At 53.7% G+C, this 114,436-nt stretch carries 105 protein-coding genes and 5 pseudogenes (1 of these 110 cut by a window edge); 50 read left to right on the top strand and 60 right to left on the bottom strand.

Annotated elements, in window-relative coordinates; genetic code table 11:
- Nucleotides 1-81, top strand: partial view of a pyrimidine (deoxy)nucleoside triphosphate diphosphatase gene (locus JOE09_RS00535; RefSeq protein ID WP_205064401.1) — the end only. It extends 315 nt beyond the left edge of the window; the window shows 81 of its 396 coding nt (coding positions 316-396); its start codon lies off the left edge, out of view; the stop codon is at nucleotides 79-81.
- Between the two features lie 100 nt (nucleotides 82-181).
- On the opposite strand, the gene JOE09_RS00530 is transcribed toward JOE09_RS00535, so the two are convergent.
- The 3 genes from JOE09_RS00530 to JOE09_RS00520 form a co-directional block, all read right to left on the bottom strand.
- Nucleotides 182-2,152: a DNA topoisomerase III gene (locus JOE09_RS00530; protein WP_205064400.1), complete on the bottom strand. Its 1,971-nt coding sequence runs from the start codon at nucleotides 2,150-2,152 to the stop codon at nucleotides 182-184.
- Nucleotides 2,153-2,170: 18 nt separating this feature from the next.
- Nucleotides 2,171-3,217, bottom strand: coding sequence for a selenide, water dikinase SelD (gene selD / locus JOE09_RS00525; protein WP_205064399.1), 1,047 nt, complete (start codon nucleotides 3,215-3,217; stop codon nucleotides 2,171-2,173).
- 153 nt (nucleotides 3,218-3,370) lie between these two features.
- Entirely contained in the window at nucleotides 3,371-3,922 is a 552-nt protein-coding gene (locus JOE09_RS00520; protein ID WP_105595239.1) for an NAD(P)H nitroreductase, read from the bottom strand.
- Between the two features lie 191 nt (nucleotides 3,923-4,113).
- Here JOE09_RS00520 and sppA point away from each other — a divergent pair, with 191 nt between their 5' ends.
- From sppA to pncA, 3 genes are all read left to right on the top strand, one after another.
- Nucleotides 4,114-5,976 (top strand): signal peptide peptidase SppA, encoded by a 1,863-nt coding sequence (gene sppA / locus JOE09_RS00515; RefSeq protein ID WP_205064398.1) that lies wholly within the window; start codon nucleotides 4,114-4,116, stop codon nucleotides 5,974-5,976.
- A gap of 90 nt (nucleotides 5,977-6,066) precedes the next feature.
- A complete protein-coding gene (gene ansA / locus JOE09_RS00510; RefSeq protein ID WP_105595241.1) occupies nucleotides 6,067-7,080 on the top strand; it encodes an asparaginase in 1,014 nt (337 codons plus the stop codon).
- Nucleotides 7,081-7,094: 14 nt separating this feature from the next.
- A complete protein-coding gene (pncA, locus tag JOE09_RS00505; protein WP_205064397.1) occupies nucleotides 7,095-7,709 on the top strand; it encodes a bifunctional nicotinamidase/pyrazinamidase in 615 nt (204 codons plus the stop codon).
- A gap of 73 nt (nucleotides 7,710-7,782) precedes the next feature.
- On the opposite strand, the gene JOE09_RS00500 is transcribed toward pncA, so the two are convergent.
- A complete protein-coding gene (locus tag JOE09_RS00500; RefSeq protein WP_205064396.1) occupies nucleotides 7,783-8,061 on the bottom strand; it encodes a YeaC family protein in 279 nt (92 codons plus the stop codon).
- A 10-nt stretch (nucleotides 8,062-8,071) separates the two neighbouring features.
- Nucleotides 8,072-8,482: a peptide-methionine (R)-S-oxide reductase MsrB gene (gene msrB, locus JOE09_RS00495; RefSeq protein ID WP_205064395.1), complete on the bottom strand. Its 411-nt coding sequence runs from the start codon at nucleotides 8,480-8,482 to the stop codon at nucleotides 8,072-8,074.
- A gap of 341 nt (nucleotides 8,483-8,823) precedes the next feature.
- Here msrB and gapA point away from each other — a divergent pair, with 341 nt between their 5' ends.
- Entirely contained in the window at nucleotides 8,824-9,819 is a 996-nt protein-coding gene (gene gapA, locus JOE09_RS00490; protein WP_172606669.1) for a glyceraldehyde-3-phosphate dehydrogenase, read from the top strand.
- 80 nt (nucleotides 9,820-9,899) lie between these two features.
- The gene (locus tag JOE09_RS00485; protein WP_205064394.1) at nucleotides 9,900-10,772 is read left to right on the top strand and encodes a D-hexose-6-phosphate mutarotase; all 873 of its coding nucleotides are present in this window, start codon (nucleotides 9,900-9,902) and stop codon (nucleotides 10,770-10,772) included.
- A gap of 75 nt (nucleotides 10,773-10,847) precedes the next feature.
- On the opposite strand, the gene JOE09_RS00480 is transcribed toward JOE09_RS00485, so the two are convergent.
- Nucleotides 10,848-11,699 (bottom strand): aldo/keto reductase, encoded by an 852-nt coding sequence (locus JOE09_RS00480; protein WP_205064393.1) that lies wholly within the window; start codon nucleotides 11,697-11,699, stop codon nucleotides 10,848-10,850.
- Nucleotides 11,700-11,780: 81 nt separating this feature from the next.
- Entirely contained in the window at nucleotides 11,781-12,530 is a 750-nt protein-coding gene (locus JOE09_RS00475) for a MipA/OmpV family protein (protein ID WP_205064392.1), read from the bottom strand.
- Nucleotides 12,531-12,963: 433 nt separating this feature from the next.
- On the opposite strand from JOE09_RS00475, the gene yeaG reads away from it, so the two are divergent.
- The 4 genes from yeaG to JOE09_RS00455 all read left to right on the top strand — a co-directional run bounded on the left by yeaG (nucleotide 12,964) and on the right by JOE09_RS00455 (nucleotide 19,589).
- Complete coding sequence (yeaG, locus tag JOE09_RS00470; protein WP_205064391.1) at nucleotides 12,964-14,898, top strand: protein kinase YeaG; 1,935 nt, start codon at nucleotides 12,964-12,966, stop codon at nucleotides 14,896-14,898.
- A gap of 129 nt (nucleotides 14,899-15,027) precedes the next feature.
- Entirely contained in the window at nucleotides 15,028-16,308 is a 1,281-nt protein-coding gene (locus tag JOE09_RS00465) for a YeaH/YhbH family protein (RefSeq protein WP_105595250.1), read from the top strand.
- A 252-nt stretch (nucleotides 16,309-16,560) separates the two neighbouring features.
- Entirely contained in the window at nucleotides 16,561-18,288 is a 1,728-nt protein-coding gene (locus tag JOE09_RS00460; RefSeq protein WP_105595251.1) for a potassium/proton antiporter, read from the top strand.
- Between the two features lie 110 nt (nucleotides 18,289-18,398).
- Nucleotides 18,399-19,589 carry a multidrug effflux MFS transporter gene (locus JOE09_RS00455; RefSeq protein WP_205064390.1) on the top strand — a complete coding sequence of 397 codons (1,191 nt, stop codon included), beginning with the start codon at nucleotides 18,399-18,401 and terminating at the stop codon, nucleotides 19,587-19,589.
- 10 nt (nucleotides 19,590-19,599) lie between these two features.
- Here the strand turns inward: JOE09_RS00455 and dadX are convergent, their stop codons facing one another.
- Nucleotides 19,600-20,670: a catabolic alanine racemase DadX gene (gene dadX, locus JOE09_RS00450; protein WP_200543841.1), complete on the bottom strand. Its 1,071-nt coding sequence runs from the start codon at nucleotides 20,668-20,670 to the stop codon at nucleotides 19,600-19,602.
- Between the two features lie 30 nt (nucleotides 20,671-20,700).
- Nucleotides 20,701-22,002 carry a D-amino acid dehydrogenase gene (locus tag JOE09_RS00445; RefSeq protein WP_205064389.1) on the bottom strand — a complete coding sequence of 434 codons (1,302 nt, stop codon included), beginning with the start codon at nucleotides 22,000-22,002 and terminating at the stop codon, nucleotides 20,701-20,703.
- A 524-nt stretch (nucleotides 22,003-22,526) separates the two neighbouring features.
- On the opposite strand from JOE09_RS00445, the gene JOE09_RS00440 reads away from it, so the two are divergent.
- On the top strand, nucleotides 22,527-24,065 hold the full coding sequence (locus JOE09_RS00440) for a SpoVR family protein (protein WP_200543844.1): 1,539 nt from the start codon (nucleotides 22,527-22,529) through the stop codon (nucleotides 24,063-24,065).
- Between the two features lie 83 nt (nucleotides 24,066-24,148).
- Here the strand turns inward: JOE09_RS00440 and fadR are convergent, their stop codons facing one another.
- Nucleotides 24,149-24,868: a fatty acid metabolism transcriptional regulator FadR gene (gene fadR, locus JOE09_RS00435; protein ID WP_205064388.1), complete on the bottom strand. Its 720-nt coding sequence runs from the start codon at nucleotides 24,866-24,868 to the stop codon at nucleotides 24,149-24,151.
- A 312-nt stretch (nucleotides 24,869-25,180) separates the two neighbouring features.
- On the opposite strand from fadR, the gene dsbB reads away from it, so the two are divergent.
- Nucleotides 25,181-25,711: a disulfide bond formation protein DsbB gene (gene dsbB, locus JOE09_RS00430; protein WP_105595256.1), complete on the top strand. Its 531-nt coding sequence runs from the start codon at nucleotides 25,181-25,183 to the stop codon at nucleotides 25,709-25,711.
- Nucleotides 25,712-25,766: 55 nt separating this feature from the next.
- Here the strand turns inward: dsbB and JOE09_RS00425 are convergent, their stop codons facing one another.
- The 4 genes from JOE09_RS00425 to JOE09_RS00410 all read right to left on the bottom strand — a co-directional run bounded on the left by JOE09_RS00425 (nucleotide 25,767) and on the right by JOE09_RS00410 (nucleotide 28,393).
- Nucleotides 25,767-26,216, bottom strand: a complete 450-nt coding sequence (locus JOE09_RS00425) for a YcgN family cysteine cluster protein (protein WP_105595257.1) — start codon at nucleotides 26,214-26,216, stop codon at nucleotides 25,767-25,769.
- Nucleotides 26,217-26,279: 63 nt separating this feature from the next.
- Nucleotides 26,280-26,939 carry a fumarylacetoacetate hydrolase family protein gene (locus tag JOE09_RS00420; RefSeq protein ID WP_205064387.1) on the bottom strand — a complete coding sequence of 220 codons (660 nt, stop codon included), beginning with the start codon at nucleotides 26,937-26,939 and terminating at the stop codon, nucleotides 26,280-26,282.
- Between the two features lie 57 nt (nucleotides 26,940-26,996).
- Entirely contained in the window at nucleotides 26,997-28,034 is a 1,038-nt protein-coding gene (locus JOE09_RS00415; RefSeq protein WP_205064386.1) for a lytic murein transglycosylase, read from the bottom strand.
- Nucleotides 28,035-28,117: 83 nt separating this feature from the next.
- Complete coding sequence (locus tag JOE09_RS00410) at nucleotides 28,118-28,393, bottom strand: YcgL domain-containing protein (protein WP_105595260.1); 276 nt, start codon at nucleotides 28,391-28,393, stop codon at nucleotides 28,118-28,120.
- Nucleotides 28,394-28,550: 157 nt separating this feature from the next.
- On the opposite strand from JOE09_RS00410, the gene minC reads away from it, so the two are divergent.
- From minC to minE, 3 genes are read left to right on the top strand one after another with little or no spacing between them, the layout of a single operon-like run.
- Complete coding sequence (minC, locus tag JOE09_RS00405; protein ID WP_205064385.1) at nucleotides 28,551-29,270, top strand: septum site-determining protein MinC; 720 nt, start codon at nucleotides 28,551-28,553, stop codon at nucleotides 29,268-29,270.
- Nucleotides 29,271-29,311: 41 nt separating this feature from the next.
- The gene (minD, locus tag JOE09_RS00400) at nucleotides 29,312-30,124 is read left to right on the top strand and encodes a septum site-determining protein MinD (protein WP_200543854.1); all 813 of its coding nucleotides are present in this window, start codon (nucleotides 29,312-29,314) and stop codon (nucleotides 30,122-30,124) included.
- A 3-nt stretch (nucleotides 30,125-30,127) separates the two neighbouring features.
- Complete coding sequence (gene minE, locus JOE09_RS00395; RefSeq protein WP_200543856.1) at nucleotides 30,128-30,397, top strand: cell division topological specificity factor MinE; 270 nt, start codon at nucleotides 30,128-30,130, stop codon at nucleotides 30,395-30,397.
- Nucleotides 30,398-30,452: 55 nt separating this feature from the next.
- On the opposite strand, the gene rnd is transcribed toward minE, so the two are convergent.
- From rnd to ymcF, 7 genes and pseudogenes are all read right to left on the bottom strand, one after another.
- Nucleotides 30,453-31,562 (bottom strand): ribonuclease D, encoded by a 1,110-nt coding sequence (gene rnd / locus JOE09_RS00390; RefSeq protein ID WP_205065078.1) that lies wholly within the window; start codon nucleotides 31,560-31,562, stop codon nucleotides 30,453-30,455.
- A gap of 171 nt (nucleotides 31,563-31,733) precedes the next feature.
- Nucleotides 31,734-33,422, bottom strand: a complete 1,689-nt coding sequence (fadD, locus tag JOE09_RS00385; protein ID WP_205065077.1) for a long-chain-fatty-acid--CoA ligase FadD — start codon at nucleotides 33,420-33,422, stop codon at nucleotides 31,734-31,736.
- Nucleotides 33,423-33,638: 216 nt separating this feature from the next.
- A complete protein-coding gene (locus JOE09_RS00380) occupies nucleotides 33,639-34,235 on the bottom strand; it encodes a Slp family lipoprotein (protein ID WP_205064384.1) in 597 nt (198 codons plus the stop codon).
- Between the two features lie 57 nt (nucleotides 34,236-34,292).
- Nucleotides 34,293-34,994 carry a tRNA (adenosine(37)-N6)-threonylcarbamoyltransferase complex dimerization subunit type 1 TsaB gene (tsaB, locus tag JOE09_RS00375; RefSeq protein WP_205064383.1) on the bottom strand — a complete coding sequence of 234 codons (702 nt, stop codon included), beginning with the start codon at nucleotides 34,992-34,994 and terminating at the stop codon, nucleotides 34,293-34,295.
- A 69-nt stretch (nucleotides 34,995-35,063) separates the two neighbouring features.
- The gene (locus tag JOE09_RS00370; protein WP_205064382.1) at nucleotides 35,064-36,962 is read right to left on the bottom strand and encodes a DNA repair helicase YoaA; all 1,899 of its coding nucleotides are present in this window, start codon (nucleotides 36,960-36,962) and stop codon (nucleotides 35,064-35,066) included.
- Between the two features lie 558 nt (nucleotides 36,963-37,520).
- Nucleotides 37,521-39,269, bottom strand: a complete 1,749-nt coding sequence (locus JOE09_RS00365) for a hypothetical protein (RefSeq protein WP_205064381.1) — start codon at nucleotides 39,267-39,269, stop codon at nucleotides 37,521-37,523.
- 973 nt (nucleotides 39,270-40,242) lie between these two features.
- A pseudogene (gene ymcF, locus JOE09_RS26405) lies at nucleotides 40,243-40,374 on the bottom strand (cold shock small protein YmcF); the annotation flags it as partial.
- A 196-nt stretch (nucleotides 40,375-40,570) separates the two neighbouring features.
- On the opposite strand from ymcF, the gene JOE09_RS00360 reads away from it, so the two are divergent.
- Complete coding sequence (locus tag JOE09_RS00360) at nucleotides 40,571-40,915, top strand: RidA family protein (protein WP_105594147.1); 345 nt, start codon at nucleotides 40,571-40,573, stop codon at nucleotides 40,913-40,915.
- Nucleotides 40,916-40,950: 35 nt separating this feature from the next.
- Here the strand turns inward: JOE09_RS00360 and JOE09_RS00355 are convergent, their stop codons facing one another.
- Nucleotides 40,951-41,187, bottom strand: coding sequence for a YoaH family protein (locus JOE09_RS00355; protein WP_105594148.1), 237 nt, complete (start codon nucleotides 41,185-41,187; stop codon nucleotides 40,951-40,953).
- Between the two features lie 116 nt (nucleotides 41,188-41,303).
- Here JOE09_RS00355 and pabB point away from each other — a divergent pair, with 116 nt between their 5' ends.
- The 4 genes from pabB to JOE09_RS00335 all read left to right on the top strand — a co-directional run bounded on the left by pabB (nucleotide 41,304) and on the right by JOE09_RS00335 (nucleotide 46,658).
- Nucleotides 41,304-42,674, top strand: coding sequence for an aminodeoxychorismate synthase component 1 (pabB, locus tag JOE09_RS00350; RefSeq protein ID WP_205064380.1), 1,371 nt, complete (start codon nucleotides 41,304-41,306; stop codon nucleotides 42,672-42,674).
- On the top strand, nucleotides 42,661-43,248 hold the full coding sequence (locus JOE09_RS00345) for a CoA pyrophosphatase (RefSeq protein WP_105594150.1): 588 nt from the start codon (nucleotides 42,661-42,663) through the stop codon (nucleotides 43,246-43,248). The genes pabB and JOE09_RS00345 overlap by 14 nt, the downstream gene beginning before the upstream one ends.
- Nucleotides 43,249-43,418: 170 nt before the next feature.
- The gene (gene sdaA / locus JOE09_RS00340) at nucleotides 43,419-44,783 is read left to right on the top strand and encodes an L-serine ammonia-lyase (RefSeq protein ID WP_200543871.1); all 1,365 of its coding nucleotides are present in this window, start codon (nucleotides 43,419-43,421) and stop codon (nucleotides 44,781-44,783) included.
- 312 nt (nucleotides 44,784-45,095) lie between these two features.
- The gene (locus JOE09_RS00335) at nucleotides 45,096-46,658 is read left to right on the top strand and encodes an EAL domain-containing protein (RefSeq protein WP_205064379.1); all 1,563 of its coding nucleotides are present in this window, start codon (nucleotides 45,096-45,098) and stop codon (nucleotides 46,656-46,658) included.
- Nucleotides 46,659-46,689: 31 nt separating this feature from the next.
- On the opposite strand, the gene JOE09_RS00330 is transcribed toward JOE09_RS00335, so the two are convergent.
- Nucleotides 46,690-48,255 carry a TerC family protein gene (locus tag JOE09_RS00330; RefSeq protein WP_205064378.1) on the bottom strand — a complete coding sequence of 522 codons (1,566 nt, stop codon included), beginning with the start codon at nucleotides 48,253-48,255 and terminating at the stop codon, nucleotides 46,690-46,692.
- A gap of 570 nt (nucleotides 48,256-48,825) precedes the next feature.
- Between JOE09_RS00330 and manX the strand changes: the two genes are divergently transcribed.
- The 4 genes from manX to JOE09_RS00310 all read left to right on the top strand — a co-directional run bounded on the left by manX (nucleotide 48,826) and on the right by JOE09_RS00310 (nucleotide 52,025).
- Nucleotides 48,826-49,785, top strand: a complete 960-nt coding sequence (gene manX, locus JOE09_RS00325) for a PTS mannose transporter subunit IIAB (RefSeq protein WP_205064377.1) — start codon at nucleotides 48,826-48,828, stop codon at nucleotides 49,783-49,785.
- 56 nt (nucleotides 49,786-49,841) lie between these two features.
- Entirely contained in the window at nucleotides 49,842-50,642 is an 801-nt protein-coding gene (locus JOE09_RS00320; RefSeq protein WP_205064376.1) for a PTS mannose/fructose/sorbose transporter subunit IIC, read from the top strand.
- 15 nt (nucleotides 50,643-50,657) lie between these two features.
- A complete protein-coding gene (locus JOE09_RS00315; RefSeq protein ID WP_105594156.1) occupies nucleotides 50,658-51,500 on the top strand; it encodes a PTS mannose transporter subunit IID in 843 nt (280 codons plus the stop codon).
- 66 nt (nucleotides 51,501-51,566) lie between these two features.
- Nucleotides 51,567-52,025 (top strand): DUF986 family protein, encoded by a 459-nt coding sequence (locus JOE09_RS00310; RefSeq protein WP_205064375.1) that lies wholly within the window; start codon nucleotides 51,567-51,569, stop codon nucleotides 52,023-52,025.
- On the opposite strand, the gene rlmA is transcribed toward JOE09_RS00310, so the two are convergent.
- From rlmA to JOE09_RS00285, 5 genes and pseudogenes are all read right to left on the bottom strand, one after another.
- The gene (rlmA, locus tag JOE09_RS00305; protein ID WP_205064374.1) at nucleotides 52,006-52,860 is read right to left on the bottom strand and encodes a 23S rRNA (guanine(745)-N(1))-methyltransferase; all 855 of its coding nucleotides are present in this window, start codon (nucleotides 52,858-52,860) and stop codon (nucleotides 52,006-52,008) included. The two genes, JOE09_RS00310 and rlmA, sit on opposite strands and share 20 nt — an antisense overlap.
- A gap of 167 nt (nucleotides 52,861-53,027) precedes the next feature.
- Nucleotides 53,028-53,237, bottom strand: coding sequence for a transcription antiterminator/RNA stability regulator CspE (gene cspE / locus JOE09_RS00300; protein ID WP_001062678.1), 210 nt, complete (start codon nucleotides 53,235-53,237; stop codon nucleotides 53,028-53,030).
- A pseudogene (locus tag JOE09_RS00295) lies at nucleotides 53,224-53,393 on the bottom strand (DUF2627 domain-containing protein). Before JOE09_RS00295 ends, cspE begins: the two are co-directional and overlap by 14 nt.
- A 518-nt stretch (nucleotides 53,394-53,911) precedes the next feature.
- Nucleotides 53,912-54,916, bottom strand: a complete 1,005-nt coding sequence (locus JOE09_RS00290) for an MBL fold metallo-hydrolase (RefSeq protein ID WP_205064373.1) — start codon at nucleotides 54,914-54,916, stop codon at nucleotides 53,912-53,914.
- Between the two features lie 24 nt (nucleotides 54,917-54,940).
- Nucleotides 54,941-55,216, bottom strand: coding sequence for a YebO family protein (locus tag JOE09_RS00285; RefSeq protein WP_200543885.1), 276 nt, complete (start codon nucleotides 55,214-55,216; stop codon nucleotides 54,941-54,943).
- A 238-nt stretch (nucleotides 55,217-55,454) separates the two neighbouring features.
- Between JOE09_RS00285 and JOE09_RS00280 the strand changes: the two genes are divergently transcribed.
- Complete coding sequence (locus tag JOE09_RS00280; RefSeq protein WP_200543887.1) at nucleotides 55,455-55,691, top strand: YobH family protein; 237 nt, start codon at nucleotides 55,455-55,457, stop codon at nucleotides 55,689-55,691.
- A 49-nt stretch (nucleotides 55,692-55,740) separates the two neighbouring features.
- Here the strand turns inward: JOE09_RS00280 and kdgR are convergent, their stop codons facing one another.
- Entirely contained in the window at nucleotides 55,741-56,532 is a 792-nt protein-coding gene (gene kdgR / locus JOE09_RS00275) for a DNA-binding transcriptional regulator KdgR (protein ID WP_205064372.1), read from the bottom strand.
- 188 nt (nucleotides 56,533-56,720) lie between these two features.
- Here kdgR and JOE09_RS00270 point away from each other — a divergent pair, with 188 nt between their 5' ends.
- On the top strand, nucleotides 56,721-58,100 hold the full coding sequence (locus tag JOE09_RS00270; RefSeq protein WP_205064371.1) for an MFS transporter: 1,380 nt from the start codon (nucleotides 56,721-56,723) through the stop codon (nucleotides 58,098-58,100).
- 190 nt (nucleotides 58,101-58,290) lie between these two features.
- Here the strand turns inward: JOE09_RS00270 and htpX are convergent, their stop codons facing one another.
- From htpX to JOE09_RS00250, 4 genes are all read right to left on the bottom strand, one after another.
- Nucleotides 58,291-59,172, bottom strand: coding sequence for a protease HtpX (gene htpX / locus JOE09_RS00265; protein ID WP_205064370.1), 882 nt, complete (start codon nucleotides 59,170-59,172; stop codon nucleotides 58,291-58,293).
- Nucleotides 59,173-59,385: 213 nt separating this feature from the next.
- Complete coding sequence (gene prc / locus JOE09_RS00260) at nucleotides 59,386-61,431, bottom strand: carboxy terminal-processing peptidase (RefSeq protein WP_205064369.1); 2,046 nt, start codon at nucleotides 61,429-61,431, stop codon at nucleotides 59,386-59,388.
- 19 nt (nucleotides 61,432-61,450) lie between these two features.
- Complete coding sequence (gene proQ, locus JOE09_RS00255) at nucleotides 61,451-62,155, bottom strand: RNA chaperone ProQ (protein ID WP_205064368.1); 705 nt, start codon at nucleotides 62,153-62,155, stop codon at nucleotides 61,451-61,453.
- A gap of 96 nt (nucleotides 62,156-62,251) precedes the next feature.
- A complete protein-coding gene (locus JOE09_RS00250; protein ID WP_205064367.1) occupies nucleotides 62,252-62,752 on the bottom strand; it encodes a GAF domain-containing protein in 501 nt (166 codons plus the stop codon).
- A 209-nt stretch (nucleotides 62,753-62,961) separates the two neighbouring features.
- Between JOE09_RS00250 and yebS the strand changes: the two genes are divergently transcribed.
- The 3 genes from yebS to rsmF all read left to right on the top strand — a co-directional run bounded on the left by yebS (nucleotide 62,962) and on the right by rsmF (nucleotide 68,363).
- Entirely contained in the window at nucleotides 62,962-64,206 is a 1,245-nt protein-coding gene (gene yebS, locus JOE09_RS00245; protein ID WP_205064366.1) for a membrane integrity lipid transport subunit YebS, read from the top strand.
- Complete coding sequence (locus JOE09_RS00240; RefSeq protein WP_205064365.1) at nucleotides 64,175-66,808, top strand: PqiB family protein; 2,634 nt, start codon at nucleotides 64,175-64,177, stop codon at nucleotides 66,806-66,808. The genes yebS and JOE09_RS00240 overlap by 32 nt, the downstream gene beginning before the upstream one ends.
- A 118-nt stretch (nucleotides 66,809-66,926) precedes the next feature.
- Entirely contained in the window at nucleotides 66,927-68,363 is a 1,437-nt protein-coding gene (gene rsmF / locus JOE09_RS00235; RefSeq protein ID WP_205064364.1) for a 16S rRNA (cytosine(1407)-C(5))-methyltransferase RsmF, read from the top strand.
- Between the two features lie 246 nt (nucleotides 68,364-68,609).
- On the opposite strand, the gene JOE09_RS00230 is transcribed toward rsmF, so the two are convergent.
- The gene (locus JOE09_RS00230) at nucleotides 68,610-68,903 is read right to left on the bottom strand and encodes a hypothetical protein (protein ID WP_205064363.1); all 294 of its coding nucleotides are present in this window, start codon (nucleotides 68,901-68,903) and stop codon (nucleotides 68,610-68,612) included.
- Between the two features lie 237 nt (nucleotides 68,904-69,140).
- On the opposite strand from JOE09_RS00230, the gene JOE09_RS00225 reads away from it, so the two are divergent.
- Together JOE09_RS00225 and JOE09_RS00220 are read left to right on the top strand one after the other, a co-directional pair.
- Nucleotides 69,141-69,935: a spermidine synthase gene (locus tag JOE09_RS00225; RefSeq protein ID WP_205064362.1), complete on the top strand. Its 795-nt coding sequence runs from the start codon at nucleotides 69,141-69,143 to the stop codon at nucleotides 69,933-69,935.
- 99 nt (nucleotides 69,936-70,034) lie between these two features.
- Nucleotides 70,035-71,150 carry an AI-2E family transporter gene (locus tag JOE09_RS00220; protein ID WP_205064361.1) on the top strand — a complete coding sequence of 372 codons (1,116 nt, stop codon included), beginning with the start codon at nucleotides 70,035-70,037 and terminating at the stop codon, nucleotides 71,148-71,150.
- 39 nt (nucleotides 71,151-71,189) lie between these two features.
- Here the strand turns inward: JOE09_RS00220 and JOE09_RS00215 are convergent, their stop codons facing one another.
- The 7 genes and pseudogenes from JOE09_RS00215 to JOE09_RS26055 all read right to left on the bottom strand — a co-directional run.
- A complete protein-coding gene (locus tag JOE09_RS00215; RefSeq protein WP_205064360.1) occupies nucleotides 71,190-71,573 on the bottom strand; it encodes a bleomycin resistance protein in 384 nt (127 codons plus the stop codon).
- An 82-nt stretch (nucleotides 71,574-71,655) separates the two neighbouring features.
- Entirely contained in the window at nucleotides 71,656-71,907 is a 252-nt protein-coding gene (locus JOE09_RS00210) for a hypothetical protein (protein ID WP_205064359.1), read from the bottom strand.
- Between the two features lie 207 nt (nucleotides 71,908-72,114).
- Nucleotides 72,115-72,445, bottom strand: a pseudogene (locus JOE09_RS00205) (integrase core domain-containing protein); the annotation flags it as partial.
- A 603-nt stretch (nucleotides 72,446-73,048) separates the two neighbouring features.
- On the bottom strand, nucleotides 73,049-73,615 hold the full coding sequence (locus JOE09_RS00200) for a colicin-like pore-forming protein (protein ID WP_205064358.1): 567 nt from the start codon (nucleotides 73,613-73,615) through the stop codon (nucleotides 73,049-73,051).
- Between the two features lie 970 nt (nucleotides 73,616-74,585).
- Nucleotides 74,586-75,040: pseudogene (locus tag JOE09_RS26485) on the bottom strand (phage tail fiber protein).
- A gap of 6 nt (nucleotides 75,041-75,046) precedes the next feature.
- Nucleotides 75,047-75,565 carry a hypothetical protein gene (locus JOE09_RS00195; protein ID WP_205064357.1) on the bottom strand — a complete coding sequence of 173 codons (519 nt, stop codon included), beginning with the start codon at nucleotides 75,563-75,565 and terminating at the stop codon, nucleotides 75,047-75,049.
- A 29-nt stretch (nucleotides 75,566-75,594) separates the two neighbouring features.
- Nucleotides 75,595-75,741: pseudogene (locus tag JOE09_RS26055) on the bottom strand (tail assembly protein); the annotation flags it as partial.
- On the opposite strand from JOE09_RS26055, the gene JOE09_RS00190 reads away from it, so the two are divergent.
- The gene (locus JOE09_RS00190; RefSeq protein WP_205064356.1) at nucleotides 75,717-75,956 is read left to right on the top strand and encodes a tyrosine-type recombinase/integrase; all 240 of its coding nucleotides are present in this window, start codon (nucleotides 75,717-75,719) and stop codon (nucleotides 75,954-75,956) included. The pseudogene JOE09_RS26055 and the gene JOE09_RS00190 sit on opposite strands and share 25 nt — an antisense overlap.
- Nucleotides 75,957-76,303: 347 nt before the next feature.
- On the opposite strand, the gene JOE09_RS00185 is transcribed toward JOE09_RS00190, so the two are convergent.
- A complete protein-coding gene (locus JOE09_RS00185) occupies nucleotides 76,304-76,639 on the bottom strand; it encodes a YebY family protein (RefSeq protein WP_205064355.1) in 336 nt (111 codons plus the stop codon).
- A 55-nt stretch (nucleotides 76,640-76,694) separates the two neighbouring features.
- Complete coding sequence (gene copD / locus JOE09_RS00180) at nucleotides 76,695-77,573, bottom strand: copper homeostasis membrane protein CopD (protein ID WP_205064354.1); 879 nt, start codon at nucleotides 77,571-77,573, stop codon at nucleotides 76,695-76,697.
- A 189-nt stretch (nucleotides 77,574-77,762) separates the two neighbouring features.
- Between copD and JOE09_RS00175 the strand changes: the two genes are divergently transcribed.
- The 3 genes from JOE09_RS00175 to exoX all read left to right on the top strand — a co-directional run bounded on the left by JOE09_RS00175 (nucleotide 77,763) and on the right by exoX (nucleotide 79,509).
- Nucleotides 77,763-77,993 carry a DNA polymerase III subunit theta gene (locus tag JOE09_RS00175; RefSeq protein ID WP_105594244.1) on the top strand — a complete coding sequence of 77 codons (231 nt, stop codon included), beginning with the start codon at nucleotides 77,763-77,765 and terminating at the stop codon, nucleotides 77,991-77,993.
- Nucleotides 77,994-78,072: 79 nt separating this feature from the next.
- Nucleotides 78,073-78,831 carry a carbon-nitrogen hydrolase family protein gene (locus tag JOE09_RS00170; RefSeq protein ID WP_205064353.1) on the top strand — a complete coding sequence of 253 codons (759 nt, stop codon included), beginning with the start codon at nucleotides 78,073-78,075 and terminating at the stop codon, nucleotides 78,829-78,831.
- Nucleotides 78,832-78,843: 12 nt separating this feature from the next.
- On the top strand, nucleotides 78,844-79,509 hold the full coding sequence (exoX, locus tag JOE09_RS00165) for an exodeoxyribonuclease X (RefSeq protein WP_205064352.1): 666 nt from the start codon (nucleotides 78,844-78,846) through the stop codon (nucleotides 79,507-79,509).
- Here the strand turns inward: exoX and JOE09_RS00160 are convergent.
- On the bottom strand, nucleotides 79,506-81,569 hold the full coding sequence (locus JOE09_RS00160; protein ID WP_205064351.1) for a S9 family peptidase: 2,064 nt from the start codon (nucleotides 81,567-81,569) through the stop codon (nucleotides 79,506-79,508). The genes exoX and JOE09_RS00160 overlap by 4 nt on opposite strands.
- Before the next feature lie 195 nt (nucleotides 81,570-81,764).
- On the opposite strand from JOE09_RS00160, the gene JOE09_RS00155 reads away from it, so the two are divergent.
- Entirely contained in the window at nucleotides 81,765-82,586 is an 822-nt protein-coding gene (locus tag JOE09_RS00155) for a sugar phosphate isomerase/epimerase family protein (protein ID WP_205064350.1), read from the top strand.
- A gap of 21 nt (nucleotides 82,587-82,607) precedes the next feature.
- Here the strand turns inward: JOE09_RS00155 and JOE09_RS00150 are convergent, their stop codons facing one another.
- Complete coding sequence (locus JOE09_RS00150) at nucleotides 82,608-82,904, bottom strand: YebG family protein (protein ID WP_205064349.1); 297 nt, start codon at nucleotides 82,902-82,904, stop codon at nucleotides 82,608-82,610.
- Nucleotides 82,905-83,042: 138 nt separating this feature from the next.
- On the opposite strand from JOE09_RS00150, the gene purT reads away from it, so the two are divergent.
- Nucleotides 83,043-84,221, top strand: coding sequence for a formate-dependent phosphoribosylglycinamide formyltransferase (gene purT, locus JOE09_RS00145; RefSeq protein ID WP_205064348.1), 1,179 nt, complete (start codon nucleotides 83,043-83,045; stop codon nucleotides 84,219-84,221).
- 862 nt (nucleotides 84,222-85,083) lie between these two features.
- Here purT and JOE09_RS00140 read toward each other — a convergent pair.
- Both JOE09_RS00140 and zwf read right to left on the bottom strand, forming a co-directional pair.
- On the bottom strand, nucleotides 85,084-85,722 hold the full coding sequence (locus JOE09_RS00140) for a bifunctional 4-hydroxy-2-oxoglutarate aldolase/2-dehydro-3-deoxy-phosphogluconate aldolase (protein WP_205064347.1): 639 nt from the start codon (nucleotides 85,720-85,722) through the stop codon (nucleotides 85,084-85,086).
- Nucleotides 85,723-85,967: 245 nt separating this feature from the next.
- Nucleotides 85,968-87,443, bottom strand: coding sequence for a glucose-6-phosphate dehydrogenase (zwf, locus tag JOE09_RS00135; RefSeq protein ID WP_205064346.1), 1,476 nt, complete (start codon nucleotides 87,441-87,443; stop codon nucleotides 85,968-85,970).
- A 387-nt stretch (nucleotides 87,444-87,830) separates the two neighbouring features.
- Here zwf and JOE09_RS00130 point away from each other — a divergent pair, with 387 nt between their 5' ends.
- The 3 genes from JOE09_RS00130 (at nucleotide 87,831) to JOE09_RS00120 (ending at nucleotide 91,600) form a co-directional block, all read left to right on the top strand.
- Nucleotides 87,831-88,697: a MurR/RpiR family transcriptional regulator gene (locus JOE09_RS00130; RefSeq protein ID WP_205064345.1), complete on the top strand. Its 867-nt coding sequence runs from the start codon at nucleotides 87,831-87,833 to the stop codon at nucleotides 88,695-88,697.
- Nucleotides 88,698-88,818: 121 nt separating this feature from the next.
- Nucleotides 88,819-90,261 (top strand): pyruvate kinase, encoded by a 1,443-nt coding sequence (pyk, locus tag JOE09_RS00125; protein ID WP_200544012.1) that lies wholly within the window; start codon nucleotides 88,819-88,821, stop codon nucleotides 90,259-90,261.
- Nucleotides 90,262-90,367: 106 nt separating this feature from the next.
- Complete coding sequence (locus JOE09_RS00120) at nucleotides 90,368-91,600, top strand: MFS transporter (RefSeq protein ID WP_200559662.1); 1,233 nt, start codon at nucleotides 90,368-90,370, stop codon at nucleotides 91,598-91,600.
- A gap of 127 nt (nucleotides 91,601-91,727) precedes the next feature.
- Here the strand turns inward: JOE09_RS00120 and lpxM are convergent, their stop codons facing one another.
- The 3 genes from lpxM to znuA form a co-directional block, all read right to left on the bottom strand.
- Nucleotides 91,728-92,699, bottom strand: a complete 972-nt coding sequence (gene lpxM, locus JOE09_RS00115; protein ID WP_205064344.1) for a lauroyl-Kdo(2)-lipid IV(A) myristoyltransferase — start codon at nucleotides 92,697-92,699, stop codon at nucleotides 91,728-91,730.
- A 183-nt stretch (nucleotides 92,700-92,882) separates the two neighbouring features.
- On the bottom strand, nucleotides 92,883-94,208 hold the full coding sequence (mepM, locus tag JOE09_RS00110; RefSeq protein WP_105594256.1) for a murein DD-endopeptidase MepM: 1,326 nt from the start codon (nucleotides 94,206-94,208) through the stop codon (nucleotides 92,883-92,885).
- A 12-nt stretch (nucleotides 94,209-94,220) separates the two neighbouring features.
- A complete protein-coding gene (gene znuA / locus JOE09_RS00105; RefSeq protein WP_205064343.1) occupies nucleotides 94,221-95,168 on the bottom strand; it encodes a zinc ABC transporter substrate-binding protein ZnuA in 948 nt (315 codons plus the stop codon).
- Nucleotides 95,169-95,244: 76 nt separating this feature from the next.
- On the opposite strand from znuA, the gene znuC reads away from it, so the two are divergent.
- A complete protein-coding gene (gene znuC, locus JOE09_RS00100) occupies nucleotides 95,245-96,003 on the top strand; it encodes a zinc ABC transporter ATP-binding protein ZnuC (protein WP_200544020.1) in 759 nt (252 codons plus the stop codon).
- On the top strand, nucleotides 95,996-96,781 hold the full coding sequence (gene znuB / locus JOE09_RS00095) for a zinc ABC transporter permease subunit ZnuB (protein WP_205064342.1): 786 nt from the start codon (nucleotides 95,996-95,998) through the stop codon (nucleotides 96,779-96,781). Before znuC ends, znuB begins: the two co-directional genes overlap by 8 nt.
- 129 nt (nucleotides 96,782-96,910) lie before the next feature.
- Here znuB and ruvB read toward each other — a convergent pair whose 3' ends face one another.
- The 6 genes from ruvB to aspS form a co-directional block, all read right to left on the bottom strand.
- A complete protein-coding gene (gene ruvB / locus JOE09_RS00090) occupies nucleotides 96,911-97,915 on the bottom strand; it encodes a Holliday junction branch migration DNA helicase RuvB (protein WP_205064341.1) in 1,005 nt (334 codons plus the stop codon).
- A gap of 8 nt (nucleotides 97,916-97,923) precedes the next feature.
- The gene (gene ruvA, locus JOE09_RS00085) at nucleotides 97,924-98,538 is read right to left on the bottom strand and encodes a Holliday junction branch migration protein RuvA (RefSeq protein ID WP_200544026.1); all 615 of its coding nucleotides are present in this window, start codon (nucleotides 98,536-98,538) and stop codon (nucleotides 97,924-97,926) included.
- An 83-nt stretch (nucleotides 98,539-98,621) separates the two neighbouring features.
- Nucleotides 98,622-99,146: a crossover junction endodeoxyribonuclease RuvC gene (gene ruvC / locus JOE09_RS00080; RefSeq protein ID WP_205064340.1), complete on the bottom strand. Its 525-nt coding sequence runs from the start codon at nucleotides 99,144-99,146 to the stop codon at nucleotides 98,622-98,624.
- Nucleotides 99,147-99,210: 64 nt separating this feature from the next.
- Entirely contained in the window at nucleotides 99,211-99,954 is a 744-nt protein-coding gene (locus JOE09_RS00075) for a YebC/PmpR family DNA-binding transcriptional regulator (RefSeq protein ID WP_105594263.1), read from the bottom strand.
- Nucleotides 99,955-99,972: 18 nt separating this feature from the next.
- Nucleotides 99,973-100,407 carry a dihydroneopterin triphosphate diphosphatase gene (gene nudB / locus JOE09_RS00070; RefSeq protein ID WP_205064339.1) on the bottom strand — a complete coding sequence of 145 codons (435 nt, stop codon included), beginning with the start codon at nucleotides 100,405-100,407 and terminating at the stop codon, nucleotides 99,973-99,975.
- A complete protein-coding gene (gene aspS / locus JOE09_RS00065) occupies nucleotides 100,407-102,188 on the bottom strand; it encodes an aspartate--tRNA ligase (protein WP_205064338.1) in 1,782 nt (593 codons plus the stop codon). Before aspS ends, nudB begins: the two co-directional genes overlap by 1 nt.
- Before the next feature lie 363 nt (nucleotides 102,189-102,551).
- On the opposite strand from aspS, the gene JOE09_RS00060 reads away from it, so the two are divergent.
- From JOE09_RS00060 to JOE09_RS00035, 6 genes are all read left to right on the top strand, one after another.
- Nucleotides 102,552-103,118: a hydrolase gene (locus JOE09_RS00060; protein ID WP_200544033.1), complete on the top strand. Its 567-nt coding sequence runs from the start codon at nucleotides 102,552-102,554 to the stop codon at nucleotides 103,116-103,118.
- Between the two features lie 94 nt (nucleotides 103,119-103,212).
- Nucleotides 103,213-104,037 carry a DUF72 domain-containing protein gene (locus tag JOE09_RS00055; protein ID WP_205065076.1) on the top strand — a complete coding sequence of 275 codons (825 nt, stop codon included), beginning with the start codon at nucleotides 103,213-103,215 and terminating at the stop codon, nucleotides 104,035-104,037.
- Nucleotides 104,038-104,121: 84 nt separating this feature from the next.
- The gene (locus JOE09_RS00050) at nucleotides 104,122-104,517 is read left to right on the top strand and encodes an MAPEG family protein (RefSeq protein ID WP_200559670.1); all 396 of its coding nucleotides are present in this window, start codon (nucleotides 104,122-104,124) and stop codon (nucleotides 104,515-104,517) included.
- Between the two features lie 92 nt (nucleotides 104,518-104,609).
- A complete protein-coding gene (cmoA, locus tag JOE09_RS00045) occupies nucleotides 104,610-105,350 on the top strand; it encodes a carboxy-S-adenosyl-L-methionine synthase CmoA (protein WP_200544037.1) in 741 nt (246 codons plus the stop codon).
- Nucleotides 105,350-106,315, top strand: coding sequence for a tRNA 5-methoxyuridine(34)/uridine 5-oxyacetic acid(34) synthase CmoB (cmoB, locus tag JOE09_RS00040; RefSeq protein ID WP_200544039.1), 966 nt, complete (start codon nucleotides 105,350-105,352; stop codon nucleotides 106,313-106,315). The genes cmoA and cmoB overlap by 1 nt, the downstream gene beginning before the upstream one ends.
- 200 nt (nucleotides 106,316-106,515) lie before the next feature.
- Nucleotides 106,516-107,613 carry a glycerol dehydrogenase gene (locus tag JOE09_RS00035; protein ID WP_205064337.1) on the top strand — a complete coding sequence of 366 codons (1,098 nt, stop codon included), beginning with the start codon at nucleotides 106,516-106,518 and terminating at the stop codon, nucleotides 107,611-107,613.
- A gap of 18 nt (nucleotides 107,614-107,631) precedes the next feature.
- Here the strand turns inward: JOE09_RS00035 and JOE09_RS00030 are convergent, their stop codons facing one another.
- Both JOE09_RS00030 and cutC read right to left on the bottom strand, forming a co-directional pair.
- Complete coding sequence (locus JOE09_RS00030) at nucleotides 107,632-108,462, bottom strand: hypothetical protein (RefSeq protein WP_205064336.1); 831 nt, start codon at nucleotides 108,460-108,462, stop codon at nucleotides 107,632-107,634.
- Nucleotides 108,463-108,674: 212 nt separating this feature from the next.
- A complete protein-coding gene (gene cutC / locus JOE09_RS00025) occupies nucleotides 108,675-109,430 on the bottom strand; it encodes a copper homeostasis protein CutC (protein ID WP_200544045.1) in 756 nt (251 codons plus the stop codon).
- 818 nt (nucleotides 109,431-110,248) lie between these two features.
- Here cutC and JOE09_RS00020 point away from each other — a divergent pair.
- Entirely contained in the window at nucleotides 110,249-110,347 is a 99-nt protein-coding gene (locus JOE09_RS00020) for a YoaK family small membrane protein (RefSeq protein WP_146114171.1), read from the top strand.
- Nucleotides 110,348-110,877: 530 nt separating this feature from the next.
- Here JOE09_RS00020 and yjbE read toward each other — a convergent pair.
- Complete coding sequence (yjbE, locus tag JOE09_RS00015; protein WP_205064335.1) at nucleotides 110,878-111,117, bottom strand: exopolysaccharide production protein YjbE; 240 nt, start codon at nucleotides 111,115-111,117, stop codon at nucleotides 110,878-110,880.
- A gap of 752 nt (nucleotides 111,118-111,869) precedes the next feature.
- On the opposite strand from yjbE, the gene JOE09_RS00010 reads away from it, so the two are divergent.
- Nucleotides 111,870-112,238: an RND transporter gene (locus JOE09_RS00010; RefSeq protein ID WP_205064334.1), complete on the top strand. Its 369-nt coding sequence runs from the start codon at nucleotides 111,870-111,872 to the stop codon at nucleotides 112,236-112,238.
- A gap of 224 nt (nucleotides 112,239-112,462) precedes the next feature.
- Here JOE09_RS00010 and JOE09_RS00005 read toward each other — a convergent pair.
- A partial coding sequence (locus JOE09_RS00005) for a hypothetical protein (protein WP_205064333.1) occupies nucleotides 112,463-114,436 on the bottom strand: 1,974 nt, incomplete at its 5' end.

Raw genomic sequence — 114,436 nt, 5'->3', positions numbered from 1 at the left:
TGGGTTAAACCGGCAGAGGCGTTCAGCTTTGCGCTGGCCCCTGCCGATGTTCCGCTACTTCAGGCTTTTTTGGATCGCTAAGCTTTACGGCACGATGTTTCTGATTGCCTGATTGCCTGATTGCCTGATTGCCTGATTGCGGAAGTTTATCGCGAATATCCCCCAATGGAATGCCGAAAGGTCAGACTTGGTCCTGGCCAGAGTCCACATTGCCCGACCGCCCTGCCTTTCCGCTTACCGCCTTTGACGAGGCCGCTTTACGACGCGGCTTCTTCGCCTGACCTGACGAAGGTGCGGGCAGCCCGCGGAAGGCATGTGCCGCAGGCTGCTGGCGAGCCTGATGGATCAGCGAGTACAGCGTATCCACCAGCGGCTGCATAAAGTCCTGATAGCGGCACTGCTTCTCGCTGATTTTCGTTAGCGTGGATTCCCAGTGCGCGGTCATATCCGGGCGGGCGGCCATTTCAGGTAATGAGTGAATCAGCGCCCTTCCCGCCGGGCTGGAGTGAATATAGCGCCCTTTCTTGAACAGGAAGGTGCGCTTGAACAGCAGTTCGATAATACCCGCCCTTGTCGCCTCGGTGCCCAGACCGTCGGTGGCGCGCAGCACCTTCTTGAGATCTTTATCCTGCACAAAACGCGCGATTCCGGTCATCGCCGACAGCAGTGTCGCATCGGTAAAGGGGCGCGGCGGCTGGGTCTGTTTCTCCACCACTTCACCGCGTTCGCACAGCAGTTCATCACCTTTCGCGACCACCGGCAGCGGCGTACCGTCGTTTTCTTCGTCGCGCTCTTTGCTGCCCAGCAGCGCGCGCCAGCCGGCCTCCGCCAGGAAACGCGCTTTCGCAATAAATTTTCCTCCGGCGATATCGAGTTCAATCACACATTTGCGGTAAACCGCATCAGGACAGAACTGCATCAGATACTGGGTGGCAATCAGACGATAAATACGCTGCTCGTTTTCATTCAGCGACACCCGACTGCTGCGCGCCGTCGGTACTATCGCGTGGTGGGCATCCACCTTTTTATCATCCCAGCAGCGGTTACGAATATCGCTGTTAAAATCGGCGGGCGGTGTCAGATCCGGTTGATGGCTGTTAATCGCATTGAGGACCGCATGCCTGCCTGAGAAATGCTCATCAGGAAGATAGCGGCTGTCCGAACGCGGATAGGTGATCAGCTTGTGGGTTTCATACAGCCGCTGGCAGGTATCCAGCACCATCTGGGCACTCAGGCCGAACCGCTTACCGGCTTCAATTTGCAGGCTGGAAAGTGAAAACGGCAGCGGCGCGGTGTCATTTTCACGTTTGTCGTTATAGCTGGTAACCAGCGCTGGCTGACCGCCGATGCGCGCAACCACGTGATCGGCCAGTGGGCGATGCAGCAGACGCCCTTCTTCATCCTGATACGGTTCGCAGGATTCGCTGGGCTGCCACAGGGCAACGAAACGCTCATCCTGCGGGGTGACGATGTGCGCTTTCACTTCAAAGAAATCTTTCGCCACAAAGTTTTCAATTTCTTCATCTCGCCGCACTACCAGCCCCAGCACCGGGGTTTGTACCCGACCGACCGACAGCACGCCGTCATAGCCCGCATTACGCCCCAGCAGCGTGTAGGCGCGGGTCATATTAATGCCATAAAGCCAGTCAGCGCGCGAACGCGCCAGCGCCGAGACGCACAGCGGAATAAATTCCCGATTCTGCCGCAGTCGGCCAATGGAACGCTCCACCGCCTGCGGATTAAGATCGTTAATCAGGCAGCGCTGCACGGCGGCAAGTTTCTCTGCCGGTAGGGTCAGATAATCCAGTACTTCATCCACCAGCAGCTGACCTTCACGGTCCGGATCTCCGGCGTGAACCACTTCGCTGGCTTCACCGAGCAGCTTTTTTATCACGTTAAGCTGCTTCGCCACCGACGGGCGCGGCTGCAGCTGCCACTTTTCCGGCACAATGGGTAAATCAGCCAGCGACCAGCGGGCAAAGCGGCTGTTATAGCTGTCGGGCTGCGCCTGCTCTAACAGGTGCCCCACGCACCAGGTGACGACCTGATCGTCACCGCAGGCGATGAAACCATCGCCACGGCGGTGAGGTTTCGGCAGGACATCCGCAATCGCGCGGGCAAGGCTGGGTTTTTCGGCAATAAACAGACGCATCCGGGACTCAATTCCTGCTCAGGGTTTAATTTCAATCATGGCTCGTCCGGTTTGAGCCTTTTTCAGTTCACCAATTGCGGTCAGTGAAACCGCATGTTTTTCTGCGGCAGCGTGCAGTGCCGCTTCCGCCTCGGGTAATACCGCTATCAGCAAGCCACCCGACGTTTGCGGATCGCACAACAGGCTGCGCTGTGTCTCAGTCATCTCACCGATCAGCTGCCCGTAGCTGGCAAAATTGCGCGCCGTCCCCCCCGGCACACAGCCCAGCTCGATGTAGTCATCAACGCCGGGCAGCCGTGGGATCGCGCTGAACTGCACGTCGGCCTGCAGGTCCGCACCCTGACACATCTCGCTGAGATGGCCAAGCAGGCCAAAACCGGTGACGTCGGTCATTGCACAGACACCGGCGATCCCTGCCGCTTCAGCGCCAAGCAGGTTAAGCTGACACATCACCTCCGTCGCCAGTCCCTGATGTTCAGGGCGCAGTAGCGATTTCTTTTCGGCGGTGGTCAGTACGCCAATACCGAGCGGCTTACTGAGCCACAGGCGGCAGCCCGCCTGCGCCTCGCTGTTCTTTTTAACCTGGTGCGTCTCGACCACGCCGGTGACGGCAAGGCCGAAGATCGGCTCCGGGGCATCAATCGAGTGCCCACCGGCCAGGCTAATCCCGGCCTGTTCGCAGACGCTGCGCCCGCCTTCAATCACCCGCCGCGCAACATCCGGTGATAAAACGTTCACCGGCCAGCCCAGAATGGCAATCGCCATAATCGGTTTTCCGCCCATCGCCCAGATATCGCTGATTGCGTTAGTAGCGGCAATACGTCCGAAATCATAGGGGTCATCAACGATCGGCATAAAGAAATCGGTGGTGCTGACCACCGCCGTACCGTTACCCAGATCGTACACGGCCGCATCATCCCGGGTTTCATTGCCAACCAGCAGATTAGGATCGCGTCGGAGCGGATGGTCGCTGTGCAGAATGGTATCTAAAACCTGGGGGGAGATTTTGCAGCCGCAGCCTGCACCATGGCTGTACTGCGTCAGGCGGATCATATTCTGATTCATGAAGAAGGTCCCTTTTAGCTTCACCAGATATTATGGTAGCGGATCGGGCAGACGGGTGTAAGCCTGCCGACCTTAATCGCGGACCATTCGCTTATTATCCCGGCGAATTGCAGGGCCGCTCACAACCCTGACGGTAAAAAGGACCTGATTCAATCAGAAATAGCTGACAAACGGCGCGCTGTCGACCGGTAATACGGTGGTCGCCGCTTTCAGCTGCGGGGTGCCCAGATAGAGGAAGCCGACGATGGCATCCTGAGGACGGCAGCCGAAGGCCTGGCGGACAGATTCATCTTCGGTCCACGCACCGCTTCGCCAGATACCGTTGAAGCCCTGAGCAGCGGCAGCCATCTGCATAGCCATCACCGCACAGCCCGCCGAAACAACCTGTTCCCAGCGCGGTACTTTGGGATGATCCTCGCAACGGGCAACGACGGTGATAATCAGCGGGGCGCGATACGGGGCCTGTTTCGCTTTCTCAATCGCTTTATCATCCAGGCTGGCTTCACGTGACACTTTTTCCAGCAGCGCACTGAGGCGATCGCGCCCCTCATTTTCGACGATAATAAAGCGCCACGGCTGAAGCGTACCGTGATCGGGCGCGCGCATACCGGCACGCAGAATATTGTCCAGTGCATCGCCCGCCGGAGCGGGATCGGCCAGGCGCGAGGCCGAGCGTCGATTAACCAGTAAGTCCAGAGCGTCCATAATTTCCTCCTGATGGGGGCGTAAAGTGGACTGAAACTAGCACAGGATGATGTTTTGTTACAGCATTGTCCTTTTTCCTGCTGACAATTCAGCCCCTGCTATTTAGGATGTTGAACATTACTGTCCGTTAAGGGGCGCGTTAACTTTAACCCTGTACCCTGACGGGCATTTGTTGCGATTACGGAGAGTCTATGCGCATGTTGTGGCGAGCTATCGCTGGTATTTTTAAGTGGACGTGGCGGGGACTGAACTTTGTCCGCGAATTTATCCTCAATCTGTTTCTGATCCTGCTGATCCTGGTTGGTGCCGGGATCTGGTTCCAGATGAACAGCAGCTCTACCCCTGCAGAAGTGAAGAAAGGTGCGCTGATTGTCGATCTCAGCGGCGTAGTGGTGGATAAACCTTCCGTCAGCAACAAATTCAGCAAACTGGGCCGTCAGTTAATCGGTGCCAGCAGCGATCGCCTGAAAGAAAATTCACTCTTTGACGTCGTGGATGCCATCCGTCAGGCAAAAGATGACAGCCGTATTACCGGTATTGTGCTGGATTTGCGCAGTTTTGCCGGCGGCGATCAGCCTTCGCTACAGTATATTGGTAAGGCCCTGCGTGAGTTCCGCGACAGCGGCAAGCCGGTGTTTGCAACGGGTGACAGCTATAGCCAGTCGCAGTATTACCTTGCCAGTTTCGCCAACAAAATCTACCTTTCCCCGCAGGGAACGGTTGACCTGCATGGCTTCGCGACCAACAGCCTGTACTATAAAACCCTGCTGGATAAGCTGAAGGTGAATTCCCATGTTTTCCGCGTCGGCACCTATAAATCGGCGGTCGAGCCTTTCCTGCGTGATGATATGTCACCGGCCGCTCGCGACGCCGACAGCTGCTGGGTAGGCGAACTGTGGCAAAACTACCTCAACACGCTGGCCGCTAACCGCCAGATTACCGCCGATCAGGTCTTCCCTGGCGCTCGCGGCGTGCTGGACGCTCTGCAAAAAGTCGGCGGCGATACCGCGCAGTATGCCAAAGAGAGCAAACTGGTCGATGAACTGGCGTCACCGTCAGCAGTGGATCAGCAGCTGGTGAAAACCTTCGGCTGGGATAAAGAGGCGAAGGACTACGTAGGGATCAGCATTTATGACTATCCGCTGAACAATACCGAAACCACACAAAACAACAGCAAAGGGAATATTGCGGTTATCGTTGCCAACGGGGCGATAATGGACGGTGAAGAAACGCCGGGTAGCGTGGGCGGCGACACCACCGCCAATGAAATTCGCCAGGCACGTCTGGATGACAACATCAAAGCCATTGTGTTCCGCGTGAACAGCCCGGGCGGCAGCGTTACCGCGTCTGAAACCATCCGTGAAGAGCTGGCAGCGGCCAAAGCAGCGGGTAAACCGGTAGTGGTTTCCATGGGCGGCATGGCCGCGTCCGGCGGCTACTGGGTATCCACACCGGCCAACTATATTATCGCCAGCCCGAACACGCTGACCGGCTCTATCGGCATCTTTGGTGTGATCAACACGGTGGAAAATTCGCTGGACAGCATTGGCGTTCACACCGACGGGGTTGCCACCTCACCGCTCGCCGATGTCACGCTGACCAAAGCGCTGCCGCCTGAAGTGCAGGAAATGATGCAGTTGAGCATTGAGTACGGCTACAAAAACTTCATCGGACTGGTGGCGAAATCACGTAACAAGACGCCTGATCAGGTTGACCAAATCGCCCAGGGCCACGTCTGGACCGGCAGCGATGCCAAAGCCAACGGTCTGGTCGATGCGCTGGGTGATTTTGACGATGCCGTGGCTAAAGCCGCCGAACTGGCAAAAGTGAAGCAGCCACAGCTGGACTGGTATCAGGAAGAGCCGGGGCTGCTGAATACATTGTTCAGTCAGATGGACGTTCGCGCCTCGCTGCCAGCGTCGCTGAAAGCGCTGCTACCGGCCCCGCTGCTTGACGTGGTTTCCGCTATGAAAAAACAGCCGGGTCTGATGGGCGATCTTAACGATCCGCAAAATCGCTACGCGTTCTGCCTGAACTGTGGTGATGTGAAGTAGTTCACTAATCAGCCCGACCGTCACCGGTCGGGCTGCTTTTCCCCGGCTTTCCCCTTATACTGCGCGTTTTCGGCAAGTCTGAGTTTACCCATGCAAAAAAAATCGATTTATGTTGCCTATACCGGCGGAACCATCGGCATGCAGCGTTCTGAGCACGGCTACATTCCCGTCTCAGGTCACCTGCAAACCCAACTGGCGAACATGCCCGAGTTCCATCGTGCTGAGATGCCCGACTTCACCATCCACGAGTATCAGCCGCTGATTGACTCGTCGGATATGACACCGGAAGACTGGCAATCGATTGCTGACGACATTCAGAAGAACTACGATCGCTACGATGGCTTCGTCATCCTGCACGGCACCGACACCATGGCATTCACCGCTTCTGCGCTGTCGTTTATGCTGGAGAATCTGGCCAAGCCGGTGATTGTGACCGGGTCACAAATTCCGCTGGCGGAACTGCGTTCTGACGGGCAGCAGAATCTGCTCAACTCGCTGTTCGTTGCCGCTAACTACCCGATTAACGAAGTGGCGCTGTTCTTCAACAACACGCTGTATCGTGGCAACCGCACCACCAAAGCCCACGCTGACGGTTTCAGCGCCTTTGCCTCACCTAACCTTGCCCCCCTGCTGGAAGCCGGTATTCACATTCGCCGCCTGAATACCCCTCCCGCTCCGGCCGGTAACGGTGAACTGATCGTTCACCCGATTACGCCGCAGCCGATCGGTGTGGTGACGATTTATCCCGGCATCTCCGCTGAAGTGGTGCGCAACTTCCTGCGTCAGCCGGTAAAAGCGCTGATCCTCCGTTCTTACGGCGTGGGTAACGCTCCGCAAAACAAAGAGTTCCTTGAAGAGCTGAAAGCCGCGTCCGATCGCGGTATTGTGGTGGTCAACCTCACGCAGTGCATGTCCGGCAAAGTGAATATGGACGGCTATGCCACCGGTAACGCTCTGGCGCACGCCGGTGTCATTAGCGGGGCCGACCTGACCGTAGAAGCGACGTTGACCAAACTGCACTATCTGCTCAGCCAGGATTTGACCAGCGATGAAATGCGTCAGCTGATGCAGCAGAACCTGCGCGGTGAGCTGACCGAGGACTAACCGGAGAGAAATGCATGAGCGCACGCCAGGCACTGGTATTAATCGATTTACAAAATGACTTTTGCCCCGGTGGCGCACTGGCGGTGGCAGAGGGCGATGAGACGATAGCTGTGGCTAACCGACTGGCAGCGGAGTTTCAGCAGCGCGGTGAACCGGTTATTGCCACGTTTGACTGGCATCCTCTCGGCCACGGCAGCTTTGCTTCTACCTGCGGAAACAAACCCGGCAGCTGCGGGGAACTGGATGGTCTGCCGCAGGTCTGGTGGCCGGATCACTGCATTCAGCACAGTGCCGGAGCAGAACTGCACCCGGCTCTGGAGCAGTCCGCTATCACACTGCGCGTTTACAAGGGTGAAAATCCACAGGTGGACAGCTACAGCGCCTTTTTCGATAACGGCAGACGCCAGGCAACTATTTTAGAAGACTGGCTGAAGCAGCAAGGTATTACCTCGCTGACGGTAATGGGGCTGGCAACCGACTACTGCGTTAAATACAGCGTGCTGGATGCGCTCTCCCTGGGCTTTGACGTCACGGTGATAGCTGAGGGTTGCCGCGGCGTGAATTTGCAGTCTGGCGATAGCACAGAGGCACTGGAAGCGATGCAAAATGCCGGTGCACTGATTCTGTAGGCCAAAAAATTTAGGCAGATGTGCTGAACGCACAGCTGCCTATTCTTTGAACGAATTATTCTTGCAGGAATAACTACTGTAATTGGATGCGCGTCACGTCTTCATCGCTGATACCGAACTCTTCTTTCAGCTGTTTTTTACTCTTCATCACGATTTCCCCGCCCTTCGCTACGCTCATATGCTGGGGGGCGTCGTTATGCTTTGCCTGCCACAGCAGAACCAGCTGCAGGCTGTTTTCCTTCTGCTCCGGCGTCAGGGCGACACCGTCAGCCCATTTACCGGTTTCAACCGCTGTTGCCAGGCGCTGATAAATTTCCGGAGTCATACCGGCAATGATTTCATCGAGTTCCATTACAGTTCCGTTAACCTTTGGTGATGTTACCGTCATCGTCGCTAAAACTCAGCGATGCGGAATTAACGCAGTAACGTTCGCCGGTTGGCTGCGGGCCGTCCGGGAACACATGACCCAGGTGAGCATCACAGCTGCCGCAGCGAATCTCGACACGCTGCATTCCATGAGTATTATCATCAAGATAGCGAATGGCCTCGTCGCTGTAAGGCTCGTAAAAACTTGGCCAGCCGCAGCCTGAATCATACTTTGACGCGGACAGAAACAGTGGAGCCTGACACACCAGGCAGTGATACAGACCTTGCTCTTTGTTATGCAACAGTTTACCCGAATACGGTGGCTCAGTACCACGCTGCTGGGTAACGTAACGTTGCATTTCGTTCAGTTCATTTTCGGGTGAAATAGGGGATTTCTCATTAGCCATGGTAGACTCTCTGGCAGTGTTATTATGAAGACTTCGCTTAGCATTCTAACAAATACTTAACAAGATCAGGTGAATTTTTCGCTCGCAGTGCGAGAGGAGAATCGTTCAGAGACATAATTGTGACTCAGATCACCTTTTACAATATGACCCCCTTTATATTCGGGTTAAGTGCCTTAAGATCACGGCTGTGTCGGCGTCAAGAAATGGACTTTTTTTTGAATAATTCCTGGTCATGAGTTTGACCTATAGCAATAATTGACACGATTCCGCTTGACGCCTGGTAAGCTTTTTGTAATTTTACTGCCAACCTTTTATTCACTATCAACTAGCTGGTGGAATATATGACTATCAAAGTAGGTATCAACGGTTTTGGCCGTATCGGTCGCATCGTTTTCCGTGCTGCTCAGGAACGTTCTGATGTAGAAATCGTTGCGATCAACGATCTGCTGGACGCAGAGTACATGGCTTACATGCTGAAGTATGACTCAACTCATGGTCGCTTCAACGGCACTGTAGAAGTCAAAGACGGTCAACTGGTTGTTAACGGTAAAACCATCCGTGTTACCGCTGAGCGCGATCCTGCTAACCTGAAATGGGACGAAGTAGGCGTTGACGTTGTTGCAGAAGCGACCGGTATCTTCCTGACCGACGAAACTGCACGTAAACACATCCAGGCTGGCGCCAAGAAAGTTGTACTGACTGGCCCATCTAAAGACGACACCCCAATGTTCGTTATGGGTGTAAACCACAAGTCTTACGCTGGCCAGGACATCGTTTCTAACGCTTCCTGTACCACTAACTGCCTGGCACCGCTGGCTAAAGTAATCAACGACAAGTTCGGTATCGTTGAAGCACTGATGACCACCGTGCACGCAACTACCGCAACTCAGAAAACCGTTGATGGCCCGTCTCACAAAGACTGGCGCGGCGGCCGCGGCGCAGCTCAGAACATCATCCCTTCATCTACCGGTGCTGCAAAAGCCGTAGGTAAAGTGATCCCTGAGCTGAACGGCAAACTGACCGGTATGGCGTTCCGCGTTCCTACCCCTAACGTTTCCGTCGTTGACCTGACTGCACGTCTGGCTAAGCCTGCTTCTTACAAAGAAATTTGTGATGCAATCAAAGCCGCGTCTGAAGGCGAACTGAAAGGCGTTCTGGGCTACACCGAAGACGAAGTGGTTTCTACCGATTTCAACGGTGAAAAACTGACTTCAGTATTCGATGCTAAAGCCGGTATCGCGCTGAGCGACACCTTTGTTAAACTGGTTTCCTGGTACGACAACGAAACTGGTTACTCTAACAAGGTACTGGACCTGGTTGCTCACATCGCCAAATAAGGCCTGTTGACACAGAACCAGAAAAGTAAGGGCGACTCAGGTCGCCCTTTTTTTATCCCTCAATTTCAGAAGGACCGCTCATGAACGAAAAACTCTTCTCGCTGCCGGTGCTTAACCAGATTTCCCCGTATATTACTCAGCGCCAGATTGGCGAACTGCCGGTGGTGGTCATCACCCACCCTAAGATCCGCGCAGCCGTTACGCTGCAGGGGGCGCACCTGGTAGCATGGCAGCCTGCGGGTGAAAAGCCGGTTGTCTGGCTGAGTGAGAAAACGGCCTGGACCCCGGGTAAAGCTATCCGAGGCGGCGTGCCAATCTGCTGGCCATGGTTTGGCCCGGCAGGTGAGCCGGCACATGGTTTTGCCCGCAATCTGCCGTGGAAGCTCTCGGCGCATGATGAAAATGAGCAGAGCGTGATGCTGACTTTCGTTCTGGAAAGCAACGAGCAGACCAAAAAACTCTGGCCGCATGACTTTACCCTGTTCGCTCGTTTCCGCTTCAGCGATACCTGCGAAATTGAACTTGAGGCCCACGGTGATTTCGAGGCAACGGCAGCCCTGCACAGCTACTTTAACGTTGCCGATAATGCCTCGGTAACAGTCAGCGGCCTGGGGCCGGACTATATCGATCAGGTACTGAAAGGCGCTACCGGCCAGTTGCCTGACGGCAAACAAACCTACGAACAGCGCGTTGACCGTATTCATACCCAGCCTGCTGAATGCAGCGTGCTGGAAGACCGTGCCGGCAATCGGGTAATTGAAGTGCATCATCACTATCAAAGTGACGTTGTCACATGGAATTCGGGAGCTGAATTGTCATGCAGCATGGGAGATATGGCAAACGAAGGTTATAAAACGATGGTGTGTGTGGAAACCGCGCGCATTTCCCGTCCGCTGATCAGTTCTGGCGAACAGCCTGCCCGGCTGGCAGTAACCTTACGTATTCAGAAGTAATCTGATGCCTGTGCGACCGGTCAACAACCCGGTCGCCTGCTGTGGCCATTAAGGCTATGACTACCCTGCCATTGGCTACACAACATCCAGCGGCATTTTAGTCGACGGCGGAGGGAAGGCCTGGTTAATCAGCATCAGATCTTCGCTGCTCAGCGTCACCGCCAGCGCAGCCGCGTTTTCCTCTACGTGAGCAATCGAACTGGCTTTCGGGATGGCTATCACCCCTTCCTTGCGGATTACCCAGGCCAGCAGCAGCTGCGCCACGCTGATGCGCTTGTGTTGTGCAATCTGACCGAGTACCGGATGTTCCATCAGCTCACGGCGCAGTCGCCCTGCCTGAGCTAACGGGCAGTAGGCCATCACCGGCATTGCCATCTGCTGGCACTGCGGCAGTAAATCATACTCAATGCCGCGTGAAGCGAGATGATAGAGCACCTGATTAGTTGCGCAGTCTTCTCCCCCTTCCTCCTGCAACAGTTCGCTGAGGTCATCGGTATCGAAGTTGGATACGCCCCAGCGCCGTATTTTTCCCTGTTGCTGCAGGTTTTGCATCGCGCGCAGCGTCTCTTCCAGCGGAATATTACCCCGCCAGTGAAGCAGATAGAGATCGAGATAATCGGTTTTCAGGCGGCGCAGGCTTCGTTCACAGGCTTCAACGGCATCCACTTCGCTGGCATTCCAGGGATAGACTTTTGAGACCAGCCAGGCGCGCTCCCGCCTCCCCACCAGCGCTTCGCCAACAATCTGCTCCGCACCGCCATCCGCGTACATTTCCGCCGTATCGATAAGCGTCAGGCCTGCATCAATTCCGCACTGTAATGCGGCGATCTCCTGGTTGCGTAATGCAGGATCTTCGCCCATATACCAGGTCCCCTGCCCGATAGCTGGCAGGAGGGTTCCATCAGAAAAGGTCACTCTCCGACTCATTACTCTCTCCCTGCATCATTATCGCGCCCCGAAATAGCACAAAAGGGCGCACAGCGCCCTTCTTTGGTGCAGATCGCGACATCAGAAGGTGTAGCTAATACCGCTCCACAGCAGAACCTGAGAACTTTTATCGACCATCGGGCTGTCTTTAATTTCATCGCCCAGACGGACATAGCGACCGGAAACGGTGGCGTTCCAGCTGTCGCTGATTTTCCAGCCACCGGTCAGCTCCAGGTAAGGGCTCCAGCTGTCATCCGGATCGTAGCGATTAAGCCCACTGCGATCGGACTCAGCAGAAGAAATACCATAGTAGTATTTGTTCTGGTTTGAGCTATTCCATAGCGCACCAATACCCGGCGTCAGGCTGAACTGGCCAAATTCGAAGCGGTAAAGATAGGTCAGATCCCAGATAATACCGTTGCTGTTGTCGAGCACATCGCCCGCCAGCGTAGTACGTACGATCCCCCAGTCGGCCGTATGGCGATAGGATAACCCGCCCATCAGCGTCATATGGCGCTTGTTCAGCGATTTCATATCACCGTCGTCGGCATCGTCAGGGTCGTAGTTCTGCGGTGAACCCAATACCGTCAGCGACAGCTGGTCCTGGCTGTCCTTCCACAGGTAGTAACCTGCCTGCAGGGTGTTCAGATAGAAACTGTCACCGTCGTAGTTAACGATAGGCACAGGATAGTATCGGTCCTGGCCACTTTTATACGGGCTCTGGCTGTAAATTACGGAGGCGCCCAGCGTTAGCGGGTTAGCCTGTGCGACAGGGGCCGCAAAATACAGAGGTAAAAACGCAGCAAGCGCGGTAAGTTTGAAATGGTTCACAAATAAATCGTTCCGTAAATATAACAATCAGGCTGGTAAGTTTAACCGTGATATCAATACGCGATCGTAAATTTACATAACTTGTAGCACTTATAATCAATTTTTAAGCACGAAATATCCATTTGTTTCGCACGGGGTTATTTTCGACCCGCAGTACCCGGCGAGCCGGGAAAGCGAGCTGCTTAGCGCTTTTCTAACTTTGTTATTGAAATTTCATCGAAAATGCTCGCGGCTTCAGGAAATTTTTTAATATGCGATCTACGCTTAATCGTAAGACCTAAATTTTAACGAGCAGAGTAACCAAAGAAGTGTGTTTCCCGATAAAAAAAGTCAGGTTGGCATAAGGGTTGCTGTACTCATTAATAAGTTCCTTCAGGGGCTATCGCGTTAGGCTCCTGGTACCTGTGCTAAAAACGAAAGGACGGGCATCGCTATGAATATATTCGATCACTATCGTCAGCGTTATGAAGCTGCCAAGGACGAAGAGTTCACACTGCAGGAATTTCTTACCATTTGTCGGCAGGATCGCAGTGCATACGCCAACGCGGCGGAACGATTGCTGATGGCAATCGGTGAACCCGTAATGGTCGACACCGCTCAGGAGCCTCGCCTTTCCCGGCTGTTCTCTAACCGTGTGATTGCACGCTACCCGGCGTTTGAAGAGTTTTACGGTATGGAGGAAGCGATTGAACAAATCGTCTCCTACCTGAAACACGCCGCGCAGGGCCTGGAAGAGAAAAAACAGATCCTGTATCTGTTGGGACCGGTTGGTGGCGGTAAATCCTCTCTTGCAGAACGCCTGAAATCGCTGATGCAGCGCGTGCCTATCTACGTGCTGAGCGCGGATGGTGAACGCAGCCCGGTTAACGATCATCCACTGTGCCTGTTTAACCCGCAGGAGGACGCCAACATTCTGGATAAAGAGTACGGCGTTCCTCGTCGCTACCTGGGTACAATCATGTCGCCGTGGGCGGCGAAGCGCCTGCACGACTTCGGCGGGGATATCACCCGTTTCAAGGTCGTTAAGGTCTGGCCGTCAATTCTGGAACAGATTGCGATTGCCAAAACCGAACCGGGTGATGAAAACAACCAGGACATCTCCGCGCTGGTGGGTAAAGTGGATATCCGTAAGCTGGAGAATCACGCCCAGAACGATCCTGATGCCTATGGTTATTCCGGCGCGCTGTGCCGGGCGAACCAGGGGATCATGGAATTCGTTGAGATGTTCAAAGCGCCGATTAAAGTGCTGCACCCGCTGCTGACCGCCACGCAGGAGGGCAACTATAACGGCACCGAAGGCATCTCTGCACTGCCGTTTAACGGTATTATTCTGGCGCACTCTAACGAATCTGAGTGGGTCACCTTCCGCAACAACAAGAATAACGAAGCGTTCCTCGACCGCGTGTACATCGTCAAGGTTCCATACTGCCTGCGGGTTTCCGAAGAGATTAAGATCTACGAGAAACTGCTGGTGAATAGCGAACTGACACATGCACCGTGCGCACCAGGCACGCTGGAAACACTGGCCCGTTTCTCGATTCTTTCGCGTCTGAAAGAGCCTGAAAACTCCAGCAGCTACTCGAAAATGCGGGTCTACGACGGTGAAAGCCTGAAAGATACCGATCCGAAAGCCAAGTCGTACCAGGAGTACCGTGACTACGCCGGTGTGGATGAGGGAATGAACGGGTTATCTACCCGCTTTGCCTTTAAAATCCTCTCCCGCGTGTTTAACTTCGACCATGTTGAAGTGGCGGCGAACCCGGTTCACCTGTTCTATGTTCTGGAACAGCAGATAGATCGCGAACAGTTCCCGCAGGAACAGGCTGAGAAGTACCTTGAGCACCTGAAAGGCTATCTGATCCCGAAATACGCCGAATTTATCGGCAAAGAGATCCAGACCGCCTACCTGGAATCTTACTCTGAGTACGGTCAGAATATTTTTGACCGCTACGTGACCTACGCTGATTTCTGGATACAGGATCAGGAATACCGTGACCCGGATACCGGACAGCTGTTCGATCGTGAATCACTGAACGCCGAGCTGGAAAAAATCGAGAAGCCTGCCGGGATCAGCAACCCGAAAGACTTCCGTAATGAAATCGTCAACTTTGTGCTGCGCGCCCGGGCACACAATAATGGCCGTAATCCGAACTGGACCAGCTATGAGAAGCTGCGCACCGTGATCGAGAAGAAAATGTTCTCTAACACGGAAGAGCTGCTGCCGGTTATTTCGTTTAACGCCAAAACATCCACCGATGAGCAGAAAAAACACGACGATTTCGTCGACCGCATGATGGAGAAAGGCTATACCCGTAAACAGGTTCGCCTGCTGTGCGAATGGTATCTGCGCGTAAGGAAGTCATCCTGACGTTTGCGTAAGTGCTTAACCCAGTGGGCCCGACAGAGGTTGCTCTGTCCGGGCCCACAACGGCAGCAAAATCGCAACGAGTGCATCAGCACGGGCTCAGGCCCGTCTGCAACGTAGTATGGGGGAGCTATGGCCTATTTTATCGATCGGCGTCTTAACGGCAAAAATAAGAGCGCGGTAAACCGCCAGCGCTTTTTGCGCCGCTATAAGTCGCAAATCAAACAGTCGATCTCCGAGGCCATCAACAAGCGTTCGGTTACCGACGTAGAAAGCGGCGAATCCGTCTCAATTCCCGTTGAAGATATCAACGAACCGGCTTTCCATCAGGGGCGGGGCGGCCTGCGTCATCGTGTACATCCAGGCAACGATCACTTTGTGCAGAACGACCGCGTTGAACGCCCTCAGGGTGGCGGCGGTGGCAGCGGCAGTGGCCAGGGTAATGCCAGCCAGGACGGTGAGGGGCAGGATGAGTTCGTATTCAATATCTCAAAAGATGAGTACCTTGATCTGCTATTCGAAGACCTGGCCCTGCCGAATCTGAAAAGGAATCAGCATCGTCAGCTCAATGAGTATAAAACCCATCGCGCCGGTTATACCGCTAACGGCGTTCCGGCCAATATCAGCGTCGTCCGCTCGCTGCAAAATTCTCTGGCGCGCCGCACGGCGATGACCGCCAGCAAACGCCGCACGCTGGCCGAACTGGAAGAAACGCTGAAAACAGTGGAGAACAGTGAACCGGCTCAACTGCTGGAAGAGGAACAGCTGCGCAAGGAGATCGCCGAACTTCGCGCACGTATCAAGCGCGTGCCGTTTATCGATACCTTTGATTTACGCTATAAAAATTTTGAAAAGCGACCTGAGCCTTCCAGCCAGGCGGTGATGTTCTGCCTGATGGACGTTTCGGGCTCAATGGATCAGGCCACTAAGGATATGGCAAAACGCTTTTATATTCTGCTGTATCTGTTCCTCAGCCGAACCTATAAAAACGTGGATGTGGTTTACATTCGACACCACACGCAGGCGAAAGAAGTCGATGAGCAGGAGTTCTTCTATTCGCAGGAAACCGGCGGTACGATTGTTTCCAGTGCATTAAAACTGATGGATGAGGTGGTCAAAGAGCGTTACGACCCGGCGCAGTGGAATATCTATGCCGCGCAGGCATCCGACGGCGACAACTGGGCTGATGATTCCCCACTTTGTCATGAGCTGCTGGCAAAAAATATCCTGCCGGTGGTGCGTTACTACAGCTATATCGAGATCACCCGGCGTGCTCATCAAACCCTGTGGCGCGAGTACGAGAATCTGCAAACCCGCTTCGACAACTTTGCTATTCAGCACATACGTGAACCCGAGGATATCTATCCGGTGTTCCGTGCCCTGTTCCAGAAGCAGGTTGAGGAAAATTACTAAACCCGCATGCGCCGGTAGCGCCCTGCTACCGGCGTAAAACCCCGGGTGCGACTGTTCTTTTTGCCCGATTACGGCCTTAATGCGTGCCAGTCAGCAGAAAAATTCCCTTTAGCGCACTCCGCGGTATTCACCGGAGCCGTTTTTACGCTATTTTATCCCCTGATTTCAATCGAGTGAGATCGATTCTAAATTTCTTGCTCTGTCATGCACACTCTGTAAAAAAGTATTTTAATCTGTTGGGAGAAACGCCTTTTGGAAGCCAGCGCGATTTACAATTTATTCATCATTGGTTCAGTGCTGGTTGCCGCAAGCATTCTGCTGAGTTCCTTTTCCTCCCGTCTGGGTATTCCTATTCTGGTTATCTTCCTCGCGCTCGGTATGCTGGCGGGCGTTGATGGCATCGGTGGCATTGTCTTTAACAATTATCCGGCGGCCTATCTGGTCAGTAACCTTGCGCTGGCAGTGATCCTGCTGGATGGCGGTATGCGTACCCAGGCCAGTTCATTTAAGGTGGCGCTTGGACCGGCGCTGTCGCTGGCTACCGTCGGCGTGCTGATAACCGCCGGTCTGACCGGCATGGCCGCCGCCTGGCTGTTTGATTTAAATATGATGAACGGCTTCCTGATTGGGGCGATTATTGGCTCAACGGATGCGGCAGCGGTCTTTTCACTGCTCGGCGGTAAAGGGCTGAATGAGCGCGTCAGCGCTACGCTGGAAATTGAATCTGGCAGCAATGACCCGATGGCGGTGTTTCTGACCATAACCCTGATTGATATGATCCTGAAGGGCCAGTCCGGGCTGGATATGATGTTCTTTGTGCATCTGATCCAGGAATTTGGTCTTGGTATTGCGCTGGGAATTGGCGGCGGCTGGGGACTGCTGCAGCTCATCAACCGTATTTCTCTGCCGGCCGGGATGTACCCGCTACTGGCGCTAAGTGGCGGTATCCTGGTGTTTTCCCTGACCACCGCGCTGGAAGGCAGCGGCATTTTGGCCGTGTATCTCTGCGGTTTTGTCCTCGGCAACCGGCCGATCCGCAGCCGCCACGGTATTCTGCAAACTTTTGACGGCATGGCCTGGCTTAGCCAGATCGGTATGTTCCTGGTACTGGGTCTGCTGGTCAATCCGCTCGATCTCTGGCATATCGCCGTACCGGCAATGTTGCTGTCACTGTGGCTGATACTGTTGGCGCGCCCGCTTTCGGTTTTAGTCGGACTGCTGCCGTTTCGCGGCTTTAATATCCGCGAACGCTTCTTTATCAGTTGGGTTGGGCTGCGTGGCGCGGTACCGATTATTCTTGCCGTCTTCCCGATGATGGCGGGTCTGCCCCACGCCTCGCTGTTCTTTAATATCGCCTTCTTTGTTGTGCTGGTATCGCTGATCGTTCAGGGAACCTCTCTGGGCTTTGCTGCCCGTAAAGCCAGGGTAATCGTACCGCCTACGGCTTCACCTGTTTCTCGTATCGGGCTGGATATCCATCCTGAAAACCCGTGGGAGCACCTGGTTTATCAACTCAGCGCGGATAAATGGTGCGTCGGCGCCGCCCTGCGCGATCTGCATATGCCGCGGGAAACACGCATCGCCGCACTGTTTCGCAACAACCAACTGCTGCACCCGACGGGCAACACGCGCCTGCGCGAAGGGGATATTCTGTGTGTGATTGGGCGCGAGCGGGATCTGCCCGCCTTGGGCAAACTATTCAGCCAGTCACCGCCGGTCGATCTCGATCAGCGATTCTTCGGCGACTTTATTCTTCAGGCCGATGCGCGGTTGCAGGATGTTTCTGAAATCTACGGCATCGATCTGGATGAAGAACATGACAGACAGCAAACGCTCGGGCAGCTGGTTTCCGACATCATTGGTGGTGCTCCGGTCGTAGGCGATCAGGTTGAGTGGAAAAATCTGATCTGGACCGTGGCGGAAAAAGAAGACAACACAATTATTAAAGTTGGGGTTCGCGTACAGCAGGATAAAGAGTAATTCTGCGGTGTAAGGAGATAAATCCCTGTCTCCTTACACTTTATGCTTTTCTTTTCCGTGGGTAATCTCTACCCTGTACGGCTTGCTTTAATTTGGATCTTACTTCTGTCATGCAAAAATTCACCCTGCTGTTGCTCAGCCTGGTTCTGCTTGCCCCGCTGGGCATCGATCTGTACCTGCCTACTCTGCCGGACATTGCCGTTGGATTAAATACCCCCGTGGCCAATATCCAGACCACAATCCCCCTGTTTCTGCTGGTGATGGGCCTTGGGCAGATTGTCGCCGGGCCGCTGGTCGATAATCTGGGGCGCAAACCGATCGCCATCATCGGCCTGCTGCTCTACGTTGCCGGTAGCGTGATGGCAGCCACCGCTGACGTCTGGCTGCAGTTCCTTGCCGCACGTATTATCCAGGGCTGCGCCGTGTGCTGTACGGCAGTGGTGGCCTTTAGCGGCGTACGCGATCGTCTGAACGGCGATGATGCCGCCCGCGCCTACGGCTTCCTTAACGGCGCGTTGAATATCGTACCGGCTCTGGCCCCGCTGCTGGGTGGTCTGCTGGCTGAAGCTTTTAACTGGCGCGCGCCGTTCTGGTTCCTGACCCTCTACGCACTGTTTATTGGTCTGCTGGTGGTGTTCTTCCTGCCGGAAACGCGCCCGGCGGATACACAAAAAGTGAAAGGGCTGCCGCTGCGCCAGTACTGGCAGATCCTACGCCAGCCGCGCTTCCTGGCCTTTGCTTTCGCTAACGCCGGTGCGCTGGGTATGGTGCTGACCTACGTTTCACTGGCACCTAACGTATTGATGACCGAAGGCCGCCTGTCTGCTCTGCAGTTCTCAATTGCGTTCGGTGCGAACGGCTTCTGGATTATGCTGGTCAGCGTGCTGGTCAATAAGGTGATTCGCAAACTGGGCCGTCCGATCTGTCTGGCGATTGGCGCACTGGCAATGACCACGGGAGCCGTGATGCTGACAGCCGGCATGTGGCTGCTGCCCGAGGCATGGCAGACGCACTGGGCGCTGTATATGCTGCCTGTAGCTGTGTCGGTTGCCGGCCTGGCCTTTACCGTCGGTCCGGCCACCAGCTATGCGCTGGAACCTTACCAGCAGCAGGCCGGTGTGGCTTCTGCGCTGGCGGGCTTTATTCAGATGGCTGGGGGATCGTCAGCGGGATTATTGATGATGGCTCTGCCGCTGGCAGAAAAGTCAGCGCTGGCGCTGATGATGGTGGCAGGTGCGCTGCTGGCATTTATCGCCTGGCGCTTCAGTAAAAAAGTGCGCGGCACGCTGACCGCGCTCTGATTTCAGACTATCACACCACAACAACCGGCACTCTCGGTGCGAGCGCACACATCAGCTCATACCCGACGGTGCCGGATGCCGCTGCAACATCATCTATCTTGACGTGATTCCCCCACAGCTCTACCGCGCTACCGATGCCGGCCTGCGGGCAAGGCGTTAAATCAACGGTAATCATATCCATGGAAACGCGGCCAACGATGCGGGTCATGACGCCATCAACCATCACCGGCGTACCGGTTGGTGATATGCGCGGATAGCCGTCAGCGTAGCCGCAGGCAACCACACCAATGCGCTGTTCCTCACTGGCACGATAAAGGCCACCGTAACCGACCCGTGCCCCTGGCCCCAGCTGCTGTACGCCAATAATCTCACTGGTTAAGGTCATCACCGGCTTCAATCCGTTACCGGCGATGTCCTGCCACTGCCCGCTGGGTGACGCACCATAGAGAATAATACCAGGGCGAACCCAGTCGTGGTGAGTTTGTGGGTGCCACAGTGTCGCAGCTGAGTTAGCTAGGCTGCGCGGGCAATCGAGCCCTTCAGCCGCCTGCTCAATGCGTTGCAGAGGCTCGGCAATGCCTTCCGCTGTTTCCGCTTCGGCGAAGTGCGCCATCAGGGTTATTTCACCCACGTTAGGCAGTGAACGCAGTTTCTGCCATGCGTTATGCACCTGCTCCGGCTGGAAGCCAAGCCGGTTCATACCGCTGTTCATCTTGAGGTAAATATCCAGCGGTGCGGAGAGTTTGGCCTTTGCCAGCGCCTGAATCTGCCAGTTGCTGTGCACGCTGGTGGTCAGGCGATAGCGATCGAGTATGTCCAGATCCTCCGGGTGGAAAAATCCTTCCAGCAGCAGGATAGGTTTCTTCCATCCGCGTTCGCGCAGCAGGATCGCCTCTTCAAGATCCAACAGCCCAAAACCGTCTGTTTCCTGCAGGCTCTGCCAGACGCGCTCAATACCGTGCCCGTAGGCATTGGCTTTAACCACTGACCACAGGCGCGAGCCGCCTGCGGCTTTGCGGGCAACGGCCAGGTTTTGCCGCAACGCGGCGGTATCGATCGTTGCGACAATCGGACGCGACATACTCTCTCCTTGAACTTTCAATACGGTAAGTTAACGGATACTGGCACCGTGCAATGAGCGGGCCGGCGTTGGCGTATAGCCCGGCAAATAGCGCATTACCGACAGATCTTCCGCCATAATTGCCGGCGTTTTACCCGTAAGAATATCCGCCAGAAGCTGACCGGAGCCGCAGGCCATCGTCCAGCCCAGAGTACCATGACCGGTATTAAGATACAGGTTTTTCAATGGGGTACGGCCCACGATCGGTGTGCCGTCCGGGGTCATCGGGCGCAGCCCGCTCCAGAATGTTGCCTCGGCAACATTACCCCCGTGCGGGAACAGATCGCGCACCACCATTTCCAAAGTACCGCGGCGTGCCGGTAATAATTTTGTATTATAGCCAACTATTTCCGCCATTCCGCCGACGCGGATACGATTATCAAACCGTGTGATCGCCACCTTATAAGTCTCATCCAGCACGGTGGAAACCGGCGCGGCGCTCTCGTCGGTAATCGGTACTGTCAGCGAGTAGCCTTTCAGCGGATAGACCGGGATTTTGACGATGTCGTGCAGCAACGCGGTGGAGAACGATCCGAAAGCCACCACGTAGGCATCTGCGGTAATGATTTCCTCGCCGCACTTCACGCCGCGGATCTGGTTTCCTTCCTGCAGCAGTGCATCCACCTGCATGTTGAAACGGAAGTTCACCCCCGCTTCCGCCGCCATTTTGGCCAGACGCTGAGTAAAGAGCTGGCAGTCGCCGGTTTCATCATTCGGCAGGCGCAGACCGCCGGTGAGTTTATGCTGCGTGGTAGCCAGCGCAGGTTCGACCCGAGCTAAATCGGCGGCTTCCAGCAGTTCATAGGGCACGCCCGCGTCTTTCAGCACGGCAATATCCTTCGCCGCGCTCTCATACTGTTGCGCGGTACGGAACAGCTGTAACGTGCCGCCCTGGCGGCCTTCATACGCGATACCGGTGTCCCGACGCAGCGCTTTCAGGCAGTCACGGCTGTATTCGGACAGGCGAACCATACGGCTTTTATTCTGCTGATAATGGCTCATGTCGCAGTTGCGCAGCATTTTCCACATCCACTCGAGCTGGAAGCGGCTGCCGTCAAGGCGAATCGCCAACGGCGCGTGGCGCTGAAACATCCATTTAACCGCTTTCAGCGGCACGCCCGGCGCTGCCCACGGTGCGGCATAGCCCGGAGATATCTGCCCGGCGTTGCCGGCACTGGTTTCCAGCGCCGCATCCGGCTGGCGATCGATAACCGTAACCTCGTGGCCCGCCTGCGCCAGGTACCACGCACTGGCCACGCCGACCACCCCACTACCGAGAATGACAACACGCATACCGAACCCCATCTGGCTTTCAAAAGAACATTACACTACGTGAGAGCTTTTATTACCGAGTAAACCACCAGAAAAAGCACTCACTCTCCGCTGACAAATTTCACATATTTTTCACCCAGCCAGCGAATAAAAACAAGATATCACTACGAATACAGTTAAAAATTCTTCATTTTTCATAATGACAGCATCTTGAAAACATTTTTTGGAATAAAACGCCTGTTGACAGCACAAACCTTTCACATCATATCTTTTGTTTATAAACAGGATTTAATTCTGAAAAATAGTTACTTTTGGGCATTTCCCATCACGGAAAAATCTTTTTTTAAATCGCGCTCTATTTTCTGTCGAAGATTTCATTTGTTTTCACGAGAGGGATAAGAGACAGTGAACTATCATTGAGATATTGGCTTTTATTCCAGGCTTATCAACGCGGCACGAATGCGGGGGTGAGTTGACATGAAAACGGACATTTTGTCGCTACGTGCTGTATCGCCAGAAACCGGTTTTATAAAAAGGGGTGCGCTATGACAACGATCTTTGACGTTCCAATTACGGACAGCAAACGACTCAATGATGGACCAGACTGGACGTTCGACCTGCTTGATGTGTATCTGAAAGAGATCGATCGCGTTGCCAAATCCTACCGACTGGATACCTACCCTCATCAGATAGAGGTCATTACCTCAGAGCAGATGATGGATGCTTACTCCAGCGTGGGGATGCCAATCAACTATGCGCACTGGTCGTTCGGCAAAAAATTTATCGAAACCGAACAGCGCTACAAGCACGGTCAGCAGGGGCTGGCCTATGAAATTGTTATCAACTCTAACCCCTGCATCGCCTACCTGATGGAAGAAAACACCATGACCATGCAGGCGCTGGTGATGGCGCATGCCTGCTATGGTCACAACTCCTTCTTTAAAAATAACTATCTGTTCCGCAGCTGGACCGATGCCAGCTCCATTGTTGACTATCTGATTTTCGCCCGTAACTACATCAGCGAATGTGAAGAACGCTACGGGCTTGAACAGGTTGAGCGGCTGCTGGATTCCTGCCATGCGCTGATGAACTACGGCGTTGATCGCTACAAACGACCGCAAAAGATTTCGCTACAGGAAGAGAAAGCACGACAGAAGAGCCGCGAGGAATATCTGCAAAGCCAGGTCAATATGCTGTGGCGTACCCTGCCGCGCCGTGAGCGCGAGGAAACACAGTATTCAGCCGCCCGCTATCCGTCTGAGCCGCAGGAAAATCTGCTGTACTTTATGGAGAAAAACGCACCACTGCTGGAACCCTGGCAGCGTGAGTGCCTGCGCATCGTCAGAAAAGTCAGCCAGTACTTTTACCCGCAAAAGCAAACTCAGGTAATGAACGAAGGCTGGGCAACGTTCTGGCACTACACCATCCTGAATCATCTGTATGACGAAGGAAAAGTCTCTGAGCGCTTTATGCTGGAGTTTCTGCACAGCCATACCAATGTGGTGTATCAACCGCCGTATAACAGCCAGTGGTACAACGGTATTAACCCTTATGCTCTTGGCTTTGCTATGTTCCAGGATATTCAGCGCATCTGCCAGCATCCGACCGAGGAGGACCGCTACTGGTTCCCCGATATTGCCGGTAAAGACTGGCTGGAAACCCTGCATTTTGCCATGCGCGAGTTTAAGGACGAGAGTTTTATCAGCCAGTTCCTGTCACCGAAGGTGATGCGAGATTTCCGCCTGTTCACCGTAATGGATGACGATCGCAACAACTATCTGGAGATTGCCGCAATTCATGATGAGGCGGGTTATCGGGCCATTCGGCAGCAGCTTTCCGCGCAGTACAATCTGAGCAATCTGGAGCCTAACATTCAGGTTTACGATGTAGACCTGCGCGGTGACCGTTCGCTGACGCTGCGCTACGTGCCGCAACATCGCGCTCCTCTGGATAAAAGTCGCCGCGAGGTTCTCAAGCACGTTCATCGGCTTTGGGGCTTTGACGTCACGCTTGAACAGCAGAATGAAGATGGTAGCACTGAAATTCTTGACCGCTGCCCACCGCGCCCGAGTACCCCGCTCTGACGACTTTTTTCTGACGTCTGTTTAACTAAAAACGCCCCCGAAGAATAGATTTCATTCGGGGGCGTTTTATATTGAGCTGACCGTTAGCGGCGCGGCGGCGGCAAGTCCGTCGGCATACTAGTCTGCATAGCATGCCAGATTTCACCACTGCGGCGACCGTAGTCGCGTACGATGTCGGCGATCTGTTCGTGCTCGTGAGAATGACAGATATGCAGCAGGTGCTGATAAAAATCCTGCGCTACGCGGCGGGCTTCAGGGTTGGAGAAGTAGTGACGGCCAACCCGGGTATACAACCCTCTGAGTCCATTAAGTATTAAACCGTAGATCGGGTTACCGGAAGCAAACGCAAGGCCACGGAAGATACTGTAATCCAGCTCGGTGTAGGCTTCCGCGTGGTCGTCAATATCGCGGGCGGTTTCCAGCACTTCTTTCGCCTTTTCAGGATAACTGCGAATCGCCCGTCGAATAAAGATGGAGGAAATATCGGTACGCACGGAGAGCAGATTATCAATCAGCTGAGGCACGCTGTCATGATCAAGCCGGGCTAGCGTTTCAAGAATGCTCAGACCGGAGGTTTCCCAGAAGTTATTCACTCGCGTCGGTTTACCGTGCTGAATAGTCAGCCAGCCATCGCGTGCCAGACGCTGCAACACTTCACGAAGCGTGGTGCGCGTAACGCCAATTAACTCAGAGAGTTCACGTTCAGCAGGCAGTATCGAGCCAGGGGGAAAACGGTTATTCCAGATACTTTCTATTATATATTCTTCCGCGAAACCGGCAGGGCTCTGTGCCTTGATGACCATAAGCTTTTTGTTTCCATTGCGTTCATAACTGCAAAAATTCATCTCATCATACCAGAGGCCCCAGGCTACACATAGCTCATGGCAAGAGGAAAATGTCGATCGCCAGCAAAAAAATAAGCTTTATCCTGGTCTTTATCCGGCGTTTTTTCACTTTTGTCCGTTCGGATTGAACACGTGTCTTCGCCAGCGTCTTTTTTCGTACCAGTTTTAATTTAAGTCATTTTACTGCCTAAATTTTTCTTGCCACGAGGCTGGAATACGGCGGCATTTGGTTTACACTGCCGAATCAACGCTTACTACACGGATAGACTTATGTTGAGATACCTGAATCGCTGTTCATATGGCCGGGGTGCCTGGCTGTTAATGGCGTTTACTGCTTTTGCCCTCGAATTGACGGCGCTCTATTTTCAGCATGTGATGTTGCTTAAACCCTGCGTAATGTGCATTTACGAACGTTGCGCGCTGTTCGGTATTATGGGCGCCGGTCTCGTTGGCGCTATCGCACCAAAAACGCCGCTGCGCTGGGTGGCGATTCTGATCTGGCTGTACAGTGCGTGGGAAGGTGTTCGTCTGGCCTGGGAACACACCATGCTGCAGTTGCATCCGTCACCCTTCGTGACCTGCGACTTTGCGGCACGTTTCCCGTCCTGGCTGCCGCTGGATAAATGGCTGCCTTCGGTATTCGTTGCCAGCGGCGACTGTGCAGAACGTTCATGGACGCTGCTGAACATGAGTATGCCGCAGTGGCTGGTAGGCATTTTTGCTGCCTATTTATTAGTGGCCGTGCTGGTGCTGATAGCCCAGGCGTTTAAACCGAAAAAACGCGATTTGTTCTCGCGCTAAATGATAAGGCCAGCAAATATGCTGGCCTTATTCTCTTTACGCGACTGACTGATACTCAGTTGCCGTACCCACGTGGACGATTGATGATGTGCTCTTCCCAGTCCACCACTTCACTTTCATGTACCGCAATATGGCGCACTGAGATCCTTGCTGCGTGCATTGCCGCACGCGATCCCTTCCGTAAAGGGTGCCAGACCGGCAGCGTTTTGCCTTCTGCCAGCACGCGATAGGCACAGCTTGGCGGCAGCCACGAAAAAGTCGGCAGATTGTCACGCGTCAGCTTGATGCAGTCCTCTTCCAGCTCAAAACGGTGCTCATAGTTTCGGCACTGGCAGGTTTTGATGTTCAGCTGGTTACAGGCGACATTGGTAAAGTAAATTTCATCCGTGTCGGCATCCTGCAGCTTGTTCAGGCAGCACTGACCACAGCCATCGCACAGGGATTCCCATTCCTCATCGCTCATCTGCTCCAGCGTTTTTTGCTGCCAGAAAGGGTTATCAGTCATGTCGGTGTCCGGTAAAAGTAAAAACCCGCACCTTATAAAGGGTTTGGGCTGAGTATGCAAGTTTTACAGTACTCGGGTAGCAATACCGTGGCCGCCGAGCGACAGTTCCAGCTTATCGCCAGAGACCATCGGTCCAACGCCTTCTGGCGTACCGGTCAGGATCACATCGCCAGCGCGCAGGGTGAAAAACTTGCTCATATAGGCAATCAGCGGCAGGATTTGGTGGATCATATCGGCGGTACTGCCTTGCTGGCGAACTTCGCCGTTGACGGTAAGCTTAAGCTCAACGTTTTGCGGATCGGCAGTAAATTCACTGCGCGGGATGAAACCGGAGATTGGGCAGGAGTTATCAAACCCTTTCGCTTTCTCCCACGGCTGACCGGCCTTTTTACAGCCCGCCTGGACGTCGCGCAGGGTTAAATCCAGCGCTACGCCGTAGCCTGCAATCGCCTGAGCCACATGCTCTTCGCTGGCATGTTTTAACGTGGCACCAATCAGCACCGCCAGTTCGACTTCATGATGTACGGCACCGAGACCCTGCGGGATGGATAACGGCTGACGGATATCGCACAGCGCGGTTTCCGGTTTGATAAACAGTACAGGTTCGGTCGGGGTCGCGCTGCCCATCTCTTTTATATGTTTGGCGTAGTTACTGCCAACGCAAACCACTTTATTGACCGGAAAATCTAACAATGCGCCTTGCCAGTTGTGATGCTGATACATGTTTTTCCCCTGCTTTGTTGAACGGCAGCCTCGACTATAAACCGAGACCACCCCGTTTTACTGTGCGATAGCATCGGCCATCATGCCAATACTAATGGCAAAATAATAAGATCGATTCCAGTGCATTAGCGTACGGAAATTGTCATAAACCATAAATGAACGACCGTCACCATCTTCAGGCGTGATGATCCACGCACGTCCGGGTGCATTTCCCTGCGATGCCGCTTTGACGGTTACGCCAATCTGCTGCCACTGTAGCGGCGTTTTCGCCTGCGCGTTTTTCAGGCCGCTTAATTCGGTATCAAATCCCTGTGGCAGGGTGACTTCCGTTCCCCATCCCTGCCCGGCTTTCCAGCCTTCTTTCTGCAGATAGTTGGCGATGGAGGCAAACACGTCGTCAACGTTACTCCAGATATCTATTTTACCGTCGCCGTCGCCGTCCTTACCGTAGTTCAGGAACGAGCTGGGCATAAACTGGCTTTGCCCCATCGCACCCGCCCACGATCCCTTCAGTTCATCTGCTGTCATGCCCTGCTGCTGAATGATTTTCAACGCGGCCATCAGCTCTTTTGTGAAAAACGCTTCACGACGCCCCTCAAAAGCTAATGTCGCGAGTGCGGAAATCACGTCCTCTTTGCCCTGAATGGTGCCAAACTGGCTCTCCATTGCCCACAGCGCAACAATATACGAAGGCGAAACACCCGACGCTGCCGCAACGCTATCCAGCTGAGCACGATACGCAGTGAGCCTGTCACGCCCCTTTTCAATTTTGCCCAGGGTCAGTACGCGGCTGAGATAATCGTTAAGCGTCACTTTATGTTCGAGCTGGCTGCGATCGGATTGTATCGCACGGTCAACAAAATGAATGCCGGTGAAGGCGGTATCGATCGTCGCCTGGTTGAAACCCTGCAGGCGAGCGGTGGCTTTAAGCTGTTCAACATAGCCGGGGAACTGTGCGGGATCGCGCCCCTGCTGCGACAGCGTAGCACTGCCCGAAGAAGATAATGCGACAGGTGGGATTGCAGCATAACTTAAACTCATGCTGCTCGAAATAGACAACAAAGTTAACAGCGTGGTAAGGAGTGGCAATTTCATGCATGCATCCTTTAATCACTTCACCCGCGCCGGATTTAAATGCTCAACCCGGCGCCGGTGATATATTTACAGACGATTCCTAGTTAAACTTTTTTATGGTTTTCCAGATGCATCTTAAGCAGACTTTCCGGCGGCGGCGGCATTTGTAAATAAAATCCTTCATCACGTAATGCGGCTTTAACTTTTTCGATATCAGCGCCCACCAGCTTCTTACTGCCGTCCAGCGGCAGCAGCATCGCCAGCTGCGGTTTGCCAAAGCCATTCATCAGAGCTTCAGGGACCCGGGAAAAATCGTCTTTTTTTTCGACATAAAGATAAGTCTGGTCGCGTTTAGTACTTCGATAGATCACACAAAACATATTTTTTACTCGAATTAACCTGGAAGGTAGCTTGCCTGGATATTACAGTAACTATAACATGCTTGCAGAACTTCGGAATATTGTCCTGATTTGATTAACCAGCACAATGTGCGGCTATTTTAGACGGGATGATAAATAACAGGACTGAACGGGACAGATGCCACAATCGCCAATTGAGTTAAAGGGCAGCAGTTTTACACTTTCTGTCCTACATTTGCACCATACCGATCCTGCCACCGTCCGTAAGGCGCTGGCGGAAAAGGTCAGCCAGGCTCCGGCCTTTCTGAGAAATGCGCCCGTCGTTGTCAATGTCTCAGCGTTAACCCGCGATGTTAACTGGCGGCAGATGCAGCAGGCCATTGTGGGTTCAGGCCTGCATATCGTCGGCGTCAGCGGCTGTAAAGACGAACAGTTAAAGCGCACGATTTCACGTTCAGGGCTGCCATTATTAACCGAAGGTAAAGAAAAAAAACCTGCGGGTGATGTGCAACCCGAAGTTCCGGTTGTAGCACCCACAGTCGCTGTAGCAGCGGCTGAACCCTCGGTCGAGAGAACCCGGGTGATTTCCACGCCTGTACGTTCCGGGCAACAAATCTATGCCAAAAACTGCGATCTCATCGTCACGAATAATGTCAGTGCGGGTGCCGAACTGATTGCGGATGGCAATATTCATATTTATGGCATGATGCGCGGCCGCGCCCTCGCCGGAGCCGGTGGCGACAAAGGCAGCCAGATTTTTTGCACTAATTTATCAGCGGAGCTGGTTTCCATAGGCGGTGTGTACTGGATTATGGACCAGATACCGAACGAGTTTTTCGGAAAAGCCTCTCGTCTTTGTCTCAAAGACGGTGAGCTGACCATCCAGACACTGAACTGAGCCATGCTCGCAAGCCCTTTCTTTTCTAAGGAAATTACTATATGGCACGCATAATTGTTGTTACATCGGGTAAAGGAGGCGTTGGTAAAACCACGTCCAGCGCGGCCATCGCTACCGGTTTAGCGCAAAAAGGAAAAAAGACGGTTGTTATCGACTTTGATATCGGCCTGCGTAACCTCGATTTGATAATGGGCTGTGAGCGCCGCGTTGTTTATGACTTCGTCAACGTGATCCAGGGTGATGCCACGCTGAATCAGGCGTTAATCAAAGATAAGCGCACTGAAAATTTGTTTATTTTGCCCGCATCACAAACGCGTGATAAAGACGCACTGACCCGCGAAGGCGTGGAGAAAGTGCTGAACGATCTCGCCGCTATGGAGTTCGACTTTGTCATTTGTGATTCACCGGCAGGTATTGAAACCGGCGCGCTGATGGCGCTCTATTTCGCTGATGAAGCGGTGATCACCACTAACCCGGAAGTATCTTCCGTGCGTGACTCCGATCGTATCCTCGGTATTCTGTCGTCGAAGTCTCGCCGGGCGGAAAATTCGCAGGATGCCATCAAAGAGCATTTACTGCTGACCCGTTACAACCCGGGCCGCGTGAGTCGTGGCGATATGCTGAGCATGGAAGACGTGCTGGAAATTCTGCGCATTCCTCTGGTCGGTGTCATCCCTGAGGATCAGTCCGTACTGCGCGCCTCAAACCAGGGTGAACCTGTCATCCTCGATACCGAATCCGATGCAGGCAAAGCCTATGCTGATACCGTTGACCGCCTTCTTGGAGAAGAACGCCCCTTCCGCTTCATTGAAGAAGAGAAGAAGGGATTCCTGAAACGCCTGTTTGGGGGATAAACCATGGCCTTACTCGACTTCTTTTTATCCCGAAAAAAGAGCACTGCAAACATAGCCAAGGAACGGCTGCAGATTATCGTTGCAGAACGCAGAAGGGGGGACAGTGAGCCCCAATATCTGCCTCAGTTAAAGAAGGATCTTCTGGAAGTCATTTGCAGATACGTAAAAATCGATCCAGAGATGCTGAGCGTCAAGCTGGATCAAAAAGAGGGTGATATTTCCATTCTGGAGCTGAACGTCACGCTGCCTGAGTCGGAAGAACCCGATAAATGACCCTTCCCTGTTCATAATCTTCCCCTGCGATAATGCAGGGGAAAATTGTTTGCGATCAGTCAGCGCTGAGGATTTCGTTAATTCCCGCCTCCAGAAGCGTGCCCCGCCAGCCATCGATCAGCTCCGGTTTACGATCCCGCGGTTTTAATTTCCAGTACCAGCTCAGTAGCTGATTAATCTGACGGCGTGATGCCAGCAGCTCCTGGCTGACACCATGCTGTTCCGCCGCACTGGCCACCAGCGCTTTAATCGCTTTGAACACCGACTTATAGCGCGGATGGTCAATCAGATTAGCAACCGGCTCCGGCAGTTCGCTCTCGTCCAGCGCTTCGGCTTTCGCCACCATTGCCAGCAGCGCCCGTCCATGGAAGCGGATCTCCTGCCCCGGCACGCCGAGATGTTCCAGCTCGCCCAGCGAGCCCGGCAGGTAGCGCGCAATTTTCCATAAATTCTCTTCACGCACCACGAAATTCACCGCCATATCCTTTTCGCGCGCCGTCTCCAGACGCCAGGCGGCCATCAGACGTAACGCGGCCAGCTGGCGCGGTCGCAGCTGCCAGGCGTTGGTAATTTCACGATAAGCTTCCTGCGGGTCGAGCTGTGCGGTACGACGCTGGCACAGCAGGCGGCATTCATCCAGTGCAGCAGCCATCTGCCCGGCGGCTTCCGTTTCAGCCATCAGCTTCTGCGCGATAGGCAGCAGATAGAAAACGTCCGCAGCAGCGTACTGACACTGTTTTTCCGTCAGCGGGCGCGCCATCCAGTCGGTACGAGATTCGCTCTTGTCCAGGGCGATACCGGTAAAGGATTCCACGATAGTGGCAAATCCGCAGGAAAGGGGGCGACCGGAAAACGCAGCAAGGATCTGAGTATCAATCATCGGGTCGGGAAGTACGCCAAACTCATGCAGGAACACTTCCAGGTCTTCGCTCCCGGCGTGCAGGAACTTAACGATTTCACGATCCTGCAACAGGTCACGGAAGGGTTTCCAGTCTCCGATGGTCAGCGGATCGATTAGCGAAATCGTCTCACCGTCGAAAAGTTGGATCAGGCCCAGCCGGGGATAATAGGTGCGCGTGCGAACAAATTCGGTATCCAGCGCCAGTGCCGAAACCTGACGGGCGCGCTGGCAAATCTCGGCCAGCGCTTCGTTGCTGGTAATCATGGTGTAATTCAAAATAACAGTCTCTTGTCGCAGGCAGCATCGCGGCCTGCCTGTGCAGGTGTTAGAAATAATAATGCCGGGTGCATCCCGGCATTTTTGTCCCCGTCGCCCCGACCAAAACGATGATGCAGCCGGATAGCAACGGAGTATCGATATCGCGCAGTCGTTCCCTCAGACTGCCGTTTTTTGCGCCGCCTTAATCGCTTCATCGCGCAGTTCCCGGCGCAGAATTTTTCCGACGTTGGTCTTCGGCAGCTCTTCACGGAACTCCACAATTTTCGGAACTTTATATCCCGTCAGATACTTTTTACAGTGCGCAATCAGCTCTTCTTTGGTCAGGGAAGCATCCTTCTTCACCACGCATATTTTCACCGACTCGCCGGCTACGTCATTGGGAACGCCGATTGCGGCGGCTTCCCGCACTTTAGGATGCAGCATCAGCACATCTTCGATTTCATTGGGATAAACATTAAACCCGGAAACCAGAATCATGTCTTTTTTGCGGTCAACGATGCGAAGAAAGCCTTCATGATCAACGGTAACAATATCGCCGCTGCGAAGCCATCCATTTTTTAAAACTTCATCCGTCGCGTCAGGGCGCTGCCAGTAGCCCAGCATCACCTGCGGTCCTTTAATGCACAGCTCGCCTGGTTCACCTGGCGCGACCTCATTGCCCTCATCGTCAACCAGCTTCACATCGGTCGACGGCACCGGCAGGCCGATACTGCCGTTGTGGCACTGGATATCGTACGGGTTGACCGAAACCAGCGGCGAGCACTCCGTCAGGCCGTAACCCTCCAGCAGATAGTGCCCGGTCAGTTTTTCCCAGCGCTCAGCAACGGACTTCTGTACCGCCATCCCGCCCCCTGCCGAAAGACTGAGGCTGGAGAAATCCAGCTTGTTGAAGCCTTCATCGTTCAGCAGCGCATTGAACAGCGTGTTAACGCCGGTAATGGCGGTGAAGGGGTATTTTGCGAGCTCCTTAACCAGGCCCGGAATATCACGCGGGTTGGTGATCAGCAGATTGGCACCGCCGAGATCGATAAACAGCAGGCAGTTAACCGTCAGCGCGAAGATATGGTACAGCGGCAGTGCCGTAACCACCGTCTCCTGCCCTTCTTTCAACAAAGAACCGTAGGTGGCACGGGTCTGCTCAAGGTTGGCCTGCATATTACGGTGGGTGAGCATCGCTCCCTTCGCCACGCCGGTGGTGCCACCGGTGTACTGCAGAAACGCCAGGTCGTCATTAATGACGTCCGGCTTGGTGTAATCCAGAGTCGCCCCGCGCTGCAACGCCTGTCGGAATGAGATCGCACCCGGCAGATGATACTTGGGCACCATCTTTTTGATGTACTTCACCACGAAGTTGACCAGCGTGCCCTTTGCCGTTGACAGCTGATCGCCAAGCCGGGTGAGGATCACATGCTTAACCTGCGTTTTCGCGACAACTTTTTCCAGCGTGTGGGCAAAGTTGGAGACAATCACAATAGCGCTGGCACCGCTGTCATTCAGCTGATGTTCTAATTCTCGCGGGGTATAAAGCGGGTTAACGTTGACCACCGTCATTCCCGCTCGCAGTATGCCAAACAGGGCGATGGGATATTGCAGCAGGTTGGGCATCATCAGCGCCACACGGTCGCCTTTCTTCAGCCCCAGTTCCTGTTGCAGATAGGCGGCAAACGCCCGGCTGCGAATATCAAGCTGTCGGTAAGACAGGCTCTGCCCCATATTGATGAACGCCGTCTGTTCGGCATAACGCAGTACCGCGTGTTCAAACAGGTCAATGAGAGAGCGGTAACGGTCCGCATTAATTTCTGCCGGAACATCGGCCGGATAACGGTTAAGCCAGACCTTTTGCAAGGAGTCACCTCGAAAATGAGTATTAGTAGTCATCGCAGCTCAGCCTCTGATTTCTGTTAACATTATTTTAACTCAGCGTACCAGTTTGCTCAGCTCTCCGTTTTGAGGTTGCGAAGCCCATCACTAAAAATTTCTCACCGGGAGAAAAGTAAACAAAAAAAAGGCACACCCGCTGAAACACAGCGGATATGCCGTGAAAATTTCGCTACAGCACGACTACTCGGTCAGGATTGTCTGAACCTGCGCCGGTGCCGGGGAGTAATAGCCCCAGGGCGGTGGGCCCCAGTATCCGCCGTGGCGGCGACCATAACCGGGACCATACCAGATCCACGGGTCAATCGGCTGCGGTGCCGATACAACTTGCTGCACCCTATGCCAGCGCTGGTAACCTGTTACTTTCACTACAACAAAGTTGTAGTTAGCATCACCAATTTTGCCTTTTTCAATCCCGGCGATAGGCCCGACAACGGTGACCATTTGATTATTGAAGTTAATCGGATCGACAAAGCCGTTGACGTCAGCGAACACGCGACCGATCGTCGCCGACCCTAAAATCGGACGTGCTGTATCATCCAGACGCATAGCGGCAATCTCAAGACGGGTCATGCCGTTCTTGTTACTGACGCTAATCACTTTACCGCCGAAGCGCGATTCCTGCCCGACATAGAGCTGTGGCGCATTAAGCACTCGCACCAGATCCTGCTGCGGCATTGCCGACGTTCCCTTCACTGAATCAGGCACGGTCACGCAACCTGAAAGCAATAAGGACGTTAATAACAAACCACTCAACTGCCAAAAACGAGATTTACGCATAAGATTCTCCCAGGTACTGTTGATTTGACTGCACCGTGGCGAAATAGTTGCTGCGACTCACTCGCGGCCCGGTAATTTTTTCCATGTCACTTCATTACGTAAATAAGTCGGTTCTGCATGCTCCGGAGCGACAGTTTCCCCCGCTGCCAGCGCCTGCGAGGCAAGAATCAGCATGTCCTCAGCGGCAGGCAATTCCACCTCACTGACAGTTAACACCAGTTGGCTGTTTTCAGCCAGCTCAGGCCATGCTTTCCAGCCGGTCCCCACACAGGACCATTCACCGCTTAACGCGGCCATACGTTCACTTGCCGCCTGAGGACTGAGCACGGCTTCGCTCTCTTCGCCATGCCAGATGCCCTGTTCATCGCGCTGGTACTCAGCCCAGTAAACTTCGCCCATGCGGGCATCAATGGCGGCCAGCACCCGCGTTGCTCCGCTCAGTCGCCAGGCGCCCTGCGCCATCGTTTTCAGCGTGGAAACGCCAATCAGCGGCAGCTCCGCACCAAGCGACAGCCCCTGCGCAATGCCGATGCCGATGCGAACGCCGGTGAAACTGCCCGGCCCACGACCAAAAGCCAGGGCATCAAGATCCTTCAGCGCCACGCCACCCTGCTGCAGGATGTCCTGCACCATAGGGAGAATGCGCTGGGTATGTTCCCGCGGGCAGAGTTCAAAATGGGCCAGTCGTTGCTGGTTATTCAACAGAGCAACCGAGCAGGCTTCCGTGGCCGTATCAATGGCTAAAATTCGCGTGGACATTGCAACCTCAGGGATAAAAATTTCGGCGCGAATAATAGCACAAAGCGCGCCGAATTGATGACTGTCACGTTATGGCTTGAGAAACGCCGCCGCCAGGCTGATGTCTCGCGTGCGCGGTGTAGGCGGTAAGCTGTTCAAAAACACCGCACCGTAGGGCCGCATCACCAGCCGATTATCACAAATCACCAGCACGCCGCGATCGTCAACGTCGCGGATCAGGCGGCCAACGCCCTGCTTTAGCGTGATAACGGCATCCGGAAGCTGTACCTGATCGAACGGATCGCCGCCGCGCAGTTTGCAGTCTTCCATTCTCGCTTTAAGTAATGGATCGTCGGGCGAAGTGAACGGCAGCTTATCGATAATGACCAGCGACAACGTATCGCCCCGCACATCCACCCCTTCCCAGAAGCTGCTGGTTGCCACCAGCAGCGCATTGCCAGCGGCAATAAACTGCTTCAACAGCTGGCCTTTGCTGGTTTCCCCCTGCAGCAGCACCGGCAATGTGAGCGTTGCGCGAAACTCCGCGGCCAGATCGCGCATCACCTGATGAGAGGTACAGAGGAAAAAGCAGCGGCCATTGTTGGCTTCGATCAGCGGACGCAGCATGCGCGCCAGCTGGCGAGCTCCACCGGGTTGATTAGGCGAAGGCAGATTACGCGGAACACACAGCAGAGCCTGACGGGAATAGTCAAACGGGCTGTCGAGGATCAGCGTTTCGGCCTTTTCCACGCCCAGACGCTCAACGAAATGGGTGACCTGTTCGTTCACCGCCAGCGTGGCCGAGGTGAAGATCCAGCTGGCCGGGCGCTCTTCCATCACCTCGCGGAAACGATCCGAGACGGAGAGCGGCGTCAGAGCCAGAATAAAATGGCGAGAGTTGCATTCATACCAATAGCTGAAGCCAGGCTGCGAAACATCTTTCAGCCGTTTCAGCCTTCCACGATAGAGCGCCGCGCGCTCAAATGCCGCATCCAGCAGCGCCGAACGCCCCAGCGACAGCTTCGCCACGTCATAGCACAGCTCCAGCGCGTCATCGAGCAACAGTAGCGCTCGCTGCACATGGGGATCGCTAAGCAGCTCGCGCAGGTTGCCACGAAACCCCGGATCGCCTAAAGCCAGGCGAAAATCCTGCGCGCTTTGCGCCAGCCGATCGGCTGACTTTTGCAGCTGCTGCACATCGCGGATCTCGGTACGGTAGGCAATGGTGATGTCTTTGGCCAGATCCAGCAGCTGGCGGCTGGAGAGCTGCTGACCGAAATACTGGCTGGCGATATCCGGCACCTGATGTGCCTCATCGAAGATCATGACGTCTGCTTCAGGGATCAGTTCGGCAAAACCGCTCTCTTTTACCACCATATCGGCCAGGAACAGATGGTGGTTAACCACCACCACGTCAGCATCCATCGCCTTGCGGCGTGCCCTGACCACGAAGCAGTCTTTGTACTGTGGGCAGTCGCTGCCCAGACAGTTATCGTTAGTGCTGGTGACGAGCGGCCAGATGGTGCTGTCCTCCGCCACCCCGCCGCAGGTACTGATATCGCCATCAATGGTTTCGCTGGACCAGCCACGCAGATGGACCAGATCGCTCATCGCCTGCACGGCGAGTTCCCCCCCGGCCATCGACTGCTGCTCAAGCCTTTCAAGGCACAAATAGTTAGAGCGCCCCTTAAGCAGCGCCAGCGTGCCTTTAAACTTGAGCGCCTTTGCCACCGTGGGCAGATCGCGGCTGTAGAGCTGATCCTGCAGGGCTTTCGAACCGGTGGAAACAATCACTTTTTTCCCGGAGCGGAGCGCGGGAGCGAGATAGGCGTAGGTTTTACCGGTGCCGGTACCAGCTTCCACGACCAGTTCGCCGCGCATGTCGATAGCTTTCGCCACCGCCGCCGCCATTACCCGCTGGGGTTCACGCGGTTTAAAACCGGGGATCGCCTGCGCCAGAGCGCCGTCCACTGCAAAATCGTCTGCCACAAATCCTCACTACCGGAGAGAAACTACTGTAATTATGTCAGTATTACCTTTAGGATGCAAAATTATCAAAATCAATAAGTTATATAACTTTTATGCGCATTGATTGTACAGCAAGGCACTACAAAGCACGCCAGGTCGCTACATATTTATCAATGCGTTAGCCGATTATTTTGAACGAAAGTAACAGCAATTATCTTAACATTAGGCAGCCCAGTGACTAAATAGTTGGACGTTGCCCCGGCATGATCTCCAGAGTGATGTAATTCATCCTCCCGGTTAGCGTCATCTCAAGAGCCTCTTCCTCGAACGCCTCACCTTCCTCAATTATCAGCGCACTGCCCGAACACTTCCCGATATACTCTTCTCCGAATAACTCTAAACCGACTGTGTCATCCTGACCCGCTCTTAATGCCCGATCAACGATCACCAGACGACCCACATTATTTCTGCTCTTTCATGATGCTGTTTTTAAATGAGATGTGGATTTCGTAATAGCGGGGCATGATGTCCTTCCGTCCAACCATAACTGTATACAAATACAGTATTATCATTTTAGCGTTATATAATACTCACCCATGACGCTCCATCAGCCGCTACCGGGCCAACCCCCCCAGCCAGAGAAGGGTTAGTATTGTAGCAATAGCCGCCCCGGTTAACGCCGATATTGTTCACATCAGCGCTTATACCAAACCCTTTCACTAACCAGGTAACTCCTGCTGCAGGCTGGGTCGGTATGCATGAGTTCCCATACAGCAGCTGTCCCTGCACTTTGACTACCCCGGCGGTTGTGTAAAATATTTCCCCGATTTTAGAAAATACCGTTGCTCCTGCTGCTTCGACCGAATAACCGGTGACCAGGCTGATAAGCTTGTCGGGTGAAGTATATGAACCACCAATAAATTTGAATGTGGGCGTTGAGGAATCGAAGTTTCCAGTTGTCGCATAACAGGAAAATCCATTTATTTGATTAAGATTATTGTACGTCACCATTGATATCTTACCTCCGGACTTTCTCAAAACGGACTGTCCCGAAGAAAGCGTAATAGATCCGTCCATGGTAAGATTATTAATCTGCCCACGGGTAACTTTTACACCGTAACCCTCTGGTACATTAGCGTTGAGAATTGCCGCATCGAAGGAAATCTCAAGATTATCAATTCGGCTGACATCAGATCCGGCACCATCACCGCCAACCTCAAGAAAACAGGCCACGTTTCTCGGGCAAATACAGGAAAGATTGTGGACACTGACCGATGAGTTCCCTGCAGTACCCGTCGTCACTGAAATAACCGGCACGTCTGAGCCAGAAAAATCACCCGATATTATACCAATACTCATATTATCAATATTGACACCACTACCGCCACCAACTGTTTTCACCTCAACAGCCCGGTAACTCTCACCGGGCATTGCTCCGATATTATCAATATTACACGTTTTAACATCAGTAGAAGAAAGGTGCTCTGAATCAGTCCAGATACGGAAAACACTCTGCTTAAATTTGCCGTAAATTCCATCGACATTCAAATGATTAATGGGTGTTGTACTATTTCCCGCAACTTTCACGGCACACAGCGAATTTTCACCATAGATACCCTGAACATCAATATAGTTGAATGCGCCCCGCAGGCCAATATCATAATCCAGATAATCCCCACCGGTCAGTGCAAACATATCATCACCCGTTGCACCATAGAGATTGCGTACATAGGCATAATTAATGGGTGGCTGAAGATGCAACCCATCCGAACGGTTATTAAAACGTAATCCCTGTGCATCCAAATACTGGACGTTTGCGACAAGATAGGAGTATTTAATTGCGCCGGCGATCAATAACCCCCCGCCAAGCCTGACACGTTTAGCGGAAGCAATGCAGATGCAATGCATGTCAAGTCCGGAAGCAGTATTACCACTGGTGAAATTATAATCAACAGTCCCTCCGCCCCATAACCCGATATAGTCAGAACGGATGTCAACATTTGCCGTATTTTTCGCATACCCTTCACTGACGCTACGTTTAGAAAGTATGTATGACCAGTACTGGCTGACAAATACAGGTTTCACATTACCTGGCGAGCCTGAAACCGTCACCCCATCTTTTATTTCAATATCGGTGTTATCAGGTATGACTATAGGGCCATTAACATACAGAGTACCGGTATCGGTAAAAACAATCCGCGTTATTTCCATCTTTCCTGAAAGTGTATTTAGCATTCGCTGTAAATTATCAGCATTCGTTCCCGGTGAGTTATGGTTCAACACACCATAGTCGCTAACAAAATATACCCTATCCAGTTTATCTTTCACGGTCTGTTGGGTAGCAACATCCCCTGAATTTTTATAGCCAAGAATTGAACCATCGGTTCGGATAATATCGCTCCTGAGCGACGCTTCACCTTCGCCAAACCCTTTCTCCCGACCTGCATCACCAGCACTCTCAGGAGTTGAGCCCGGCGAAATGGCTTTGGGTCCAGCCCAACTCCTGTCGTATGGGTAATATTCGCCGCTGCTTTCCTATTGCAAAACAGAGTCAGGAGTGTCGAGGGTAGAACCAGCCTCAAAAGATTTCTTCGTAAATTATCCATAATTAAATTTTCCTTGACTGGCATCATAATTGATACCAGTAATTGTCCTTCGACTGACGCCAAATCCGTCAGCGCAGGTATAGTTATACGACGTTACGAATTCGTCAAATTTTCCAGCATTAAATATGCAAATCTGCTGAGCTGATATTTGGCATGGTCAGGCTGGTCAGCGTGTTTACCCGGAATTTTTCATAACAAACCGACAGGAGCGCACTGGCATCCAGGATTACGTGTATTATTCAGACTACGTAAAAGCCGTTGTACCCTTGCTGTTTGATTTCTTCTCATCGACACGCCAGAGAGTAGCGTCCATTTCCTTCCGTGTGGCGATAACGTCGCGCAGGCGGCAGCGGTAGCAGCCAGCGAATTAACGTGAAAATTTGGCAGGTTGTCGTGGCGAACTTCACCTTTTCGCGGAATAGTCGCCTGACGTCATCCTGAACCGCGTTGGCAGAGGTACAGGCAACGTATGCCGGAAGAGTTTGCCGTAAGGGCTATCCAGACAGAGGAGCGAGCGCCAGGAAACACCCCGTTGAGCCACCCGAAGGCTCTTCATTACTCAAGCTCATCAGGTGCTATCACGGTTGCGTATGGTCGGCAGCGATCGTTACCAGCTACCTGTTTGTTTTGGGGAGGAAAAGGACAGGGCTGAATCTGTCACTGAAATTACGCAGTGATTTTTACTGACTGGCCGTCATAATTGACTTACAAAATATGCACTTAGCTCCATACGGGTTCAACTTGGTGATATCAAGATGAGAAAAACGGTACTGAATGCTAAAGCAGGATGGGCAGATAAGTTTGAAATTGTAGATAATAACCTTCATTTTTTTATTTAAGAAAAACCACCTTAACACTAATAATCCAATAAATATGTTTTATTTCTGTTTTTTATTCACGATGGTTTTTTTTAATAATAACGACGTGCCATGAGTCAGAATGCGCAGCGCCCTGCCGCAGGTGACTCGCGCCGCCGTTTATGCCAGGCTATCGCCGGTGATTAAAGTGTAAAAAGGAAAACTCATGACCATTGAACGTATCGATCCGGAACACCGCATGTCGGAAGCCGTCATCCATAATGACGTGGTGTACTACACCAGCGTGCCGGAAAACCTGGATGAAGATGCTGAAGCACAGACGGCGAATGCGCTGGCGGTAATCGATCGCATTCTGACGCGCGTAGGTTCGGACAAGAGCCGCATCCTGGATGCCACTATTTTTCTGGTCAATAAAGAAGATTTTGCCGCGATGAACCGCGCCTGGGATGCGTGGGTGTCGCCGGGTAACGCACCGGTACGCTGTACCGTTCACGCCGGGCTGATGAATCCAAAGTATCTGGTTGAAATCAAAGTCGTGGCGGCAAGATGAGTAGCACCCCTGCCCTGGCGGCAGGGGGCTTTATATCAGTAATCTTCGTCTTCTTCTTCGTCGTCTTCATCATCCTGACTATCGGCATGATGCTCGTCGTCTTCATCATCAAACATCACCGCAACGTGGCCGCCGGTGTGCGTGCTGCGGATTTCTTCCGCCACCATGGCAATGGCCTGGCCGCTGGTCAAACCTTCTGACATCAGCTGGTGAATGCGTTCTACGGCCTGCTGCTGCTGTTCATGTGTCAGCGCGGGTAATCCTGTAAACATAGTGGCTCCTGAGTGCTCGTGCGGCGCGGATTATTTCACGGGTGACAAAGAGATGCCAGCGGCAGAAAAATATGCCAGGCTTGCACCCCTGTAACGGATCACCCTGCTGAAGAATTATGCTGCCTGTTCTACATTCACTGAAGTATACGCCGGATGCCGTCGAGCATCAGTTTGCCGCTCTGGCACATCTGCCCTGGGCAATGCTGCTGCACTCCGGCTTTGCCGATCACAGCGACAACCGCTTCGATATTCTGGTCGCCGATCCGTTCTGTACGCTGACAACTCGCGGTGAGCAGACCGCCATCGATGAAAACGGCACAGTCAGCCATTCCGTTGAGGACCCGCTCACCCTGCTTGCTGCGAAACTGGGGCGTGCTGCGATGCAGGCCACACCGCGTGATGATTTACCGTTCCAGGGCGGTGCACTCGGACTTTTCGGCTATGACCTTGGCCGCCGGTTCGAAACGCTTCCCGAACTCGCCGAGAGTCAGTTAACCACACCGGATATGGCCGTTGGGATCTATGACTGGGCGCTGATCGCCGATCATCATCTGCAAAGGCTGACGCTGGTTGCTTACGGTGATATCAAACAGCGTCTCAGCTGGCTTGAGGCTCAACGCCCCGCAGCGGCAGAACCGTTCCGGCTGACCGGCGGCTGGCAGGCGAATATGTCGCGCGAAGAGTACGGTGAGAAATTCCGTCAGGTGCAGCAGTGGCTGCTTTCCGGGGACTGCTACCAGGTGAATCTGGCGCAACGCTTCCAGGCCCGCTATCAGGGCAGTGAATGGCAGGCATTTGTCCGCCTTTGCCGCGCCAATCGCGCGCCGTTCAGCGCCTTTATTCGCCTGCCAGACAGCGCGATTCTCAGCCTGTCGCCCGAGCGTTTCATTCGTCTGCAGAACGGTGATATTCAGACCCGTCCAATCAAAGGCACGCTGCCGCGACTCGCCGATCAACAGGCCGATCGCGAGCAGGCAGCCAGGCTGGCCAACTCCCCGAAGGATCGCAGTGAAAATCTGATGATCGTTGATTTACTGCGCAATGATATTGGCCGGGTTGCGGTGCCGGGCAGTGTCAAGGTGCCCGAACTGTTTGTAGTGGAGCCATTCCCGGCGGTGCATCATCTTGTGAGTACCATTACCGCGCGGTTGAAAGCGGGGCTGTCAGCCTGCGATCTGCTGCGTGCCAGCTTCCCTGGCGGTTCGATAACCGGGGCACCAAAAGTTCGCGCAATGGAAATTATCGAAGAACTTGAACCACAGCGTCGTAACGCCTGGTGCGGCAGTATTGGCTACCTCAGCGCCTGTGGAAATATGGATACCAGCATCACTATCCGCACGCTGATTGCCGAACAGGGGAATCTCTACTGTGCTGCAGGTGGCGGTGTGGTAGCCGACAGTGACGAAGCCGCGGAGTACCAGGAAACCTTCGATAAGGTCAACCGTATTTTGCCCTGTCTGGAGGAGCCAGTGAATGAGCAGCAGTAACCCTCATCTGCAACGCTTTTTGTCGCGCTTTATTCTACAACCGCCGCCGTCAGAAAATATAGCCCTGCCGCGCCGTCAGGCGGCAGTGCTGGTGCCGATCGTCGCTCATCCCAATCCGACCCTGCTGCTTACGCGACGTGCCGCCACGCTGCGTAAACACGCCGGTCAGGTTGCCTTCCCCGGCGGTATGCGTGATGCAGAGGATGAATCGCTGGTGATCACCGCACTGCGCGAAGCCGAAGAGGAGGTCGCGATCCCGCCGAAGGCCGTAGAGGTGATCGGGGTATTGCCGCCGGTCACCAGCAGCACCGGATTTCAGGTCACGCCGGTGGTGGGCATTATCCAGCCCGGCCTGCGCTGGCAGCCTAACGAGGGGGAAGTTGAATCGGTGTTCGAAATGCCGCTGGAAGAAGCGCTGCGTTTGAGTCGCTATACCCCACTGGACGTGCATCGTCACGGGCTTCATCACCGCGTCTGGCTCTCCTGGTTTGATGACTATTTTATCTGGGGGATGACCGCCGGAATTATTCGCCGCCTGAGTCTTCAGGTGGAAAAAACCACACAAATCGACTAAAATACAGCCTCATATCGGTCTGAAATTCATCTTTGCCTTATTTTTAACTGCTTTTTTGCAGGATGACGATCCAAATCACTGCAAGGCGGCGGCTTTTCATTTATATTTCACCCAATTCATCTTATTTGTGAGCATCGTCCAGTGAGTAATCTTGTTAAGGAGCGTATAGCGTGATTAGCGTTTTCGACATGTTTAAGATCGGCATCGGCCCGTCGAGTTCCCATACGGTTGGTCCAATGAAAGCCGGCAAACAGTTTGTCGACGATCTGCTGGCCAGCCGCCAGCTATCCTCCGTTACTCGCATTGCGGTGGACGTCTACGGATCGCTGTCGCTGACCGGAAAAGGCCACCATACCGATATCGCCATTATCATGGGGCTGTCGGGTGCTTCACCGGAAAGCGTCGATATCGACAGTATTCCGGCGTTTATTCGTGATGTGGAAGATCGTCAGCGTCTGTTGCTGGCTAACGGTGCCCACGAAGTTGATTTCCCGCGCGAAGGCGGCATGGTGTTCCGCAGCGACAACCTGTCGCTGCACGAAAACGGTATGAGTATCCATGCTTATGCTGGCGATCTGAAAATCTACAGCAAAACCTACTACTCGGTGGGTGGCGGCTTTATCGTTGATGAAGAGAGCTTCGGTAAAACCGCGCTGAATGAAGTATCAGTACCCTACCCGTTTAACTCAGCCAAAGAGATGTTAAACCACTGCCAGCAGACCGGACTTTCCCTCTCCGGAATGGTGCTGAAAAACGAACTGGCAATTCACTCCCGCGCGGACATCGAACGCTATTTCTCCGATGTCTGGCAAACCATGCGCGACTGTATCGATCGTGGTCTGAATACCGAGGGCGTGCTGCCGGGTCCGCTGCGCGTTCCGCGCCGTGCCTCCGCGCTGCGCCGTCTGCTTGTTTCTTCCGACAAGCTTTCCAGCGATCCGATGAACGTCATCGACTGGGTGAATATGTTTGCTCTTGCGGTTAACGAAGAGAACGCTGCCGGTGGACGTGTGGTAACCGCACCCACCAACGGTGCCTGTGGCATCGTCCCTGCGGTGCTGGCCTATTACGATCATTTCATTGAGTCGGTCAGCCCGGATATCTTCACCCGCTACTTTATGGCCGCGGGCGCGATCGGCATTCTGTATAAGATGAACGCCTCGATTTCCGGTGCCGAAGTCGGCTGCCAGGGGGAAGTTGGTGTCGCCTGCTCCATGGCGGCAGCCGGTCTTGCCGAACTGCTGGGTGCAAGCCCGGAGCAGGTGTGTGTGGCGGCGGAAATTGGTATGGAACACAACCTGGGTCTGACCTGCGATCCGGTTGCCGGACAGGTTCAGGTGCCGTGCATCGAGCGTAACGCCATCGCCTCAGTCAAAGCTATTAACTCTGCCCGCATGGCGATGCGCCGAACCAGCGAAGCTCGCGTGTCGCTGGATAAAGTTATCGAAACCATGTACGAAACCGGCAAAGACATGAATGCCAAGTATCGCGAGACCTCACGCGGTGGCCTGGCAATCAAAGTTCAGTGCGACTAATCAAATCTGACGTAAGTGTTTGAGAACCTGTCCTGATTCGCTTTTTCGTCAAGTGCCAAAATTAGTACCAAAATTAACTAAGCGCCATCTACCGGATGGCGCTTTTTCTTTCCTATACTTCAAAATAGTTTAGCTGGCGGCTATCCCCAGATTAAGGAAACGGCTAGAGTGTCTCGGCGCGTTCTGTGAGAGTAAGTTCCTGTTTTTGAGACATTCCGCTTTTCTCTTCAGTGCTACTAAACTAAATGTCTGTTTTGCCCATTAACGGTGTTCAATCTCTGTATACGCGACTGGCTTATAGGATGGTTACTAATGCAAATGTCCCAGGAAGTCTTAGGACAGTTTCGCCGCAAGCGATTGCTTATCGCGGCGGTCGTTGCAGCACTGGTGCTCATTCTGACCTTAACCTTCAGGTTTGTGGAAGAAAAGAACCGCATAGAACAGCAATCTCACAGCTTTGCTAATAACGCCATTCAGCGCTTTGACCGCATGTTTTCCCCTCTGGATGTTGCCGCCGATAACGCCCTTGCCTGGGTCGGTACCGACTGTGGGCTTATCCGTTTTAAACTGATTGAGAAACTGGCCGTCCTGCAAACTGTCAGGTCGATCCTGCTGGTTGATAACGATCGTATCTACTGCTCAAGTATCTTCGGTCCGTCAGATCTCGCCTTCAGTAGTAATTATCCCGAACTTTTGGTGAAAAATCAGAGGATGCAGCTGGCGGTAGATGAACATTTGCTTAAGGGTTCACCGATTCTGCTACTGTGGACGCCAAGTAATGAAGACAACCGTGCGGGTGTTTTACAGGTCATTAATATTGAACTGATGACCAGCTATCTGCTGGAACCCACATTACCCTGGGTTGAGCGGGCAATACTGAACGTCGGCAGTCAGAGCCTTGAATACGGCAACCCGCTGATTGAACCCGCCACGCCTGCCGAAGATCAGGTCACTATCGTCGAATCCTCCCTGCGTTATCCTTATTCAATTACTCTTTTCGGGCCCTCGCCTTCGCGGCTGGCGCTGATAACCGTGCCGTCACAGCTGCCGCTCGCGCTGCTGCTCAGCTTGCTGATGGGTTATATCGTCTGGCTGGCCACCGCAAACCGTATGAGTCTGTCCTGGCAGATTAGCTATGGCATTACCGCGCGCGAATTTATGGTTTACTGCCAGCCGCTGATCAATGCCCGTAACGGCCAGTGCGACGGCATTGAAATGCTGCTGCGCTGGCACAATCCGCGCCAGGGATGGATACCGCCGGACGTTTTCATTCCGCTGGCCGAACGCCAGAATCTGATCGCTCCGCTGACCCGATTTGTAATCAGTGAAACGGTGAGACATTTGCCCGACCTGCCGATGCGTTCCTCATTCCATATTGCGATAAACGTCGCCGCCAGCCACTTTCGCGAGCGGGCGATTATTGATGATTTACAACGCCTGTGGTGGCCGGCGAATCCCCAGCCGCAGCTGGTGGTGGAGTTGACCGAGCGCGATTCACTGCCCGTTGTCGACCAGCGAGTGGTTTCTCATCTGCATAAGGTCGGGGTTAAGCTGGCGATCGATGATTTCGGTACCGGGCACAGCTCACTGTCCTATCTGAAAACGCTGAGCCCTGACGTGCTGAAAATCGACAAGGTCTTCACTGCGGCCATCGGCACCGATGCAATAAATGCCACGGTGACCGATATGGTGATTTCACTGGCCCAGCAGCTGAATATCGGACTGGTAGCCGAAGGTGTTGAAACGGCGGAACAGGCAGAGTACCTGCGCGAACGCGGAGTGGATGCATTGCAGGGTTATTACTATGCACGGCCGATGCCATTAGGGGATTTTCCGGCCTGGCTGGCTAATCACAAAGCTTTCTGCCCGGCATAAAAAAGGCCGGGTTTCCCCGGCCTGTTCAACGTTAACCTTCTTCTTCGTCGTGCTCGTTGCGTTCACGCGTCACGCGTACCAGATCAACGCGGTAATCTGTCGCTTCGATAATCTGGAAACGCAGCGGCGGCATCTCGAATACCTCACCCGCTTTTGGCAGCTGGCCCTTCTGGGCAATCAGCAGACCCGCCAGCGAGGCATGGTCATCTTCCGGACGAACCAGTTCCTGAGTATCGAACAGCTGCTGAAGCGAGTGCAGATCGGTACCGCCTTTGACCAGCCAGCCGTCACCATCGGCGATAATATCCGGGGTTTCATCTTCATCCGGGAACTCACCGGCAATCGCTTCCAGCACGTCCAACGGCGTCACCAGCCCCTGTACCACACCAAACTCGCTGGTGACCACGACAAAGCTGCCTTTGGCACGGCGCAGCACACTCAGCAGGTTGAGCGGGTCCAGCGTTTCCGGAATGATAATCGGCGGCGTTGCGGAGGCAAACGTGGCCACATCCACACCGTGGTCCAGCGCCACCAGCAGCTCTTTCGCCCTGACTACGCCAACAATTTCATCCAGTTCGCCGCGACATACCGGGAACAGGCTGTGTGGCGTATCCAACAGCTGCATGCGGATTTCTTCCAGCGGGCGTTCAATATCAACCCACGAAATGTCACCGCGCGGCGTCATAATGCTGCGAATGGAACGGGAGGCCAGAGTCAGAACGCCGTTGATCATATAGCGCTCTTCATCCTTAAATGCTTCCTGCGGCATGATCGCTGCCACTTCACTGCTTTCGCTACCGCTGTTCTCAGTACTATTACGACGGCCACCCATCAGACGCTGTATCGCCTCAGCGGTACGCTCGCGCATCGGCCTTCTGGCCTGATGACGCATAAAGTTATGGCGTGCTATCTGGTTAAACAGCTCAATCAGAATCGAGAAGCCAATCGCCGCATACAGGTAGCCTTTCGGAATATGGAAACCAAAGCCTTCCGCCACCAGGCTGAGACCAATCATCAGCAGGAAGCTCAGACACAGCACCACCACCGTCGGGTGCGCGTTAACGAAGTTAGTTAACGGCTTGGAGGCCAGCAGCATCACGCCCATGGCGATAATCACCGCCGTCATCATCACCGCCAGGTTATTGACCATGCCCACGGCGGTGATCACCGCATCGAGGGAGAAGACGGCATCAAGAATAACGATCTGTACCACAACCGCCCAGAAACTGGCGTATCCCCGGTTTCCACCGTCATTATGCTCGCGGTTTTCCAGCCGTTCATGAAGCTCCATCGTGGCCTTGAACAACAGGAACAGTCCCCCGAACAGCAGAATCAAATCCCGCCCCGAGAAACTAAACTCACCGATACTGAACAGCGGACGCGTCAACGTCACTATCCACGAGATCAGCGACAGCAGGCCCAGGCGCATAATCAGCGCCAGCGACAGTCCGATCAAACGCGCTTTGTCACGCTGCTTAGGCGGCAGCTTGTCGGCCAGGATAGCAATGAACACCAGGTTATCAATGCCCAGTACGATTTCAAGAACAACCAGCGTGAGCAGACCCGCCCAGATCGAGGGGTCTAAAAGAAATTCCATGACAGACTCCGGAAAAAGGATCGAGAAAACGCAGCAGACGTTCGGCTGAGCGTGCGGCATGAATTACGGCGAGTAGAGGCAGAGATGACGTCAGAAGACGTTGAAAGCGATACCGGATAGCCCGGCGGCATGATTAAGCAACTTCGGTGACAGTCCATAGGGAGGGCTGAGGCCCGTTACTCCTGTATTAGAAAAGGATCACTACTCTAGCAGCAGAAACATTGCCGTCAAAATGGTTTCTTACACTTGGCTGGCATCCTTGCAGAACTTTACGCTTTGCTGACCGCGCGTATTTATCAATTACGGTCTAAATTACTGAGCAAGGTCACATAATTTATTTTTTCACGTACTAAAATAAATCGCGTTAACTGGTGTGTTAAGCGTGCCATTGCAAGTTTACCGGCACGAAGTAGAAAAATAAGTGTGACCTCTTTCATGCTGAATCACGCAAATACCTTAAGTATCCGACGTTGGCGAAGATTAAATTTCGGATAGTCAGGGTAGTGATCGGCTGAGCCTCGCGCGGCTTGAACTCCAGAGAGCCGTCGTCAACTGGATAAGGAGTAGCAAGTGACTATTGCTATCATCATCGGCACACACGGCTGGGCAGCGGAACAGCTGCTGAAAACGGCCGAAATGCTCCTGGGTGAGCAGGATAACGTCGGTTGGATCGACTTTGTCCCGGGGGAAAATGCAGAAACGTTAATCGAAAAGTATCAGGCGCGAATACACGACCTCGACGTGAGTCAGGGTGTGCTGTTCCTGGTTGATACCTGGGGCGGTAGCCCGTTTAACGCCGCCAGTCGTCTGGTAGTTGATAAGGAACATCACGAAGTCGTTGCCGGGGTGAATATCCCGATGCTGGTCGAAGTGCTGATGGCCCGCGATGACAATCCGTCCTTCGACGAGCTGGTCGCGCTGGCGGTTGAAACCGGCCGCGAAGGCGTCAAAGCGCTCAAAGCCAAACCACCTCAGGCAGCCCCGGCACCCACTGTTAAAGCTCCAGCTCCCCCGTCTGCCCCACTGAAACCCGGCGAACATATGGTGATTGGTCTGGCGCGTATCGATGACCGCCTGATTCACGGCCAGGTCGCCACCCGCTGGACCAAGGAAACCAACGTCACGCGCATCATCGTGGTCAGTGATGAAGTGGCCGCCGATCACGTACGTAAAACGCTGCTGACCCAGGTTGCTCCTCCCGGTGTGACTGCACACGTGGTGGATGTCGCGAAGATGGTCCGCGTGTGGAACAACCCGAAATATGCCGGTGAAAAAGTGATGTTGCTGTTTACCAACCCGACCGATGTCGAGAGGCTGGTGGAAGACGGTGTTGGCATTACCAGCGTCAACATCGGCGGAATGGCGTTCCGCCAGGGGAAAACCCAGGTGAACAATGCCGTATCGGTGGATGCAAAAGATATTGAGGCGTTTAACAAACTCAACGCGCGCGGAATAGAACTGGAAGTGCGTAAAGTTTCCAGCGATCAGAAACTGAAAATGATGGATCTGATCGCCCGTCTGAATCAGTAGCCCGTGGCCTGAAAGTTCAGGTTGAACTCCGTTCTGTATCTAAGAGGAAAAGTGTAATGGAGATTACCACGCTGCAAATTGTTCTGATATTTATCGTCGCCTGTATTGCGGGCATGGGCTCGATCCTCGATGAATTTCAGTTTCACCGGCCCCTGGTGGCCTGTACATTAATCGGTGCGGTTTTGGGTGATATCAAAACCGGGATCATCATCGGCGGTACGCTGGAGATGATCGCACTGGGCTGGATGAACATCGGTGCTGCGGTTGCACCGGATGCGGCTCTGGCTTCCATCATCTCAACCATCCTGGTCATTGCCGGCGGTCAAAGCGTCGGAGCCGGTATTGCGCTGGCGATTCCGCTGGCTGCGGCAGGCCAGGTGCTGACCATTATCGTTCGTACCATCACCGTCGCCTTCCAGCACGCAGCGGATAAAGCCGCGGAAAAAGGCAATCTCACCGCCATATCCTGGATACACGTTTCGGCACTGGTTCTGCAGGCAATGCGTATCGCCATTCCGGCATTGATTGTGGCGATTTCGGTCGGCACCAGCGTGGTCCACGACCTGCTGAACTCAATTCCTGAGGTGGTAACCAACGGCCTGAACATCGCCGGTGGCATGATCGTCGTTGTGGGTTACGCGATGGTGATTAACATGATGCGCGCGGGCTACCTGATGCCGTTCTTCTACCTTGGCTTCGTAACGGCCGCATTCACCAACTTCAACCTGGTGGCACTGGGCGTTATCGGCGTGGTCATGGCCATCCTGTATATCCAGCTGGCACCAAAATATAACCGCGTTGCCGGTGCGCAGGCTGCGGGCCCGGTAAACAACGACCTTGATAACGAACTCGATTAAGGAAAGGTGAGAAAAATGGTTGAGACAACAACACAGAAGAAACTGACTCCCGGTGATATCCGCGGGGTGTTCTTACGCTCAAACCTGTTCCAGGGTTCGTGGAACTTCGAACGTATGCAGGCGCTGGGCTTCTGCTTCTCGATGGTGCCGGTGATTCGCCGCCTCTATCCCGAGAATAATGATGACCGCAAACAGGCGATTAAACGCCATCTGGAGTTCTTCAACACCCATCCATACGTAGCGGCTCCGGTGCTGGGCGTAACCATGGCGATGGAAGAGCAGCGAGCCAATGGTGCGCCGATTGACGATGCGGCCATCAACGGCATCAAAGTTGGCCTGATGGGACCGCTGGCAGGCGTAGGCGATCCGATTTTCTGGGGCACGGTTCGCCCGGTATTCGCGGCGCTCGGTGCAGGGATCGCCATGAGTGGCAGCCTGCTGGGTCCGGTACTTTTCTTCGTGCTGTTTAACCTGGCTCGTCTGCTGGTGCGCTACTACGGTGTGGCCTACGGCTATCGCAAAGGGGTAGATATCGTCAGCGATATGGGCGGTGGCTTCCTGCAGAAACTCACGGAGGGCGCGTCGATACTCGGCCTGTTTGTCATGGGGGCGCTGGTTAACAAGTGGACGCATGTTAACGTGCCGCTGGTGGTGTCGCGAATCACCGATCAGACCGGCAAAACCACCGTCACCACAGTGCAGTCAATCCTCGACCAGCTGATGCCTGGACTGATCCCGCTGCTGCTGACCTTCGGCTGTATGTGGCTGCTTCGCCGTAAAGTGAACGCGCTATGGATTATTATGGGCTTCTTTGTTATTGGTATCTTTGGCTACTGGGTTGGCCTGCTCGGCGTCTGAGCCTGACCTTCAGCACCATTAACTTCGAGGGCCAGCACAGTCTGGCCCTTTTTTTCGGACGGGATTATGCAACTGACTGATTACCTGATTTTGCTGTTTATTGTTCTGATTTTGCTCTATGCCATTTACGACGAGCTAATCATGCCGCGCCTGAATGGGCCAACGCAGCTGAAAATTTTGCTTCAGCGGCGTACCAAGCTCGACAGCATAATATTCATCGGTCTGCTGGCTATCCTGCTGTATCAGAATTTACGCGTGCAGGGCCCTCAGCTGACAACGCTGTTGCTTTTGGCGCTGGGTGCAATGGCAGTATGGCTGTTTTGGGTCCGCGCGCCGAAGCTGCTGCTAAAGGAGCACGGATTCTTTTTTGCTAACGTTTTTATCACCTGGGACCGTATCAGCGCGATAAATTTGTCTGAGGATGGTGTGCTGGTGATTACGCTGGAAAATCGCCGCCTGCTGGTCTATGTTCGCAAGCTGGACGATCTGGAGACAATCTACAAATTTATGCTGGAGAGTCGCTAACGGCGGTTTCCCCATCATCCTGCCGCTGCCACAGCCGCAGGGTGAAATCCGTCTCGCAGGCAAACTCAGTGGTGGTGGCGAGTATCCCCCACACTTCAGGCCGGGCGCGCCACGCAAACGGCGTCATTTGCAGCAGCGCTGCGGACTCTTCACTGTTTAGCGTCATCGAATACCCCAACGACTGCTCCTCGACAAGCGTAAATCCAGGCATCTCTTCCGGCGTGTTGTCATGCAGTTTCACATCCTGATAAATCAGTGCCTTAAACTGCATTAAGTGGCGCGGGCCTGGCGTCACGGTCAGCACGTATCCCTGCGGCTTAACGACTCTTGCCAGTTCAGCGGCTTTACAGGGCGCATAAATGCGCAGCACCGCATCAAACTGATTGTTACCAAACGGCAAACGGTGGCTGGACGCCACGCAGAACTCGACGTTGCCGTAACGCTTAGCACCGTAGCGGATGGCAATTTTCGCCACATCCAGCCCGTAAACCAGCGCCTGCTCGCGTTCTTCCTGCAGCCGGGTGGCGACTGCCTGAGTGTAATAGCCCTCGCCACAGCCAATATCCAGCACGCTCAGGGTGCTGTTCGGTAATGCTGCATCCAGCATATCGCACACGCGCTGTTGCAGCGGCTGGTAGTGCCCCGCATCAAGGAAGTTACGCCTTGCCTGCATCATCTCAGCGCTGTCACCGGGCTGTTTCGAACGCTTGTGCTGCACCGGCAGCAGATTGATATACCCCTCTTTTGCCAGGTCGAACTGATGCTGGTTCTCGCAGCGCAAAACGCGTTGCTGAGCGAATAAAGGCTGTTGGCAAAGGGGACACAGGTAGGACATAACAACTCTCCGCGATCAAGGACGGCGGCAGTGTACTTGAAAGTGTGCCGCAGCGGCAGTACTTCTTGCCGCAAACAAAAAAGCTCTGCCATTGCTGACAGAGCTTTAGTATTCAGATTTCAGACTGCACTACGCAATAGGGCGTTGGTGACAGCCTCAAATCGAAATCAGATAGCGGTAACGTTCACAGCAGCAGGGCCTTTCTGGCCGTCCTGAATTTCGAACTCAACGTTCTGGCCTTCAGCCAGAGTTTTGAAGCCGTTACCCTGGATTGCAGAGAAGTGTACGAACACATCTTTGCTGCCGTCAGCAGGAGTAATGAAACCAAAACCTTTAGACTCGTTGAACCACTTAACCTGACCTTTAATCTTTGCCATTTTGCAAATTCCTTAGAGTGTTTATTAGCCCGTAGGCCTGACGTACAGAAAAACCAGAGACATTACTGCATGAGGCATTAATTAAGGCTCGGCAAGGAAGCGGTATTCAACGTCAACGTCTTTACTCAGAACTTCTTTACTGAAGATGCCACACATAAACAGAACTGTACCTCGTTTTACTCAAATGCGTTTATCACATATCCGCTAATTAATGGCAAGTTATTTTTAGGCAAGCATTGATATGTCGCACACAATTGAAACAGCAAACGAGGTAAATGTCACTTTTATGCCAGCACACCCGTCAATGCTGCACATATTTTCATCCCCAGTAAACCCAGAGGCAGCATGGGCTTCAGCCACATAAAACGCTGCCAAATAGCGGGCATAATACGATAATAAACTGCAAGTATTACGTAATTATGGCAAAGTATTGTTAAATAAAATCTATGGGCCTCAATGACTTTTTCACCACTGTAGCCCTGACGTCGACTTACAATGTACCACTTGTTTCATCCCATAATTAGGCTGCACCAAAAACAGGAGATTCGCGACAACCCTGCCCCATTTAAAGGCATTTCAACAAGTTTTTAAATTAACCTTATTTTTTCAATTTAATTACGCTATTAGACGCGGCTCTCATTATTAGCTATTACATATAGAAAAATACATTAGGATTAATCTTGACATATATTGTTGAGCAATACTCTGGAGCCTATTCGCCACGCCTGAAAACGCTCTGCCGTCAACCCAACTTGCGCTAATGCCTGCTGCAAAACCTGCGGTGGTTCATCCAGTGACTCATCAGCCAGTTCAAATACGCCCCAGTGTATCGCTACAGTCTGCGGCTGCCCCATCGCCTGATGAAGTGAAACGGCCTGATCGGGGTCCATGTGCTGCCCCCGCATGAACCATTTTGGTGCATAAGCCCCAATGGGCAATGCTGCCAGATTAAAGGGCCCCAGCCTGTTGGGGATCTCGAGCAGACGATCGGAGTATCCACTGTCGCCGCTGAACCAGAAGTTCAGTCGCGGGTGTGTCACCACCCAGCCACACCACAAAGAACGGTTGCGGTCACGCAGCGAGCGCATACTCCAGTGGCGGGCGGGGACGGCATGGACGGTGACTTCTCCCAAACGGGTGCTTTGCCACCAGTCAAGCTCCTCAACGTGAGCCGCCCCAAGGCGTGTAAACCATTTCGCCAGCCCCAGCGGCACCACAAATCGTACATCAGGAAAGCGACGAAGAATTTTTTTGATGGTCGGTCGATCAAGATGATCGTAATGGTTATGGGAAATCAGCACGCTATCCAGCGAGGGCAAATCACCAATCGCCAGCGCAGGGGGCGTTTTACGCTGCGGCCCGGCAAACGGCAGCGGTGAAGCGCGCGACGAGAGTGCCGGATCGATCAGCGTATAGCGCCCATCAAGGCGCAACAGCAAACAGGCATGCCCCAGCCACCACACGGCATCTTCGCTGCCGCTGAGATCGGCTGGCTGCCACCACTGGCGTGTAAACTGTTCATATCCCGCTGCCGGCGGTTTAGGCAAGCCCTGCGCCTTTCTCTCACGTCGCCAGCGTTGCAAGTCCCCCGGCTGTCGCAGTTCGGGTTCCGGATTACAAAAACCGTCGGGGGTATGGTGAGAAAGAGCAGGATCGTACCAGGGATTTTTCCAGGCCATTGCGTTCACCTTATTGCTGCAGAATTAACGCTCCGGGATCATACGGATAAAGTCTTTTTCGGCATCGTCTTCCGGTGCCGGCTCCGGCTGCGCCTTGTCTGCGGCATTCTCGGTGAGTTTGCGCAGCAGTGCGTTCTGGCGTTTCTGCTCTTCAAGTAACGCTTCCAGCAGCTGAATCTGCTGATTGGCTCGCACGCTGGCGCGATTGACAAAAAACCACACCACCAGACCGATGATAACCAGTGCCATGATCAGCGCGGTCGATGTCAGCCCCTGCACGTCATTTACCATTTCGTTCATACCAACCTCAAAACTGAATTTACGCCGCCGATTATCCGGCGACACTGCGGCTGTAGATTCTACCCGCTGCCACGCCAATTGATAGCTACCTCACAAAATTTACGCAGCCGCTGCGCAGAATAAGACGAGATGTTTCAGTATCCTCTTATCGCTTTGTGAGGCATGTCGCGGCATGCTGAATAAGCAGCGCCCTGATGTCCGGGCCAGGCTGCTGATAAACAACAATAAAGGGGATAGCATGAAAGTATTGACGCGACTCATTGCTCTACTGGTGATTATCTGGCTGGCCATGCTGGTTACCGGCTATGGCGTATTAACCGGCAGCAATAAGAACGTGGCGGGAATGGGCCTGCAGTGCCAGTATCTGACGGCGCGCGGCGTCGTGATTGCGCAGTATCTGCACACCGACAGCGGAATCATCGGCGTGACCGATTGCCCTCTGCTCAGAAAAAGTATCGAAGTCGTCGACAACTGAAATCAGACGGGCCGACCTGTCGTCGGCCCGCAACGCAACATACCGCAGCTTAAAATGGATAGTTGTGATAACCCAGCTGGGAAGAAATCGTCTTAGCCGCCCGGTGCAGCATTGAGACATAGTGCTGCTTATTCTCTTCTGCAAAGCGAATCGTCGGGAAAGAGATGCTCAGCCCGGCGATAACCACGCCAAAGCGGTCAAATACCGGCACAGCGATACAGCGAATCCCTTCTTCCTGCTCTTCATTATCTTCACCAAAGCCCTGCGATCTGACGCGATCGAGTGCGGATAGCAGCTCATCCACCCCGTTCAGCGTTTTGGCCGTACTAAGAACGAACTCCACATCGGCGAGGATTTCGCGCACCTCATCATAATGTCGCCACGCCAGCAGCACTTTGCCAATGGCCGTGCTGTAGAGCGGATTGCGTCGGCCAATACGCGAGTACATCCGCAGATTGTAGAGCGAGTCAATCTTATGGATATAGACAATACTGTCCTCTTCCAGCGCGCCCAGGTGGATGGTTTCCCGGGTAAGGCGGGAAATCTCACGCATCTGAATATCGGCGCTGCGGATCAGATCGACGTTTTGCAGCGCTTTTGCTCCCAGCTCAAACAGTTTCAACGTCAGAGCATATTTTTCCGATTCGCCTTCCTGCGACACATAGCCCAGCGTTTTCATGGTCTGCAAAAAGCGGTATACGGTGCTTTTCGACATCATCACCCGCTGGGACAGCTCGGTAATACCGTTTTCCCGCTCTTCTCCCAGCGCCTGCAAAATACCAAACACTTTCATCACCGAAGAGACGGCATCCGGTTGCTTATCTGAATCGGTACTGGCCATTGCGCTTTACCTTTGTGTTTTATAAAAAATGGAACGCTATTTCCAGTATACGTACCGCCTTACGGTGCCGCAACGGCAGCCGCCGAGATGCCGACACATCCGGTGATAGTTTTCAGTCGTTTACCTCTGGCAAAAATCGCAAAAAGCATTAGCATGGTAATATTCACCTCTTACATTACTTCCTCTCTATGTCTGCAACTTCTGTTAACGACGGGCTTCCCGTTCCGCAGCGTTACGGTGCGATTTTGGCTATTGCGCTGGGCATCACCGTCGCCGTGCTGGATGGTGCGATTGCCAACGTCGCCCTGCCTACCATTGCTCGCGAACTTAATGCCAGCCCGGCTGAGTCAATCTGGATTGTGAACGCCTACCAGCTGGCAATCATTATCTCTCTGCTTTCACTGTCTTTTATCGGCGATATGATCGGCTATCGCCGTGTCTATCAGTGTGGTCTGGTGCTGTTTACCTGTACTTCCGTGTTTTGCGCGCTGTCCGACTCGCTGACCATGCTAACCATTGCACGCGTGCTACAAGGCTTCGGCGGCGCGGCGCTGATGAGCGTCAACACCGCGCTGATCCGCATTATCTACCCGCAGCGACACCTGGGTCGGGGCATGGGCATTAACTCGCTGATTGTGGCGGTCTCCAGCGCGGCAGGCCCCACGGTGGCTGCGGCAATTCTTTCCGTCGCCTCGTGGAAATGGCTGTTCCTGATTAACGTGCCGGTGGGTATCGCCGCGCTGTGCCTTGCCCTGCGCTTCCTGCCCGACAATCCGCAGAAATCGCAGGGCCAGCGCTTTGATATCCCCAGCGCGGTAATGAACGCCCTGACCTTTGGCCTGCTGATCTCGCTGCTGAGCGGCTTTGCCCAGGGGCAGAACGGCACGCTGCTGCTGGTGGAACTGGTGCTGCTGCTGATTATTGGTACGCTGTTTATTCGCCGTCAGCTGCGCCTGCCGTTCCCGCTCCTGCCGGTCGATCTGCTGCGCATCCCGATTTTTGCGCTGTCCCTCGGGACCTCTATCTGCTCCTTCTGCGCGCAGATGCTGGCAATGGTTTCGCTCCCGTTTTATCTGCAAAACGTGCTGGGCCGTAGTGAAGTATCAACCGGACTGTTGCTGACGCCCTGGCCGCTGGCCACGATGGTGATGGCACCGATTGCCGGACGACTAATTGAGCGGGTGCATGCCGGCCTGCTCGGCGCAATTGGCCTGGCGATGTTTGCCAGCGGTCTGTTTGCGCTGGCGCTGCTACCCAACGCGCCTGCGGATGCCGATGTGGTGTGGCGGATGATGCTGTGCGGAGCGGGCTTTGGGCTGTTCCAGTCGCCGAACAATCACACCATTATCTCTTCCGCACCGCGCAACCGCAGCGGCGGAGCCAGTGGGATGCTCGGCACCGCTCGTCTGCTTGGGCAAACCAGCGGCGCGGCACTGGTCGCGCTGATGTTTAATCTGTTCGCCAACCACGGAACGCATTTTTCCCTGCTGCTGGCGGGCAGCTTTGCCACCGTTGCCACAGTGGTCAGTGCACTGCGTATTCGTCAGCCGCGCAGTGTTCACGGATAAAACCGCGCGGACCCGATACCAGCGTTCAAAAATGACCCGACGACACATCGTTTGCCCATAAAAAAAGCCACTGTCGTATGAACTGCCCCCTTGTCGTTGGATGTCCAACTTTCAGAGGGCAGTGCAATACAGACGGTGGCTTTTTTACTCACTTAGCAGCGCGACCGAAAGGGCCAATGCTGCCGGAGAATTACTTCAGATATTCACCGGTGCGCAGCGCTTCAATACGCTTATCCAGCGGCGGATGCGACATAAACAGCTCGCTCAGCGACTTGGATTTGCCGTTGATGCAGAAGGCCATCATGCTACTGGCTTCCTGCGGCTCATAGCTGGTTTTCAGACGCTGTAGTGCAGCAATCATCTTCTCGCGGCCGGCCAGACGCGCCGCACCGGCATCGGCATGGAACTCACGGTGACGAGAGAACCACATGGTGATAATGCTGGCCGCAATACCGAACACCAGTTCCAGCACCATCGATACGGCAAAATAGACCAGCGGGTTACCGTTGCTGCTTTCCTCATTGTCGCGATTCCCGGAGAGGAACCCGGCTGCAAGCTGGGCCAGAATGCGCGAAATAAAGATCACAAAGGTGTTCACAATGCCCTGGATCAGCGTCATGGTCACCATATCACCGTTGGCAATATGGCTCACTTCGTGGGCCAGAACCGCTTCGGCCTCATCGCGGCTCATGTTCTGCAACAGCCCGGTAGAAACCGCAACCAGCGAGGCATCGCGGCGCGCACCGGTAGCGAAGGCGTTGATGTCAGGCGCGTGATAAACCGCAACCTGCGGCATAGCAATACCCACCTGCTGTGCCTGACGGGCAATCGTGTCGATCAGCCAGCGTTCAGTTTCGTTGCGCGGCTGCTCAATGACTTCACCACCTACGGAACGAAGCGCAATCCATTTCGACATCAGCAATGAAACGAACGCACCGCCGAAGCCAAACAGACCCGCCATAATCATCAGGCCCATTACACTGCTTGACTGGATCCCTGTCAGGCTGAGGATCAGCCCGAAAACCACCATAACGCCCAGGTTGGTTAACAGGAAAAGAGCAATACGCATCATATGATTTAATCTTCCTCGGTTATTTACTCACTGTACACAGGGGTACAAAGGTGTATCGATATCGTAAGGTCAACGCAGCACATTTCAAGCCCCGCGCGCGGTTAAGTGTTTAAAAAAACATAACTTTACATTATTGGCGGGTTTTAAATGCAGTTACTGACGCAGCGTATACACGGATAAAAAAAGGCACAGCATTTGCTGTGCCTGTTGGTCTTAGTTGACCGCTGCCGGTGTGACCGCGGGCTGCTGTTTTTCCAGCTGGGCCAGGTCATTGGCAATTTTGACCGTTTCATCAAGATACGGGTCGGGCTCTTTATAGTCCTTAGGCAAATCGTCCAGCTTAGCCAGCGGTTTTTTACCTTCCGTTTTCAGTCTGGCGTTGATCCGCTCAAGGCGCAGTGCATCATCTTCACGGTTCTCTTTTTCGCGCTCGGCCAGATTAAGCGAAATAATATTACGCTTATCCTTGTTGGCATTGAAGCGAGCGATATCCTTGATGATGTACTGGAACTCAGCATCTTTCGCAATGCGGTCCTGGTGATCTTTCAACAGCTGCGGTTCCAGCGGCTTCAAATCGCCAATCTTGGTGTAGGTTGCGGCATTCACGCTATCCCACGGCAGCGCGTTGTCCTCAAACTTCTCACCGGTTTCAATGGCTTCTACGCCAGTTGGCATCAGCAGATCAGGCGTCACACCTTTACGCTGCGTGCTGCCGCCGTTGATACGGTAGAACTTCTGAATGGTGTACTGTACGGAACCCAGCGCAGGCCATTCAGGCCGCAGCATCTGATCGTAAATGCGATTCAGAGAACGGTACTGCTGTACGGTGCCCTTACCGAATGTCGGTTCGCCGACAATCAGTGCACGACCGTAGTCCTGCATTGCCGCAGCAAAGATTTCCGACGCAGAGGCGCTGAAGCGGTCAACCAGCACCACCAGCGGCCCTTTGTAGTAGGTAATACCGTCGTTATCGCTGTCTTCACGCACCTTGCCGTTATTGTCACGCACCTGAACGACCGGGCCGCCTGGAATAAACAGACCAGAGAGTGAAACCGCTTCGGTCAGTGCACCGCCGCCGTTGGTACGCAGATCAATCACGATGCTGTCAACGTTCTGCTTCTGCAGTTTTTGCAGCTGCACTTTCACGTCGTCGGTCAGGCCCACATAGAAGCCTGGAATATCCAGCACGCCGACTTTCTCTTTACCGACGTTGTGCACGGACATTTTCACCGCACGGTCTTCAAGACGGATTTTCTCACGCGTCAGAGTGATGATTCGGGTTTTTGTCCCCTTACCTGCCGGCAGCACTTCCAGGCGAACTTTACTGCCCTTCGGTCCTTTGATCTGCGCAACAACGTCGTCCAAACGCCAGCCGATAACGTCCACGATCGGTTTACCCGGCTGACCGACGCCAACGATACGATCGCCAACGGTAATAGCTTTACTTTTCGCCGCCGGGCCACCGGCCACCATGGAGTTGATTACCGTGTAATCATCGTCCATTTGCAGCACAGCACCGATACCTTCCAGAGAAAGGCTCATCTCGGTGTTAAACTGTTCGGTATTGCGCGGGGAGAGATAGTTGGTGTGCGGATCGATTTCATGAGCAAAGGCGGTCATCGCCAGCTGGAAAACGTCTTCGCTGTTGCTTTGCGCCAGACGACGCTCGGCAAACTGATAACGCTTGGTGAGAACCTCACGGATCTCTTTCTCATCTTTGCCGGTCAGCTTCAGGCTCAGCTCATCATATTTGACCTTGGCATCCCACAGCGCATTGAGTTCGTCGGTGGTTTTCGGCCAGGCGGCCTTGCTGCGGTCAATATCGATGGTGTCGTTACCGGTGAAGCTCATCGGCTTATTAAGTACCGACAACGCATACTGATAACGCTCAAAGCGGCGTTTCTGAGTCAGATTGTATAAATCGTAAAAGACAGAAAGCTGGCCGGTTTTTAATTCTTCACCCAGTGTTGTTTTTTTATCCGCGTACTGTGCAATGTCAGACGCTAACAACACGTTGTGGCTGTAGTCGAGCAGGTTCAGATAGCGATCGAAGATTTTTGCTGAAAAATCTTTGTCGAGATCGAACTGACGATAGTGTGAACGGGTAAAGCGCGAGGTCACACGTTCGCTTACGGTAGCGTGTTGGGCTTCCTGATGCAGCTGCGGGATCTGATCGGCGCGGGTAATATTATCCGCGGCGTAGAGGTTACCTGCAAACAACAGGCCCGCAATGATGGTGCTTTTAAAAAGAGTGTTCATGCCCTGATTAGCCTCCGTATCAGAACTGCAAGTGTTCTGCGCGTACTATCATTGCCAGGCCGGAAGCCAGCTGTACCCGAACGCCATCTTTGGTGATTTCAAGAATGGTCGCATCCATGGCATTTTTGCCCGCGGTAACTTTAATGCTCTGGCCGACTTGCAATGCTGAGGTGTCGGTAACGGGTTTGCTACGCGACGGCTGACGCTCTTCACGTGCAGCGGCGGCTGCCGGAGCAGGAGCGCGGTCGGCCTGCGGGCGGGCAGGTTTGCTACGCGGCTTGCGCGGCTGCTCACCTTCGGCTGCTGGCTTACGGGCAGGCTTGCGAGGACGACGCGGAGCGGTTTCTTCACCGGCTTCACGTTTTTTCGCCTGCTGCTGCTCGCGCTGCGCCTGAACGCGTGCTTTCGCTTCTTCAAGCTGTTTACGGGCATGTTCAACATGCTGCTCATCGAGCTGTCCACAGGCATTACCGTCCAGATCCACACGGTCGGCACCGGCTTTAATGCCGTACAGGTAACGCCAGCTGGAGGTATAAAGACGCAGTGCAGAACGAAGCTGAGTTTTGCTTAAACCCATTTCACCCTGAACGCGGTCAACTAAATCCTGAAAGATCCCAATCTTTAATGGGCGCGCTTCGCCTTCAGCGCTAAAGCACTGAGGGAAACGCTCTGCCAGAAAGGCAATTACTTCTTTAGTACTGTTCAACTTAGGTTGATTTTCCATGAAATTTCCTGATTACAACGGGTTTGCCAATCAGCGCAGGCATGAACAGGCGTCATTATAATGACCCCATCGACAATTGCTACGTGATCCAGCGCTTTAGGTGCGTTTCATGCGAATAAATTTTTCCACATCGGTGCCGGCCAGCACCTCGCATAGCCCGTCAGTTAAGGCTTTCAGCCCAATTTCATCCTCATTATCGAAACGGTTATACTCCACGCTATCGATATCTAACACGCCAATAACGCTACCGTTAACCACCAGAGGCAGCACAATTTCAGCATTACTGGCGGCGTCACAGGCGATATGACCGGGGAAAAGATGCACATCATCAACGCGCTGCACGGCGTTTTCCGCTACCGCCGTTCCGCAAACGCCACGCCCCACGGGAATGCGCACGCAGGCGATTTTTCCCTGGAAGGGACCCAGCACGAGGGTATTTTCTTCCGTTAACAGATAGAAACCGGCCCAGTTAACCCCATCAAGACGTTCAAACAGGAGTGCGCTACAGTTACCCATGGCGGCCAGGAAGCTGGTTTCACCCGTCAATAAGGCACGCATATCCCGATTAAGGTCGGTATAGAATTCTGTTTTTGTCATTGTTTAACCATTATTAAATCTGTCGCGAAGCCCACAGACGCTTCGTTGAATAAAATTGTGATAAATGCCAGCGAGACAGGATGATTCATGTCGTTAGTTAATATAACCTTAGAGTTGTATGAAGCGATCTGCACGATTCAAACGAGTCACACGACTTGCCTAAATCTGCCCTGCACCTGCGCTGTTTGGGCCTAAGCACGACCAGGAATATGAAAATACACGCCATCAGTCATGCTCTGCCACAGGCACGTTATCAGCGATGTCCGCAATGCGATACCCTTTTTTCCTTACCAGATGTGAAATCCAGACAGTCCGCGCACTGCCCGTGCTGTAACGCTCGCATTCTGAACGGACGCGACTGGTCGATGACCCGTCTGACGGCGATGGCGGTGACCATGATGCTGCTGATGCCTTTCGCCTTCAGCGTACCGTTAATGACCGTCCACCTGCTCGGGACCAATATTCGCGCCAGCCTGCTGGGCGGCATCATGCAGATGGCACAGCAGGGCGACGTGATTGCCGCCTCCATGGTCGCCTTCTGCACGATTGGTGCCCCCGTGACGCTGGTGGCCTCGATCAGCTACCTCTACTTTGGCGAAAAGCTGGGGATGAACCTGCGCCCGGTCCTGCTGATGCTCGACAGGCTAAAAGAGTGGGTGATGCTGGATATTTATCTGGTTGGCGTCGCCGTTGCTTCAATTAAAGTGCAGGATTATGCCTCGATCGATCCCGGCAGCGGGCTGGTGGCGTTTATTTCGCTGACCCTGCTCAGCCTGCTGACGCTGATCCACCTTAATGTAGAACAGCTGTGGCACCGTTTTTATCCGCAGCCGGTGCAGCATGCCCCTTCAGATTCGCTGCGCGTGTGCCTGAGCTGCCACCATACCGGCGTGGCCGATGATCGCGGCCGCTGCCCGCGCTGCCATACGCCGCTGCCCTTTCGCCGCCACTTCAGCCTGCAAAAGTCCTGGTCAGCGCTGATTGCATCGATTGTTTTGCTGATCCCCGCAAACCTGCTGCCGATTTCGATTATTTATCTGAACGGCGCACGTCAGGAGGACACCATTCTTTCGGGCATCATGTCGCTCGCGTCGGGTAATATTCCCGTGGCGGCGGTGGTGTTTATTGCCAGTATCCTCGTACCGTTTACTAAGGTTATCGTGCTGTTCAGCCTGCTGCTCAGCATCCATTTCAACTGCGAACAGGGGCTGAAAACCCGCATCCGCCTGCTGCGCGTGGTGAAGTGGGTAGGCCGCTGGTCAATGCTGGATTTATTCGTTATTTCACTGACCATGTCGCTGGTTAATCGTGACCAGCTTCTGGCTTTTACTATGGGACCGGCAGCCTTCTACTTTGGCTCGGCGGTTATACTGACTATTCTTGCCGTTGAATGGCTTGATAGCCGTTTACTTTGGGATGCTCATGCAACAGGAAACGCCGACTACACCGACTAGCGCACGCGTCGTCAACCGGCGAAAAATTTCGCCGTTCTGGCTGCTGCCGTTTATTGCTTTACTGATAGCGGGCTGGCTGATCTGGACCAATTACCAGGAGCGCGGAACCACGGTGACCATCGATTTTGCCACCGCTGACGGTATTGTTCCCGGCCGCACGCCGGTTCGTTACCAGGGCGTTGAGGTCGGTCTGGTGCAGGGGATCAGCATGACTGACGATCTGCGCACCATCAAAATCAAAGCCAGTATCAAAAGCGATATGCGGGATGCGCTGCGTGAAGACACCCAGTTCTGGCTGGTCACGCCGAAAGCCTCACTGGCAGGCGTATCCGGGCTGGATGCGCTGGTAGGCGGTAACTATATCGGCATGATGCCGGGCAAAGGCGAACCGCGGGAAAACTTCGTGGCGCTGGATACCCAGCCGAAGTATCGCGTTAACACCGGCGAAATGATGATCCACCTGCACGCGCCGGATCTCGGCTCACTGAACAGCGGGTCGCTGGTCTATTTCCGTAAAATCCCGGTGGGCCGCGTTTATGACTACAGCATCAATCCCGGCAATCACAACGTCACCATTGATGTGCTGATTGAGCGCCGCTTCACTAATCTGGTGAAGAAAGACAGCCGCTTCTGGAACGTCTCCGGCGTGAAAGCGGATGTGGGGCTGAGTGGCGCAAAAGTCGAACTGGAAAGCGTGGCGGCGCTGGTCAACGGTGCGGTATCCTTCGATTCGCCGGAATCCTCTGAGAATGCGAAGAGTGACGATAACTACACTCTGTATCCTGACCTTGCACACAGCCAGCGCGGCGTGGCGATTACCCTCGATCTGCCGGATGGTAAAAATCTGAAGGAAGGCAGCACTCCGCTGATCTATCAGGGGCTGGAGGTCGGCACGTTGACCAAACTCACCCTGCTTGACGGCGGTAAAGTTTCCGGTGAACTGACGCTGGACCCGTCGGTAACCGGGCTGATGCGCAGCGGAACCCGCATTGAGATGCACAGCCCGAAGATCAGTCTGAACGACAGTTCGTTAAGCAGTTTGCTGACCGGTAACACGCTGGAGCTGGTTCCCGGCGAAGGCGAACCGCAAAACCACTTCGTGGTGCTGCCGGACAACGAATCATTGTTGCAGCAGGCCAATACGCTGGTACTGAAACTTAGTGCACCGGAGAGCTACGGCATTGATGCCGGGCAGCCGCTGATGCTACACGGCATGCGTATCGGCCAGGTACTGAGCCGTACCCTGACGGAAAAAGGCGTGAACTTCAGCCTCGCGGTGATGCCGGAATACCGGCAGCTGGTACACGGCGATAGCAAATTTATTATCAACAGCCGCCTTGACGTGAAGCTCGGTATTGACGGGATGGAAGTGCTGGGTGCCAGCGCCCGCGAATGGGTTGACGGCGGAATTCGGCTCGATCCCGGCAGCAAAGGCGAGGTGAAAGAGATCTATCCGCTTTACGCCAACAGTGAAAAAGCGCAGGAGGGGATCACCGGCGATCAACTGCCGACCACGCTAACGCTGGTGGCCAACAGCCTGCCGGATATTCAGGCGGGTTCCGTGGTGCTCTACCGTAAGTTCCAGGTGGGTGAAATTATTAACGTTACCCCGCGCGCCGATGCGTTTGACGTTAGTGTGCATATTAAACCGGAGTACCGCCGCCTGCTGACGCAGAACAGCGTGTTCTGGGCCGAAGGTGGCGCACGCGTGCAGCTGAACGGTAGCGGCCTGACCGTGCAGGCTTCGCCACTGAACCGGGCGCTGAAAGGGGCCATCAGTTTCGATAATCTCAGCGGAGCCGGCGCGGGCCTGACACGGGGTGACAAACGCATTCTGTACGATTCAGAAACCGCTGCACGCGCGGTAGGCAGCCAGATCACTCTGCGAACCTACGATGCCAGCAAGCTGGCAGCAGGCATGCCAATTCGCTACCTCGGCATCACCATCGGCCAGCTGGAGTCGCTGGCGCTGGGTGAAGATAACAACCAGGTTATCGCCAAAGCGGTGCTCTATCCCGAATACGTGGAAAACTTTGCCCGCCTCGGCAGCCGCTTCTCGGTTGTTTCCCCGCAGATCTCTGCTGCCGGGGTCAACCATCTGGAAACGCTGCTGCAGCCTTATATCAACGTCGATCCGGGCAAAGGCCGGGCGCAGCGTACTTTCGAACTGCAGGAATCCACCATCACCGACGCGCGCTATCTCGATGGCCTCAATGTGGTAGTTGATGCCCCGGAAGGCGGTTCGCTCTCGGTCGGTACACCGGTGCTGTTCCGCGGTATTGAAGTGGGTACCGTCACCGGAACGGCGCTGGGCAGCATGGCCGATCGCGTGCAGATTACCCTGCGCATCAGTAAGAAATACCAGCACCTGGTGCGCAACAACTCGGTGTTCTGGCTGGCATCCGGCTATAACCTGAAGTTCGGACTGATTGGTGGCGTGGTGAAAACCGGCACCTTCCAGCAGTTTATTCAGGGCGGAATTGCTTTTGCCACACCACCAACGGTTCCTCTCGCGCCTCGCGCAACCTCCGGCAAGCACTTCCTGCTGGAAGAGGAAGAGCCGAAGGACTGGCGGAAATGGGGCACCGCAATGCCGCAGTAAACGCACTATCGGGCAGCCCAGGCTGCCCGTTTTTTTGGAACCATTGACCTGCGTTTCTGACATTCATAAGAAAAGTCTGTGTTAAACTGCGTCCACTCTTATTTAGTGGACCCTGCCCGTGCCTGACTCTTCCCGCGTCTATTTTCCGCCTGCGTTTCTCAGCCTGATGCAGCAGATGCTGCCTGATAGTGCCGAATTCGACCAGTTTATTGCCATAAGCCAGCAGCCACTGCGCCGCAGCCTGCGTGTCAACACCCTGAAGATCAGCGTTGCGGATTTTCTCACGCTGGTCGCGCCGATGGCATGGTCACTGACGCCGATCCCCTGGTGCCCTGAAGGCTTCTGGATCAGTCGTGACGACGGCGATGTACTGCCGCTGGGCAGTACAGCTGAACACCTTGCCGGGCTGTTTTATATTCAGGAAGCCAGCTCAATGCTGCCGGTAACGGCACTGTTCGACGGCTGTACGTCACCACAGCGAGTGATGGATGTGGCCGCGGCCCCGGGATCAAAAACCACCCAGATTGCCGCCCGCATGCATAACGGCGGTGCGATTCTGGCCAATGAATATTCGGCCAGTCGGGTGAAAGTGCTGCACGCCAATCTTAGCCGCTGCGGGATCAGCAACACGGCCATGACTCACTTTGATGGCCGCGTCTTTGGCGCGGCACTGCCGGAATCGTTTGACGCTATCCTGCTGGACGCCCCCTGCTCGGGTGAAGGCGTGGTCCGCAAAGATGCCGACGCGCTGCGCAACTGGTCCGAAGCCAGTAACGCGGAGATCGCCGCCACTCAGCATGAGCTGATTGACAGCGCCTTCCACGCGCTGCGCCCCGGAGGCACGCTGGTTTATTCCACCTGTACTCTGAATCAAGATGAGAATCAGCAGGTTATTGCCTGGCTGCTGGCGCGTTATCCGGATGCGGTAGAGGTTGAGCCCCTCGACCAGCTGTTTGCCGGGGCGGAAAAAGCCGCTACCGCCGAAGGCTACCTGCACGTTTTTCCGCAGATCTTTGACAGCGAGGGATTCTTCGTTGCCCGCCTGCGTAAAACGACCAGCATCCCCGCCCTGCCGCAGCCGGGCTATAAACTCGGCAAGCTACCATTTAGCCCAATGAGCCGCGCCCAGCAGCAGGAAGTGGCCGCAGCGGCAGCGAAGTGCGGACTGCATTGGGATGAGCAATATACGCTGTGGCAGCGCGACAAAGAGATCTGGCTATTCCCGGTGGAGATTGAACCACTGCTGTCCCGCGTTCGCTTCTCCCGCATCGGCCTGAAGCTGGCGGAAACCTTCCCGAAGGGCTATCGCTGGCAGCATGAAGCGGCAATTGCGCTGGCCGATCCGCTGGCAGTCAATGCGGTTGAGTTGAGCAGTGCCGAAGCTGAAGAGTGGTATCGCGGGCGCGATATCTACCCGGAACGCGATCTTCCGTCAGGAGAGCTGATTATCTGCCACCAGCGACAGCCGATCGGCATTGCTAAAACCGTGGGATCGCGCATCAAAAATAACTATCCCCGCGATCTGGTACGCGACGGCAAACTGTTTAACGCCTGAAGCGATCTGGCCCGGTAACGGGCCATTTAACGCACAAATTCATTAGTTTCGGAAAGTATTGAACTCCGGTTTAGACGATATGGTCTACATTGCTTCACTGACCTTCTCGCTGCAGGGATTCAGCATTCATGAAAAACCGTTATCAGTTCTACTTTACGCTGGCCTTAATCACCATCGGCAGCCTGCTTATTATTGAAGTGCTGGCCCGCCTGGTGCATCTGATCGTCGTCGGCTAGTTTGTTTTAACTACTTCATTGCCCGCGGGTTTTTACGCAGTGAACCTGCCCAACTAAAGTCTTTCACTTCGCTCTCTTTTGCCGCCGACGGTTTACGCGGTTTTTTCACTTTGACCACCTGGGTACTTTCGCGCACTACCCGCTCCTTCATTACCAGCCGCTTTGCCTCTTTCAGGATCTCTTTTTCTTCTTTCTTACTGGCGATATGACCGAGTTTCGCGGTGAGGGTCTTTACCCGTAGTTCAACCAGCACTTTCTCTTCTGTCGTGAACTGGTCGATCGAAATCTCTTTATCATTTTTCATCGTTCGAGCTCCTTGCCAGCGGCACCGCAAACGGATATCCGCTGCGGTGGGGCAGCTTTTATCGTAAAGTGCGCAAGCACAGCGCACAAGCATAGATAGCGGAAAACGTTCTCCCCGACCTTGCCTTGCCGATCGCGTGCCTGCGTTCATCCGCTGTGCTACCCTCGCGGTGCACGCTCTGCCGCGAGGAATACCCCGGCGGCAGCCATTTTCGTCAACCGTATAAAAGGAGTTCATATGACTGACGTGGAGCAGGCCAGCTCTGTTTCGATATTTAGTATTCGTGGCGATATTGTCGCCAGTGCCAGCGACGAGCATGGGCAGATTACGGTGATCGAGAATAAAATTTACCGCATCCTCACTTTCGACCGCATGTGCGAACAGAGCAAAATGCAGAAGAGCGATCCAGCACTGCCGGTACACAATTATATCCGTGCCATGCTGATGGCCGTGGCGCTGAAATCTCCGCAAAAAGCGCTGATCCTTGGACTGGGCGGCGGCTGCCTGCCAAGAGCGATCGCGGCCCGCGATGCCGCCTGCGCGATGGATATCATTGAGCTGCGTCCAGCGGTGATTGACGTTGCCCGACAGTACTTTTCCCTGCCGGAAGGCGAGCATATTCACTATCACGCTGTCGATGCCGACCAGTTTATTGCCTCGGCAACAGGCAATCTCTATGACCTGATTTTCTCCGACCTGTACGCCGCCGATACTATGTCGCCGCTACAAGAGATGGAAACCTTCCTCCAGAACGCTAAACGTCCGCTAAAAGCGGATGGCTGGCTGGTGCTGAACTATCCTCAGCGCCCTGCTGCCAACGGCCCGCTGCTTCAGGCACTACAACGGCAGTTTTCCACCCTGCTGCGCTGTGTGGTGCCCAGCGGCAACGTGGTGATTTATGCCAGCAATGTGACGTTTGACCTGCCTTTACGTGAACTGCAACGCATCGCTAATCGTGCGGGCAACGAGTTTGGCACTGATTTCTCCAGCCTCACCCCGAAACTGGCGGTTTTAAGCGGCAGGCAGCCTTAACGCGATCTTAGCCGTTTTTTTAGTTGTTTAGTTGCCGGTTTACCGATGCTGTGCCAGGTTTACTCCGTTATTCAGGACGTTAAACAAAGAGAACAAAGTATGATGATTAAAGGCATTGGTAAGGGATTCTTTATTTTGATCCTGGCAGTGACAACGCTGGGTTTCTTCCACATCCTGGGGCCCTACTTTTCTGCAATTCTGTGGGCGGCGATTCTGGCGGTTATTTTCCATCCGCTGAAAACCCGCATCAGAAAACAGCTCAACGATAAAAACGGCATTTCAGCGCTGATCACGCTGCTGATAATCTGCCTTATCGTCTTCATTCCGCTCGCCGTGGTGGCCTCGTCACTGGCGGTTGAGTGCAACGCGCTGTATAACCGGCTGCAAAACAACCAGACCGAACTGGCTACGGTGGTCAGCGGCGTGGTCAATCACCTGCCGGAATGGGCGCGTCATTTCCTGGCGGAAAACGACCTGAATAATGCAGACCAGATACAGCAGCAGCTGTCCGGTGCTGCAATGAAAGGTGGACAGTTCTTCGCCGGTAGCATCATGCTGATTGGTAAGAGCACCTTCAGCTTCACCATCGGTTTTGGCGTCATGCTGTACCTGCTGTTCTTCCTCTTGAAGGATGGCGCCTATCTGGTCGGATTGATTTTTACCGCCGTGCCGTTGTCGGACCACGTGAAACATCATCTGTTTGTGAAATTTGCTGCGGTTTCTCGCGCTACGGTGAAAGGCACTGTCGTGGTTGCCGTTGTTCAGGGAGCCCTCGGCGGCATTGCATTTTACTTCGCCGATATCCAGGGCAGTATTCTCTGGGGCTCGCTGATGGCTTTCCTGTCGCTGATCCCGGCGGTCGGTTCCGCGATTATCTGGCTGCCGGTAGTGCTCTTCTTCCTGTTCTCTGGTGCTGTAGTAAAAGGCCTGGTGCTGGCCTTCTTCTTCGTGGTGGTTATCGGGATGATTGATAACATTCTTCGCCCGCTGCTGGTCGGTAAAGACACCAAAATGCCGGACTACCTGATCCTGATCACCACGCTCGGCGGCATGGAAATCTACGGCATTAACGGCTTTGTGATTGGCCCGCTGATTGCCGCACTGTTTATTGCCAGCTGGAACCTGTTCTCCGGTAAAGAACATCGGGGCAATACTGAAGAGATCGACCCGGAATTTATCGAGGAAGGTCTGAGCCAGTCTGAAAAGAGTGAATAACGCTGGCATCGCCGGGCCAACCATCATGGCCCGGCTTTTTTATGCCTGTTGGTCGGCCTTCTTCTCATTCTCGATCAGCCTGATCAACGTACCGTCGGGATCGACCAGCGCGCCCATCTTCAGCCCCCACGGTTGCATTTTGGGCGGATGGATACGCGGGAAGTCAGTGCATTTTTCCGGAATCCCCGCAGCCTGCAACAGGCGGTAAAACGCCTCAACATCATCCAGCCGCAGACAACAGCTGAACCAGCTGCCGTAGGGGTCCAGCTCGGGATGTGGGAAAAACTCCAGAACCACGCTACCGGAAACCATAATCATCCAGTGCTCATCCTGCCAGGTGGTGGTAAAACCCAGTGCGGCATAAAACTGCTGGGTGGCGCTGAAACTGCGGGAAGGAAGATTGGGGGTAGCATAATCGGTCATGATGGTGGCTCCTGTGATTGGGGCCTGTCCGCCCCGCAATAATATTACCGTTAACGGCTTGAGTTTCTGCCATTCAAATGAGCTACGCAGCATCGCCAGAACGCTGGTATTTTCGATTGCAGAAATACTGCACCGCTCCACCTACAAGCACCAGGACCAACGCAAGGGGGACTTTACTTTCATCTTCTGCACCCAGGCCCCCCACGCCAAGGAAAAAGACAGCGGCAAACAGAGATTTCGCGATCTTCCCTGCATGAGGAGCCTGTTTGATGCATATACTGCGCACGGACCATGCGCCCATTATTAATCCGAACAGTGCCAAAGCGGTGACCATCTATAGCCCCTTATCAAAATATCTTTCACTCTTTCTGCTCACGGGCAGAAAAAACTGTCACAACGAGGACAACCGTATCGCCACGCCTGCGTGCTCATACTCCTGCCCATCTGTGGCACAACATGCTCGCTTAGTGTTCCCACCTGCGTTGTCATGATTGCACATCATCCTACAGATTATCTCATTCGGGTATGTAAGCAGACCCTTTTAGTTCCACGCTATTGAGATTTCTGGTTTGTCAGCCATCGGCCGGTACTCTTCCGGTGTCAGGTTATTCAGGGATTCATGAGGCCGCTCGCTGTTATATTTCGTCAGCCAGCGCTCTGTAATTTCCCGTACTTCATTCAGCGTTCGGAACAGATAAATGTCCAGTATTTCAATCCGGCATGTCCGGTTAAACCGGTCGATAAATGCGTTCTGTGTTGGTTTGCCGTTATTCTGTCCAGCACCCGCAGACCCGCTGCGCCGGGATATTCAGGCCGATTTCGATGGCCAGAGCCTCGCGGTTAAAATCATCAAGGACGTTGAACGTCCGATAGCCGTCGAAAATGGTGATATGCTCTTGCAAGATGTGGTTTCTATTGAAAAAAAAGAATACTAAGTAACCTGCTTAAAAAAGTAACCTTTTGACGCCTTTGTATTTTTCGCTTTCTATATCGAGACTGCATTGGTTCAGAATACAGTCTGAAGGTACTTGCGTTAATTTCTTACGAGCGTGATTTTAGGTCATTTTTCTTTTAGATTGATGTTTATATTATTTTTGTATTAAATTACATCAAATATTCGAAGTTTTGCAGGATAAAACTTGAACATTAAATATTATCTAATGAATTTTTTGGTGTTTTTATTATGGTTTCCTTTTTTTGGCCCCTGGTATCATTTGAGGGGTACTGACTTTTCTACCCTATGTTTCAGTAATTTTATTCCCACTTTCAAAAAAATTGAAAAATGACAGCATCCTTAATATTTTAAGTGAGGAACTTAAATATAAACTTAAAGAAACTAACAATAGTGAACGGAACTCATTTTTTGCGATTTATGACTTGATTATATATTTTATTTCAATTCCTTTAGGTGTTTTGTACATGTTTTTAATTTTGAGAAATAGAAAGAAAAAATAGCCTTTCTATTATTTTAGAAATTAAAACTTACTAATCCAACAATTTAGGTCTTCAAACGGTTTTTCATCAATCATTGAACCAGTTGCGGCCAATAACAAAGCAAAAGCTACTATCCCCATTGGAGTTACTGCCATCGCAGAGAATACTAAAGCAACTAACTCAGCAGCACCTGCGCCAGCAAGAATGGTTTCAATTCTAATGAAAGTAGGTTGCCAGTTGCCTGTTTTCACGGAATTAGACATTTCACGCACGATACTAAGCCTGTCTATGTTTTTAGATACCGACCCTAACACTTTGCTGAATACGTCAAGCTGTTTTGATAATTGTTCTTGCTTCAAACCATTCAGCGCATTGCTGAGTGCATTTTTATCTGCAGCGCTCAGCCGAGATGTGATTGATGCCCTATGTCTATTCCACAGAGCTAAAGCTTCACTTGCAGATTTTATTTTCTTACCAACTTCTGCATTATTATATAATTTAGCCTTGTCTGCAGCCGCAATACTTTTTTTAGATGCAATTTCATCGAAAAATCCGAAACCTTCTGCAAAGCATCCAGTTCCTCGAACTGGGCATCTGTGAGATCCCATTGCTTAGGGAACACACCTTTTTTAATTGACACAATATCTTTAGAAATTTCGGAAGCGCGAGTTTGGCTTTCGGCAAGAGCTTTTCTCAAATTCTCAATGTATCCCAAGCTCTTCTTCATGGAAACGTCTTTTTTCTGCTGGGGATATTGGAATAGGAAATAAAGCACCTCGTTCAAGAACCCTGGTGGCATTTAAATTCGTACTTAGTCCTTTGAGTCTGTCAATTTTGGAAAGTGGTCCTCCGCCATATGCATTTACCCCAATGGACCATGGTCATTTCCGCGATTGATACCATCCACCCCGACGCGAGAGAAAATTCCATTTTCTTGCTTGGTATAACCGTGAACGTTCAGCAATTTTTCGTCTAACATTATAATGTACTTCGCGAAACGCCTGAAATGAAGTATGTCTTGCGATACAGTTTATTCCAACAAAGATAAAACGCAGAAGTAACAGATTTTTATGTGTTTTATATATTATTGGCACTCTTGTTAAACACGTTTAGATGTATACTTAACTGAACGATATTGAACAGGCAGGCAATGCGAGATGGGGTGATTGGTGATAAGAGTCGAACGGCTGAATTTGCAGCCCTCACGGGCTGCTTGTCGGTATTTCTGATTATTTATGTAACTAACCCTGGTGTAGAGCAGAGAACCATGGTGCATTCACCACAACGGAAGACATTTGAAAAGCCTGTATAAACCAATCAAGGTCAACATGCCTATACCCGAAAGCAAAAAGCAAAACAGGCTTGCCCCCAAACTCATACTGGTGTCCTTTTTCATTTTTACCACCTCCTTCAGGGCATCATCGTGCAATAAGAATGGAGCGAAATATAATCGCTTTTAAAGATCAATTTGCCCTAATCGATCGATTAAACAGATCAATTATTCGCAGTATTATTGGAACCATTACAAGTTTTTCCCACTCATACGGCGTCTGCAGCGGAACTCTCGTCTTCCTTTGTTCACTGGTTCCATACAGAGTCCTCAGGCATCTGAAGGTGCAGGTCGATCCACCTACCGCACGGAATATCCATGGGATCACCCGCCACGATGCTTGCGGTGTTGACGTCGAACCGGCGCGAGAAGACGCGCACGGTATCACACCCTCTTCTGCGGTATCGGTTTCAATAAAGTACAGCCGGTTGCCATTACTGTCCTGTGGTCCCTCAATCGTCCATCCTTCGACAGCGAGTGCCTGCGCGCCTCTGACAACGTACACTCCCGTCCCCGCCTTCTGAGCACGTACACCTTTATCTTCGGGATTCACTGAAAACAGTCCGGTAAGAACATGTTGTCCTTCGATAGCGAAGTCTGGCTGCATCTGGTCCACATCATTTGGAAGGCGGACAATAGGAGAGGCGCTTTTAATTAAATTGTTCGAATCAACCGTTGTATTTGCTGTCGTATAAAACTCGATCGGGGGTTACCAGTCACCGCTAATGAATCCCCCGGCAAAATAACGTAAGCCGGCGCTCAGACGAAACCCTGTCACGACCTTATTCGATGTATCCCAGTGCCACGACTGGCAGAGATAATTTTCACCACCAACGGACAGTCTTCCCGCTTTTACAGGCGTCCTGTAAAAACCGGTAAATTGTCTGTTCGTGAAATCCTGTGTTAGCGGTAATGCATTACTACTCATGCCGAATGCGCCAACTTTTCCATTGTCTGTATCTTCTGAAGATGTCTGGATACTGGTTGTAGCGGCACTCGCCAGATCGAGGCTTTGTCTGGCATCCGCCGACGTCACTGCCCCTGTACCGCCCTGTTCCAGGGTAAGAGGAGTTTTCAGACTCTTAAGTGCATTAATTAAGAATTTTGGGTTTTGCCACAAACTGCAGGTCATCAGGTTATTCGAAGGTGTGCGTGACGTTGCACTCCCTGCTTTTTTCCCTTGATTGCGGTGGATGTTGCCATATTTTGCCCAAAAAAAAGCCGCCAAATGGCAGCCTTGTTGATGAGAATTATGTTTTATTGCTGCTCTTCAACGTAAATCCCCGCTGAAATGATTGCCCCACCAATACGCGGTTTCCCATAAACCAGCGCAACCGGATAACCCTGCGCTACAGTATTTGTGACGCCACCAAAGGCGTATGAAGCACGGTTCTCTGCATCCCGATACACTCACCAACACTTTTGCTGATGCCAAAAATTTGACGTCGATTGCGTCCATGGAAAACCCGCCCTCATTTCATGAAATCCGAAGTTTAGCTGGCAGGTTGTACAGCAAAGAGCGAGGAAAAGAATTTGCACAAAAACTGCTCGGGCATAAGAACGTAGAACAGACAGATGAGTATCTCGACGGACGCGGTCGGGAGTACACGATCATTTAGACCGGGAAAACGGTTTTCGTGGATTTTTCGTGTAATTTCGTTCCTGTTGAAAATAATTACTTATATTTAAATAACTTAAAAAAAGACCGAAGACGATTCCTGTCTTCGGTCCAGGGAAATGGCTCTTCTCAGAGCCGTGCGCTAAAAGTTGGCATTAATGCAGGCTTGTTGCCTGACTCTTAAAAGATAGACGAAATGCAGGGGATTGCCAGACCGTATGTTGCAAAGTAGTTGCGGATTGTTAGCATTGTGATCAACGTGGCAGAAACGGCGGGTTCCCACGGAATACGCGGGCTGATGCGAAGATAAGAGATGCGCCAGGGCTCTGCCAGCGCATCCATCAGATATCAGTTACAGAGCTTCTCGGCGCGGGCAATAATCGGTGCCAGGCTTTTTTTATGCCCCGGATTGGCCGGATCGTCAGCCAGCATCTTATCGATCGGGAAGCCCTTGATGAGGCCGGCTTTCACGCTCTCTTCCGCCGCCGCATTGAGTGGGTACTGCACCAGCGTGCCGTCGTTAATCGCTAACAGCACGTTGCCTTTTTCGCAGCTGAGCATCATCTCTTCACGCGTGAAAGGCCAGTTCTCTTTACCCATATCGAAACGGCTGACGGTTTCAATCCCGGCCAGCGCACTGGTGCTGACGCTCAGTACAGCAAACATTAATGCCAGTTTTTTCATGACTTTTCATACCTTCAAACAGTGCTTAAAACAGTACACCGGTGCTGGCTACCGATCAGGCTGGTTCCAGCGTGGCAAACAGGCTGACTGAGAGCAACGCCAGCGCCGCCAACGCCACTTCCACCAGCGTGGCGATGACAAAATTATGTTGAGCCCCCTCTCCACTGCGCTGAAATCGCGGCACCAGCCAGTAGCGGTTAAACAGCGCGATGGCGACCATCGCGGCAACCAGCAGCGTTTTCAGCAACAGCAGCTGGCTATAAAGCCGGAAACTGACAAGGGGCCATCCCAGCAGCAGCAGAGCGGCAAGCACGCCGCTGATAATCGCCAGCGCCACGGCAAGATGGCCGTAGCGCGAATAGCGCATCATGGTTTTAATTGCCTCGTAGCGCCAGGTAGCATCGCGAGCTTCTCGCATCAACAGCGCCACCGGCCACAGACCACCCGCCCAGAATGCTGCGGCCAGCAAATGGACGATCTGGTTGCCGCGCTGCAGTGCTCCCAGCCAACCGTCAAGGATCGCAGCGTGGCCGACAAATGCCAGCCCAGCAAGCTGCAGTAGCGCACACAGCAACATCATTTGCTGACGAAGCCTGCCCTGCAGCAGCAGCGTCAGGCAGCCGAGCATTGCCAACACACACTGCAACTGCCAGACACGGCCAAATCCGGTTTGTAACACGGCAGCCCAGACGTCGGCATTGATCATATCTCGCCAGCCATCACCCATCAGCCCGGTTTGGGCACTCAGCAGCAGTAGCGTGGTGAATAGCGTCAGCCAGCAGGATATTTGGATCAGCAGACGGAAGCGGACGCTGAGACGCGCACGGTATCGTGCCGGCGCTAAAAGCGTGGTAAAGATCCCCGCTCCTGCCAGCGACATCAGCGCGCCAAAATGCAGCCAGCGGCAGAAAATATAGAAGCCGGTTAGCGACATATTACTTCAGGCTGTTGTTACGCATCGTGCTCAATCATCCTTGCGAGTAGCGGCGTCGGGCGACCAGAGGCCGAAAGAATACCCCGCCTGAATAGCAGTGTCGAGGTGATAACGACTATCGATTAGCCGGTAAACTTGCTAATCCGTGCCTTCTGCATTATTTTTGCGACAAACTGTCTGGAGAACACCATGAGCACTAACCTGGCCACGCTGCCGCAGGAAGAAAAAGATAAAATCAACGTCGATCTGGCTGCCGCCGGGGTGGCGTTTAAAGAACGTTATAATATGCCGGTGATTGCCGAAATGGTAGAACGTGAACAGCCGGAGGCTCTGCGTGACTGGTTCCGCCAGCGGCTGGCGCACTATCGCCAGCTGTCACTTTCCCTTTCGCGGCTGCCGTACGAACCCAAGCAAAAATAATGGCTTGTCATTTTGCCGGGCATCGGTTGAGATAATCAGCAGAGCATTACTGCACCTAATCTCAACCATGGGAGTCATTATGTCCGGCTGGAACGTTGCTGCTGCACAGTCAGGGTCCCGCCCTGGCGATATCACCTGGAATATCCAACACCACCTTGAGTTTGTCCGCCTTGCTGCCTCCCGGCATGTTGATTTACTGATGTTTCCCGAACTGTCACTCACCGGTTATGAACTGCCGCTGATGGCAGAACTGGCCCTGTCCCTCGACGATCCCCGGCTGCAGGTTTTTGCCGAGGCCGCCGTAGAATATCAGATGGGTATCAGCATCGGGCTGCCGCTGACCGGTGAAAATAACGTACGGCTGTCGGCGGCAACGTTCCTGCCCGACGGCACCCGTTTCGCCTACAGCAAACGCAATCTGTATGGTGAAGAAAAGCAGATTTTTGTTCAGGGCGTGGCCGTGCCGATGTTCGGCCATCAGCGTCACAACGTGGTGATGGCGATTTGCGCCGACATCAGCGTAGAGAAATTTGCCCAGGATGCTGCACGCCAGGGTGCCGATCTCTATGCGACCAGCGTACTGGTGTCCGAACAGGGATATCAGCAGGACTGTGATTATCTTGCGCGCTGGTCGCGGGACTACAGGATGGCGGTGATGATGGCCAATCACGCCTGGCCGACAGGTGGCTATCAAAGCGCAGGAAAAAGCGCCTTCTGGGGGCCGGACGGGCGTCAGGTAGTGCAAGGCGGGAGCGGGGAACAGCTGATTATTGCCCGCCGCAGCGGTAATCATTGGCAGGGGGAGGTTCATCCGTTACCCTGCACCTCAGTTCTGTAAACGGGAGAGAGTATGTTACGTGTGATTGACACGGAAACCTGCGGCCTGCAGGGTGGTATTGTCGAAGTGGCATCGGTGGATGTGGTTGATGGACAGATCATAAATCCGATGAGCGATCTGATCTCCCCGGATCGGCCTATCAGCCGGCAGGCAATGGCTATTCATCGGATCACCGAAGAGATGGTGCTCGGTAAACCCACTATTGAGCAGGCGGTGGGGCGTTATCAGGGCAGCGCGTACTATGTGGCGCACAATGCCAGCTTCGATCGCCGGATGCTGCCGGAAATGCACGGCGAGTGGATTTGCACCATGACGCTTGCCCGTCGCCTGTGGCCCGGCCTCAAGTACGGCAATCAGGCGCTGCGCGATGCGCTGAATCTTGAGGTGATTACCCCACCCGGTCTGCATGCGCACCGGGCGCTGTACGACTGCTACATCACCGCTGCGCTGCTGGTTCATATTATGGATGCCAGCGGCTGGGACGCTGCGGAAATGGTCCGCAGGATGCAGACGAAAGGACTGGAAAGCACCTTCCCGTTCGGTAAGTATCGCGGTCAGGCCATTGATACCGTGGCAAAGAAAGATCCGGGATATCTGCACTGGATGCTGAAAAACATCCCGGACCTGAAGCCCAATCTGCGTATTACCATGCAGCGGGCATTAGGCATAGATGATTAGTGAGCAGAGCTGCTGGTGAGCGTGCCGTTCGCCAGCCCAATCAGAAACGCATACTCCAGCGCCACTTCTTCCCACACTTTATAACGGCCTGATTTACCGCCGTGGCCGGCATCCATATCGGTATGCAGCACCAGCAGGTTCGAATCGGTTTTCAGCTCGCGCAGCTTAGCCACCCATTTGGCCGGTTCCCAGTACTGCACCTGAGAGTCGTGCAGGCCGGTCGTGACCAGCAAATGTGGATAATCCTGCGCAATAACCTGATCGTACGGGCTGTACTGCTTGATGTAGCGATAATACTGCTCGTCGTTGGGATTGCCCCACTCATCATACTCACCGGTGGTCAGCGGAATACTCTCGTCCAGCATGGTGGTCACCACATCAACAAAAGGCACCTGTGCTACCACCCCGTGGAAGCGTTCCGGCACCATGTTGATCACCGCCCCCATCAATAAGCCACCGGCGCTGCCACCCATGGCGTAGAGCTTAGCCGGATCGCCATAGCCCTTTTCCACCAGCGCATCGGTGATATCAATAAAGTCGTGGAAGGTGTTCATCTTATTCAGCAGGCGGCCATCGTCGTACCACTGCTGACCCATTTCACCGCCGCCGCGAATGTGTGTTAAGGCGAAGACGAAGCCACGGTCCAACAGGCTGAGCCGGCTGGCGCTGAAATCCGGGTCCATGCTGCTGCCGTAAGAACCATAGCCGTAGACCAGCAGCGGGTTGCTGCCGGGGCGATAGCTGTCCTTGCGATACACCAGCGATACCGGCACATCAACTCCGTCACGCACGGTGATCCAATGGCGTTCACTGCGATAATGACCGGCATCAAACCCTTTTACCGCCGTCTGCTTCAGCACCTGACGCTCGCCGCTGTCCATATCCAGTTCGTACAGCGTATCCGGCGTGGTCATTGAGGAATAGCCGTAGCGCAATTTGCTGGCTTCTGGCTCCGGGTTATGGCCCAGCCAGGTGACGTAGGTCGGGTCGTCGAAGGCAATCGCCCGTTCCTCCCCACTCTGCCAGCTAATCTGCCGCAGACGGGTGAGTCCGCGCTGACGCTCTTCCACTACCAGCCAGTCGCGGAACAGCGAGTAGCCTTCCAGCACGATATCCGCACGCGGTGCAATAATCGCCTGCCAGCTGTTTTCATCAACGGTGTCGGTGCGATAGAGGCCGAAGTTTTTACCGTCGCGGTTCGATCGCAGGTAAAACTGCTGCTGATAGTGATCGACGCTGTATTCGTGATCTTTACGGCGCGGACTGAACATCACCGGTTCGGCATCCGGCGCATTCGCATCCAGCAACAGGATTTCACTGGTGGTGCTGCTGTTGAGTGAAATAGCAATAAACTGCTCGGAGGTGGTCTTATACAGCCCGACGTAGAAGGTGTCGTCCAGCTCTTCGTAAACCAGCCGATCGCTTTCCTGCGCGGTGCCCAGCGTATGCCGCCAGACCTGGTAAGGCAGCAGCGTCTTCGGGTGCTTGCGCACGTAGTAAAGCGTTTGCGAGTCATTCGCCCAGGTCATGCCAGCCGTCACACCTTCCAGCACATCGTCAAAGCTGCGCTCATCCTGCAGGTGGCGGAAATGAATGCTGTAGATGCGGCGAGAGAGAAAATCTTCAGCCAGAGCCAGGATCTGGTTATCACGGGTAATCGCCAGGCTGCCAAGTGCATAAAACTCACTTTCCGCCGCGCGCTGGTTGGCATCGACCAGCGTTTCCCACTGTTCGGGGTTGGCGGTTTCCGCAGGCTGACGGCTGTAAATGGCGTACTCGTTGCCCTCTTCATAGCGGCTCTGATAGCGATAGCCATTTTTTACGTAGGGAACCGACTGGTCGCGCGGAGGGATGCGATCGATGATCTCCTGCAGCAGTTCCGCCTGTAACGCTTTTTGCGGCTCCAGCAGGCTGTCGCCGTACTCATTTTCTGCTTTGAGCCACGCGATGATTTCCGGATCTTCCCGTTGATCATCGCGCAGCCAATAATAGTTGTCGCAGCGCGTGTCACCGTGCTGAGTCATCACATGAGGGACTTTCTTTGCTTTAGGTGGTGTCATGATATTTTCACGGTTGCTGTGCCTGCCTGTAAGACTGGCAGCAAGATGCCTGATTGCCAATAGCCGAAGGCACAACCGGTGGAAAATTAGCCTTTATTTTGAGTCGATAGTCGCCATGGCATTGCTGGCTATGGGAGTTGTGAGGTGAAAGTTTTGTTTCTACCTTTGTATTGCCGACTTTTTTAAGGAGATGAAATGACCTTCGCAAGAAATCCGTTATTTATAAATACCATTTTGCTGGGTGGGTCACCCGAACAAAAACTACAGGCAGCCTGTCAGGCCGGTTTCAATCAGGTTGAGCTGTGGCAGCAGGACGTAGAGGCCGCAAGAACCGGTCTTCACGGGCTGAACAACGTGCTGAGAGATCTCCCGCTGGCGCTGACTGATTATCAGGTGCTGTTGGATTTTGATGGCGCACCGGACGCGCTGCGAAAGGATAAGTATCAAGAGGCCGAAAAAATGATGCAGGTGGCCTGTCTTCTGGGAGCGTCAACGTTGCTGGTTCCGGCTTCAACCGATAGTCGCTGCCATGCTGAGAGGATAGAGGAAGATCTGCGCTGGCTGGCGGATCGGGCACTGCAACGAGGGCTGAACATTGCCTATGAAGCAATGGCCTGGAGCTGCGTAATTAACAATACCGCGGATGCATGGCAACTGATTAAAAAAATAGATGCCCCTAACCTCGGGCTGGTCGTGGATGCTTTCCATATTTTTGTTCGCCAGCGCAGTGTTAATGACCTGGCAGGCATACCGGTGGAAAAGATTTTCCTGGTGCAGCTTTCCGACCTGGCGCAACTGCCAGCAAAGGAAGAACTGGTGGAAACAGCTCGCCATCACCGCCTTTTACCCGGAGAAGGCAATTTTCCTTTAGCTACTCTGCTGCAGTATCTGCATCAGATTGACTATCGCGGGCCGTTGGGGCTAGAGGTATTCAATGACGATCTTCATCAGGCAGATCCTGTGAAAACCGCGCGCAGGGCAATGCATGCACTTAGCCAACTGCTGGCATCGCAGTGATGCCTGCCCTGCCTTCGGAAATTACACCGCGCGCAGTTTACCCTCAGCTTCGGCCGTTTCATCTTCTGAAGCAGTTGCCTCTTCCGGCATTTTACCGGTGCGCAGAATGTGCTGCAGTGCATCTTTGTTTTCTGCCAGATACAGACCCAGCGCTTCACCCTGCTGCTCATCAAGCGCCAGCGGACTGGTGGTCAGCCATTCAGAAAAAACTTCGGCCATATCGAGCATTTTGTCGTAGGCATCGGCTTCTTTTTTGCTGGCAAACGTCATCTTTTCCTCACCTTTTCTGACGACTACGTATTGAATTTCAACAGCCATAATTTTCTTCTCGCTATACTGTGTTTATATACAGCTTATCACTGAAGCGGATTTGACTCAAGTTTAGCGTTCAGGATGAATACGCAAACGTTTTCGTTTATACTGCGCGCGTTTTTTCCATTCAATCAGGTAGAGATTATGACGACTCTTGGAACCGCGCTGCGCCCACAGGCGACTCGCGTAATGCTGTTAGGATCAGGTGAACTGGGTAAGGAAGTGGCGCTGGAATGTCAGCGTCTTGGCGTGGAAGTGATCGCCGTTGACCGCTATGCCGATGCCCCTGCCATGCACGTTGCCCATCGCAGCCATGTGATCAATATGCTGGACGGTGCCGCGCTGGCTGCCTTGATCGCCCAGGAAAAACCGGACTTCGTCGTGCCGGAAATCGAAGCCATCGCCACCGACATGCTGGTTGAACTGGAAAAAAAGGGTCAGCACGTTGTCCCCACCGCGCGTGCAGCAAAGCTGACCATGAACCGCGAAGGCATTCGTCGCCTCGCTGCCGAAGAATTGTCGTTGCCGACTTCCACCTACCGCTTCGCCGACAGCCGTGAAGCCTTCTTTGCCGCCGCCGATGAAATTGGCTTCCCGTGCATCGTTAAGCCAGTCATGAGTTCTTCCGGTAAAGGTCAGAGTTTTATCCGCGAAGCTTCGCAGCTGGAAACAGCCTGGGAATATGCCCAGCAGGGTGGCCGCGCCGGTGCGGGCCGTGTGATTGTTGAAGGCGTGGTGAAATTCGATTTTGAAATCACGCTGCTGACCATCAGCGCCGTTGACGGCGTTCATTTCTGTGCTCCAATCGGTCACCGTCAGGAAGATGGCGATTACCGTGAGTCCTGGCAACCGCAGCAGATGAGCGATTTGGCTCTACAGCGCGCGCAGGATATCGCCCGCAATGTGGTTGAAGCCCTCGGCGGACGCGGCCTGTTTGGCGTTGAGCTGTTTGTTTGCGGCGATGAAGTGGTGTTCAGCGAGGTTTCCCCTCGCCCGCACGATACCGGGATGGTGACGCTGATTTCTCAGGACGTTTCCGAGTTTGCCCTGCACGTTCGCGCGTTCCTCGGCCTGCCGGTTGGGGGGATTCGTCAGTACGGTCCGTCGGCGTCTGCCGTTATTCTGCCGCAGCTGGATAGTGATAACGTTCAGTTTGGCAATTTGCAGGCGGCTGTCGGTGCCGGTTTGCAGGTTCGTCTGTTCGGTAAGCCGGAGATTCGCGGTCAGCGCCGTCTGGGTGTGGCACTAGCGACCGGTACGGATATTGATGACGCGGTACAGCGTGCGGTTACTGCGGCAGCTAGCGTCAAAGTTAGCGGGTAATTACTGGGGTCGTATTGCCTGAAGCAACGGCGCTTGCGCTGGCTGGTGGTTACCCCGCTCGGGCGGGTCCTCGCGCCACGCTTTGCGTGGTGCCATCACTTCGTTCCTCAGCCTCTCGGACCAGCACAGACGGGCGTCCTGCCCGGCTGTGCTTTTCGGTCGCGTCCATGCGACCGAATCCTGGCTTCTTCTCTACGTACTGCGCTGCGGATTGCCCGTTCGGGGGAACCACCAGCCCGCTGTTAGATCTGGCAGCTTCTGGCTGAAAAACAAATTTCTATATCTTAATTTCTGTAACTTAACGGCCTCATGGCTGTAAGTTCTCTTAGTTTGATCTCAGCCACGATCTCTTTTACAACGAAAAAACAGTCGAACTCTGTCTTTCGAAGATTGGACATGTATTAAGGTGGCGAATCTCATACGCGAGCTAATCTACCCGGCTCCGTTAACTCAACGCTTAATTATCCTGAATCTAACCGCAAGCACTCTGTAAGAAGGGGCGCATCCTCTGCGCAAACCGGGCAATCCACAGCGCTGAGGCGAAGACAGCGGGACCGGGGACGCTAACAGGACGTTAGCGTCAGGGCTGGCGCGGGCAGGACGCCCGCTCCAGACCGGCCCGAAAGTCATGCTGCCGGAGCCGAAGGCATCACGCGCAGCGTGACGCGAGGACGCCCGACTTGCGCAGAGGATGCGCCCCGATCGCCACAGCCACAGCCACAGCCACAGCCACAGCCACAGCCACAGCCAGGTAACATTTTTACCGCCCATAAAAAAACCGCCATCCCAAAGAGACAGCGGCCTTTAATTTTTAAACCGTGGTCAGATAAACGACTCGCTTACCGCCACTAACCGTCACGCATTAGCGCGCGCCAGCCACCGCTTCCTGCGCCAGACGAGTAATACGATCGTAATCACCCGCTTCCAGCGCATCGGCAGGGACCAGCCATGAACCGCCAATACACAGCACGCTTTTCAGTGCCAGATAGTCACGGTAGTTCGCCGGAGAAATCCCCCCGGTCGGGCAGAAACGCACCTGCGGGAAAGGCCCACCAATTGCCTGTAGCGCTTTCACGCCGCCGTTGGCTTCGGCCGGGAAGAACTTAAACTCGCGCAGGCCGTAATCCAGACCGGTCATCAGTTCAGAAACGGTGCTGATACCCGGAATCAACGGCACCGAACCGTCGACAGCGGCACGCAGCAGCGGCTCGGTCAGGCCCGGACTGATAATAAACTGCGCACCGGCATCGGTGACTTCTTTCAGCTGCTGGGCGTTGAGCACCGTACCGGCACCCACAATAGCTTCAGGAACTTCTCTCACCATCGCCTTCAGCGCATCCATCGCGCACGGCGTACGCAGAGTCACTTCCAGCACGCGCACACCGCCGGCAACCAGCGCTTTAGCCATCGGCACCGCATGTTCGAGTTTGTTAACGACAATCACCGGGACAACCGGGCCGGTGGTCAGGATCTGTTCTGCGCTTGTTTTCCAGTTACTCATTAACAACCTTCTCCTGTCTGGCATGCTTTCCCTGTTTGAGATAGCAGGCAAATATTATGCGGTGGTTCCGAAACGGTGACTTACCTTACAACAGTGCAAGAGTATCGTCTATCGCTCTCCGCCTTTTTTGAAACACAGGTTCAAAAATATTTTTAATATTGTGTCATTTTCAAAATATCAGGCAAAAAAAACGGCCCACACTTTTCAGTGAAGGCCGCTTATCTGCGAGAGGACGTCAGAAGATCTTACTCGATTTCATTCCAGGAACGGCCATCGCGCGTAATCATCGCCACGGAGGCAACCGGTCCCCACGTACCCGCCTGATACGGCTTAGGTGCGTCTTTATCCGCAGCCCAGGCTTCCATGATGGAGTCAACCCACTTCCAGGCTTCTTCCACTTCATCACGGCGCACAAACAGTGCCTGAATGCCGCGCATGGTTTCTAACAGCAGGCGCTCATAGGCATCTGCCAGATGTGACTGGTTGAAGGTTTCAGAGAAGCTCAGATCCAGCTGGGTGGTTTGCAGGTTGTGTTTGTGATCCAGGCCCGGAACTTTGTTCAGGATCTCGATTTCTACACCCTCGTCCGGCTGCAAACGGATAGTCAGCTTGTTCTGCGGCAGTTCAGGCCAGGTATCTTTGAACAGGTTCAGCGCCGGGTTTTTGAAATACACTACCACTTCGGAACACTTGGTCGGCAGACGTTTACCGGTACGCAGGTAGAACGGAACACCAGCCCAACGCCAGTCGTCAATATCCACACGGATTGAAACGAAGGTTTCAGTGCTGCTCTGCTTGTTCGCGCCCTCTTCTTCCAGGTAGCCAGGCACTTTTTTGCCCTGTACGAAACCGGCAGTGTACTGACCACGTACGGTCTTCTCACGCACATTAGTCTGATCGATGCGGCGCAGGGAGCGCAGAACTTTCACTTTCTCATCGCGGATACGGTCAGCGGACAGATCGGCAGGCGGTGACATGGCGATCATGGTCAGAACCTGCAGCAGGTGGTTCTGGATCATATCGCGCATCTGGCCCGCTTTATCGAAGTAGCCCCAACGGCCTTCGATACCCACTTCTTCCGACACGGTGATCTGCACGCTGTCGATGGTGCGGTTATCCCAGTTGGACGCAAACAGGGAGTTGGCGAAGCGCAGAGCCAGCAGGTTCAGAACCGTTTCTTTACCCAGATAGTGGTCGATGCGGAAGACCTGGCTTTCTTCGAAATATTCGCCAACCTGGTCATTGATCTCCTGAGAGGTCACCAGCGAGGTACCCAACGGTTTTTCCATGACCACGCGAGCAGGCTTGGCGTTAAGTTTCGCCTGGCCCAGGCCCTGACAGATTGCACCAAAGGTGCTTGGCGGCATAGCGAAGTAGTTGATGGTCACGCGTTTTTTCTGGTCAAGCATTTTGCCCAGACGCGGGAAATGGCTGCTATCATTAACATCCAGGTTGCAGAAATCAAGTCGGCTACTGAGTTTATCCCACAGCGCTTCGTCAATTTTTTCCTTCATGAAGGTTTCCAGCGCTTCACGCACCACTTTGGTATAGGCAGCTTTGTCCCATTCCGCACGGCCTACGCCGATGATGCGTGATTCTTCATGGATCTGGCCCGCTTTTTCTAACTGGTACAGAGAGGGCAATAGTTTCCGGCGCGCCAGGTCGCCTTTGGCGCCGAAAATCACCAGATCGCATGCCTGGGCTGTTTGTGTAACCGCCATTTCATTCTCCTCGTTGCAGGATTAGACTGTCCATGTAGGTTCCGTAGTTGGACAGATCTTATTGTAATTTTATTTCAACACACTGTACTTCGTTTGCCCGGCCCGCGTAAACCAGGCGAGGTAACTCTGGCACAATGTATTCAATTCGATGGTTAAATAACTGGCAAAAACGATCGATCTGCGTCTAAGCTTTGCGTAATAAACCATCAGTTCTGATGTTGTTATTACCAATCTGAAAACCTGACACAGCTCAAACTATGGTAAAAAATGTAAAGTTTTCTCATCATGCTACTGCCGTCTCTGCCGTAGCGCATTGTATATTCTCTACAAAATGACATCGATTTCTCCTTTGATTGAAATCGTCAGAATGTATGAGTGGTTAGTCCTATGAATATGCTGGAAAAAATTCAATCCTGCCTGGAAAATTTAAGCAAATCCGAGCGCAAAGTTGCCGTCGTTATCCTTGATTCCCCGACTACCGCGATGCATTCCAGTATTGCAATGCTGGCAAAAGCAGCAGGCGTTAGCGAACCTACCGTGAACCGCTTCTGTCATAGACTGAATACCAAAGGCTTCCCGGACTTTAAGCTCCAGCTGGCGCAAAGTCTGGCCAACGGTACGCCGTATGTCAGCCGCAATGTCGAACAGGAAGATAGCGTAGAGTCCTATTCCGGTAAAATTTTCGAGTCGGCGATGGCAGGGCTGGATCGGGTAAAACAGAGCCTGGATACCAGCGCCGTCAATCGTGCCGTCGATCTACTGACCCAGTCAAAGAAAATCGCCTTTTTTGGTTTAGGTGCCTCGGCAGCCGTGGCGCATGATGCGATGAATAAATTTTTTCGCTTCAATGTGCCAGTGATCTATTCCGATGATATTGTGATGCAGCGCATGAGCTGTATGAACAGCAACGAGGGAGATGTGATGGTACTGATCTCCCATACCGGGCGCACAAAATCAATGGTTGAGCTGGCAAGGCTGGCGCGGGAAAATGATGCTACGGTCGTGGCGATTACCTCGCCAGACTCCCCGCTGGCGCGGGAAGCGACGCTGGCGCTGACCCTTGATGTACCGGAAGACACCGATATTTATATGCCGATGGTTTCACGCCTCGCGCAGCTGACGCTGATCGATGTGCTGGCCACCGGTTTTACCCTGCGGCGCGGCGCGAAGTTTCGCGATAATCTGAAGCGGGTTAAGGATGCACTGAAAGAGTCGCGTCTGGAAAAGGAAGGCCAGGTTAACATCAGTCATTAGCAGTTTTACTTAGTAACGACGATGAAGGTTCGGGATTATCCGTTCCTTATCATATACCCAGAGATAAAACCTGGTAGTGCTTGCACTTGCAACACCACACTAAAAGTCAACGGAGTTATACATGTCAAGACGTCTCAGAAGAACCAAGATTGTAACCACACTGGGGCCTGCCACGGATCGCGATAATAACCTTGAAAAGATCATCGCAGCAGGTGCCAATGTCGTTCGTCTGAACTTCTCACATGGCACAGCGGAAGATCACCAGAAACGCGCAGACAGCGTTCGCGCTATTGCCGCTAAACTGGGCCGTCACGTTGCCATCCTGGGTGACCTGCAGGGACCAAAAATCCGCGTATCTACGTTTAAAGAAGGCAAAGTCTTCCTGAATATCGGTGAGCGCTTCCTGCTGGATGCCAGCCTGGGTAAAGGTGAAGGCGATAAAGAAAAAGTCGGCATCGATTACAAAGGCCTGCCTGCTGACGTGGTACCTGGCGATATCCTGCTGCTGGACGACGGCCGCGTACAGCTGAAAGTGCTGGAAGTTCAGGGAATGAAAGTCTTCACCGAGGTGACCGTCGGTGGCCCGCTTTCCAACAATAAAGGCATTAACAAGCTGGGTGGCGGTCTGTCTGCCGAAGCGCTGACCGAAAAAGACAAAGCCGACATCCTGACCGCGGCACAGATCCGCGTGGATTACCTGGCAGTCTCCTTCCCTCGCTGTGGCGAAGACCTGAACTACGCTCGTCGCCTGGCGCGCGAAGCAGGCTGTGAGGCGAAAATCGTCTCTAAAGTTGAGCGTGCTGAAGCGGTTGCCACTCAGGAAGCGATGGATGACATCATCCTCGCCTCGGACGTGGTAATGGTGGCAAGGGGCGATCTGGGCGTTGAAATTGGCGATCCGGAGCTGGTCGGTATTCAGAAAGCACTGATCAGCCGCGCGCGTCAGCTGAACCGTTCCGTGATCACCGCCACCCAGATGATGGAATCGATGATCACCAACCCGATGCCAACTCGCGCTGAAGTGATGGACGTGGCTAACGCCGTGCTCGACGGCACCGATGCGGTGATGCTGTCAGCCGAAACCGCTGCGGGCCAGTACCCGGCTGAAACGGTAACGGCGATGGCGAAAGTGTGCCTGGGCGCAGAAAAAGTGCCAAGCATCAACGTCTCTAAGCACCGTCTGGACGTGCAGTTCGATAACATCGAAGAAGCGATCGCCATGTCCGCGATGTACGCCGCTAACCACCTGCAGGGCGTTACGGCGATTATTACCATGACCGAGTCCGGCCGTACCGCGCTGATGACCTCACGCATTACTTCAGGTCTGCCAATCTTCGCCATGTCTCGCCACGAAAGCACCCTGAATCTGACCGCTCTGTATCGCGGCGTGACCCCGGTGTTCTTCGACAGCCACAACGACGGCGTGGCGGCAGCGCACGACGCTATCAACCTGCTGCGCGAGAAAGGTTTCCTGGTGTCCGGCGATCTGGTTATCGTTACCCAGGGCGACGTGATGAGCACCACCGGCACCACCAACACCAGCCGCGTGCTGCGCGTAGAGTAATTTCCCGCTCGCTATTGATGAATGAATGGGCCAGGCAACTGGCCCTTTTTTATTCGCGAACCGCTCAGGCGGTTTTCGCATTTTCAACTTACTGGAAGGAGCCAGCATGGCGTCATTTACGCCTCTGTCGAGTCTTACCCCGCGGTACTTGATTTTTCCTCTGTCGCTGGTGCTGTTTGAATTCGCCACCTATATCGCTCATGACATGATCCAGCCGGGTATGCTGCTGGTCACCGAAGAATTTGGCGTCGGTCCGGAATGGGTCTCCGCGTCGTTAACCGCCTATCTTATTGGCGGCATTATGCTGCAGTGGCTGCTCGGTCCGCTGTCGGATAAATTTGGCCGCCGGCCGGTGATCCTTGGCGGCGTAGCGTTCTTTATGCTGACCTGTATGGCGACGCACTGGGTGCAGAGCATCGAGCAGTTTGTGCTACTGCGATTCCTTCAGGGCACCAGCCTGTGCTTCATCGGCGCAGTAGGCTATGCGGCCATCCAGGAAGCCTTCGATGAAGCGCTGAGCGTGAAAATGATGGCGCTGATGGCCAACGTTGCCCTGCTGGCTCCGCTGGCTGGCCCGCTGGCGGGGGCGGCATTTCTTGAATTCAGCGACTGGCGCACCATGTTCTGGCTGTTTGGCGCGCTGACGGCACTCGCCCTGGTAGGATTATGGCTGACGATGCCGGAAACCTCCGGCAATCCGCAGATGTCACTGTCGCTGCCATCGCTGGCGAAGGGCTATGCGGTACTGGTGAAAGATCGTCAGGTGATGAGCGGTTCGCTGGCTATCGGCCTGGTCACTATTCCCTGCCTGGCCTGGGTGGCGCTGTCGCCGGTTATCCTGATCCACGACGAGGGGCTGACGCGGATGGATTACGCGCTGCTACAGCTGCCGGTATTTATAGCGATGATTATCGGCAACCTGACGCTGGGCAAGCTGGCATCACGCCTGCCGATCGATAAGCCGCTGCGGCTGGGTGCCTGGCCTATTCTGCTGGGGTTAGCGATTTCCACCATTGCCACGCTGATCGACAACCACAGTTATCTGTGGCTGACCGCCGGTTTAAGTATTTATGGATTCGGCACCGGGCTGGTCAATGCCGGTTTATACCGACTGACGCTGTTCTCCAACGAGTCAGGTAAAGGTAGCGTGGCGGCGATGCTCGGCATGGTCAGCATTCTGGTGTTCGCGCTGGGCATTGAGCTGGCGAAATTTGCCTACTTCAGCGACGGGTCGCGGGCGTTCAGCCTGGTGAATCTGGCATGTGGCGTTATCTGGTTCCTGCTGGTGCGCGCCTTCCTGCGCGAGTGGCAGCGCCGCTCCACGTTGATCGCGCACTGATTCATCACCTTTAGTGCAGCCCGCCGCTTAAAGCTTGCGGGCTGGCGCATAAAAAAAAGCCGCAACCCATAGAGGATTGCGGCTTTTTTATGCCAGTCGCGGCCTGAAGTCAAACGCAGCCAGGGCGCTATTTCTTTGGATAAAGTTCCTGGCGATCGTAAGGTTCAGTCTCACCCGGTCTGCGGGTTTTCAGCAGCTTAAGAATCCAGGTGTACTGCTCCGGATTCGGGCGAACAAAAATTTCCACTTCCTCATTCATACGCCGCGCCAGCGTGACATCGTCCGCATCCAGCAGATCGTCCATTGGCGGACGCAGATGGATGGTCAGACTGTGGCTTTTACTGTCATACACGGGAAACAGCGGCACAACTTTCGCACGACACACCTTCATCAGGCGGCCAACGGCGGGCAGCGTGGCTTTGTAAGTCGCGAAGAAATCGACGAACTCACTGTGCTCCGCGCCGTGATCCTGATCCGGCAGGTAATAACCCCAGTAGCCCTGCCGAACCGAGCTGATAAACGGTTTGATCCCATCGTTGCGCGCGTGCATACGGCCACCAAAACGGCGGCGCACGCGATTCCACACGTAATCCATCACCGGGTTACGCTGATTGTGGAACATCGCAGCCATCTTCTGCCCTTCCGAAGCCAGCACCATCGCCGGGATATCCACCGCCCAGCCGTGCGGCACAAGGAAAATCACATTCTGCTGTGCTTCTCGCAGCTGGTCGATTAGCTCGCGGCCCTGCCAGTGAATACGCGGCTGGACCTTATGCGGACGTAGCGCCAGCTCAGCCATCATCACCATCGATTGCGGTGCGGTCGCGAACATCTCATCAATTATTTTCTCCCGCTCTTCCTCCGGAGCCTCCGGCAGGCAGTAAAGCAGGTTAATCTGCGCACGGCGGCGTGCGCTGCGAGCCAGTTTACCGGCCATACGGCCCAGCGATCCCAGAACCGGATCGCGTAAACGGGGAGGAACTAAAGCAATCGCAGCAAAGGCACCTACCGCCAGCCAGCTGCCCCAGTAGCGAGGATGTAAAAAGGATTTCTTAAAAACGGGAATAAATTCAACGTGACTTTTTTTTATGTTTTCCATGCACCGGCCTCTACAATAACGGGCTAATGATAGTGCTGGCAGGTAATTTTGCAATGCATTAACCTGGATTTTTCCGGTAAACGGCCAGTCTTTAGACCAGTTTCACCCGGATTTCGCGCACTCTGGCAATAAAAAAGCCGACGGACTGAGTGCTCCATCGGCTCTGTTATCAGCGGCAGCGAATTACTTGAATCGCAGCTGCGGTACGACTTCTCGGACCTGAGCCAGATAGTCGCTGCGCTCTTTACCCGCCAGGCCTTCCATCCGCGGCAGCTTGGCCGTTAATGGGTTAACCGCCTGGTTGTTGATCCAGATTTCATAATGCAGGTGCGGACCGGTTGAACGGCCGGTACTGCCGGAAAGCGCAATGCGATCGCCACGTTTAACTTTCTGACCCGGTTTGACCAGCAGTTTCTTCAGGTGCATATAGCGGGTCATATACTGGCGACCGTGACGAATCGCGACGTAGTTGCCAGCCCCACCGCTTCGCTTCGCGACGATAACTTCACCATCACCCACCGCCAGTACCGGTGTACCCAGCGGGATAGCGAAGTCGACACCTTTATGCGGCGCAACACGCCCGGTTACAGGGTTCAGGCGACGCGGGTTGAAGTTAGAAGAAACGCGATACTGCTTAACAGTTGGGAAGCGCATAAAGCCACGCGCCAGCCCGGAGCCGCTGCGATCGTAAAACTTACCATCTTCGGCGCGGATGGCGTAATAATCTTTGTCGCCGCTGCGCATGCGCACACCCAGCAGCTGGCTTTGCTCACTCTTGCCGTCCAGCATTTCGCGGGACATCAGCACAGAGAACTGGTCGCCCTTGCGCAACTTGCGGAAATCCATCTGCCACTGTAGCGACTTGATTACCGCACTGATTTCAGCGCTGGTTAACCCGGCCGCTTTGGCACTGGTCACGAAACTACCGTTAACTTCGCCACTCAGAACGTTGTTTTTCCATTCCCCTTTCTGCATTTCAGCCGAGGATTTAAAACTATCGCCTGAGCGATCGTACGTTCGGGTTTCACGGCGGGAGACTTCCCATGTCAGACGCTGCAGCTGCCCGTCATCGGTCAGGGTCCAAGAAAGCTGCTGACCAATTTGCAGGTTGCGCAGGTCTTTATCACTTTTCACCAGCTGCGTAATATCCGACATATCAATGCCGTACTGGTTAAGAACGCTGCTGAGGGTGTCGCCGGTGGAGACTACATAATCATGCGTCCCGGCTTCATCCGGTACGTCCTGATCGATCTCATCTTTTGGCGTGTCATCATCCGGAGAAGGTGTGTCCTGGTCGATGGGTTCACTGGCTTCGGGAAGCAGCGTACGCAGTTCGTTTTTATCCAGTTCGATTGTTTTAACAATCGGGCTTTCACTACCGGGATGATAAATGTAAGGCCGCCAGACGGTGACGGCCAGTGTAACGACGGTAAGTGACCCCAGCATGATGCGGTGAGGTCGGGGTAAGTTGTTGAACGCCATGGCGACAGCGCGGGCTATCTGCTGCAATTAAGTCTTCCTCTATTCTCCTTTCAGGCAGCTCGTATACTGGCTGGACAACTGTGAGAGGAATTTCACATAGCTGTCTCGTGCTGGAGTGATGTCAGTACCAAGAGGATCGAGGGTGCCCGAACGCACGCTGGTTCCTCTGGCAACCGCATCGATCACGGCTGGCCTGAATTGTGGTTCAGCAAAGACGCATGTGGCCTTCTGCTCAACCAACTGTGTTCGTATTTGATGTAAACGCTGCGCGCCGGGTTGAATCTCAGGATTTACGGTAAAATGACCCAATGGAGTCAGTCCGTAGTGTTTTTCAAAGTAGGTGTAAGCATCGTGAAAAACGAAATATCCTTTCCCTTTAACCGGGGCCAGCTGATTACCAATTTTCGCATCGACAGACGCCAATTCTGACTCAAAATGCTGAAGATTGGCGTCTAGTTTGTCCCTGCTTTGCGGCATAAGTTCCAATAATTTTGCGTGAATTGCAACCGCAGTTTTCTTCGCAATCTCCGGCGACATCCACAGGTGCATGTTGTACTCACCGTGATGATGATGATCGTGGTCATCAGCCGCGCCGTGAGCATGCTCCTCATGTTCCTCTTCTTCGTCTTCCCCGCCTTTCAGCAGCAGCGCGTGTACACCCTCAATGCGGTCCATTTCCAGGTTCTTTTGCGGCGGTAATCCGGCGGCCATTTTAGCCATAAATGCTTCCATTTCAGGGCCAACCCAAACCACTAAATCCGCGCCCTGCAAGCGTTTTACATCCGATGGGCGTAATGCATAATCATGCTCTGATGCACCATCCGGTAGCAGAATTTCTACAGGTGTGACACCATCTGCAATCGCGGACGCAATAAAGCCAACTGGCTTAACGGAAGCCACAACGGCAGCCTGTGCAGGAAACGCGAAAGTGGCAGCCACGCCGACACCGGCAAGCGCTGCAAAGAGACGTGATTTTTTATGTAACATAATGATTCAATCCATCGTGATAAGCTGATGGGTTGTGATATTATAACATTATAGAACTTCTGCAACCGTAATCGACATGTCATCCTTGATCTCCCTTGAAAATGTAGCTGTGAACTTTGGTCAACGCCGGGTACTTTCCGATGTATCGCTGAAGCTGGAACCCGGGCGCATTCTGACCCTGCTCGGCCCAAACGGCGCAGGTAAATCAACGCTGGTACGAGTGGTGCTCGGCCTGATCGCCCCTACGTCCGGTTCGGTAAATAAACCTGCGGATCTGCGCATCGGTTATGTGCCACAAAAAATCCATCTTGATGTCACTCTGCCGCTGACGGTCGATCGCTTTATGCGCCTGCGTCCAGGAGTAAAGCGTGAAGACATATTGCCCGCGTTAAAACGCGTACAGGCTTCGCATCTGCTGAACTATCCGCTGCAAAAGCTTTCCGGTGGTGAAACCCAGCGCGTACTGCTGGCCAGGGCACTGCTCAATCAGCCGCAGCTGCTGGTGCTGGATGAACCGACCCAGGGCGTGGACGTCAACGGTCAGGTGGCGCTGTACGATCTCATTGACCAGCTGCGTCGCGAGCTGAACTGCGGCGTACTGATGGTATCCCACGATTTGCATCTGGTAATGGCCAAGACCGATGAAGTACTGTGCCTTAACCACCATATCTGCTGCTCCGGCACCCCCGAAGCCGTTTCAAAGCACCCGGAGTTTATCTCCATGTTTGGCCCGCGCGGCGCTGAACAGTTGGCTATCTATCGGCACCACCATAATCATCGTCACGACTTAAAGGGACGAATCATTTTACGTAAGGGACCCGGTCGTCATGATTGAACTGTTGTTACCCGGCTGGCTGGCGGGGATTTTACTGGCGCTGGCGGCCGGTCCGCTTGGCTCGTTTGTCGTCTGGCGCCGCATGTCTTATTTCGGCGATACGCTGGCCCATGCTTCTCTGCTCGGCGTAGCTTTTGGCCTGCTGCTCAATGTCAGTCCGTTTTATGCCGTCATTGCAGTGACGCTGATCCTGTCGCTGGTGCTGGTCTGGCTGGAACGGCGGCCGCATCTGGCGATCGATACCCTGCTGGGCATTATGGCGCACAGCGCGCTGTCTCTTGGTATGGTGGTCGTCAGCCTGATGTCCGACGTACGCGTGGATCTGATGGCCTATCTGTTTGGCGATCTGCTGGCGGTGACCCCGGCCGATTTATGGACCATTGCCATCGGCGTGGCGATAGTGCTGATTGTACTGGCCTGGCAGTGGCGCGCCCTGCTGTCGATGACCATCAGCCCGGAAATGGCCCAGGTCGATGGCGTCAACATTCAGCGCAGTAAACTGATCCTGATGCTGGTGACCGCGCTAACCATCGGCGTGGCGATGAAGTTTGTCGGTGCGCTGATTATCACCTCTCTGCTGATTATTCCTGCCGCAACGGCTCGCCGTTTCGCTCGTTCGCCGGAACAGATGGCTGCGTTTGCCATTGTGGTCGGGATGCTGGCGGTCACCGCCGGGCTGACCTTTTCAGCGTTTTACGATACGCCTGCCGGTCCGTCGGTAGTCCTGGGTGCGGCGGCGATGTTTATCCTGAGCATGGTAAAAAAACCGGCGGTCTGATTATCCGCTGAAGACGTCTCGCAGTCCTCAAATCCCGTTTATACAGCCTTAAAAAAACAGCCCCGGAATGGATGACATTCCGGGGCTGTTGCGATCTGTGCGCAGGCGAGCCTGCATCAGACAGTTTTCTCAGGCTTCGCGGTCGATGCCGAAATGCTTATAGGCGTGCTGAGTGGCCATACGGCCGCGCGGGGTGCGTTGAATAAAGCCCTGCTGGATCAGATAGGGTTCCAGCACGTCCTCAATGGTTTCACGCTCTTCACCGATGGCTGCGGCCAGGTTATCCAGCCCGACCGGCCCCCCGGTAAATTTATCGATAATCGCCAGCAGCAATTTACGGTCCATATAGTCAAAGCCTTCGCTGTCCACGCTCAGCATATCCAGCGCGCGGGCAGAGACTTCACCGGTCATCTCACCGTCGGCTTTGACTTCGGCGAAGTCGCGCACGCGGCGCAGCAGGCGGTTAGCAATACGCGGCGTGCCTCGCGCACGGCGGGCGATCTCCAGCGCACCTTCTGGGCTGAGCGGCAGTCCAAGACAGGCCGCGCTGCGGCCAACAATGTGCTGCAGATCCTCAACGCGATAAAATTCCAGGCGCTGAACGATACCGAAGCGATCGCGCAAGGGCGACGTCAGCGATCCCGCGCGGGTCGTTGCGCCGATCAGGGTAAAGGGCGGTAGATCCAGCTTAATCGAACGTGCGGCCGGGCCCTCGCCAATCATAATATCCAGCTGATAGTCTTCCATAGCCGGATACAGCACCTCTTCCACCACCGGAGACAGGCGATGGATCTCATCGATAAACAGCACGTCATGCGGTTCAAGGTTGGTGAGCATCGCGGCCAGATCGCCCGCCTTTTCCAGCACCGGGCCGGAAGTGGTGCGCAGATTCACGCCCATCTCATTGGCAACGATATTGGCGAGTGTGGTTTTACCCAGCCCCGGCGGGCCGAAGATCAGCAGATGATCGAGCGCATCGCCGCGCATCTTCGCGGCCTTGATGAAAATCTCCATCTGCTCGCGCACGACCGGCTGCCCGACATACTCTTCAAGCAGCTTGGGACGGATAGCGCGGTCAATGACCTCTTCTTCGGTGATAACCCCGGCGGAGACCAGGCGATCGGCTTCAATCATGCTCTACCTCAAATAGCTGCGCGCAGCGCTTCGCGGATCAGGGTTTCGCAGTCAGCATCGGGTTTGCCCACTTTGCTGACCATGCGGCTGGCTTCCTGAGGTTTATACCCCAGCGCCACCAGCGCAGCAACCGCTTCGCCCTCTGCATCATTGACCGCCGCACTCTGCACCTCGCTGGTCAGCGCAAACGGCGCATCGGTAGCGAACAGATCGCCGTGCATACCCTTGAAGCGGTCCTTCATCTCGACAACCAGACGCTCGGCGGTTTTCTTGCCGACGCCGGGCAGTTTCACCAGCGCGGCAATCTCTTCACGCTCAACGGCAGTGACAAACTGCTGCGCCGACATGCCCGAAAGAATGGCCAGCGCCAGTTTTGGCCCCACGCCGTTGACTTTAATCAGTTCACGAAACAGCGCGCGTTCCTGCTTGCTGTTAAAACCGAACAGCAGCTGGGCATCTTCACGCACCACAAAGTGGGTAAAAATAATCGCTTCATGATTCAGTTCAGGAAGCTCATAAAAACAGGTCATTGGCATTTGCACTTCATAGCCAACTCCGCTGGCTTCAATCAGCACCACAGGCGGCTGTTTTTCCAGAATAATGCCTCTCAGACGACCTATCACATTAGCTTCCTTCAGATAAGAATGGTGGGGATGAGTACCGGGATGAATGTTATAGCATAAAAAAGGCTGGATGGATATCCAGCCTAGGAGCGCAGTCGACCGCGTGCCAGGGTGAGCTTTCCTTCTGCAATTCGCGCAACGTTTTGGCTCAAATGGCAGTGGGTAATGGCGATAGCTAACGCATCGGCCGCATCGGCCTGCGGGTTCGCGGGCAGTTTCAGCAGCGTGCGCACCATGTGCTGCACCTGGCTTTTTTCGGCACTGCCGATGCCGACCACGGTTTGCTTGACCTGGCGGGCGGCATACTCAAACACCGGCAGATCGTGATTCACCGCGGCGACGATAGCCACCCCGCGCGCCTGGCCCAGCTTCAGCGCCGAGTCGGCATTTTTCGCCATAAACACCTGTTCAATGGCGAAATAGTCCGGCTGAAACTGAGTAATAATTTCACACACGCCGGCGTAAATCAGCTTCAGGCGCGGCGGCAGATCGGTGGAGCTGGTGCGAATACAGCCGCTGCCCAGATAGGTAATCTGCCGCCCAACCTGACGAACCACACCATAACCCGTAACGCGCGAACCGGGATCGATACCCAGTATAACCGTCATATCGCGTTCTCCGGGTTGATGGTGTTTTTACGATAACTCACAGCATACAGGATGCGGTGAGAAATCATAAGGTCGCCGCAACCTCATCAGAGATTTCACCGTTATGGTAAACTTCCTGAACATCGTCGCAGTCTTCCAGCATGTCGATCAGGCGCAGCAGCTTCGGTGCAGTTTCCGCATCCAGCTCGGCCTTGGTCGATGGGATCATGGTGACTTCCGCACCTTCCGATTTCAGGCCGGTAGCATCCAGCGCATCTTTAACCTGGCCCAGTACTTCCCAGGCGGTGAAAACGTCAATTGCGCCGTCATCGTAGGTCACTACGTCGTCAGCACCGGCTTCCAGCGCCGCGTCCATTACCGCATCTTCTTCCAGGCCCGGAGCGTAAGAGATCACCCCTTTCTTGGTGAACAGATAGGCCACGGAGCCATCGGTTCCCAGGTTGCCGCCGGTTTTGGTGAAGGCGTGACGCACTTCTGAAACGGTACGGTTACGGTTATCACTCAGGCACTCAACCATCACCGCGCTGCCGCCAGGACCGTAACCTTCATAAATGATGGTTTCCATGTTGCTGTCGTCATCGCCGCCCACGCCGCGGGCAATCGCACGGTTCATGGTGTCGCGCGTCATATTGTTTGCCAGCGCCTTATCCATCGCAGCACGCAGACGCGGGTTAGAGCCTGCATCACCGCCGCCCAGTTTGGCAGCCGTCACCAGCTCACGAATAATTTTGGTGAAGATTTTACCGCGTTTAGCATCCTGAGCAGCCTTGCGGTGCTTGGTATTCGCCCACTTACTATGTCCTGCCATGTATTCTTGTCTCCAAAATTAGACTACAAATTCTTCAATTGCCTGGCGATTACTCCAGGACTTGGTGAGCGCAGCCGCTTCGGCCGCATCCAGCCAGCGAAAAGCCAGATGCTCGCTCAACACAATGTCTATTTCCGTCGGCAGCGCCAGGGTAAACCAGTGTTCCCGGTTATGGGTGGTCCCCGGCGCGTAGCGGTGGCGAAAGTGCGCGAAGATTTCGAATTCTATATGACGCTGGCAATCCACTAATGTGAACTGCCCGGCGTTAATATCAATTCCCGTCTCTTCCCACACTTCCCGCCGCGCGGTGTCTTCCCGGCTTTCGTCCGGCTCCTGACTGCCGGTCACCGACTGCCAGAAATCCACATCATCGCGCCGCTGCAGCATCAGCACCCGTCCGGTGTCCTGCGCATAAATCACTACCAGCACCGAAACCGGATGCTTAAACGTCATTATTCGCTCTCAGCCGGTTTTTCTTTTTTCACCACGTCAATGCCCAACTCGGCGAGTGACGCCGGGTTAGCGAAGCTTGGCGCTTCGGTCATCAGACAGGCCGCTGCGGTGGTTTTCGGGAAGGCGATAACATCACGGATATTTTCGGTGCCGGTCAGCAGCATAGTCAGGCGATCGAGGCCGAAAGCCAGACCGGCATGCGGTGGCGTACCGAACTTCAGGGCGTCCAGCAGGAAGCCAAACTTCTCGCGCTGTTCCTGCTCGGTAATACCCAGAATGCCAAACACGGTCTGCTGCATCTGACCATTGTGGATACGCACGGAACCGCCGCCCACTTCGTAACCGTTGATCACCATATCGTAGGCGTTGGCGATGGCCGTTTCCGGTGCCGCTTTCAGCTCGTCCGGGGTCATCTCTTTCGGCGCGGTGAACGGATGGTGCATCGCGCTCAGGCCGCCCTCGCCGTCTTCTTCGAACATCGGGAAGTCAATAACCCACAGCGGTTTCCACGCGGCTTCGTCGGTAATTTTCAGGTCGCGGCCCAGCTTGAGGCGCAGCGCACCCAGCGCATCAGTGACCACTTTGGCACTGTCGGCACCGAAGAAGATCATATCGCCGTCGGCGGCCTGAGTACGATCCAGAATGGCTTCAACGATCTCAGCGGTCAGGAACTTAGCAACCGGGCTGGTAATACCTTCCAGGCCTTTAGCACGTTCGTTGACCTTGAAGTAGGCCAGGCCTTTCGCGCCGTAGATTTCGATAAACTTGCCGTATTCATCAATCTGTTTGCGGCTCAGCTGGGCGCCGCCCGGCACGCGCAGTGCGGCAACGCGGCCTTTAGCATCGTTAGCCGGGCCGGAGAAGACTTTGAACTCCACGTCTTTCAGCAGGTCAGCAACGTCCACCAGCTCCATCGGGTTGCGCAGATCGGGCTTATCGGAACCGTAGCGACGCATCGCTTCCGCGAAGGTCATCTGCGGGAATTCACCCAAATCAACGGACTTCACGTCCTGCCACATATCACGTACCAGACGCTCCATGATCTCACGCACCTGCGGCGCGGTCATAAAGGAGGTTTCGACGTCGATCTGGGTAAATTCCGGCTGACGGTCAGCGCGCAGATCCTCATCACGGAAGCATTTCACGATCTGATAGTAACGGTCGAAGCCGGACATCATCAGCAGCTGTTTAAACAACTGCGGCGACTGCGGCAGCGCGTAGAATTTACCTTTATGCACGCGGCTAGGCACCAGATAGTCACGCGCACCTTCCGGCGTGGCTTTGGTCAGCATCGGCGTTTCAATATCCAGGAAGCCGTGGTCGTCCATAAAGCGGCGAACGAAGCTGGTGATCTTCGCGCGGGTTTTCAGGCGGTTTGCCATATCCGGGCGGCGCAGATCCAGATAGCGATACTTCAGGCGCGCTTCTTCGCTGTTAGTCTGGTTGGAATCCAGCGGCAGCGGCTCAGAACGGTTGATGATGGTCAGATCGGTGGCGAAGACTTCGATCTCACCGGTAGCCATATCGCTGTTTTTGTTTTTTTCGTCACGCGCACGCACGGTGCCGGTGATCTGAATACAGAATTCATTACGCAGCTCGGAAGCCTGGCGGAACGCGTCCTGACGATCCGGGTCGAAGAACACCTGAACGATGCCTTCACGGTCACGCATATCAATAAAGATCAGGCTACCCAGATCGCGGCGGCGATTAACCCAACCGCACAGTGTCACCTGCTGCCCTACATGAGACAGGTTGATCTGTCCACAATACTTAGTACGCATAACGATATCCTTTTAACTTCACCGCTGCGGGCGCGGCATTTTAAAGAAAACCCGGCCCGGAGGGGGCTGCTGCCGCGAAAAATGGCGGCCATTATAATGGAAAACGGCGCACAGGATAAGTGCTGTCGAGAGGGCAAAGCGGCAGAAAAACGGCAAGATGCGTTCATCCCGGCTTTAGCGGTCAACAAAACAACGGTCACCGCGTTTAGACGAAGAATCTTCGTGCTGAAATATCGGCAGTCGCCTCAGTCGATGACATACACGTTAACAAATTCCCCCGCGCTCCCCACACAGTTATAGTCGCGTCACAGGGACATTGCTTTGTATTCTCTCTGGTTTCCCCCACTCTTCCGGAGAATTACGATGTTTAAACTTAACCCACAGACTACCGCGCTGGTACTTATCGATCTTCAGGAAGGCATTCTGCCCTTCGCCGGAGGCCCGCATACCGCCGGTGATGTGGTGAAAAAAGCCGCCGTGCTGGCTGAAAAGTTCCGCGCGCTGAACGCACCGGTCGTGCTGGTGCGCGTTGGCTGGTCGGCCGATTTTGCCGAAGCGCTGAAGCAGCCGGTGGATGCAGCTCATCCAGGCGGTGCGCTGCCGGAAAACTGGTGGACCTTCCCGTCTGAGCTGGGCGCACAGCCTGATGACATTCAGGTGACCAAACGCCAGTGGGGCGCATTCTACGGCACCGATCTTGAACTCCAGCTGCGTCGTCGCGGTATCGACACCATCGTGCTGGGCGGTATCTCCACCAATATCGGCGTGGAATCTACCGCGCGTAACGCCTGGGAGCTGGGCTTCAATCTGGTGATCGCTGAAGACATTTGTAGCGCAGGCAGCAGCGAGCAGCACCGCAGCAGCGTTGAATGGATCTTCCCGCGCATCGCCCGCGTACGCCAGTCTGATGAAGTGATCGCCGCACTGTAAAAAAACCAGGGCCGGAGGGACCCGGTCCTGCCAGATTTGCACTACGCCCGCCGCACCGCTACAGTCGCTCAATCAAAATGTAACAGGATTTATGATGACGCCGCTCTATCTTGGGCTGCCGCAGTGGCAGCATCCGCAGTGGAAAAAGCTGGGTATGTCTACGCTGGAAGATTACGCCCGCTATTTTAACTGCGTGGAGGGAAACACCACGCTGTACGCCCTGCCGCGCCCGGAGGTGGTTCAACGCTGGCACGCAATGACCCATGATGATTTCCGCTTCTGTTTTAAGTTTCCCGCCACCATCAGTCATCAGGCGGCGCTCAGGCAGTGCGGTGACCTGACCGCGGAATTCTTTGCGCTGATGGAACCGCTGGCCGGCCGCCTGGGACAGTACTGGCTACAGCTGCCCGCCGCCTTCTCGCCTGCCGATTTGCCCGCACTGTGGGCCTTTCTGGATTCGCTGCCTACGGAGTTTCATTACGGCGTGGAGGTGCGGCATGCGGAATTTTTTGCCAAAGGCGACGCTGAACGTGCGCTGAACCGCGGGCTGCATCAGCGCGGCGTTAACCGGGTGATTCTGGATACCCGAGCGGTGCATGCGGCGAAGCCTACAACCCCAGCTATCGTTGACGCACAGCGGAAAAAACCGAAGCTCCCGGTTCACGCGGTGATCACCGCCAGCGAGCCCATGATCCGCTTTATCGGCGGCGACAATCCGCAGGCTAATCTGCACGACTTCCGCGCCTGGCTTTCCCGCATGCCCAAATGGTGCCAAACCACCCGTCCGTGGCTGTTTATTCACACGCCGGATATTGCCTTCGCCCCGGAACTGGTGCGCTATCTCTGGCCCGATCTGCAAAAAGCGCTGCCGCAGCTGGGGGATGTTCCCGACTGGCCGCAGCAGGAAACGTTATTCTGAGCAATCGGATAGCGGACGGGAAGACAGTCTTAAGATTGCCCGCTATGATAGCCGCAAGATAATTCTTACATCATGGAGTGAGTCATGGTCAGCGCTCTCTACGTCGTTTTTGGCGCGTTGTTGATTATTAAATTTTCACTGGATGTGGTGCGATTGCGCAGACAGTACCGCATTTCGATTGGCGACGGCGGAGTCTCGGATTTACAGCTGGCTATTCGGATCCACGGTAATGCCGTTGAATATATTCCGCTGGCGACGCTGCTGCTGGTTGTGATGGAGATGAACGGCGCTGATATCTGGCTGATCCATCTGCTGGGGCTGTTTTTCTTCTTCGGCCGCCTGCTGCATGCCTGGGGACTACGCAGCCGTACGATGCTGTGGCGCCGCAACGGCATGATCCTGACCTTGCTGACTCTGCTGGGGATGATTATCGTCAATCTGATCTTCCTGCCGTGGGATCTGGTACTGACTCTGCATTAACGATTTAACACGCCGCTGGCAGAAAAGATGCAGCCCGCTTCGCTTTCTGCCAGAATATGCGCTTTCCGTTAGCTTCCTCCGGACTTACCACTATGACTAACCGCGATACGCTGTTCTCAGCGCCCGTTGCCAAACTCGGCGACTGGACCTTTGACGAACGCGTTGCTGAAGTCTTTCCAGACATGATTCAGCGTTCCGTTCCCGGCTACTCCAACATTATTTCGATGATTGGCATGTTGGCCGAGCGATTTGTTCAGCCCGACTCCCACGTCTACGATCTGGGCTGCTCGCTGGGCGCTGCCACGCTGTCCGTACGGCGTAATATTCAGGTTCCCGGCTGCAAAATTATTGCCGTCGACAACTCCCCGGCGATGGTTGAGCGTTGCCGCCGTCATATCGATGCTTTCCGCGCCGATACGCCGGTTGAGGTGATTGAAGCCGATATCCGCCAGATCCCGTTAGAAAATGCCTCGCTGGTGGTGCTGAATTTCACCCTGCAGTTCCTGGCACCGGAAGAGCGCCAGCAGCTGTTAAACACCATTTATCAGGGGCTGAAGCCCGGCGGTGCGCTGGTGCTGTCGGAGAAATTCAGCTTTGAAGATGCCGACGTCGGCGAACTGCTGTTCAACATGCATCACGACTTCAAACGCGCCAACGGCTACAGCGAACTGGAAATCAGCCAGAAGCGCAGCATGCTGGAAAACGTCATGCTGACCGACAGCGTGGAAACCCACAAAGCGCGCCTGCGTCAGGCCGGTTTCCAGCACGCCGAAGTCTGGTTCCAGTGCTTTAACTTTGGCTCGCTGGTCGCACTGAAGGCGGGTGATGCCTGATGGATTTCGGAAATTTTTATCAGCTTATCGCCAAAGGCCCGTTGGCACCGTGGCTGGAAACCCTGCCCGCGCAGATCGCCGCCTGGCAACGCGAGTCGCTGCACGGCCACTTTAAAAACTGGGATCGCTCGGTTGAGTATCTGCCTTCGCTGACGCCGGAAACGCTGGATCTGTTGCACAGCGTCAGCGCCGACAGCAGTCAGCTGACCGAGCGCCAGCGCGGTGGAATTGAAAAGCTGCTGCGCAATCTGATGCCGTGGCGCAAAGGCCCGTACTCGCTGTACGGCGTGAATATTGACACCGAATGGCGTTCGGACTGGAAGTGGGAGCGCGTATTGCCGCATATTTCCCCACTGGCCGGCCGCACGGTGCTCGATGTCGGCTGCGGCAGCGGCTACCACATGTGGCGCATGATTGGTGCTGGCGCACATCTGGTGGTGGGCATCGACCCGATGCAGCTGTTCCTGTGCCAGTTCGAGGCGGTGCGCAAACTGCTGGGCGGCGATCAGCGCGCCCACCTGCTGCCGCTCGGTATCGAACAGCTTCCTGAGCTGAAAGCGTTTGATACCGTGTTTTCGATGGGCGTGCTGTACCATCGCCGATCTCCACTCGATCATCTCTATCAGTTGAAAAACCAGCTGGTCAGCGGCGGCGAACTGGTGCTGGAAACGCTGGTGATTGAAGGCGATGACCAGCAGGTTCTGGTTCCCGGTGAACGCTATGCTCAGATGCGTAACGTCTACTTCATTCCGACCACCGGCGCGTTGAAAAACTGGCTGGAAAAGTGCGGTTTTACTGACGTGCGCATTGCCGATTATTCGGTAACCAGTACCGACGAACAGCGCCGCACCAGCTGGATGACCAGCGAATCGCTGGCCGAGTTCCTCGACCCCAACGATCCCACCAAAACCGTTGAAGGCTATCCGGCTCCGCTGCGCGCGGTGCTGGTGGCGACTAAGCCCTGATTGGCGGTTAGCAGACAGGCCCTCGGGCCTGTCTCAGCATGCAGCATCATTTCCGGCAATCCCTTCCCGCATTTACTCTGATCTGGCTCAATGCGAATGATAACTTTATCGGAAAGCACTTTTTTCAATAACATTACGATTGCCAAAACGTTACGGTAGTGGACAGAAACAATTTCATTCACCTGAACGGAGTATCTGGTATGAGTAAATTTGTTTTTTCTTCCCCGCGTAAATATATCCAGGGCGCAGGCATGATTACCCAGCTGGGTGAGAATCTTGCCGACCTCGGCAGCAGCGCATTCATCGTCGCCGATAAGATCGTCTGGGGGCTGATTGGCAAGCAGGTTCGGGAATCCCTGACCGCCAGCCATGTGGAGTTTCACTATCAAGAGTTCAACGGCGAAGCCTCCAGCAACGAAATCACCCGCCTCGCCAAACTAGCGAAAAGCAGCGGCACCGCCGTGGTTGTCGGTCTTGGCGGCGGTAAAACCCTCGATACCGTGAAAGCCGTCGCTGATGAGTTAAAACAGCCGGTCGCCATTGTGCCCACCGTCGCCTCTACAGACGCGCCGTGCAGTGCGCTGTCGGTCATCTACTCCGACAGTGGCGTATTCGAAAGCTATCGTTTTTACAGTAAAAACCCGGATCTGGTGCTGATAGATACCCAGGTCTGCGCGCGTGCGCCGGTGCGCCTGTTCGCTTCCGGTATTGCAGATGGTCTGGCCACCTGGGTTGAAGCACAGGCGGTAAAACGCTCGCACAGCAAATCCATGGTGAACGGCGATCCGACCATTGCCGGCCTGGCGATTGCGGAAGCCTGTGAGAAAACGCTGCTGACCTACGGCCTGAGCGCCTATGAAGCGGTAGCGAAACAGCTGGTGACGCCTGCCGTGGAAGCGGTGGTGGAAGCCAACACCCTGCTGTCCGGTCTGGGCTTTGAAAATGCGGGTCTGGCGGGGGCACATGCCATCCACAACGGCTTCACCGCCGTTGACGGTGATATTCACCATCTGACGCACGGTGAGAAAGTCGCCTACGGCACGCTGACCCAGATGGTGCTGGAACAGCGCCCTGATGAAGAGATTGCGCGCTACGTGCGCTTCTATCGCGCCATTAAAATGCCGACCACGCTCAAAGAGCTGCATCTGGAAAATGCCAGCTGGGAAAGCCTGTTAAAAATTGGTGAGCTGGCCAACAGCGACGGCGATACGCTGAAAAATCTTAACCCGAATCTGAGCGCCGAAGATATCGCCAACGCCATCCTGGCCGTTGATACGTTCAGCCAGTCGGTGAAATAATCCCGTCCGGGACCGGCCCTAAGGCTGGTCCCAGTATTCATAACGGCTGGCGGCGGCAATATTGCGCCGGAACATGCCCAACGCCGACACTTCCATCTCCCGTGAATAGCTCAACGTGCAGTTTCCACGCTCGTCCCACAGCTGGCATTCGTCCTGCGTCGTGGTGGCGCTGAACGGGTTAAATTCGCGGATATGGACCCCCAGCTCACGGCCCTGCTTATCATAATTCCACTGAATCGTGCTGCGCTCAGATCCTGAGGACAGCAGCTGGTTTTTATCATTCCAGCGATAGAGATATTCGCCGTTGCTGGTGTTGTCTGAGCCACGGGCAACGCTGCGGATCAGCCGATTGCGGCGGTCGTAATCGTTCACGGTCTCCGTGAAGCCCTCTTCCCCCTGTATAACAAACTGCTCGGATGCGCTGGTAATACTGCCATTACGCCCGGAAAAATAGAGCGTGGTGCCCTGTTTATGGTGCAATACCGCTTCGGCATCATCACGCAGTGCGAAAACGGTAATTTCGTAGCGCGCCTGCCAGCCGACGCTGACCCGTTCTATTTTCATATCGAGCTTGAGCCGGGTATTGGCGTCCTGCTTGTCGTAGCTGATATCGGCCTGGGTCAGCACGCCGCAGCGATCAAACTTTCCCAGCATGCGCTTTTGCTGATCGACATCTTTACCGAACTCACCAACAATAAACTGCTTCATCGGCCCTTTAGCAGTACCGCCCAGCAGCAGCAGATTATTGTTATCGTTGATCTGTTGCTGATTAACCGCGCAGCGGGGAGGCTGAACCTTCGTTTTGTTTGTCGCCGCAGCGGCCGTTTGAATAACCAGTAAACCTGACATTAAGACCAGGACACAGCTCGTCTTCCTCGTTCTCATCACGACTCTCGCAACAGTCTGAAAATCCATAGGGATAAGTGTATAAGCAACCGCCTTATGACGGCATTGCCATGATGCTTAAACGGCAAAAAAAACCCCAACAAATCATGCTGGGGTCTGGTACTTGCAAACATCACGTCAGGGTTCGGCGTGCTGCGCGGCAAAATCTTTTGTTATCAGGCGACTCGTATTGGTGAACCCAGAGTAATAACGCTTTTCATCGCTTCCACCACGTCTCCGTCAACCACGCTACGGCTAAACTCATCGTTTTCAGCCTCGGAACACATGGAGACTCCGGCCTTACGGTAGCGCATTGGAGATGAAATTCGCTGGCTGGCGGAGCTGTGCAATTCGGTAATACCCGCATCAATAAACTTCTGGAGATTGCTTAAGCGCACTCCCGCACCTGCCATAATTTTTGGACCGCGAGTAATACGAGTTAGTTCCCTTAATAACGGTAATCCACTTTCGGCACTCTGCTGCTGACCAGAAGTCAGTATCCTCGCCACCCCCAAATCCGTTAGCTGCTCCAGCGCCATCAGCGGGCTGTGGCAGAGATCGAATGCCCGGTGGAAGGTCACTTCCATGCCGGCGCACAAAGGCATTATTTGCAACATGCGCGGGAGATCGATATGGCCATCCAGGTCTAAAAGGCCAACCACTACGCCGGGGAATCCCAGCTCACGAACAAAAGCGATATCCGACTTGATTTGCTCAAATTCTGTGACACTGTAACAAAAATCCCCACTCCGCGGACGGACGATCGGATGAACCGGTATGGACACGTGCTCTCTGGCGGCCATCAGTGTTCCCGCAGACGGCGTTAATCCGCCTTCAGCAGGTGAGGCGCAAAGCTCAATTCGATCGGCACCGGCTTGCTCCGCCACCCGTGCGCAATCCACCCCATAGCAGCATACTTCCAGTTTTTGCATTCCATTCTCCTGTTAATTACTGCTGGCTGGTTGTTTATTCACAGACAGATCTCTAGTCTGATTAGTGATAAAAATGAGCACACCGTAACAACCCGTCAACCCGCTACAATAGCCAGCCAGCGAAATGTACGCGCCACTCCTTCAGCTATTTTATGACGTTTTGTGTCAGCCCTCTGGCACAAATTTGTCACACCTCGGCCCAACTCACACTTCATGTTAGTTAATGCTTATGAAACTCGAAGGTAGTCACATCGTTGAACGAAAAAGCTCACAACCTCTAAAATTTCTGCTGCCTTGTGTAGGTGCTCAAAATGCTGAACCTTGGGGCCAGGCTTTGTATTGAACGTTGACACCAAGGACTGAGGTTGTTCACGCATACCTGCTAGCAGGTCATATAGTTTTGAAATTAACTGCAAGTATGCGCCATTTGCTGGCTCAAGCCGGCCATCATGAGCGTATCAACCACCATAAGAGATTGTCGGATCATGCTCGGCACGATTTCCACGGTTGACACAGTGGTTTGGTAAATTGTAAAACATTAATACCAGTTATTTCTGGCACCTAGCTACGCTTACAAAAAAACAACCAAAATCAGTATTTTCATGTAGTTAAGGAAAGCAAACAAATCAGCATCAGGGCTGATAAAACTGGAGCATTCACAACAGGGATGTTCAATTCATATGCATAGTTGGTGAAAAAATGGATCTTTATGACTGGCTTTACGCGATAGGTGTGACTTTGTTAAGTATCTGTTGCATAGGAATTTATGCAAGATTTGATAGAGTTTTTTACAAGGATAAATCTAAAAAGAGATAGCTATGAAAATTGGATACTTATTTCCTGCTGCTTGTGGGATTGCCGGGATAATTCTTCTTATTTGGTTTATAGCAAGTGGAGCCTGGATGCCGGGTGCGTAGTTATATTGGGGTTAAAACTGGTAGCGTTTTACGTTAAAAACTTCTCATAATGCGCTGTGCTTAGGCTGCAGTAGATGTATGATGTTATCTCAGCTTTTAAGCTGAGATGGACCCCTTATATTTCTTGTACAAATTTACGCCCGAGTAACGCGGGCTTTTTTGACATATATTTTGATTAGAATATTTAATCTTATCGATTGATTTTTTTTGGGGAGAATTGCGACTCACTTTATTTTTTGTACTATCATTTAATGTGACGCCATAGCGTCACTCTCCTCTAACTCTTGACTTACTAGTTACAAATTGCCCGCGTCAATGCGGGCTTTTTTTATACATATCAGTAATAAAATCAATCCAATGAAATTAAAAAAAAGAAAATCGATTTAATAAGTTAAATTCTTGTTTATCATAGATAATGATTATGAGGTTAAAGGAGAGTGCAACATTCTTTAATGCTAAATTAATAATTTACTTAAAAAACTTAGCAATAAATAAAATGGTCTGTACTACTCAGCCCAGACCAAAGACTTTTAACGAGAAGTAGATGTGGTGGTTGTGGTAGTAGTTCCCGTATTCGACCCATCACCTCCGCCAGCAGTAGCAACGAATACTCCTGCTAAAGCAGCAACCGCGCCAACACCAAGCGCATCAGTCGCGCCTTTCGAAACACCAGCTGCGCCTGCACCCGCAGCCTCACCTTCTCCTGGTGCAGCGTATGCGCCAGCAGTCAGTGAAGACATTAATACTAACAATGCAATTTTTGCCTTCATAGGTCTGCCTCATTTTATATCTAATATAAGTCCAAACAATTTCATCCAGGAAAGTGCATATTCACTTTATCACAAGCGTCAATGTTGTCACGAAATATTAATATTGAAGAGGCTACTTTTAATTATAAAAAGTAAATTCATTAAAAACATAATCTTAACAGTAAGGGGGCTTAGCAAAATCCTAAAAAAATGATTTATTAACGATTGAGGTAAATTTAACATTCAAAACAACACTCGGATAAGTAAGAGAAACTTTTAAAAAACCAACCTTTTTGCCACTCAAAAAAACACAAGGCTATGTATTATTTAGATCAAACCCACAACACATGTATTGGTTAGCATTAAAATAATTTAAAAAAACTAATAAGCACCTTACGAACTCATAAGTGGGAAATTCATAAAAAGATCGATGGGAAGAACAAAATTAATTTTCTGACCACTCCAAATTTTATCAAAGATTCTGTTTTTTAATGAAAAAATTATCTTTTTTTAGCTAAACTTCATGTCCTCCCATTTAAATCGAAACTGTTTATACGTACGGGGACAGCATTCTCTGGGAGGTATCCTGTTCTATTTTTGAAGAACATCTTACAGGTATGAAATTTATGGATATTTAGCTTTCCTGACAGATCTACATGCCAAAAACCCTCGAGCGACCACAAAAATTATACTAGTTTTACAACAAGTTACATACAGCATCACAAACTCATAAGAACATATGTTGTGATAAGCTTTTAAATCGAGAAGAAGAAATGAGCAAAATTGTTGTCTTGTCGTTGGTTTATGCTTTAGCGTCATTTACTGATTTTGCGCAAGCCGCTGATTGCGAACCTAATGGCTTGGGCGGCTACTCATGTGTGAATGACGATGGTTCAACCAGCGATAGCATGCCTAATGAAGCTGGCGGTACAGATATTCTCTCCAGTAACGGTAACTTAACCAGTTCAGATCCGGATGATGTCGATGACAATGCTGAGCTTGACGATCCATCCCCCATCACTAACAATGGCTCAGCTAACATTAATACGAATGATGCCCTAAAAGGGAAAGATTGGAATGCGCCGTCCAATATTAATGATGGTTCGGCAACCTCCAGTATGGATATGATAAATCAACCATAACAAAGTTTTCGTGAATGTTACCAGGAATCACTACCTGAAAATTGCTACCGCTTCCAGAGCCGATCTCTCGCAAAGCCACCTGACACAAATTCAATTATGGTAAAAATCATTCATACTCAGGAAACCAGCCATTCACGGACTTGTTTAGCGTCTAAATTTTGCACAGGGAGTTAATGGACGGAAATGGGAGAGAAAACCAGCTTTCCCGACCATTCTATGGGATTTTAAGTCACGATATTTGTGTTAATCGGTGCATTTGTACCAGGCTTACGGGGTGTTCCGCTTCCGGTATGTCGGCAGTCCATCATGTGCGTGACCGCAAATCCATAATTCACCGGGTCGATAGCGATGCAGCCAATCGCGTTCAACGTTGCGCGCACTGACGCATCAGCCGTATCTCCCGACCAGTAGCCGTTATAGTCTCCGTCTGAAATGCCGTAATACACTGTCACTGACGTGCTGACACCCGGATCAGAGGTTAGCGGACTCATGTGCGATTCTATTCCGCCCCGCTTGCCGTTGACCTTCCGAATCTGCAACGCGTTACGCGAGGTGTACGGGAAGTAGTAAACCGCCTGGCAACCATATGCCGGAGTGAGCCCACCGCCCAGGTTAGCAATTGAAACGGGTGCCCAGCCGATCTCGTAGCAGTTTTCATGGCATGAAATACCGTCATCAACATTGTCTGTGAACAGGCAGTTGTAGTGCTCAAGTACGCTGAAGTTATGCGCATTGGCCCCATCGAATGTACCGGCAATGTTTGATGACCCCACCCCCTGAAAACGGCAGCTGTACATTTTTGACCAGCAGCCGATATCCATGCCATTTTGTGGGCAGCCGAGACTGTGAACGTCGGTCAGTACCGACTCACGGAATCCCACGGTGTTTATCGTCGCGTAACGGACTTTAATACCCGTAATGCTGACACGTCCCGCCGCAGTAAATGGTCCTGCATTCCCCGAAAAAAGTGCCGCCCAGCCGGTAGGTGCATAAATCGCAGTGCCAGCGGCGGTCGCATCGCCGCCATTCGGCAGGGTGAAGTACACGCGTCCTTCTGACTCCACCCACCGGCACAGCGGTGAATTGCTGGCGTCCATCTCTGCCAGGGCTGCAGCTTTATCCGTTGCCGTGGTCAGCCAGATTTTTGTGCATTCCAGCCGGTGCGCCATGCCCCGCATGTATTCCGACATGCGGCTGACTTTCGTTTCTCGCGTGTCTTCATCCGGCACGCCATCCAGCCACATCCACGCGGGGTGGGTGCCAGCGGCATAGCCGGTCAGTGGCGCTGAGTAGATACGACTGTAACCGGCCAGTTTTGTTACGCCTGACAGAGGATTACCAAACCGGATCACCGGGTAATTGAATCCACTGTCGGTCAGCCCGACGATACGCAAATCGCCCACGAGATTTTGTGGAATACTTTCGCCAGGATAGATACCCGGAACGAGTGCGATCGCACCGGTTCCGTTCAGCTTCACCACAGCCGCATTCATCGTTTTAAGTGGTGATGCTGCTGTGCCATCTGCGCTGTCGCTGCCCGCCGGAGAAATATAGACCGTTTTCAGCCCTGTCCCGGTTGATACCTGTACCTCGTTATCTGTCCAGCTGGCATCTTTCCCGTCGCGCAGCAGCCAGTTGGTCGGGTACATCTGCGGGCAGGCCACTGCCGATGTGCTTTCGGCGCGGATATTGAACACCAGCGCAACAGCACCGGCGGGGATCGGAATACCTTCCCCGATCACCATCCGGGTGCGTGATGTGATATCGGCGCGGGTTACGTTACGGGTGAAATACTGACGCGCTGACCCGCCTGCGGCACTGTTCGGGTCGTCGTTGCCGCTGACGCCCGCCCAGGCATCGAGCATCAGGGCACCGCTGGCATCCTTCGCCTGGATACGCACGCGAAGGTTGTTCATGCCTGTACTGTTAACGCCCTGGTCACCGGTTTTCTGCATGATATCCACGGCAGCCGAGAAGAAGCCGGAGGTAAATCCGGTGATATCAATCGGCGTGTCGTTGTACCCGGCAGCAGCATTGACCAGTCCGGCCACCGGCACCTGTAGCGCCATGACACCGTTGATTTTCTGGACACGCAGCGGGCTGCCCCAGCGCGTTGAATATGCCCCGGCGGTTTCCGCCTGCATGCGGGAGTCCGGGTATCTGTTTTTGTTCACATCCCAGAAGTTCTTACGCTTTAT

Origin of the sequence: Pantoea coffeiphila (assembly GCF_016909495.1) — a bacterium.
GTDB lineage: Bacteria > Pseudomonadota > Gammaproteobacteria > Enterobacterales > Enterobacteriaceae > Erwinia > Erwinia coffeiphila.
Note: the sequence above shows the minus strand (reverse complement) of the source record. Positions and strands in the feature narration are given on the sequence as shown.

What these genes read in the sequence shown, in the direction of transcription:
- JOE09_RS00320 (WP_205064376.1), top strand. Translation starts at nt 49,842, where the DNA reads ATGGAGATTACCACGCTGCAAATTGTTCTGATATTTATCGTCGCCTGT.
- gapA (WP_172606669.1), top strand. Translation starts at nt 8,824, where the DNA reads ATGACTATCAAAGTAGGTATCAACGGTTTTGGCCGTATCGGTCGCATC.
- JOE09_RS00060 (WP_200544033.1), top strand. Translation starts at nt 102,552, where the DNA reads ATGTTTAAACTTAACCCACAGACTACCGCGCTGGTACTTATCGATCTT.
- JOE09_RS00020 (WP_146114171.1), top strand. Translation starts at nt 110,249, where the DNA reads ATGAAAATTGGATACTTATTTCCTGCTGCTTGTGGGATTGCCGGGATA.
- JOE09_RS00465 (WP_105595250.1), top strand. Translation starts at nt 15,028, where the DNA reads ATGGCCTATTTTATCGATCGGCGTCTTAACGGCAAAAATAAGAGCGCG.
- dsbB (WP_105595256.1), top strand. Translation starts at nt 25,181, where the DNA reads ATGTTGAGATACCTGAATCGCTGTTCATATGGCCGGGGTGCCTGGCTG.
- JOE09_RS00270 (WP_205064371.1), top strand. Translation starts at nt 56,721, where the DNA reads ATGTCTGCAACTTCTGTTAACGACGGGCTTCCCGTTCCGCAGCGTTAC.
- JOE09_RS00220 (WP_205064361.1), top strand. Translation starts at nt 70,035, where the DNA reads ATGATGATTAAAGGCATTGGTAAGGGATTCTTTATTTTGATCCTGGCA.
- JOE09_RS00500 (WP_205064396.1), bottom strand. Translation starts at nt 8,061, where the DNA reads ATGGAACTCGATGAAATCATTGCCGGTATGACTCCGGAAATTTATCAG.
- JOE09_RS00240 (WP_205064365.1), top strand. Translation starts at nt 64,175, where the DNA reads ATGCAACAGGAAACGCCGACTACACCGACTAGCGCACGCGTCGTCAAC.
- yebS (WP_205064366.1), top strand. Translation starts at nt 62,962, where the DNA reads ATGAAAATACACGCCATCAGTCATGCTCTGCCACAGGCACGTTATCAG.
- JOE09_RS00355 (WP_105594148.1), bottom strand. Translation starts at nt 41,187, where the DNA reads ATGTTTACAGGATTACCCGCGCTGACACATGAACAGCAGCAGCAGGCC.
- tsaB (WP_205064383.1), bottom strand. Translation starts at nt 34,994, where the DNA reads ATGTCCACGCGAATTTTAGCCATTGATACGGCCACGGAAGCCTGCTCG.
- JOE09_RS00120 (WP_200559662.1), top strand. Translation starts at nt 90,368, where the DNA reads ATGGCGTCATTTACGCCTCTGTCGAGTCTTACCCCGCGGTACTTGATT.
- cmoB (WP_200544039.1), top strand. Translation starts at nt 105,350, where the DNA reads ATGGATTTCGGAAATTTTTATCAGCTTATCGCCAAAGGCCCGTTGGCA.
- JOE09_RS00335 (WP_205064379.1), top strand. Translation starts at nt 45,096, where the DNA reads ATGCAAATGTCCCAGGAAGTCTTAGGACAGTTTCGCCGCAAGCGATTG.
- JOE09_RS00415 (WP_205064386.1), bottom strand. Translation starts at nt 28,034, where the DNA reads ATGAAATTGCCACTCCTTACCACGCTGTTAACTTTGTTGTCTATTTCG.
- JOE09_RS00075 (WP_105594263.1), bottom strand. Translation starts at nt 99,954, where the DNA reads ATGGCAGGACATAGTAAGTGGGCGAATACCAAGCACCGCAAGGCTGCT.
- rnd (WP_205065078.1), bottom strand. Translation starts at nt 31,562, where the DNA reads ATGATTACCAGCAACGAAGCGCTGGCCGAGATTTGCCAGCGCGCCCGT.
- cspE (WP_001062678.1), bottom strand. Translation starts at nt 53,237, where the DNA reads ATGGCAAAGATTAAAGGTCAGGTTAAGTGGTTCAACGAGTCTAAAGGT.
- fadR (WP_205064388.1), bottom strand. Translation starts at nt 24,868, where the DNA reads ATGGTCATCAAGGCACAGAGCCCTGCCGGTTTCGCGGAAGAATATATA.
- JOE09_RS00150 (WP_205064349.1), bottom strand. Translation starts at nt 82,904, where the DNA reads ATGGCTGTTGAAATTCAATACGTAGTCGTCAGAAAAGGTGAGGAAAAG.
- JOE09_RS00175 (WP_105594244.1), top strand. Translation starts at nt 77,763, where the DNA reads ATGAGCACTAACCTGGCCACGCTGCCGCAGGAAGAAAAAGATAAAATC.
- JOE09_RS00030 (WP_205064336.1), bottom strand. Translation starts at nt 108,462, where the DNA reads ATGTCAGGTTTACTGGTTATTCAAACGGCCGCTGCGGCGACAAACAAA.
- znuC (WP_200544020.1), top strand. Translation starts at nt 95,245, where the DNA reads ATGTCATCCTTGATCTCCCTTGAAAATGTAGCTGTGAACTTTGGTCAA.
- JOE09_RS00410 (WP_105595260.1), bottom strand. Translation starts at nt 28,393, where the DNA reads ATGTTTTGTGTGATCTATCGAAGTACTAAACGCGACCAGACTTATCTT.
- JOE09_RS00455 (WP_205064390.1), top strand. Translation starts at nt 18,399, where the DNA reads ATGCAAAAATTCACCCTGCTGTTGCTCAGCCTGGTTCTGCTTGCCCCG.
- JOE09_RS00230 (WP_205064363.1), bottom strand. Translation starts at nt 68,903, where the DNA reads ATGAAAAATGATAAAGAGATTTCGATCGACCAGTTCACGACAGAAGAG.
- JOE09_RS00445 (WP_205064389.1), bottom strand. Translation starts at nt 22,002, where the DNA reads ATGCGTGTTGTCATTCTCGGTAGTGGGGTGGTCGGCGTGGCCAGTGCG.
- cutC (WP_200544045.1), bottom strand. Translation starts at nt 109,430, where the DNA reads ATGCAAAAACTGGAAGTATGCTGCTATGGGGTGGATTGCGCACGGGTG.
- minE (WP_200543856.1), top strand. Translation starts at nt 30,128, where the DNA reads ATGGCCTTACTCGACTTCTTTTTATCCCGAAAAAAGAGCACTGCAAAC.
- JOE09_RS00530 (WP_205064400.1), bottom strand. Translation starts at nt 2,152, where the DNA reads ATGCGTCTGTTTATTGCCGAAAAACCCAGCCTTGCCCGCGCGATTGCG.
- copD (WP_205064354.1), bottom strand. Translation starts at nt 77,573, where the DNA reads ATGTCGCTAACCGGCTTCTATATTTTCTGCCGCTGGCTGCATTTTGGC.
- nudB (WP_205064339.1), bottom strand. Translation starts at nt 100,407, where the DNA reads ATGACGTTTAAGCATCCGGTTTCGGTGCTGGTAGTGATTTATGCGCAG.
- cmoA (WP_200544037.1), top strand. Translation starts at nt 104,610, where the DNA reads ATGACTAACCGCGATACGCTGTTCTCAGCGCCCGTTGCCAAACTCGGC.
- JOE09_RS00420 (WP_205064387.1), bottom strand. Translation starts at nt 26,939, where the DNA reads ATGTATCAGCATCACAACTGGCAAGGCGCATTGTTAGATTTTCCGGTC.
- JOE09_RS00480 (WP_205064393.1), bottom strand. Translation starts at nt 11,699, where the DNA reads ATGAGTCGGAGAGTGACCTTTTCTGATGGAACCCTCCTGCCAGCTATC.
- aspS (WP_205064338.1), bottom strand. Translation starts at nt 102,188, where the DNA reads ATGCGTACTAAGTATTGTGGACAGATCAACCTGTCTCATGTAGGGCAG.
- dadX (WP_200543841.1), bottom strand. Translation starts at nt 20,670, where the DNA reads ATGTCGCGTCCGATTGTCGCAACGATCGATACCGCCGCGTTGCGGCAA.
- selD (WP_205064399.1), bottom strand. Translation starts at nt 3,217, where the DNA reads ATGAATCAGAATATGATCCGCCTGACGCAGTACAGCCATGGTGCAGGC.
- pncA (WP_205064397.1), top strand. Translation starts at nt 7,095, where the DNA reads ATGAGCGCACGCCAGGCACTGGTATTAATCGATTTACAAAATGACTTT.
- yjbE (WP_205064335.1), bottom strand. Translation starts at nt 111,117, where the DNA reads ATGAAGGCAAAAATTGCATTGTTAGTATTAATGTCTTCACTGACTGCT.
- JOE09_RS00360 (WP_105594147.1), top strand. Translation starts at nt 40,571, where the DNA reads ATGACCATTGAACGTATCGATCCGGAACACCGCATGTCGGAAGCCGTC.
- JOE09_RS00285 (WP_200543885.1), bottom strand. Translation starts at nt 55,216, where the DNA reads ATGAACGAAATGGTAAATGACGTGCAGGGGCTGACATCGACCGCGCTG.
- JOE09_RS00190 (WP_205064356.1), top strand. Translation starts at nt 75,717, where the DNA reads ATGAAGCACGGTTCTCTGCATCCCGATACACTCACCAACACTTTTGCT.
- JOE09_RS00485 (WP_205064394.1), top strand. Translation starts at nt 9,900, where the DNA reads ATGAACGAAAAACTCTTCTCGCTGCCGGTGCTTAACCAGATTTCCCCG.
- JOE09_RS00425 (WP_105595257.1), bottom strand. Translation starts at nt 26,216, where the DNA reads ATGACTGATAACCCTTTCTGGCAGCAAAAAACGCTGGAGCAGATGAGC.
- JOE09_RS00170 (WP_205064353.1), top strand. Translation starts at nt 78,073, where the DNA reads ATGTCCGGCTGGAACGTTGCTGCTGCACAGTCAGGGTCCCGCCCTGGC.
- sppA (WP_205064398.1), top strand. Translation starts at nt 4,114, where the DNA reads ATGCGCATGTTGTGGCGAGCTATCGCTGGTATTTTTAAGTGGACGTGG.
- purT (WP_205064348.1), top strand. Translation starts at nt 83,043, where the DNA reads ATGACGACTCTTGGAACCGCGCTGCGCCCACAGGCGACTCGCGTAATG.
- JOE09_RS00280 (WP_200543887.1), top strand. Translation starts at nt 55,455, where the DNA reads ATGAAAGTATTGACGCGACTCATTGCTCTACTGGTGATTATCTGGCTG.
- JOE09_RS00010 (WP_205064334.1), top strand. Translation starts at nt 111,870, where the DNA reads ATGAGCAAAATTGTTGTCTTGTCGTTGGTTTATGCTTTAGCGTCATTT.
- znuA (WP_205064343.1), bottom strand. Translation starts at nt 95,168, where the DNA reads ATGTTACATAAAAAATCACGTCTCTTTGCAGCGCTTGCCGGTGTCGGC.
- JOE09_RS00185 (WP_205064355.1), bottom strand. Translation starts at nt 76,639, where the DNA reads ATGAAAAAACTGGCATTAATGTTTGCTGTACTGAGCGTCAGCACCAGT.
- znuB (WP_205064342.1), top strand. Translation starts at nt 95,996, where the DNA reads ATGATTGAACTGTTGTTACCCGGCTGGCTGGCGGGGATTTTACTGGCG.
- JOE09_RS00310 (WP_205064375.1), top strand. Translation starts at nt 51,567, where the DNA reads ATGCAACTGACTGATTACCTGATTTTGCTGTTTATTGTTCTGATTTTG.
- ruvB (WP_205064341.1), bottom strand. Translation starts at nt 97,915, where the DNA reads ATGATTGAAGCCGATCGCCTGGTCTCCGCCGGGGTTATCACCGAAGAA.
- JOE09_RS00345 (WP_105594150.1), top strand. Translation starts at nt 42,661, where the DNA reads ATGAGCAGCAGTAACCCTCATCTGCAACGCTTTTTGTCGCGCTTTATT.
- pabB (WP_205064380.1), top strand. Translation starts at nt 41,304, where the DNA reads ATGCTGCCTGTTCTACATTCACTGAAGTATACGCCGGATGCCGTCGAG.
- JOE09_RS00250 (WP_205064367.1), bottom strand. Translation starts at nt 62,752, where the DNA reads ATGACAAAAACAGAATTCTATACCGACCTTAATCGGGATATGCGTGCC.
- JOE09_RS00225 (WP_205064362.1), top strand. Translation starts at nt 69,141, where the DNA reads ATGACTGACGTGGAGCAGGCCAGCTCTGTTTCGATATTTAGTATTCGT.
- pyk (WP_200544012.1), top strand. Translation starts at nt 88,819, where the DNA reads ATGTCAAGACGTCTCAGAAGAACCAAGATTGTAACCACACTGGGGCCT.
- JOE09_RS00330 (WP_205064378.1), bottom strand. Translation starts at nt 48,255, where the DNA reads ATGGAATTTCTTTTAGACCCCTCGATCTGGGCGGGTCTGCTCACGCTG.
- JOE09_RS00155 (WP_205064350.1), top strand. Translation starts at nt 81,765, where the DNA reads ATGACCTTCGCAAGAAATCCGTTATTTATAAATACCATTTTGCTGGGT.
- JOE09_RS00380 (WP_205064384.1), bottom strand. Translation starts at nt 34,235, where the DNA reads ATGCGTAAATCTCGTTTTTGGCAGTTGAGTGGTTTGTTATTAACGTCC.
- JOE09_RS00520 (WP_105595239.1), bottom strand. Translation starts at nt 3,922, where the DNA reads ATGGACGCTCTGGACTTACTGGTTAATCGACGCTCGGCCTCGCGCCTG.
- prc (WP_205064369.1), bottom strand. Translation starts at nt 61,431, where the DNA reads ATGAACACTCTTTTTAAAAGCACCATCATTGCGGGCCTGTTGTTTGCA.
- JOE09_RS00035 (WP_205064337.1), top strand. Translation starts at nt 106,516, where the DNA reads ATGAGTAAATTTGTTTTTTCTTCCCCGCGTAAATATATCCAGGGCGCA.
- ruvC (WP_205064340.1), bottom strand. Translation starts at nt 99,146, where the DNA reads ATGACGGTTATACTGGGTATCGATCCCGGTTCGCGCGTTACGGGTTAT.
- JOE09_RS00050 (WP_200559670.1), top strand. Translation starts at nt 104,122, where the DNA reads ATGGTCAGCGCTCTCTACGTCGTTTTTGGCGCGTTGTTGATTATTAAA.
- lpxM (WP_205064344.1), bottom strand. Translation starts at nt 92,699, where the DNA reads ATGGAAAACATAAAAAAAAGTCACGTTGAATTTATTCCCGTTTTTAAG.
- minC (WP_205064385.1), top strand. Translation starts at nt 28,551, where the DNA reads ATGCCACAATCGCCAATTGAGTTAAAGGGCAGCAGTTTTACACTTTCT.
- rlmA (WP_205064374.1), bottom strand. Translation starts at nt 52,860, where the DNA reads ATGTCCTACCTGTGTCCCCTTTGCCAACAGCCTTTATTCGCTCAGCAA.
- minD (WP_200543854.1), top strand. Translation starts at nt 29,312, where the DNA reads ATGGCACGCATAATTGTTGTTACATCGGGTAAAGGAGGCGTTGGTAAA.
- htpX (WP_205064370.1), bottom strand. Translation starts at nt 59,172, where the DNA reads ATGATGCGTATTGCTCTTTTCCTGTTAACCAACCTGGGCGTTATGGTG.
- JOE09_RS00200 (WP_205064358.1), bottom strand. Translation starts at nt 73,615, where the DNA reads ATGGGATCTCACAGATGCCCAGTTCGAGGAACTGGATGCTTTGCAGAA.
- JOE09_RS00140 (WP_205064347.1), bottom strand. Translation starts at nt 85,722, where the DNA reads ATGAGTAACTGGAAAACAAGCGCAGAACAGATCCTGACCACCGGCCCG.
- proQ (WP_205064368.1), bottom strand. Translation starts at nt 62,155, where the DNA reads ATGGAAAATCAACCTAAGTTGAACAGTACTAAAGAAGTAATTGCCTTT.
- msrB (WP_205064395.1), bottom strand. Translation starts at nt 8,482, where the DNA reads ATGGCTAATGAGAAATCCCCTATTTCACCCGAAAATGAACTGAACGAA.
- JOE09_RS00160 (WP_205064351.1), bottom strand. Translation starts at nt 81,569, where the DNA reads ATGACACCACCTAAAGCAAAGAAAGTCCCTCATGTGATGACTCAGCAC.
- JOE09_RS00215 (WP_205064360.1), bottom strand. Translation starts at nt 71,573, where the DNA reads ATGACCGATTATGCTACCCCCAATCTTCCTTCCCGCAGTTTCAGCGCC.
- JOE09_RS00210 (WP_205064359.1), bottom strand. Translation starts at nt 71,907, where the DNA reads ATGGTCACCGCTTTGGCACTGTTCGGATTAATAATGGGCGCATGGTCC.
- zwf (WP_205064346.1), bottom strand. Translation starts at nt 87,443, where the DNA reads ATGGCGGTTACACAAACAGCCCAGGCATGCGATCTGGTGATTTTCGGC.
- ansA (WP_105595241.1), top strand. Translation starts at nt 6,067, where the DNA reads ATGCAAAAAAAATCGATTTATGTTGCCTATACCGGCGGAACCATCGGC.
- exoX (WP_205064352.1), top strand. Translation starts at nt 78,844, where the DNA reads ATGTTACGTGTGATTGACACGGAAACCTGCGGCCTGCAGGGTGGTATT.
- JOE09_RS00440 (WP_200543844.1), top strand. Translation starts at nt 22,527, where the DNA reads ATGACAACGATCTTTGACGTTCCAATTACGGACAGCAAACGACTCAAT.
- kdgR (WP_205064372.1), bottom strand. Translation starts at nt 56,532, where the DNA reads ATGGCCAGTACCGATTCAGATAAGCAACCGGATGCCGTCTCTTCGGTG.
- JOE09_RS00130 (WP_205064345.1), top strand. Translation starts at nt 87,831, where the DNA reads ATGAATATGCTGGAAAAAATTCAATCCTGCCTGGAAAATTTAAGCAAA.
- JOE09_RS00315 (WP_105594156.1), top strand. Translation starts at nt 50,658, where the DNA reads ATGGTTGAGACAACAACACAGAAGAAACTGACTCCCGGTGATATCCGC.
- yeaG (WP_205064391.1), top strand. Translation starts at nt 12,964, where the DNA reads ATGAATATATTCGATCACTATCGTCAGCGTTATGAAGCTGCCAAGGAC.
- JOE09_RS00290 (WP_205064373.1), bottom strand. Translation starts at nt 54,916, where the DNA reads ATGGCCTGGAAAAATCCCTGGTACGATCCTGCTCTTTCTCACCATACC.
- JOE09_RS00055 (WP_205065076.1), top strand. Translation starts at nt 103,213, where the DNA reads ATGACGCCGCTCTATCTTGGGCTGCCGCAGTGGCAGCATCCGCAGTGG.